This is a genomic window from Pseudodesulfovibrio sp. zrk46 (genome assembly GCF_012516435.1).
GTDB lineage: Bacteria > Desulfobacterota > Desulfovibrionia > Desulfovibrionales > Desulfovibrionaceae > Pseudodesulfovibrio.
Genome location: NZ_CP051216.1, coordinates 2,976,226 through 3,091,568, shown reverse-complemented (window position 1 = coordinate 3,091,568; position 115,343 = coordinate 2,976,226). Strand labels below are relative to the sequence as shown.

96 protein-coding genes and 3 tRNA genes (2 of these 99 only partly in view) are annotated in these 115,343 nt (G+C 48.9%); 31 read left to right on the top strand and 68 right to left on the bottom strand.

The genetic code is table 11. The annotated features are described in order from the left end of the window. Positions 1-311, top strand: the 3' end of a protein-coding gene (locus tag HFN16_RS13890; RefSeq protein WP_168891326.1) for a hypothetical protein. 535 nt of this gene lie to the left of the window's left edge; the window shows 311 of its 846 coding nt (coding positions 536-846); the start codon falls outside the window, past its left edge; its stop codon occupies positions 309-311. A 16-nt stretch (positions 312-327) separates the two neighbouring features. Beyond that, positions 328-1,914: an FAD-dependent oxidoreductase gene (locus tag HFN16_RS13885; RefSeq protein WP_168891325.1), complete on the top strand. Its 1,587-nt coding sequence runs from the start codon at positions 328-330 to the stop codon at positions 1,912-1,914. A gap of 2 nt (positions 1,915-1,916) precedes the next feature. On the opposite strand, the gene HFN16_RS13880 is transcribed toward HFN16_RS13885, so the two are convergent. The 15 genes from HFN16_RS13880 to HFN16_RS13810 form a co-directional block, all read right to left on the bottom strand. Further along, complete coding sequence (locus HFN16_RS13880) at positions 1,917-2,525, bottom strand: histidine phosphatase family protein (RefSeq protein ID WP_168891324.1); 609 nt, start codon at positions 2,523-2,525, stop codon at positions 1,917-1,919. Next, positions 2,522-3,646 (bottom strand): DVU_1551 family NTP transferase, encoded by a 1,125-nt coding sequence (locus HFN16_RS13875; RefSeq protein WP_168891323.1) that lies wholly within the window; start codon positions 3,644-3,646, stop codon positions 2,522-2,524. The genes HFN16_RS13880 and HFN16_RS13875 overlap by 4 nt, the downstream gene beginning before the upstream one ends. Further along, positions 3,643-4,629, bottom strand: coding sequence for an XdhC family aldehyde oxidoreductase maturation factor (locus tag HFN16_RS13870; protein ID WP_168891322.1), 987 nt, complete (start codon positions 4,627-4,629; stop codon positions 3,643-3,645). Before HFN16_RS13870 ends, HFN16_RS13875 begins: the two co-directional genes overlap by 4 nt. A gap of 2 nt (positions 4,630-4,631) precedes the next feature. Next, positions 4,632-5,939 carry a DVU_1553 family AMP-dependent CoA ligase gene (locus HFN16_RS13865; RefSeq protein WP_168891321.1) on the bottom strand — a complete coding sequence of 436 codons (1,308 nt, stop codon included), beginning with the start codon at positions 5,937-5,939 and terminating at the stop codon, positions 4,632-4,634. Then, entirely contained in the window at positions 5,936-7,267 is a 1,332-nt protein-coding gene (gene trsS / locus HFN16_RS13860; RefSeq protein WP_168891320.1) for a radical SAM (seleno)protein TrsS, read from the bottom strand. The genes HFN16_RS13865 and trsS overlap by 4 nt, the downstream gene beginning before the upstream one ends. Continuing rightward, positions 7,264-7,719 carry a DVU_1555 family C-GCAxxG-C-C protein gene (locus HFN16_RS13855; RefSeq protein ID WP_168891319.1) on the bottom strand — a complete coding sequence of 152 codons (456 nt, stop codon included), beginning with the start codon at positions 7,717-7,719 and terminating at the stop codon, positions 7,264-7,266. Before HFN16_RS13855 ends, trsS begins: the two co-directional genes overlap by 4 nt. A gap of 3 nt (positions 7,720-7,722) precedes the next feature. Continuing rightward, on the bottom strand, positions 7,723-8,373 hold the full coding sequence (trsM, locus tag HFN16_RS13850; RefSeq protein ID WP_168891318.1) for a DVU_1556 family methyltransferase: 651 nt from the start codon (positions 8,371-8,373) through the stop codon (positions 7,723-7,725). 1 nt (position 8,374) lies between these two features. After that, positions 8,375-8,590 carry a DVU_1557 family redox protein gene (locus HFN16_RS13845; RefSeq protein ID WP_168891317.1) on the bottom strand — a complete coding sequence of 72 codons (216 nt, stop codon included), beginning with the start codon at positions 8,588-8,590 and terminating at the stop codon, positions 8,375-8,377. Next, positions 8,587-10,836, bottom strand: coding sequence for a pyridine nucleotide-disulfide oxidoreductase/dicluster-binding protein (locus HFN16_RS13840; RefSeq protein ID WP_247648343.1), 2,250 nt, complete (start codon positions 10,834-10,836; stop codon positions 8,587-8,589). The genes HFN16_RS13845 and HFN16_RS13840 overlap by 4 nt, the downstream gene beginning before the upstream one ends. A gap of 66 nt (positions 10,837-10,902) precedes the next feature. Continuing rightward, positions 10,903-13,620, bottom strand: coding sequence for a molybdopterin-dependent aldehyde oxidoreductase (locus HFN16_RS13835; RefSeq protein WP_168891315.1), 2,718 nt, complete (start codon positions 13,618-13,620; stop codon positions 10,903-10,905). A gap of 64 nt (positions 13,621-13,684) precedes the next feature. After that, complete coding sequence (locus HFN16_RS13830; protein WP_168891314.1) at positions 13,685-14,701, bottom strand: molybdopterin-binding protein; 1,017 nt, start codon at positions 14,699-14,701, stop codon at positions 13,685-13,687. A gap of 487 nt (positions 14,702-15,188) precedes the next feature. Further along, positions 15,189-16,328, bottom strand: a complete 1,140-nt coding sequence (locus HFN16_RS13825) for a phosphonoacetaldehyde reductase (protein ID WP_168891313.1) — start codon at positions 16,326-16,328, stop codon at positions 15,189-15,191. Further along, complete coding sequence (aepY, locus tag HFN16_RS13820; RefSeq protein ID WP_168891312.1) at positions 16,325-17,446, bottom strand: phosphonopyruvate decarboxylase; 1,122 nt, start codon at positions 17,444-17,446, stop codon at positions 16,325-16,327. Before aepY ends, HFN16_RS13825 begins: the two co-directional genes overlap by 4 nt. A 5-nt stretch (positions 17,447-17,451) precedes the next feature. After that, positions 17,452-18,774: a phosphoenolpyruvate mutase gene (gene aepX, locus HFN16_RS13815; protein ID WP_168891311.1), complete on the bottom strand. Its 1,323-nt coding sequence runs from the start codon at positions 18,772-18,774 to the stop codon at positions 17,452-17,454. 119 nt (positions 18,775-18,893) lie between these two features. Continuing rightward, positions 18,894-21,686 carry a sulfatase-like hydrolase/transferase gene (locus HFN16_RS13810; protein WP_168891310.1) on the bottom strand — a complete coding sequence of 931 codons (2,793 nt, stop codon included), beginning with the start codon at positions 21,684-21,686 and terminating at the stop codon, positions 18,894-18,896. A 500-nt stretch (positions 21,687-22,186) separates the two neighbouring features. Here HFN16_RS13810 and HFN16_RS18840 point away from each other — a divergent pair, with 500 nt between their 5' ends. The 10 genes from HFN16_RS18840 (at position 22,187) to HFN16_RS13765 (ending at position 31,389) form a co-directional block, all read left to right on the top strand. Beyond that, entirely contained in the window at positions 22,187-22,570 is a 384-nt protein-coding gene (locus tag HFN16_RS18840) for a RidA family protein (RefSeq protein ID WP_210772200.1), read from the top strand. An 18-nt stretch (positions 22,571-22,588) separates the two neighbouring features. Continuing rightward, positions 22,589-23,590 (top strand): D-cysteine desulfhydrase, encoded by a 1,002-nt coding sequence (locus HFN16_RS13805; RefSeq protein ID WP_210772199.1) that lies wholly within the window; start codon positions 22,589-22,591, stop codon positions 23,588-23,590. 121 nt (positions 23,591-23,711) lie between these two features. Next, on the top strand, positions 23,712-24,707 hold the full coding sequence (locus HFN16_RS13800) for a TRAP transporter substrate-binding protein (protein WP_168891309.1): 996 nt from the start codon (positions 23,712-23,714) through the stop codon (positions 24,705-24,707). 66 nt (positions 24,708-24,773) lie between these two features. Beyond that, positions 24,774-25,265 carry a TRAP transporter small permease gene (locus tag HFN16_RS13795; protein ID WP_168891308.1) on the top strand — a complete coding sequence of 164 codons (492 nt, stop codon included), beginning with the start codon at positions 24,774-24,776 and terminating at the stop codon, positions 25,263-25,265. A gap of 12 nt (positions 25,266-25,277) precedes the next feature. Further along, a complete protein-coding gene (locus tag HFN16_RS13790; protein WP_168891307.1) occupies positions 25,278-26,558 on the top strand; it encodes a TRAP transporter large permease in 1,281 nt (426 codons plus the stop codon). Positions 26,559-26,613: 55 nt separating this feature from the next. Beyond that, the gene (locus HFN16_RS13785) at positions 26,614-27,849 is read left to right on the top strand and encodes a hypothetical protein (RefSeq protein WP_168891306.1); all 1,236 of its coding nucleotides are present in this window, start codon (positions 26,614-26,616) and stop codon (positions 27,847-27,849) included. 128 nt (positions 27,850-27,977) lie between these two features. Then, positions 27,978-28,646: a GntR family transcriptional regulator gene (locus tag HFN16_RS13780; protein ID WP_168891305.1), complete on the top strand. Its 669-nt coding sequence runs from the start codon at positions 27,978-27,980 to the stop codon at positions 28,644-28,646. A gap of 126 nt (positions 28,647-28,772) precedes the next feature. Then, on the top strand, positions 28,773-29,759 hold the full coding sequence (locus HFN16_RS13775) for a glyceraldehyde 3-phosphate dehydrogenase NAD-binding domain-containing protein (RefSeq protein WP_348771049.1): 987 nt from the start codon (positions 28,773-28,775) through the stop codon (positions 29,757-29,759). Positions 29,760-29,767: 8 nt separating this feature from the next. Next, a complete protein-coding gene (locus HFN16_RS13770) occupies positions 29,768-31,195 on the top strand; it encodes an amidohydrolase family protein (protein ID WP_168891304.1) in 1,428 nt (475 codons plus the stop codon). Between the two features lie 107 nt (positions 31,196-31,302). Continuing rightward, a tRNA-Leu gene (locus tag HFN16_RS13765) sits at positions 31,303-31,389 on the top strand. Between the two features lie 209 nt (positions 31,390-31,598). On the opposite strand, the gene HFN16_RS13760 is transcribed toward HFN16_RS13765, so the two are convergent. The 22 genes from HFN16_RS13760 to HFN16_RS13650 form a co-directional block, all read right to left on the bottom strand. After that, the gene (locus HFN16_RS13760; protein WP_168891303.1) at positions 31,599-32,933 is read right to left on the bottom strand and encodes a UDP-glucose/GDP-mannose dehydrogenase family protein; all 1,335 of its coding nucleotides are present in this window, start codon (positions 32,931-32,933) and stop codon (positions 31,599-31,601) included. Between the two features lie 86 nt (positions 32,934-33,019). Further along, entirely contained in the window at positions 33,020-34,045 is a 1,026-nt protein-coding gene (locus HFN16_RS13755) for an acyltransferase family protein (protein ID WP_168891302.1), read from the bottom strand. Continuing rightward, entirely contained in the window at positions 34,005-35,147 is a 1,143-nt protein-coding gene (locus tag HFN16_RS13750; RefSeq protein WP_168891301.1) for a glycosyltransferase family 4 protein, read from the bottom strand. The genes HFN16_RS13755 and HFN16_RS13750 overlap by 41 nt, the downstream gene beginning before the upstream one ends. Beyond that, positions 35,128-36,120, bottom strand: a complete 993-nt coding sequence (locus tag HFN16_RS13745; protein WP_210772198.1) for a radical SAM protein — start codon at positions 36,118-36,120, stop codon at positions 35,128-35,130. Before HFN16_RS13745 ends, HFN16_RS13750 begins: the two co-directional genes overlap by 20 nt. Next, a complete protein-coding gene (locus tag HFN16_RS13740) occupies positions 36,104-37,321 on the bottom strand; it encodes an O-antigen ligase family protein (RefSeq protein WP_168891300.1) in 1,218 nt (405 codons plus the stop codon). Before HFN16_RS13740 ends, HFN16_RS13745 begins: the two co-directional genes overlap by 17 nt. Then, positions 37,308-37,763 carry a serine acetyltransferase gene (locus HFN16_RS13735; protein ID WP_168891299.1) on the bottom strand — a complete coding sequence of 152 codons (456 nt, stop codon included), beginning with the start codon at positions 37,761-37,763 and terminating at the stop codon, positions 37,308-37,310. Before HFN16_RS13735 ends, HFN16_RS13740 begins: the two co-directional genes overlap by 14 nt. Before the next feature lie 3 nt (positions 37,764-37,766). Then, entirely contained in the window at positions 37,767-39,008 is a 1,242-nt protein-coding gene (locus HFN16_RS13730; protein ID WP_168891298.1) for a glycosyltransferase family 4 protein, read from the bottom strand. 3 nt (positions 39,009-39,011) lie between these two features. Then, positions 39,012-40,301 (bottom strand): polysaccharide pyruvyl transferase family protein, encoded by a 1,290-nt coding sequence (locus tag HFN16_RS13725; RefSeq protein ID WP_168891297.1) that lies wholly within the window; start codon positions 40,299-40,301, stop codon positions 39,012-39,014. Then, positions 40,298-41,563: an oligosaccharide flippase family protein gene (locus tag HFN16_RS13720; protein ID WP_168891296.1), complete on the bottom strand. Its 1,266-nt coding sequence runs from the start codon at positions 41,561-41,563 to the stop codon at positions 40,298-40,300. Before HFN16_RS13720 ends, HFN16_RS13725 begins: the two co-directional genes overlap by 4 nt. A gap of 96 nt (positions 41,564-41,659) precedes the next feature. Further along, a complete protein-coding gene (locus HFN16_RS13715) occupies positions 41,660-42,940 on the bottom strand; it encodes a hypothetical protein (protein WP_168891295.1) in 1,281 nt (426 codons plus the stop codon). A 420-nt stretch (positions 42,941-43,360) separates the two neighbouring features. Then, complete coding sequence (locus HFN16_RS13710; RefSeq protein WP_168891294.1) at positions 43,361-44,545, bottom strand: hypothetical protein; 1,185 nt, start codon at positions 44,543-44,545, stop codon at positions 43,361-43,363. A 2,380-nt stretch (positions 44,546-46,925) separates the two neighbouring features. Beyond that, positions 46,926-47,090 carry a hypothetical protein gene (locus HFN16_RS13700; protein ID WP_168891292.1) on the bottom strand — a complete coding sequence of 55 codons (165 nt, stop codon included), beginning with the start codon at positions 47,088-47,090 and terminating at the stop codon, positions 46,926-46,928. A gap of 15 nt (positions 47,091-47,105) precedes the next feature. Beyond that, a complete protein-coding gene (locus HFN16_RS13695; RefSeq protein WP_168891291.1) occupies positions 47,106-47,441 on the bottom strand; it encodes a hypothetical protein in 336 nt (111 codons plus the stop codon). A 24-nt stretch (positions 47,442-47,465) separates the two neighbouring features. Continuing rightward, positions 47,466-49,028 (bottom strand): hypothetical protein, encoded by a 1,563-nt coding sequence (locus HFN16_RS13690; protein WP_168891290.1) that lies wholly within the window; start codon positions 49,026-49,028, stop codon positions 47,466-47,468. Between the two features lie 5 nt (positions 49,029-49,033). Then, positions 49,034-49,999, bottom strand: coding sequence for a DUF3150 domain-containing protein (locus tag HFN16_RS13685; protein ID WP_168891289.1), 966 nt, complete (start codon positions 49,997-49,999; stop codon positions 49,034-49,036). Continuing rightward, a complete protein-coding gene (locus HFN16_RS13680; protein ID WP_168891288.1) occupies positions 49,996-50,985 on the bottom strand; it encodes an AAA family ATPase in 990 nt (329 codons plus the stop codon). The genes HFN16_RS13685 and HFN16_RS13680 overlap by 4 nt, the downstream gene beginning before the upstream one ends. 77 nt (positions 50,986-51,062) lie before the next feature. Further along, positions 51,063-52,280, bottom strand: coding sequence for a hypothetical protein (locus HFN16_RS13675; protein WP_168891287.1), 1,218 nt, complete (start codon positions 52,278-52,280; stop codon positions 51,063-51,065). Beyond that, the gene (locus HFN16_RS13670; RefSeq protein ID WP_168891286.1) at positions 52,270-52,950 is read right to left on the bottom strand and encodes an ERF family protein; all 681 of its coding nucleotides are present in this window, start codon (positions 52,948-52,950) and stop codon (positions 52,270-52,272) included. The genes HFN16_RS13675 and HFN16_RS13670 overlap by 11 nt, the downstream gene beginning before the upstream one ends. Before the next feature lie 253 nt (positions 52,951-53,203). After that, positions 53,204-55,900 (bottom strand): DUF927 domain-containing protein, encoded by a 2,697-nt coding sequence (locus HFN16_RS13665; RefSeq protein WP_168891285.1) that lies wholly within the window; start codon positions 55,898-55,900, stop codon positions 53,204-53,206. 82 nt (positions 55,901-55,982) lie between these two features. Next, positions 55,983-56,201, bottom strand: a complete 219-nt coding sequence (locus HFN16_RS13660; RefSeq protein ID WP_168891284.1) for a hypothetical protein — start codon at positions 56,199-56,201, stop codon at positions 55,983-55,985. A gap of 379 nt (positions 56,202-56,580) precedes the next feature. Further along, the gene (locus tag HFN16_RS13655) at positions 56,581-59,169 is read right to left on the bottom strand and encodes a DUF927 domain-containing protein (RefSeq protein ID WP_168891283.1); all 2,589 of its coding nucleotides are present in this window, start codon (positions 59,167-59,169) and stop codon (positions 56,581-56,583) included. A 14-nt stretch (positions 59,170-59,183) separates the two neighbouring features. Then, on the bottom strand, positions 59,184-60,416 hold the full coding sequence (locus HFN16_RS13650; protein ID WP_168891282.1) for a site-specific integrase: 1,233 nt from the start codon (positions 60,414-60,416) through the stop codon (positions 59,184-59,186). A 268-nt stretch (positions 60,417-60,684) separates the two neighbouring features. Between HFN16_RS13650 and HFN16_RS13645 the strand changes: the two genes are divergently transcribed. Beyond that, positions 60,685-62,517 (top strand): SLC13 family permease, encoded by a 1,833-nt coding sequence (locus HFN16_RS13645; protein WP_168891281.1) that lies wholly within the window; start codon positions 60,685-60,687, stop codon positions 62,515-62,517. A 248-nt stretch (positions 62,518-62,765) separates the two neighbouring features. Further along, positions 62,766-65,045, top strand: a complete 2,280-nt coding sequence (locus HFN16_RS13640; protein ID WP_168891280.1) for a CHAT domain-containing protein — start codon at positions 62,766-62,768, stop codon at positions 65,043-65,045. A 55-nt stretch (positions 65,046-65,100) separates the two neighbouring features. Here the strand turns inward: HFN16_RS13640 and HFN16_RS13635 are convergent, their stop codons facing one another. From HFN16_RS13635 to HFN16_RS13615, 5 genes are all read right to left on the bottom strand, one after another. After that, a complete protein-coding gene (locus tag HFN16_RS13635; protein ID WP_168891279.1) occupies positions 65,101-66,327 on the bottom strand; it encodes an L-serine ammonia-lyase in 1,227 nt (408 codons plus the stop codon). 12 nt (positions 66,328-66,339) lie between these two features. After that, a complete protein-coding gene (locus HFN16_RS13630) occupies positions 66,340-67,635 on the bottom strand; it encodes a TRAP transporter large permease (RefSeq protein ID WP_210772197.1) in 1,296 nt (431 codons plus the stop codon). Positions 67,636-67,659: 24 nt separating this feature from the next. After that, positions 67,660-68,181 (bottom strand): TRAP transporter small permease, encoded by a 522-nt coding sequence (locus HFN16_RS13625; protein ID WP_168891278.1) that lies wholly within the window; start codon positions 68,179-68,181, stop codon positions 67,660-67,662. Between the two features lie 127 nt (positions 68,182-68,308). After that, the gene (dctP, locus tag HFN16_RS13620; protein WP_168891277.1) at positions 68,309-69,322 is read right to left on the bottom strand and encodes a TRAP transporter substrate-binding protein DctP; all 1,014 of its coding nucleotides are present in this window, start codon (positions 69,320-69,322) and stop codon (positions 68,309-68,311) included. 317 nt (positions 69,323-69,639) lie between these two features. Continuing rightward, the gene (locus HFN16_RS13615; RefSeq protein WP_168891276.1) at positions 69,640-71,073 is read right to left on the bottom strand and encodes a sigma-54 dependent transcriptional regulator; all 1,434 of its coding nucleotides are present in this window, start codon (positions 71,071-71,073) and stop codon (positions 69,640-69,642) included. A 261-nt stretch (positions 71,074-71,334) separates the two neighbouring features. Between HFN16_RS13615 and HFN16_RS13610 the strand changes: the two genes are divergently transcribed. Beyond that, positions 71,335-73,827, top strand: a complete 2,493-nt coding sequence (locus HFN16_RS13610) for a transporter substrate-binding domain-containing protein (RefSeq protein WP_168891275.1) — start codon at positions 71,335-71,337, stop codon at positions 73,825-73,827. Between the two features lie 266 nt (positions 73,828-74,093). Here HFN16_RS13610 and HFN16_RS13605 read toward each other — a convergent pair. The 7 genes from HFN16_RS13605 to HFN16_RS13575 form a co-directional block, all read right to left on the bottom strand. Continuing rightward, positions 74,094-74,184, bottom strand: a tRNA-Ser gene (locus HFN16_RS13605). Positions 74,185-74,270: 86 nt separating this feature from the next. Continuing rightward, complete coding sequence (gene der, locus HFN16_RS13600; protein ID WP_168891274.1) at positions 74,271-75,770, bottom strand: ribosome biogenesis GTPase Der; 1,500 nt, start codon at positions 75,768-75,770, stop codon at positions 74,271-74,273. Positions 75,771-76,015: 245 nt separating this feature from the next. Next, entirely contained in the window at positions 76,016-77,101 is a 1,086-nt protein-coding gene (gene mtnA, locus HFN16_RS13595; protein ID WP_168891273.1) for an S-methyl-5-thioribose-1-phosphate isomerase, read from the bottom strand. 15 nt (positions 77,102-77,116) lie between these two features. Beyond that, complete coding sequence (gatB, locus tag HFN16_RS13590) at positions 77,117-78,550, bottom strand: Asp-tRNA(Asn)/Glu-tRNA(Gln) amidotransferase subunit GatB (RefSeq protein WP_168891272.1); 1,434 nt, start codon at positions 78,548-78,550, stop codon at positions 77,117-77,119. 21 nt (positions 78,551-78,571) lie between these two features. Beyond that, entirely contained in the window at positions 78,572-79,222 is a 651-nt protein-coding gene (locus HFN16_RS13585) for a DUF4254 domain-containing protein (RefSeq protein ID WP_168891271.1), read from the bottom strand. After that, the gene (locus tag HFN16_RS13580; RefSeq protein WP_247648342.1) at positions 79,215-80,504 is read right to left on the bottom strand and encodes an MltA domain-containing protein; all 1,290 of its coding nucleotides are present in this window, start codon (positions 80,502-80,504) and stop codon (positions 79,215-79,217) included. Before HFN16_RS13580 ends, HFN16_RS13585 begins: the two co-directional genes overlap by 8 nt. A 59-nt stretch (positions 80,505-80,563) precedes the next feature. After that, the gene (locus HFN16_RS13575; protein ID WP_168891269.1) at positions 80,564-82,327 is read right to left on the bottom strand and encodes an ARMT1-like domain-containing protein; all 1,764 of its coding nucleotides are present in this window, start codon (positions 82,325-82,327) and stop codon (positions 80,564-80,566) included. Positions 82,328-82,622: 295 nt separating this feature from the next. On the opposite strand from HFN16_RS13575, the gene HFN16_RS13570 reads away from it, so the two are divergent. Beyond that, a complete protein-coding gene (locus tag HFN16_RS13570; RefSeq protein WP_210772196.1) occupies positions 82,623-83,033 on the top strand; it encodes a DVU0524 family FlgM-associated protein in 411 nt (136 codons plus the stop codon). A 29-nt stretch (positions 83,034-83,062) separates the two neighbouring features. Further along, positions 83,063-83,374, top strand: a complete 312-nt coding sequence (flgM, locus tag HFN16_RS13565; protein WP_168891267.1) for a flagellar biosynthesis anti-sigma factor FlgM — start codon at positions 83,063-83,065, stop codon at positions 83,372-83,374. A 23-nt stretch (positions 83,375-83,397) separates the two neighbouring features. Here the strand turns inward: flgM and fliW are convergent, their stop codons facing one another. From fliW to flgF, 11 genes are all read right to left on the bottom strand, one after another. After that, complete coding sequence (gene fliW, locus HFN16_RS13560; protein WP_247648507.1) at positions 83,398-83,814, bottom strand: flagellar assembly protein FliW; 417 nt, start codon at positions 83,812-83,814, stop codon at positions 83,398-83,400. Continuing rightward, positions 83,814-84,056 (bottom strand): carbon storage regulator CsrA, encoded by a 243-nt coding sequence (gene csrA, locus HFN16_RS13555; protein ID WP_168891265.1) that lies wholly within the window; start codon positions 84,054-84,056, stop codon positions 83,814-83,816. Before csrA ends, fliW begins: the two co-directional genes overlap by 1 nt. Positions 84,057-84,155: 99 nt before the next feature. After that, positions 84,156-85,817, bottom strand: coding sequence for a flagellar hook-associated protein FlgL (gene flgL, locus HFN16_RS13550; protein WP_168891264.1), 1,662 nt, complete (start codon positions 85,815-85,817; stop codon positions 84,156-84,158). 15 nt (positions 85,818-85,832) lie between these two features. After that, positions 85,833-87,968, bottom strand: a complete 2,136-nt coding sequence (flgK, locus tag HFN16_RS13545; protein ID WP_168891263.1) for a flagellar hook-associated protein FlgK — start codon at positions 87,966-87,968, stop codon at positions 85,833-85,835. Continuing rightward, a complete protein-coding gene (gene flgN, locus HFN16_RS13540; RefSeq protein ID WP_168891262.1) occupies positions 87,969-88,448 on the bottom strand; it encodes a flagellar export chaperone FlgN in 480 nt (159 codons plus the stop codon). A gap of 77 nt (positions 88,449-88,525) precedes the next feature. Then, positions 88,526-89,260: a rod-binding protein gene (locus HFN16_RS13535; RefSeq protein WP_168891261.1), complete on the bottom strand. Its 735-nt coding sequence runs from the start codon at positions 89,258-89,260 to the stop codon at positions 88,526-88,528. Then, entirely contained in the window at positions 89,260-90,405 is a 1,146-nt protein-coding gene (locus HFN16_RS13530; protein ID WP_210772195.1) for a flagellar basal body P-ring protein FlgI, read from the bottom strand. Before HFN16_RS13530 ends, HFN16_RS13535 begins: the two co-directional genes overlap by 1 nt. 47 nt (positions 90,406-90,452) lie before the next feature. Continuing rightward, the gene (locus tag HFN16_RS13525) at positions 90,453-91,160 is read right to left on the bottom strand and encodes a flagellar basal body L-ring protein FlgH (protein ID WP_168891260.1); all 708 of its coding nucleotides are present in this window, start codon (positions 91,158-91,160) and stop codon (positions 90,453-90,455) included. Positions 91,161-91,175: 15 nt separating this feature from the next. After that, entirely contained in the window at positions 91,176-92,153 is a 978-nt protein-coding gene (gene flgA, locus HFN16_RS13520; protein WP_247648341.1) for a flagellar basal body P-ring formation chaperone FlgA, read from the bottom strand. Between the two features lie 65 nt (positions 92,154-92,218). Continuing rightward, positions 92,219-93,001, bottom strand: coding sequence for a flagellar basal-body rod protein FlgG (flgG, locus tag HFN16_RS13515; protein ID WP_168891258.1), 783 nt, complete (start codon positions 92,999-93,001; stop codon positions 92,219-92,221). A 17-nt stretch (positions 93,002-93,018) separates the two neighbouring features. Then, entirely contained in the window at positions 93,019-93,795 is a 777-nt protein-coding gene (flgF, locus tag HFN16_RS13510) for a flagellar basal-body rod protein FlgF (protein WP_168891257.1), read from the bottom strand. Between the two features lie 149 nt (positions 93,796-93,944). On the opposite strand from flgF, the gene HFN16_RS13505 reads away from it, so the two are divergent. From HFN16_RS13505 to HFN16_RS13445, 13 genes are all read left to right on the top strand, one after another. Beyond that, positions 93,945-94,020 (top strand) — tRNA-Gly (locus HFN16_RS13505). A gap of 89 nt (positions 94,021-94,109) precedes the next feature. Beyond that, positions 94,110-94,568 carry a ribosome maturation factor RimP gene (rimP, locus tag HFN16_RS13500; protein WP_168891256.1) on the top strand — a complete coding sequence of 153 codons (459 nt, stop codon included), beginning with the start codon at positions 94,110-94,112 and terminating at the stop codon, positions 94,566-94,568. 86 nt (positions 94,569-94,654) lie between these two features. Continuing rightward, a complete protein-coding gene (gene nusA / locus HFN16_RS13495) occupies positions 94,655-96,022 on the top strand; it encodes a transcription termination factor NusA (RefSeq protein WP_210772194.1) in 1,368 nt (455 codons plus the stop codon). A gap of 35 nt (positions 96,023-96,057) precedes the next feature. Continuing rightward, positions 96,058-96,297, top strand: a complete 240-nt coding sequence (locus tag HFN16_RS13490) for a DUF448 domain-containing protein (protein ID WP_168891255.1) — start codon at positions 96,058-96,060, stop codon at positions 96,295-96,297. Further along, on the top strand, positions 96,294-99,227 hold the full coding sequence (gene infB / locus HFN16_RS13485; RefSeq protein ID WP_168891254.1) for a translation initiation factor IF-2: 2,934 nt from the start codon (positions 96,294-96,296) through the stop codon (positions 99,225-99,227). The genes HFN16_RS13490 and infB overlap by 4 nt, the downstream gene beginning before the upstream one ends. A gap of 127 nt (positions 99,228-99,354) precedes the next feature. Continuing rightward, positions 99,355-99,648: a DUF503 domain-containing protein gene (locus tag HFN16_RS13480; protein WP_168891253.1), complete on the top strand. Its 294-nt coding sequence runs from the start codon at positions 99,355-99,357 to the stop codon at positions 99,646-99,648. Positions 99,649-99,714: 66 nt separating this feature from the next. Then, on the top strand, positions 99,715-100,056 hold the full coding sequence (gene rbfA / locus HFN16_RS13475; protein WP_168891252.1) for a 30S ribosome-binding factor RbfA: 342 nt from the start codon (positions 99,715-99,717) through the stop codon (positions 100,054-100,056). Continuing rightward, positions 100,031-100,999 carry a bifunctional oligoribonuclease/PAP phosphatase NrnA gene (locus HFN16_RS13470; RefSeq protein ID WP_168891251.1) on the top strand — a complete coding sequence of 323 codons (969 nt, stop codon included), beginning with the start codon at positions 100,031-100,033 and terminating at the stop codon, positions 100,997-100,999. The genes rbfA and HFN16_RS13470 overlap by 26 nt, the downstream gene beginning before the upstream one ends. After that, positions 101,000-101,941 (top strand): tRNA pseudouridine(55) synthase TruB, encoded by a 942-nt coding sequence (gene truB, locus HFN16_RS13465; RefSeq protein WP_168891250.1) that lies wholly within the window; start codon positions 101,000-101,002, stop codon positions 101,939-101,941. It abuts the gene before it with no gap. 62 nt (positions 101,942-102,003) lie between these two features. Continuing rightward, complete coding sequence (rpsO, locus tag HFN16_RS13460; protein ID WP_168891249.1) at positions 102,004-102,273, top strand: 30S ribosomal protein S15; 270 nt, start codon at positions 102,004-102,006, stop codon at positions 102,271-102,273. Between the two features lie 244 nt (positions 102,274-102,517). Continuing rightward, complete coding sequence (pnp, locus tag HFN16_RS13455; RefSeq protein ID WP_168891248.1) at positions 102,518-104,737, top strand: polyribonucleotide nucleotidyltransferase; 2,220 nt, start codon at positions 102,518-102,520, stop codon at positions 104,735-104,737. A gap of 171 nt (positions 104,738-104,908) precedes the next feature. Then, positions 104,909-105,112 carry a UXX-star (seleno)protein family 1 gene (locus HFN16_RS13450; RefSeq protein WP_168891247.1) on the top strand — a complete coding sequence of 68 codons (204 nt, stop codon included), beginning with the start codon at positions 104,909-104,911 and terminating at the stop codon, positions 105,110-105,112. Between the two features lie 194 nt (positions 105,113-105,306). Further along, on the top strand, positions 105,307-105,522 hold the full coding sequence (locus HFN16_RS13445) for a hypothetical protein (protein ID WP_168891246.1): 216 nt from the start codon (positions 105,307-105,309) through the stop codon (positions 105,520-105,522). Positions 105,523-105,596: 74 nt separating this feature from the next. Here the strand turns inward: HFN16_RS13445 and amrB are convergent, their stop codons facing one another. Further along, a complete protein-coding gene (gene amrB, locus HFN16_RS13440) occupies positions 105,597-106,406 on the bottom strand; it encodes an AmmeMemoRadiSam system protein B (RefSeq protein ID WP_168891245.1) in 810 nt (269 codons plus the stop codon). A gap of 96 nt (positions 106,407-106,502) precedes the next feature. Continuing rightward, positions 106,503-109,163 (bottom strand): tetratricopeptide repeat protein, encoded by a 2,661-nt coding sequence (locus HFN16_RS13435; RefSeq protein WP_247648340.1) that lies wholly within the window; start codon positions 109,161-109,163, stop codon positions 106,503-106,505. Positions 109,164-109,306: 143 nt separating this feature from the next. Here HFN16_RS13435 and HFN16_RS18925 point away from each other — a divergent pair, with 143 nt between their 5' ends. Further along, a complete protein-coding gene (locus HFN16_RS18925; protein ID WP_247648339.1) occupies positions 109,307-109,465 on the top strand; it encodes a hypothetical protein in 159 nt (52 codons plus the stop codon). A 558-nt stretch (positions 109,466-110,023) separates the two neighbouring features. Here HFN16_RS18925 and HFN16_RS13430 read toward each other — a convergent pair. The 6 genes from HFN16_RS13430 to folE2 all read right to left on the bottom strand — a co-directional run. Next, positions 110,024-111,040, bottom strand: coding sequence for a sigma-54 dependent transcriptional regulator (locus tag HFN16_RS13430; RefSeq protein ID WP_168891243.1), 1,017 nt, complete (start codon positions 111,038-111,040; stop codon positions 110,024-110,026). A 216-nt stretch (positions 111,041-111,256) separates the two neighbouring features. Next, the gene (locus HFN16_RS13425; protein WP_168891242.1) at positions 111,257-112,021 is read right to left on the bottom strand and encodes a transporter substrate-binding domain-containing protein; all 765 of its coding nucleotides are present in this window, start codon (positions 112,019-112,021) and stop codon (positions 111,257-111,259) included. Between the two features lie 99 nt (positions 112,022-112,120). Further along, complete coding sequence (locus HFN16_RS13420) at positions 112,121-113,518, bottom strand: FAD-dependent oxidoreductase (RefSeq protein ID WP_168891241.1); 1,398 nt, start codon at positions 113,516-113,518, stop codon at positions 112,121-112,123. Positions 113,519-113,830: 312 nt separating this feature from the next. Further along, positions 113,831-114,175, bottom strand: coding sequence for a TfoX/Sxy family protein (locus HFN16_RS13415; protein ID WP_168891240.1), 345 nt, complete (start codon positions 114,173-114,175; stop codon positions 113,831-113,833). Between the two features lie 17 nt (positions 114,176-114,192). Beyond that, complete coding sequence (locus HFN16_RS13410) at positions 114,193-114,519, bottom strand: flagellar basal body rod C-terminal domain-containing protein (protein WP_168891239.1); 327 nt, start codon at positions 114,517-114,519, stop codon at positions 114,193-114,195. Positions 114,520-114,603: 84 nt separating this feature from the next. After that, on the bottom strand, positions 114,604-115,343 hold the 3' portion of the coding sequence (folE2, locus tag HFN16_RS13405) for a GTP cyclohydrolase FolE2 (RefSeq protein WP_168891238.1). 31 nt of this gene lie beyond the right edge of the window; the window shows 740 of its 771 coding nt (coding positions 32-771); the start codon falls outside the window, past its right edge; its stop codon occupies positions 114,604-114,606.

Below are 115,343 nucleotides of genomic sequence, written 5' to 3'. Positions count from 1 at the left end.
CCTTCCGAACTAATGAGATGAGCGACTGCCTTCAAATCCGAAAATCTCTTCGAAATAATGGGTTGGCCAAATGGCTTCATGGAGCGACCCTAGTCTACAAAGGTGGCTTAACTGCTACTCACGATAGCCTTCATTCTCTCTCTTGCCCCAAAGTTAGGACAGCTCACCTTTTCAATACTCGACTGGATAAGGCTCTCGATCTGCTTGAAAAAACCAACCTCGTTGAAGTCTGGAGCAGCAACACGAAAATTCAGATTATATCCCGCGTCGTTCGTTCCAACGAAGGCTCATGCGGCCTAATCCATCTCTAGGTATACGAGGCCAAGAATGTCCGAGACGAGAACCACAACACAAGCACTTGTCATCGGCTCAGGAATAGCTGGAGCCAGCTGTGCTTTAACCATTGCAGAACAAGGCTACGACGTAATCCTGCTCAACGCCGGAGAAGAGCTAAACGATGGCAACACTGCCTTTGCACAAGGAGGCATTGTCACCCAAGGGCAAAATGATTCTCCGGAAGCCCTGTCAAAAGACATTCGTAACGCCGGATGGAACTATAATCACTCTCCTGCTGTAAATCATTTAGCGAGAAAGGGCCCAGATGCGGTAAATCATATCCTCATCAATCGCTTGGGTATTCCTTTTGCACGAAAGAAGGATAATTCAAGTTTTGATATGACTCGTGAAGGCGGACATACTACTGCACGAGTTCTCTACTGTGGCGACTTCACAGGCCGCGAAATCATGAATGGTCTTAAAACGGCAGTCCTTTCTACCCCTAACATAAATGTTCGCTCAGGCAGGACAGCAGTAGACCTTATAACTAACCATCACCATACAACTAAAATTTCATTCCGCTACAGCAGAAAAAATCAGTGCCTTGGAGCCTATGTCTACAATAATGACACTGGTGACGTAGAAACGATATTAGCTGACTATACAGTACTGGCGACCGGAGGACTGGGGCGGATCTTTCTTCACTCCACCAACGCCGAATGCGCTGTTGGTAGCGGCATAACGATGGCTCACCGAGCAGGCGCCAGACTCATGAATACTGAATTCATGCAGTTTCACCCAACAGCCCTTTACCATCGATCAAAACGCAGGTTCCTCATTACCGAGGCTATGCGGGGAGAAGGAGCACTCCTCATTGATGGAAATGGCAAACGGTTTATGGAGCAGTATGACCCCAGAATGGAGTTGGCTCCACGCGACATCGTGTCTCAAGCAATTGTAGACACCATGCAACGCAATGAAGATGAGTGCGTATTTCTCGACTGTCGAACAGTCAACCACGATTTACACGAACGCTTTCCTACCATTCACAAACACTGCATGGATCTTGACATCGATATAACCAAGACTCCCATACCAGTAGTACCTGCTGCTCACTATCATTGTGGTGGAATATACTCAGATCTCAATGGCCGTTCCAGCCTGGACCGTCTCTTTGCAATAGGAGAATGCAGTTGTACCGGCGTACATGGGGCCAATCGTCTGGCCAGTACATCGCTACTCGAAGGAGTACTCTGGGGACGTAGCTCTGGAGATTACATCGCCCGCAAACTCTCACAAAATGCAAAAGCCAACAAACGGCTACAAAATTCTATTCCTGACTGGCTGCATTCGGGCCAGGTATTGAACGAAGACCCGGCTCTCATCGCTCAAGACTGGATGAGTATTCGTTCAACGATGTGGAACTATGCTGGCATCAATCGTACACCACAGCGCCTGGCCCGAGCAGGTGAAGACCTACGGGTTCTCATCCGTGACATCACCCAATTTTACAAGAGAACTCCTATCTCAAAGCCAATTATAGACCTTTTTCACGGCTGTTACGCATCATATATTGTCACCATGGCAGCTCTGGCCAACAAAACATCTATTGGTTGCCACGCACTCCAAGATGATTAGCACTAAGTCATCAATAGTGTAGCAACTTCAACTGCACTCACATTTTCGGCCACAATCTGAAAACCGTCATCAGTGTTATCCAACACAGTACATTGAGCATGTTCTGGACTGAACTGAAACAGGTCATTCATAGGATGCCCGGTTACATGACAGAGTACAGAGCGAATCACCCCAGCATGTGTCATTACGAGAACTGGAGTCTCACCTGATGCAAGACTTTCCAAAACAGGCATTACTCTAGCCGCCACATCATTGAAAGACTCGCCACCCGGGGCTCTAAATGATCCAAAGCATTTTCCCCGTTCCAAATATTCTTCAGGATGCTGCTCTTTGATATCATCAAAAAGCACCCCTTCCCAGGATCCCATATTAATCTCATTTAATGCAGGCAAGACTTCCACTCTCTTGGAAAGATGCAATGCAAGAGGAGCCATTGTATCAAGCGCACGTTTTGATGGGCTGCAACATAAGCGTTCAAATGGAATTCCGCTCAGGTCATGGCAAAGTTGATCTGCTTGACCACCACCTCGTTTCGACAAAGGGACCTCTTTCCGACCAATGCAGCGCCCACCATACCCAATAGTGCATCCATGTCTTGCCAGTACGATCATTCCAATGCCTCCACAGCTAACTGCTCTGCAGGCACTCCCATTTCCCTATCAAAACGAGCCATCATATCTTTAGCACGTTTCAAACGGCCTAGAATAGCATCTCTTGCGCCCGGTTCATGAGAGTACATTTCCACTTTCTCCATATATCGATTCTCCAGTGGAACAGGGGACTGACAACGCACGAGCTTATCCGCTAGAAAAACAACTTCCTTTTCTGTTATTGGAGCGTTGTCTGGTAGCGTCATATCAAAATGCTCAAGAACAATGTCGGCTGCAGTATGAAAACCGTGAAAATGTAATAACTCAGCACCTGCGGCTTCATGCCTTTTTGTCCCCTTACCTATATCGTGTGTCAGAGCAGCACCGCGAACCAAATCGACATTTAGAGGCTCAGTTTGGGACCTTTCATTCAAAGCTTCACAGAGTCTCGTTGCGACTTGAGATACAGCAACACAATGTTTCTCGATATGTGGATGCCCCTGCTGCATTCGCCAAAGCACACTAGATTCTACTTCTGATGGATATCCATTTGCCCAAAGAGACTGGGCTACCGCATATTCTTCTGGAAAATCAATATCATGAACAACGCCATAATCAGGAACATCAAGATCCAAAGAATCCGCATCAAATCGTTCCAGCAGAGCACGCAAACCTCCCCTACCGTCATGCCCCTTTATTGCCTGCAACAAATCACCATTGATCAATGGAGGATGCCCTCGTTCTTCCATAAACCTTGGATAGAGAACCAGCGGCTCATTCTCCTCGTACTTGGTAATTATATTACGCACAGTTTCACGACGAACGAGAGGGATATCCACCGGCAATACGAAAAAGGATGACACACCTGAAGGTAGTGCAGAAACCCCAGATAGAACCGAACTGAACATTCCCTGCTCATAATCGGCATTATGTATCGTTTCCGCCCCAGCCGCACTCGCCACTTTAGCCACGTCATGTCGACGCTTACCTGTAACTACAATCACCCTTTCGACACCACAGGAAAGGAACAGTTCAATACACTGACTCAACACACTACTCCCACCTAATGGCAGAAGAGGTTTGAACTTACCCATACGAGTAGACAAGCCAGCAGAAAGAATAATTGCAGCTCTCTCGATCATACGCCCATCTCTGCTCTTATCTGAATAAGTTCAGCTCCAATAGAAACTGCAATTTCCTCAGGCGTCTGTGCCCCAATGGTCAAACCAATAGGACAATGGCAACGTTCGATATCCGCTTGGGAAAAACCGTCCGCCAGAATAGAGTCATAAATCTTATCGCGCTTCTTTTTACTTCCAATCATCCCAATATATCCAGCACCCGTTCTAAGAGCATCAGCTAATACTGTACGATCATGTAAATGTCCTCGCGTAACGATTACAATAAACGAATCATCCGTAATAGGCAGTCCGTCACAACAATTCTCAAATGAAGAAAGCACCACGACCTCGTCTGCATTTGGGAAGCGTTTCCTATTAGCAAAGTCTTCCCTGTCATCCAAGATGACAGTTCGAAATCCTATAAGGGACCCAACCGTCTCCGTGGACAAGGAAACATGCCCTCCCCCAAAAATGAATAACGATGCAGGCGGAATAAAAGGTTCACACAACTCCATCACAATCCCATCTTCAAGGAACTCCATGCAGCCAGAACGATCTGCCTCAACAACAGTATGACGAATGGCGCTCATTTCATTGTGTTCTTCGAAGCGAGTTCTTAACATGCAACGAATCCCTTTGCGCATGAGATTATCTACTTCAGAATAAGCGCTTTCACCTTTGCCTCCTGGAGCAAGAACTTCTAGCAAGATTGTCAGGCCACCACCGCATATCATGTCTGAATTCGCAGCAAGCTCCTGGGTCATATCGACATAGAAAGACAAAGCGGCACCATCGCCCTTTGCAAGAAGATCTAACGACTTTCTACAAGCCATAGCTTCAGCCAAGCCACCTCCAACGGTGCCGACAATCGAACCATCAGAACGCACAGCCATTTTGGCCCCGGAAGATCGAGGCGTAGATCCATTGCTTTGAACAACAGTTGCCAAAACAATAGATTCACCACGATCCAACAGTTCACATACTGAACGTATAAATTCCTTCATCTCTATCCTCTCAAGCCCTGACGAATACGCCGCTTACCCAGCCCGGCAACGGCAGGGATTCCACTATTCTGACAAGACACATTCAATTCTATCGATCCATTCGCTATAGCCTGTCCAATCCCAATCATTGACTCCATGTCCTTTCGGACATCATGAGCCAATGAAGCGGGCTCGCCACAAACCACTATCTGAATACGGTTATCACAGTAATCTACACTGAAATCTGCTACGCCAGGCAAGGCATAAAGCCGCTCATTCAAATCACGTAACAACAGCCAATTTCCATTAACCAGTATCCCATCATCAAGTCGATGCACGATTGGATCAAGCCTCTTCAAAGGACTACCACAATCGCATCGTTCGGGTAGGATACGCCCTACGTCACCAGTCTTGTATCTGATAAGAGGCATACCTAGCTTCAAGGGAGTTGAAATTACCAACTCACCGAATTGTCCATCTTGGACAGACTCTCCATTCTCTGGAGACACAATTTCAAGATACACATCAGTTTCGCGTATATGCATTCCGGAATAAGGTTCGCATTCAACCGCCCCCCCTAGACCGGTTTCGATCATACCCCAATGTCGAAAGACACGGCAGCCTAAAATCCGCTCCAAATTACGAACAACAGCATCTGGGACGGCATCCCAACATAATAACACCGAGCGAATTTTATGGGATGAGATTCGTTTGGCCTCCCAGGCGGCGGCTAACAGATTTACATGTGCAGCAGAGCCAACAATGCACTGCGCACGTTCTGCAAGACATTGCTCCAAGGCCTGCTCTGCATCTTCCAATATTCCATGTGCAACAGCCCTGACGCCAACTCGCTGAAGAGATTCTGTAAGCAACTGCCCGACACCGCCTGGTCGGTCAGCAGGCATCAGCAACAATGTTGTATCTCCCGCACTCACAAGATTGGACATCCCCCAAGAAAAAAACTCTCGTGTAGCCTCTAGATCCTCAGGAGTATAAAAAATGCGTTTTGGGGGGCCGGTAGTTCCTGAACTGGATAAAGTGACGACACGTTCAATATGATCCTGAGAGACACACAGCATCTGCTCTGGAGAATCACGAAGATGATCAGCAGTCATCATTGGCAAAGATGAAAAATCTACCAAGGAGCCAATAGAAGCTATATCAACTCCTGCCAAATGTTGTTTGTAAAAGGGGCTATTGCTTTTCGCATGGCTAACGACTCTTCTAAGTTGGTTAAACTGCCAAGCTTCTAACTGTTCGCGGCTTGGTCGTGCATACGGCGCTCCCTCCATACGACGTGCAAGCCATTGATCGAGAACCGACAACGTCATTGTGCTTTACCCCGATACAGAGCTTCGCCACTCATAGATGTAAGGTTATATGCGCAAAACGGAATAAGCCGTCCATCCGGTGCAACTTCGTGAATACAGCACCCTTTTAGGCGTTCAAGATCCAAAGTCCAACAATCCTGAAACGCCATTGCGGAAATCGCCAACGTATGGCTTGCCGCTCTGGAAATAAATCGATCAAGATCATCTTGAGCCTTAAACTCGGAAAGCTCAGTCATGGGAGCTGTCCATTGACGCTTAACAAAAGCCTTAGCTTTGTCTGCTCCTTCTGATGCTGGACGCGGTGTGCAACCACACTTCCCATCTGTTCCCAAACGAGTCAGTTTTCCATTGTTCGAAACAACATAATTTGCATGAAATGAACAGTGGGAATGCTCACATCCTGGCGGCGTAAAGTGGGATGCACGCATTGCTCCATGGGTCTGGCATTCTAGCAATCTCATAATTTCAGGAAGAGTAATACGCTGATTATCTTGAGGCGAATCAGGATAACGTCCGAAATAGCTCACCGGCTGGAAATGCACACCCCGGACGCCCGGAGAAAATTTTGAAGCTAACTGGATTATTGCTCCCAAATTACTATCGTTTACTCCTGGAACGACAGTTGGGACAAGAACAATGCCTATGCCGGCATTCATTAGGTTGCTGATAGCTCGAAGCTTATCATCCAATAAAGGCTGACCACGTAACTCCTGATAAATGTCATTCTCTGTCCCATCAAACTGCAAAAATACGGAATCCAATCCAACCTGAGCCATCTTTTCGGCAAATCCATCTTCATGAGCAAACCGGAGCCCGTTAGAGTTGAGTTGAACAAAAGGAAACCCTTTATTCTTGGCAAGGCGAATCAAACGATCGAGATCAGCCCGAACAGTGGGCTCTCCACCAGATAGTTGCAAATTACATCTACCGGAAGATTCCAAAACTCTATCTAGAAGAAAATCAATTTTATCGACATCAGGTTCTGCTTGAGTCCCCTTTCCCGAAGAGGCAAAACAGACAGGGCATGAAAGATTACAACGTTGAGTGATTTCCAATACTGCCGTGCAAGTATGCTGACGATGACCATCACATAAGCCACAATCCATAGGGCATCCTTTCTCAGCACGGGTAAATGGCTTTCTGGGGAGAGAAGGGATTTTGGTCCTCGACCAATCTGAAAAATCAGGTGAGCCACGCCACACCACAGTACGAAATTCTCCGTGGTCCGGACACGCCTTCACTATGAACGTTTCGTCCCCCACAGTTTCATGAGATGCTGGAATAGGACGTAAACATACCGGGCAGACACTACGAGGAATACGACTCATAATTCGTTGCGTCCCTCAGACGGATCAAAACCATTATCTACCAAAATCTGCCGAATCTGAGCATAGGCACTTGAAATCAAGCCTCCACACCGAGCGGGGTCGGGCTGCCCACAAAGGCCATCTAGAATATCTCCACACCTTGTCCCACCAAAATGACTGGTAGCTTCGGTAAACCAATCACGAAGCGATTCCAGCATAAGAGCCAACCGCTCGTCGGCCTCTTCCATTTCAGCCCCCTTTCCGGAATACATTCCAAGACTCAAAGCAGCTCCTGTGTACACACCACACGTCCCTGAACAATCTCCTAAACCATTACACAATCCAGCTGCTGACCGAACTAAATCGGGGTTTTCGCGCCCAATTTCATCCAAAGTCATTAAGACCATTATCTGGGAGCAACAGTACCCCATGCCGGCCAATTCAATCATTTTCAAGCCGCTATCATCTAACATGACTTACCCCTCTTTCCGAGCAATCATTAAGAAATACCCCAATCCCTGGCGTCCACAGCCACAATCGGCTCCGTCACCCCCTGCCAACAAAAGTCTTGCAGCAAGATCTGTCAGCAAACGAGTATGGTTTTCCATATTCATAATGACGAACCCACATCCCTCTATTACTTTTGGGATCTCATCCAAGGGGATAGCTCGAGCAGCACAAGAATTAAATTCCAAGATCGGAGATCCAGATGCGCAAAGGTCAGACAAAGCGAGATATCCGCCGGGTTGAAGGACGCGAAAGAACTCCGCTACGCCCTCATGTGGATTCTGAAGAAGAGATAGTACACACTCGCAAAAGACAGCAGAAAAGACACCATCTCCGAATGGCAATGCATCACCTTGAGCCTGTGCAATACCAGGCAACCCCTGTGCGCGTTCAATCTGTTTCAATGAAGCTTCTATTCCAAAAGCTCTGGCGCCAAAACGAGAACGCAAACGAGACACTGTGGTCCCCAAACCACAACCAACATCAAGAACATTCCAACCGGGAAGCACTCCAATGAACTCGGCAGCTCGATCTGTCAGAGTAAAACCACCGGGGTGCAATGTACCTCCTGCTACTTCGTGAAGAATGGGACGCTCCCATAAGGGAATAGTCTCACGCACCCTACTTATCCTCCAGCAGGTGCTCCACCTGATTCATTTTTCCCAAAGCCAATGTCTCAGGGATTAGTACAATCCCACACTGGGGACAGGCTGGTAGCTCAACATTGAACAAAGAGTCGAGGTATTCCAACTCCACATGCTGCATGGTCAATTCCACATTACAATTCGCGCAACTCCATCCAGCAGAATCAGCTTCAGGAACCTTGATCACACTCATGACTTTACCCCTTTGATATGCATACGGTGCGACCACACGTTGTGAACCAGGTAGCTCTTCCCCTGTTCCTCATACTCAACCCAGTAGGTTACGATTACCGGCCGATGTGATGTAAGATAATGCCCAGTCTCGGCATGCACGAAACGCTTGCCGGACTCGCGGACAGCCAACAACGTTTTCTGAACGTCGCTCTTAAGAATTCGGCGCTGTTCCATACGCTGAAGAGCCTCATCTGTGAACGAAACGTCAATGCTCTCAAACAGCTCTGCGACTGAATTGGGCTCCTCCCGCCACAGATTACGCAAGAGATGCTCCTTAAGCCGAACTCGATTTTCCCTTCGCTCAGAATACCCAGGAGATGGTCGCGCTGCTGGATCATTTACTTCGGAATAAAGCAAATCATAAAGATGCAATGCACGCTTACCGGTCTTGGCCATCATGTCTCGGCACATGACACAATATGTCACGTAATCTTCTTCCCGGGCCTCGGCTCTTTTTGCTGCCACATGCATTCCAAGCGCAGGATTAGCTTCTGACAGTAGGCCCCCATAACCACAGCATTGAGTTGTCTCTCCACTAAGCTCCGGCTCCACCGTGTCTGCACCGAGCGTATCCAGTATGGAACGGATATCTTCACGCAAAACGACATCATGCCGAGCAGCGCATGGATCATTGATAGCAAACGGACCTTTAGGGGATACAGAATCTTCCCGTATGCCGAGAACACGAAGTAAAGACCAATGAGACGTAATCTCTGCGTTAGGCAGTCCTGCTCGCAAGCTCTTAAGACAGGTAGGACACGCAGCTATAATCTTGGGAGCTCCAAGGCTTTCCCAAATCTGTTTAAGATCATTCATTGAGTCACGTTCTAACACAACACGCCCAGACCACTCGGCTGGAGCACCACAGCAATGCAGCATCAATCCGACATTACCAAGACGATTACGCAAATCAGCGTAAGCGGCCTCAACCCCACTAGGATCAGACGCAGTGAGTTGGCAGCCAGGGAAAAAGAGGTAGTCACTTGTATCAGTACCAGGAGCGTGCTTCGCCAAAGAGCACTTTTCACCATTGGCAAATGCCATATCACGCAAGGCAAACTCATGAGCCGAAGGAGGCATCTTATCTCCTTCCACCATGGTACGTCGCGCCTCCAAACAAACATCTGCCATCGAAAAATCTTCAGGGCATACAGTCTCGCACAAACCACACAGCATACACGAATTTATCATGGTGTTGGCTTGACGTGTTCCCATTACAATAGATTCGTTGTTGTAAATCTGACGCGCGTATACCTTCGGATAAAATTTGTAATGACGCAAATATTCACAACTTTTCACGCACTCCATGCATTCACACTGCAAGCAGCGCTTGGCTTCATCGCGAACATCCAACTCCGAACAATCTCTCTCCGGAAGAGCTGAAGTCAAAGACTGAACATTGTCTAGGTTAGTATAAAGACGCGTCTCATATGGACCTTCCAATTCACGCCCAGTGACCATGGATACGCCTTGAGTAAAACGTTCGATGGAATTTGCAGCGCGTCTTCCGGTTGCTGCTTGAAGGATTGCAGAGTCCTCTCCTTGCAAACTAACAAAAAGGCCGTGCTCTTGGGTGCCAAGGGTTAATTCGTCAGGAGCACCAAAATCGCGCACACTCTCAGGCAACACATCCGAATCCACAAACACGGCATCCATATCACCAATTAAAGTGCGGATAAAAGAAACCGAGGCGTCGAACCCAGTTTCAATTTTTACACCCATTGTCTCAAGCCCAGTAAGCTCTCGGTCCAGTACTCCTTCCGGGAAGGGAGGTAGACCTTCACCCAACTGACTACAATAAAGAGTCGTCTCAAAGCCACGCCGAGCCAATTCCCAAGCAGCACAGAGGCCTGTAAATCCGCCCCCAACAACGCCCACAGATTTATTACGAGCAGGTAATGGTTTGGGCGGATTAATTGGCTTGGCGTTCTCTGCACAATACCGTTCCATCGTGCCCATATTGATAGGACCACCAACGTCTTGACGAACACAGGCAGCCTTGCACGGTTCACCGCACATCCGAGCCAAAACTCCAGGCAAAGGCATTGTCTTGGCAAGCACCTGCCATGCCTTGTCTATTCTACGCTGCGCCATGAGCTTGCAGAACTGTTTTGCATCCACATGCAAAGGGCAGGCGGCAACACACTGAGGTGTCTCCTCCTGCACACACTGACTTTCCAAACGCCTCAGATCGGCTTGTTCCATACTCTTTTCCAAAAACTTGAAAGGAGCGATCCGCATAAACGGACCGCTCCAATTGAAGGTTTATTCTTAACCTTTGAGGCCAGCCAACACCTTTTCAGGAAGTGCGGGAAGTTCGCGAACACGCACACCACAGGCATTGTAGATACCGTTGATAATAGCCGGGTGCGGGATACAAAGCGGAATTTCACCAACACCAGAGGCGCCGAACGGGCCATCAGGACGCTCGGACTCGACATAGATCACTTCCATGTCATCCGGAATCTGTTTGATATACGGGAAGCCTGCACCCTTAAGGGTGGAATGCTTCTGAATGTCTTCATAATCCTCGTACAAAGCCAGACCAATAGCCTGTGCAATGCCGCCGTACATCTGTCCATCCACTACGAGGAAGTTGTTCACCTTACCGATATCAGCGATGAAGGTGATCTTTTCCACGGTAGTTTTACCGGTGGCAGTCTCAACGGCAACTTCAGCCATACAGACGCCGTACATGTAGCAAGCGAAGGGCTTACCCTGTCCATTTTCGTCGCAATCGTTAGCCGGAGCAGTCCACTTGCCATGCTGGACCAGGTCGATATTTTCATCAACCATCTCCTGATAGCTACGATAAGAACCATCGGACTTGGTCATGGCCTTGATAAGCATTTCGCAGCCAACTTTGATGGCATTACCGACGACAACCTGGGAACGAGAGCCACCTGCAGGGCCACCATTAGGACATACACGAGTATCGTTAAGGACCAGCTTGATCTGCTCAGGAGCAAGACCGAGAGGACGCAAGGCTTCGTGGGCGGAGCCCAAGGTACCCATATCTGCACCCTGCCCATGGTCATGCCAACAGGTCAGAACTGTAACAGTACCGTCTTCATTCAGGCGTACATCCGCTTCTGCGGTATCCGGACCGTCAAGACCGGAACCATACACACCAAGAGAGATACCCACGCCACGTTTCACGTCAGCAGTAGAATTGGCCTCGGCTTTCTTCTTGGCTTCCTCATACTTGGGACGGAGTGTGTCGAGCATTTCAGGCAGTGAGTAGACCTCGGGATCACAGCCAGTGGGAGTGGTGGAACCTTTGCGGTAGACGTTCTTGTAGCGCAACTCCAAAGGATCCATGCCAAGCTTCTCAGCCAATTCATCCATGAGAGACTCAGAGGGGAACTCCGCTTCAGGGCCACCATAGCCGCGGAATGCAGCACCCCAGCAATGGTTGGTGCAAACTGTGCGACCTTCTCCACGAATATTGGCGATATCGTAGCCAGAACCAATGAACTGAGCACCACGCAGGGTCAGCAAGTCACCGAACTCTGAGTAGGGACCATGGTCAACGGTCCAGTCGGTTTCCATGCCAAGCAGCTTACCATCTTTGTCTGCAGCCAGACGCACGGAGGTGTTCTGGGGCGAACGCTTACCGGTGTATGTCATCTGCTGATGGTAATCGTAACAAAGGAACACAGGCTTGCCAGTGGCGAGACAGGCTGCACCAACCAAAGCTTCCATGGTCGGGGAGAACTTATAACCGAAAGTACCACCAGCCGGGTTCTGGACCATGACCATGTTTTCAGGTTCCACACCCAAGCCAGGAGCGATCATATACAAATGCAAGTGCAGACCGATGGATTTGGAGTGGATGCAGAGCTTGCCTTCATCATCAAGGTAAGCAAAACCAACATCCGGCTCGATGGGCATATGAGGCTGACGGGTGGTGAAGTAATCACCCTCAACGACAACATCAGCGCTATCGAAAATGGACTCAGTTTCAGCACCCTTCGCGATTTTCTGGGTGTAGTAAACATTAGGAGTACCGGGATGAATTTCAATGGCATCGTCAGCCATGGCAGCCTGGGCACTCATGTATTCGGGCAGACGCTCAAGTTCTACTTTTACCTTCGCCGCGGCAGCCTTGGCGTTCTTTTCAGTATCGGCACACACGATAGCTATGGCGTCGCCATACTGGAACACTTTCTCATCACACAATATGGGTCGATCCCAACCGTCACCCTTGTTGGTTGGGAAGGTAATCAAACCAGTGATGCGGTTTTTACCTTTCACATCTCTGTAGGTAACGATCTTTTCAACACCAGGCATCTGTTCAGCTTCAGCGGTGTCGATGGACAAGATCTTAGCGTGAGACACTTCCGCCTGAACAAGAGCGAGCTTCAGTGTTCCTTCAGGCATCTTGATTCCGAGGTCTGCACCGTAGTCCAGAGTACCAGTGACCTTGGCAACACCAGTGGGACGAGGATATTTGGTTCCCCAGATGCGACCATCTTCAGGAATCTCGAAGAGAAGGTCGTCCATGGATTTCTCGCCACGCATAACAGCTGCAGCGTCCATTACGGAGTCGACCAGTTGCTTGTAACCTGTACAACGACAAGCGTTACGATACTTCTGGAACCAATCTCGAATGTCTTCACGAGTCGGGGAAGGATTCGCTTCGAGAAGAGCATAAGAAGAGACGATAAAACCAGGAGTACAGAAACCGCACTGTGCGCCGCCATGGGCGATCCAGGATACCTGGATGGGGTGCAGATTGTCTGGAGTACCGATTCCCTCAGTAGTAAGAATAGTAGCCCCATCGTTAATTCTACTCATTTTGTAAGAGCAGGAACGAATGAGTTTTCCGTCGACGATGACGGAACAACTGCCGCACTGACCAGTGCCGCAACCGACCTTGACGCTAGTGAGTCCGAGGCTCTCACGCAGGATGGTTGACAGCGTGTCATCCTTTTCGCAGATGACCTGCTTGGGAGCGTTGTTCACCATGAGATTGAGTTTGATCATGACAGTATTCCTCCTTGGTGTTCACTGTCGTAATTCCACGCCACCAGGACGGCGCGGGTAAGAACTATTTTCCGAAGGGACAAATGGGATAGCGACAGACATCGCAAGCAGCACAAAAACCGCCATGCCCCATGGCCACAATGTCTTCACGGGTAATCTCGTCCCCTGCCAATAAACGGGGGACTATCAAGTCAAAAATGGATGCTCGGTAATACATGACACAGCCAGGCAATCCGAGAATGGGAACGCCGTTCAAATCTGCCACCATAAACATGACGCCCGGGAAAGTAGGAGAACCATAGGTCACGACTTTGGCCCCTGTGGCGCGGATTGCAGTTGGAGTCTGATCATCTGGATCAACGGACATTCCACCAGTGACCACGACCATCTCTGCACCCTCAGCAATAAAGGCGAGAATGGCATCGCGGGTCATGGAAGGATCATCAGAAGAAAGACGCTGGTCCATGACAGTTGAACCGAGCTTTGAGAATTTTTTGCGTATAACAGGGCCGAATTTGTCCTTGATGCGGCCGTGATAGACCTCACTGCCTGTTGTCACCAATCCCACATCAAAATGTTGGAACGGTTTAATGCCAACGACATAGTCATACTCACTACAAATTCGTTCAACTTGTTCGATTTTATGTTCATCAATAACAAGTGGGACTACACGAGTTCCAGCGACTGGATGTGGTTCAGTGACCTGCTGTCCTGTATGCATGGTGGCAAGCACCACCTCTTCAATTGAATTGATGCGATTTAACGCCTCAATATTGATGTCCAACAGTCCGGTAGATGCTTCGAAATTTATGCGCCCTTCACTTACTCCAGAAAGAGTAATGCCTGGTCCTGCAGCGGCTTTAGCAATGCGCTCTGCCGCTTCATTCTCATGGATGGTTCCTTTTTCCATATGGAGCACGTAGACATGCTCTTTTCCGATTTCCAACAAGGTAGGGATATCTTCTTCGGCGATGACATGGCCTTTTTTAAAGGCTGGCCCTTTGCTTTCGCCGGGAACGATTCTCGTCATGTCGTGGCAAAGGACCATGCCGACAGCTTCTTCTACAGGGACCGTTTTCATTGAATAAATAGCTCCATTCTAAGTCTGACGACTTTCTGCGTGAGTTCCAAGTTAGGATAATCTTTCATAGAATTGTGCCCATCTAGGCATAATGCTAGATTATTGTCACCCATTTTATTCATTTTTTGAATCAAACCCGTTAACTTTCAGGTAACAGATTTCACTAAGTTGACCGCTTTTGAAGCAAACATTAGGCCAACAATTTTATGAAATTATTACAGCTATTTATGGAGAAGAGCTAAATACCCACATGACCCAATAAAATATAATCTCTCTTCCTATGATTTATGGAACCAACATCAATAAACAATATTGTAATTAAATATCAATATCTTACAGCAAAAGCGTCATAACGACACACTCAAATTTACTATAGGGGTCAAAATGAAACACAGGAGAAAACAAAAAGACCTACAACAACTGTTGCAGGCCTTAGAAACAATATGACGGAACTAGATAGCCCTATCGGCGACACCATTTAGTGTGATCAATTAATATGCAAATCAAAAAGTAATCTTAACAGCTCATTTTTGCTGAATTTAACAGGATTATTGTTCATACGCTCCACGTTCACACTCTCAACAACACACTCGACATCTTCAGCAGTACGAATCCCAATTTTTCCAAAATCACTTTCAAGCCCACAAACTTCCATAAGGTCAAACCAATACTCTTCACAGGATGTAGGGTCAGGCTGGCCCAATAGACGTGCTAACTGCCCGAAAGTATCATCTAGATGAGCCTTTCCACCAGGAACAGTGACTTTTCCACCTAAATCACCTGTGTTGGCAGTAAAAAATTTCCCTAGGGTCAAAGCTACAGCATGACCATGAGGAATATTGTAGTGTGTAGTAATATAATAAGATAATGCGTGAGCTATGGTAGTTTTAGAAATACCAATTGCCTTGCCGGCCCAGTAGGCCCCTTCCGCCATGGCTGCCCGCTCTAACATTGTTGGTTGAACAACGACTTTTTCTAATACGGGAAGGATAAGAGAAATGGCTTTCGCAGCATAACTTCTGCTTTTTCCAGTAGCCCCCACGGCCCAATAGGATTCCACAGCTTGAGCTAAAGCATCAAACCCACTTGAAGCAGTTAAGTATGGCGGCATTCGAGAGCTTAGCAAAGGATCAACGGCAACGACCTCGGGTTTTAAATAATCATTTGATAAAGAATATTTCTTTCCCCCGATATAAATTACCGCAAAAGGTGTTACTTCACTCCCTGAACCAGCAGTTGTGGGGAAAGCTGCCAAAGGCACACCGGAATTCTCTAATACAACTTCCCCATTGATCAGCATTTCTGGGATGCCTTGAGTATGGGCAAAAGCATTAATTAGCTTTCCCATATCAATTACACTACCGCCACCAATGGCAAGTATAAAATCATACTCACCTTGCTTGAATGCCTCAACACCGGAAATGACATCTTCCACTTTGGGATTAGTTGAAAACTCGCAAAAACGATTAAAATCACGAGATGTCAAAAATGACCCTAGTAATTGTTTTGCTTCCGAAACATCGAAGGATCTTTGCCCTGTAACCAGAAAAATGCGCTTAGGGTCAATGCCTTCTATCGCATCAACAGCTTTAGAGAGAGCACCGGATCCGACGAATTCTAGATTCATCTGACGTACTCCATAAAAGCCTTCTTGTTTTCGATCGGGGTTTGAGTCGGCCTACCGAGTTCCGGTCTATGTCCACGACGTACAAAGACTTCGAGGAAACAAGAACACTGTGCACTCCCTGCATCCTGAATGGCAGACTTCAGTGCTTGAGGAGTATCGACTGGTCCAACTGAAGAATAACCACAGGCTGTCGCAATTCCAGTGAGGGTGACATTACGTGACGCATTAGGTTGTCCACCAACCGAGTCATGGACGCCATTGTTCATTACGATATGAGTTAAGTTGGAAAGTCTCGCAGCACCAATAGATGCCATAGAGCCCATATGCATAATAGCGGCACCATCTCCATCAATACATATTACTTGTCTGTCAGGCTTTTGCATAGCAATGCCCATAGCAATCTGACTACAATGCCCCATGCCTCCAACCGTCAAGAAATCCTTATGATGAGCTTCACCTTTCTTTTCACGTAATTCAAACACTTCTCTAGAAGCCATTCCAGTAGTGGAAACTACTATGCTATCATCCTCAACTGCTTCAAGAATTTGATCGATGGCTGTTTCGCGAGTCATTGCATACGCCTTTTCATCAAAGTGCAACGAAGCAACACTATCGAAGGTTCCTTTTTTGATGACAAGAGCGTAAGGGGCATTGTTCTCCTTCATCCAACCTGTTGCAGTAGCAACGACCTCACTCACATATGCATCATTGTTATCCAATATTGAGAACGGAATTTCCATACTCTCTAAAAGTTCAAGGGTAACCCGTCCTTGCTTTTTGTGTTGCGGCTCATCCTTTTTACCAGGTTCCCCTCTCCAACCAATAATCAAAAGAGTTGGGATGCTATAGACATCTGGATCCCCAAGTGAAAGTAGCGGATTAACACTATTCCCAAGCCCCGAATTTTGCATATAAACTACTGGGATCTCGCCAGTAGCAAGGTGGTAACCTATGGCCATCCCAATAGCCGCCCCTTCATTGGCACAAATCAAATGCTTCTTTTGAGATACTTGGCCAGTCAAATGTGCACAAAAATGTTTCAGGGTAGAATCCGGAACCCCATAGAAGGCTCCAATCCCATTTTCATTTAGAACTTTTAAAAAGAGATCTGGCTTCATCGTTATCACCTAGTGCCAGGAATGAGATCCAACGTTTCTTTGATGCCCATACACAAATCATCGCATTCCAGACTCCTATCATGCTCAAGTATTGATTCAGCGGCTTTGCGCATGGCAGGATAGGCAGCCCTAAGCAAATGATTACCGTAAATTACGATGTTCACCCCAATCTCAGCAAGTTCAGCTTCGGTGATAGCATTGTAACTTGTAGGAACCACCACCAGCGGGTGGGTGTACCCCTTCTCGCGAAAACGACGACAGAACTCGATGATATCAAAAGGCTGCTTGTCCTTGGCATGAATCATGATTCCGTCAGCTCCAGCTTCAATATAGGCCTCGGCCCTTATGAAGGCGTCATCGACATCTTTACCCATGATCAAACTTTCAATACGAGCTATGATCATGAAGTCTTCAGTGACTTGAGCCTGCTTTCCAGCGTTAATCTTGGCACTAAAATTCTCTATGGAATCCTGATGCTGCTTAATCTCGGTCCCAAACAAAGAATTCTTCTTCAATCCTTTTTTGTCCTCAATAATGACAGCGGAGACTCCAAGACGCTCTAAAGAACGAACAGTAAATGCGAAATGCTCCAACTTGCCACCTGTATCAGCATCAAAAATCATAGGCTTAGTGGTGACCTCAAAAATCTCATTCACCGTATTGAGTCGGGAGGTAATATCAACAGCCTCAATATCTGGTTTCCCCTTACTAGTAGAATCCGTAAGACTGCTCTCCCAGATAGCGTCGAAAGTTCGTGCTCCAGAGTCATTTTTTACTTCAGCATTTTCAACGACCAAAGCACTTAACCCGTTATGCGCTTCAAGAACTCTCAACAAAGGCTTAACGGCAAGCAATCTGCGCAACCGCTGACGACGGATATCCGGAGTAGTTCCGATTTCTTTCAAGCTGGCGTGGATATGAGTAGATGAAATCCCTTTAGTATATGAAGGCTCAACCAATTCGCCCCCCCATTCAGAAATAACATCAATTACTTCCTGACGAATCTTGGCTTGAACACCTGTTTTCCAATCATCACCATGCACAACGATATCAGGCTTAAATCGACGCAAATTATCAGTATAATCAAGAGTTTCTTGAGCAACAACTCTCTCCACACCTTTGATATTCTCAACAACCGCTTTGCGCTGTTCGAAATTCATGAAGGGTAGACGCTTATATGATGAAATGGCCTTATCAGTCAGCAGTCCCACTGTGACAAGTCCATGTTCTGCTGCAATTTGAAGAATGTTCATATGCCCAGGATGAATAAGATCAGCGCTCATACCAACGTAAACAGTTTTCTCGACGTGACTTTTCTCTGATTTCATATACATATCTACTAGCCTTCCCTTGAGATATCGACCTCGTTAATGTTTCCTTGGTCAACAATCAAAAACACAGTCATTCCTATTGCGACACAACAACACTCACACCATTCCAACACAAATCAATTACTAGATTTTGCAGTTTCATGGCCCGGCGAAGCCCTATTGGTAGATGGTGGTGCTGTTTGTCTTTCAGATTTAATATCTAGCTGCACGCCATTGAAAATCACCGGTACATTCAATTCCATAAGGAAGGGGGCGACCTTCAGTAGCTCAACAAAACGAGCGAGAACTGGCTCCAAGTAATCCTCTTCCCTCGATTCAGAGAACAGGTCGTTATTAATCATCCCTAAATCTATCAGGCCTCCCATCCTATTTACGGCCTCTTTGTAAAGACTCATTGAATCACTTTGTTCGATCGAAACATCCATATGCAAAGAAGACTGCATCAAAATTGCATTTGGAACAGGAACCCCTCGGCCTGTTTCAACGATACGCATGACCATGTCCCACATTCCTGCAGAACCAACTTTTGCGTCAAACAGACCTATTTCGTCGTGAAGCCTTCGGCGATACAAGATTCCCCAAATCGACTGAGGACTCATCCAAACGTCTTTAAGAAGTACATCGTGAGCAGTAATGATTTGCTTCTTGTTACCATCTCCTGTCAGCATTCGACTTGCATTGACAAAAGACGATTCAGGATTAGCATCTATGGCAGCGACAAGCTCTTCAAGATATGAACTAGGCAACAAAGTACCAGCTTGGCACCATGTAAGGAATTTCCCTTTAGCCTTCGAAGTCAGCACATTACACTTATAATCCAAGCTTGCAGTTTCATCGACAACGCAAAGTTGCATCTCCATTGTAAAGAAGCGCTCTGCTAAGCTAGAGACTGTAGCTAACTGTTTCTGAGTCGCAGCCATGACAACTTCAAAGTTCGTTTCACTTTGATTCTGCAGGGACTCCAAAGTAGGCCAGAACAATGAAGGATCATCACCACACAAAACAACGGATATTTTTTTGTGATGCGAGGCAGGACTTGGCAGACCAAACGTTGGTCGCGATAACAAGCCATCAGACAGGAGCAAAGGCACTGGAATATTCACACAGTCGGTATGCCTTCCCATTTTCGCCCAAGTTGACTTAATCGAATCTCCAGACTCATCAAAACCACCAACAGCTTCAATTAACTCTCTGGTAAAAAGTGCAACATCTCCAACATATCCCGCCCCTATCATTGATGAATGAGAACGTAAGCCCAAATATCGATGACTTCCGACACCACCCTGATTTTTCGCATTTCTGAAATAGAAATGATAAGGACCGATATAATTGTAGTCTGTTTTCCTCGGGTCCTTATAAAACTGATACGCATCGGCATAGCAAAAATCAGATGAGGTCGAAGACTTCAAAGCATTCAGCAATATGTAGAGGTAATGCTCAGTATATCGATATTCAGCGGAAACAGTCGCGATGTACTTACCGCGACTTTTAGCCAAACCATCATTCAGCATCTTACCCAGTTCAATTCCATAAACAGGAATATGACGAATACGGTGATCATCAGAATACTCTTCCATGAGTTCTGCAACGCCACCACTTTCATCTCCATCGAGAACCAAAATCTCAAAATATCCGAGCTGATCAATCAATGACAGAATAGACTTACGTAAATTCACAGAAGCCGTGTGTACCGGCATAAGGAATGATGTCTCAGGAACAATGTCTGATCTAAAAAAGGTCTGCCCTGTCTGCTGATAGAGTTCATGAGGCGTCTCAGGGAGGTCCAAGTACATTTCTTTGTAGAGCTTTTCATACTTCTCAACAAGATCGGGATGCTCAGACTTAACATCTACCAGATCTTCCGCGCCTGGACGTAGGTCTATTAAGGTCTTCTCGCCATTTCGAAATACAGTGTATTTCCAATCATCATCACGCAGACAAACGCTGTCGAGAAAAGAGGGACATTCTCCTCCTATAACATGAAGAGGGTGTGTTGGCTTACTCGTCCAGCAGGCCAAAATTGGCCCCCCTCGCTCGGCTCCATCAGTAATAACTGGCAATAGGCTCTTACCGAGGCCCTTCATCTGGTCAATCCCAACCATCTCAAGCAATGTCGGAGCCAAATCAATATTACCAACCACACCAGGGTAAACCGAAGGCTCGATGCCATCGCACTTGAACACACTGAAGACACGAATACGCCCTTCAGCGAACGTACCTCCGTGACGTTCTTCAAACTCAACAAAATCCTGATTAAGAGTAACACCATGGTCTGAATGGATCATGAGTATGTCATCATCGCAAACGCCAAGCTTATCGACGATTCCAGCAACCTCGTCCGCAACTTCCCTGACATGATGCAAGTATTTTTGCCCTGTCCAAACCCTCGCAGATTCTCCCCCATACTCGTGAAGATGGAGTAAATGCATATAGATGAACTTGCTTTCGGAGCACTCTTTGAACTTCTGCAAAAAATCATCACGCTTCTCTGCGTCAAAGCTCAGATTCGGCGTTGATCTCAAGCCAAAGTATCCAGCTTCATAATGATCAAAACCAGTCTTTGCGTGGCATGAGTAAGTGTCCATGTCGTTCCACCGAAAGGTGCTGTATCCATGTGCTTTGAGAATATCAGCAATAGTTACGGCATCTGGATGAAACTGAGGAATACAATTGGCAGTCTGAGTCGGCTGACGACACATCTCAGGAGTCATGGAAGTAAAAAAAGAAGCTGAGGAGGATATCGTAGACTGTGCTGCAGCTATACAATTGGGGAAAAATGCTCCCCGACTGGCCACATCGTCAATAAAGTGTCTCTCTACTTTATTATTGCCAGCCGACTGCAAACTGTCAGCACGCAGACCATCGACACATAGCCAGATAATGTTTCTTCTTTTTTTAACATAACCCATGGCGAACCTACCTGATTAAAGACCAGAGAACACACTTTCAATACACTGATTATATTTAATATTTGCGAACCTATATTCCCACATCTCCCACACATTTCATAATTGAAATGAAAACTTAAGAAGGTAATTGTAACAGCATATCTTGTGCATTTATGAACCATGCCATGACACAAACTCTCTGTACGCAATATCGAATAAACATGGTCAAACCTGCATACTACGCCATCACGAGCGGAGCAGAAGCAAGAAGCAAGCCATATAGTTTTGTCGTAACGACTACCCCAAAACGACTTCAACCTGACGACACGAAAAATCGACCCGCAAGTATACAAATCATTTTGGGCAGTTAAAGCTCACCGCCTCCGCTCTTTTGTGAAATCTCGCACAATTCAGTTGACAGCTTCATTTTTCATCGGTAGACGATACTCATGTTTTTAAATGTCGACATTTGACATTCGGCATTTCAACAAAACCGACATCCAAACTGGAGACCAAAACAGATGACCAAGCAAATCATCGAAACTCCCAAAGCCCCAGCAGCCATCGGGCCCTACTCTCAGGGCGTGGTAACCGGCGACCTACTCTTCACCTCCGGCGCTCTGCCTATTGATCCCGCCACTGGCAAAATGGTGGAAGGCAGTGTCGCAGATCGTGCGCACCAGGTATTCAAAAACCTGACTGCTGTTGCTGAAGAAGCAGGCACATCCCTCGACAATGCCGTCAAGACTACCGTTTACCTCGCTGACATCGCCGATTTTGCTGCAGTTAACGAAGTGTACGGTGAATACTTCAATAAGCCCTTCCCTGCCCGTAGCGCCTTTCAGGTGGCAGCCCTGCCCTTAGGCTCGGACATCGAAGTGGAATGCATCATCAACCTTAAATAACTTTCTGAGGAGAGTTGTATGAATCTCGCTAAATTTCCCCGTCGCGGCTACGTCAAAACCCCCACTGCTATTGAAGCAGCTCCGGCTTTCTCCAAGGCTCTTGGTGGAAAGGTAAACATCTTCATTAAACGTGATGACCTGCTCCCCGGTTGCGCTGGTGGCAACAAGACCCGCAAGCTCGACTTTTGCATCGCCGATGCTCTGGAGCAGGGTGCCGACACCATCATCACCTGCGGAGCCGTCCAGTCTAACCACTGCCGCCTGACACTCTCCTGGGCCGTTAAAGAAGGCATGGATTGCCACCTGGTTCTGGAAGAGCGCGTGAAAGGAAGCTACAAGCCCGAAGGTTCTGGCAACAACTTCCTGTTCCAGCTCATGGGCGTTAAGTCCATCGATGTGGTCCCTGGAGGTTCCGACATGATGGGCGAAATGAAAAAGCTGGCTGAAAAGCTTGAAGCTGAAGGCAAGAAACCCTACATCATTCCCGGCGGCGCCTCCAACACCATCGGTGCCACCGGTTACGTTTCCTGCGCCGAAGAAACCCTCCAGCAGCTCTTCGAAATGGGCCTGAACATCGACCACATGGTCGTTCCTTCCGGATCCGCTGGAACCCACGCTGGTATCGTTGTCGGCATGGTTGGCTGCAACGCCAACATCCCAGTTTCCGGCGTGAACGTTTCCCGTACCAAGGAAGTTCAGGAAGAAATCGTTCACAAGCTTGCTGTTGAAACAGCTGAGCGCGTTGGCGTAAAAGGCAGCATCCCCGCTGAAGCTGTTGAATGCTTCGATGGCTATGTTGGCCCCGGTTACTCCCTGCCGACCGACTCCATGGTTGAAGCAGTTAAGTTGCTCGCTTCCACCGAAGGCATCCTGCTCGATCCCGTATACTCCGGTAAGGCAATGGCCGGTCTCGTAGACCTCGTCCGCAAGGGACACTTCCCCGAAGGTTCGAACGTTCTGTTCCTGCATACCGGCGGCTCCCCCGCTCTTTACGCGTACCTGGATACCTTCCGCGGCTAATCAATCATAGGCCCGTGCCATTTGCTGGTACGGGCCTTTCAATAATGGCTCAAGGCAAAATGGTTATGTAATGTGAAGCAGTCCCAATAAGAACTGCTTCCTCAAAGGAGGAGAAAAATCCATGTCTCGTTTCACTCAACTTCTGATCGCTCTTGTCGCAGTTGTGATCATGTCCACCACCGCGATCGCTGGTCCGACCGTCATCAAGCTCGCCCACCCCAACGTCCCTCAGCACCCCATGGGACAGGCTTTTGAAAAATTCAAGGAACTCGTTGAGACTCGTACCGACGGCAAGTTCCGTGTAGATATTTACGACAGCTCAAAATTTGGCAACTTCGATGCCGTTGTGCAGGGCCTGCAGTTCAATATGCTGCAGATGGGTTCCGCTTCCACACCGAACCTGGCTCCTTTTTCCGATGACTTTCTGATCTTTGACCTGCCCTTCCTGTTCCCCACCTACGAATCCGCAGACCTGATCACCGACGGCCCTATCGGCATGACCGCTGCTAAGGCACTGGAAAAGACCGGTATCATCGGCCTCGGCTACATCGAAATCGGTTTCCGTAACCTCTGGAACAACCAGCGCACCGTCAAGACCCTGGCCGACGCCAAGGGCCTGAAGATCCGCTCCACCCCTTCCAAAGCTCACATCGCCACCCTGAAGGCTCTGGGTATGAACCCCACTCCCATCTCCTGGGGTGAAGTTTACACAGCCCTGCAGCAGAAGACTGTTGATGGTATCGACATCGACCTGAACCTCGCATGGCACAACAACTTCCCTGAAGTTAACAACAACCTGACCATTGTTAACTCCCTGTACTCTCCGCACCTCGTCATGATGTCTAAGCGTTTCCTGGATTCCCTGAACGACACCGACAAGGTCATCGTTCTTGAGGCCTTCGAAGAAGCTAAGCTGTACGAGCGCAAGCTCATCCGTGACGGCGAGAAGGAAATCATGGCCAAGCTCGCTGACAAGGGCGTGACCGTGTACACTCTCACCCCCGAAGAGCGTGCTCGTTGGGCAGAAGCCACCAAGGGTGTCTACTCCCAGTTCGAAAAGCGCATCGGCAAGGACCTGATCGAACGCGCCAAGGCAACCATCGCCGCTGGCAAGTAAACATATGAGTTGGCCGCCGGGACTCCTCTCCCCCGGCGGCCTCCTTCCAACCACAACGTGAGCGCCATGAGTAAAAATTTTCTCGATAAAGTCGAAGGGATTATCTCGTCCTCCTGTCTCGCAGGCATGGCCGTGATCATCGCCGTTCAGGTCTTCATGCGATACGTCCTGCAGAGTTCTCTGGACTGGTCCGAAGAACTGGCACGCTACCTCTTCATCTGGTCTGTCTATGTGGGCTGCAGCTACGCAACTCAGAAAGACAGGCACCTGGAAGTAACCATCTGTCGCACCGTATTCGGCCCCACTGTCGCCAAATACGTCACCATCGCGGCCTACATCTGCACCGTAGGTTTCTGTGCCTGCACCACCCTCTGGGGCTTCCAGATGGCTGACTTCCTGGCTGGCACCGGTCAGAAGACACCTGCCCTTGAAATCCAGATGTACTGGGTATTCCTCAGTGTCCCCGTCGGCATGGGCCTCATGGCCATCCGCACTGTTCAGCGTATTCTTTCCATTCTGCGGGGCGAAGTAGACTTCGAAACCCCGTCTTGCAATTAGAGGTACATATAAATGGATACCGCAATAGTCCTTACCTTCCTTTCGCTCGCCTCGTTTCTCTTCCTGAGCGTGCCCATCGGCATCGCCATCGGGTTGAGCGTCATTGTCGGCGTCTGGGCTGGCGACATGCTGCCCTTCGAGTTCCTGATTCAGAAAATGGTCACGTCCCTGGATGTCTTCCCTCTCATGGCTGTCCCGTTCTTCATCATGGCGGGTGAGATCATGCAGAAAGGCAGCATGGCGCAACGCCTGCTGACCGTGTCCAAAAGCCTCGTCGGCCACATCACCGGCGGCATGGCCCACATCTCGGTCCTGACCTCCATGTTTTACGGTGCCCTGTCTGGTTCTGCTCCGGCCACCGTGGCCGCAGTCGGCGGCATCATGGTCCCCTCCATGAAAAAAGAAGGGTACTCCGGCTCCTTCGCCACTGCCGTCAACACCGCTGCCGGTTGCTTGGGCGTCATGATCCCGCCCAGCGTCCCGCTGATCATTTATGGTACCACCGCGGGCGTATCAGTCGGCGACCTGTTCATCGCAGGCGTCATTCCCGGTGTGTTCGTGGGCCTGTGCCTGATGGCATGCAGCTATGTTCTTTCCAAGAAATACGGCTACACCGGCACCGGTGAACGCGCCTCCTTCAAGGAAATCATGATCGCCCTCAAGGACTCTATCGTCGCCTTAATGGTTCCGCTCATCGTTCTCGGCGGCATCTACGGAGGTCTCACCACCCCCACCGAGGCAGGCGTTATCGCAGTCCTGTACGCCTTTGTCGCCGAAGGCTTGGTCCTGCGCACCCTGTCCTGGCAAAAGGTGACCGAAATATTCAAGGGCACAGCCCTGACCACCGCTTCCATCTTCCTGGTGGTTGCCACGGCTACCGCCCTTGGTCAGATCCTGCTCTTCTACAATGTACCTGACATGCTCGTGAACTTCCTCGTGGGCATCTCCGACAACAAGTATGTCCTCATTCCCATTATCTTGGTCTTCCTCTTGATCATGGGCACCTTCATGGACGCTCTTGCTAACATCCTCATCCTGACTCCTCTCCTCCTGCCCGTGGTCAAGGTGCTCGGCATGAACCCGATCCACTTCGGTATCGTCATGATCGTGTGCGCATCCATGGGGTTCCTGACTCCTCCGGTCGGCGTGAATCTATTCGTGGGTTGCAGCATCGGCGGCATCAGCATTGAAAAGCTCAGTGCAGCTGTCCTTCCGTTCCTGTTCACCATGATTCTGGCGCTGCTTGTCATCGTCTTCTTCCCGCCCATGGCCCTCTGGCTCCCGGGGATCTAATCAGACTGAGGCCGCCCGCTGCAAACCTCCGGCAGCGGGCGGTCCGGAGAATTTCATGAATATTCAAGCAAATCCCAACGGGAAAAGTATCATCGGTATTTCCGGCCATGCAGGTGTGGGGCACGTACACAGCCACTGCGGTTTCGTTCAGGATGATTCCGCCGGATTCGCGGTTGCCATAGAAATTTTGAAAAAGGCATACCCTGCTGACACCACCATCGCTGCAGCTTCAGTCGACACCTCCACTGGCAAAGTAACCGTAACCACCAAGGGAGGCGGGACCGGCAGTGCCACAGCACGACGAGGTTTCACTCCGCACGAGGCAGCATTCATGGCCTCAGCAATCGGTCTTGATGCTGCTTACAGTCAATCTACCGCCTTTCGTGTTTTCGGTCGCGTTTACGGCCAGGGCGTACTCGAAGCCCCAGTAGCCCTTCAAGCTGCGTGTTGCCTGGCTGTAATGGATACATTTCACCAAAAATACCCCGAAGATATCGTTCGTGGAAACGAAGACATGCCAAGTAAGATTGGTGGCTGCATTGGTGCACGTTTGTTGATCAATGATGTCCCTGTTTCCGTTCTAGCTCTTGCCAATGCCAACGAAGGCGGTGTCGGTCCGGACGAAGATTTGGAAGGCAACATTGCTCTTGGCGACAAAGGGCACACCATGAATACCCTTGGAATGGATCGACTGCCCACCATCGTGTTGGAGAGCAAGGCATACGTCCCTGCACTGTGCAAGGACCTCAAGGAACACAACATGTGGGTTCGTATTAATTCCGAAACGGACAACCAATATGTCTACCAAGCTCTGCTTTCTGGAGTAGAAAACACAGGTCTGCCATCTCTCAACTCCGATGCTGCATACCCCCGCCACACGGGAGAGCTAAAAGCGGCGGAGCAAGATCTCGGCAAACGCATCATGAACATCGGCGAACAGTTTTCAAAGTCAAAGACTTCTGCAGAAAAAGTAAAGCTCATCGCCGAACTAGCCCTCATCGTTAGCCAAGATGCGGGGGGGGTAACCTTCATGAGTTCCCATATGCACGACCGCGTAGGCGGTGGAGGGATAATGCCCGGCACCAGCGCAGTACTCTCCATGGCCGTAACGCAATCTTACATTAAAGAATGGAAGATCCCCTCTTTCATGCCTGAAGATGCCTCCTGCTACTTAAACGTCATATCCAATGCACTGCCAGAACTGGCATCCAATGCAGATAAGGCCATGGCTCAACTTGAAGATCGTTACGCCTTTGACGAATCAGAACACGCTTTCCTCTTTAAAGCTTAACCAAGCTTATGTGTATTTCATAAAGCGGATCATCCTCGACAACCATTAGATATAACTGTATTCATATGACACCATTGACCGGAACACTTATCACCGAAACTCGAGACCCTTTCAGCATCGGAGAATCTATGAGCGGCATCAAGAAGCTCACCTACAGCGAACAGGTCGCTGAATACGTCAAGCAATCCATCCTTGAGGGTAAACTCTCGCCCGGTGATCAGGTGAAGGAAGTGGTTTTGTCCGAAAAACTCGGAATCAGCCGCGCTCCAATCCGTGAAGCCATGCAAATTCTCGCCCGTGAAGGCCTTATAACTTCAGAACCGCAAAAGGGTAAGCATGTCGCAGCCCTCACGGCAAAGCAAATCAAAGACAGCTACTTTACTGGTGGCGTACTTGAAGCAGCAGCGGTTACGGAAGCACTCCCGCTCTACTCCGAAGAGGATATCCACAAACTTGAACAAATCGTAGAGGGCATGCGTCAGGTTGCCGAATCCGGCGAAGCCATCGATTCACTAGCCGAACTTGATAATGCATTCCACAACGTTCTCTTTTCCCGTATTGACAATGAGCTTCTGATTGAATTGTGCCGCCGCTCATGTCAGGGGATCTCCAAGTTCCTGCTATACAAATACTGGATCAATCTTTATGCGCCGCCACAGGTGCATGAACGTCACCTCATGATATTGGAAGCTTTGAAAACTCAGAAGCCTACTAAAGTCGAAAAGGCTATTCGAAAGCATTACATAGACTCTGGTGAACGCATGTCCAAATATGGCGTCGATGTACACCATGACTAAACTAGCCTTAGATTAGATCTTCAAACACCCTCCGTCCTCATAGAAGAGCATTCTGAAGATACTTGCGTATCTCCCACTCAAGCCAGCCTTCTTTTGTGGGGACCTATCAAGAAAAAACCGATCCCAATGCGCATAGCAATCAATGGTTTTGGGAGAGTCGGGCGCTATCTGGCTCGTCTTCTCGCCAAAGACAAATCCATACAACTGGTCGCTGTCAACGACATCATGTCAATTGACGAGGCGACTCATTTACTTAGATACGACTCAGTTCACGGGCCTTTTCAGGCTGTCACCTCATATGATTCCGACAGATTTCTACTGAATGATTCCCAAGTGCGATACATACGACAACAACCATCGGAATGGGATTGGAAAGCCCTTAACGTGGATGTCGTAGTAGAATCTACCGGTATATTCACAACAAGAGAATATACCGAGCACCACCTCCAAAGAGGCGCAACCAAAGTGGTCATTGCTGCACCTGCAGACGATGCTGACATCACCGTCGTTATGGGGGTCAATCACAATTCAATTAAAGATCATCATGCAATCATTTCCAATGCTTCATGTACAACGAATTGCCTAGCCCTTCCCATACAACACATTGAGCACGACTTCGGTATCATTCATGGAAGCATGACAACAATTCACCCATACACCCTGCGTCAACGCATACTGGATGGAAGCCACAAAGATCTCAGACGGGCACGCGCCTGTGCCATGAATATTGTTCCCACCCCTGTCGGCGCCCATAAGACAGTCGCTCGTGTGATACCTTCATTAAAAGGAAAACTGCATGGAATATCCTATCGTGTTCCGACAGCGAATTCTGCTCTAATTGATCTTGTCTGCGAATTAAAAAAACCAACCACAACGGATGAACTCAGAGCAATATTAATCAAGGGAGCAGACGATTGTTTAGGGTATTGCAAGAATCCACTTGTTTCATCGGATTACACCGGGACAACGTTTGGCTCTATCGTAGATGAAGAGCTAACGTTAATCACCGATGAAACGCAGCTAAGACTCGTCGCCTGGTATGATAACGAAGCAAGTTTTTGCAACCAACTCCTCCGCCTATTGCACACTCTATCTTTCCATATGAAATCATAGGATGCCTCATGAAACAGTATGCATTCATCATTAAAAATGGATTTCTCGTCGACCCCGCGAATGATCGAAAAGGAATATACGACATCGCTGTAGACCAAGATGGTTTCATCGCCGAGATTGGCAAAACAATCACAGCCAACGCCCTTGAAATCATCGACGCAGAAGGACTAATTGTTGCCCCTGGCATCATCGACTGTCATATGCACGCCTCTTCAGCTTACGGCGGTCCATTAGCTCATCGCATGTTAGCAAAGGCCGGAGTCGTAACGGCAGTCGATCTAGGCGGCCCTATTGATGACACTCTCTCAATCGCCCATGACTATGGGTGCGGCCTAAACATGGCTTTCTTACAAACAGTTAAGCCAGGTGAAACCATCCGTAACACCAATCCCCAAAGGGATGAAATCGAAAAACTGCTTGATAATACACTCAATGCAGGCGGCATAGGTTTCAAGGTTCTGGGAGGACACTTCCCCCTTACTCCAGAGGGCACAGAAACAGTATTTACAACGGCTCATGAGCATGGAGCCTATATGGCCTTTCATGCGGGCACACTAGCTACTGGCAGCAATCTAGACGGACTCAAGGAAGCCGCCGAGCTCGCCTCTGGAAAACGACTACACCTAGCTCATATAAACAGCTATTGCAGAGGAAACATCCTTCCAGCAGAAGAAGAAGCCGAAGAAGCATTACGCATCTTGGAACAGAACCCTAACATCCAGTCAGAGTCTTATCTTGCCCGTATAAACGGGCTGAGTGGACGCTGCACAGGAGGAAAACCTGAGAGCACTGGCACCCAAGCCGCTCTTGCGATCAGAGGGTATGAACAATCAACTCAGGGGATGCGCGATGCAATTAAGGACGGCTGGTGCCAAGTGAATGCCCCCATTGGCGGAACCATCATCCAACTCGACGCGCAATCCGGTTTAGAATTTTGGGAAGAGCGACATCAACTCAAACAATCAGTTGCTGTAAGCTTTGCTATAAACCCTCCTGCTACCCGCATTCGACTAGCCTCTGCCAAAGGCAAAAATGGAGCATTCATCATAAACGCTATCAGCACCGATGGCGGAGGAATTCCGCGTAACGATCAAGTAGAAAAAGGTTTGGCTCTAGTTCGTGCCGAGGTATTCAACATCCAAGAATATATCCACAAAGTATCGACCGCCCCGGCCCAGATGTTAGGACTTTCTAACAAGGGACACCTAGCAGAAGGAGCTGATGCGGATATAAGCATCCTTTGCTTGAATACTCTGCAGCCCAAAATGACACTGGGGAAAGGCCGCATAATTATGCAAGACGGGGTCATTCATGGACATGGGACAACGGTTTTAACCACAGACAAAGGGCAACAGCAGCTTCGAGCAAAGGGATTCAACAAAATTCAAACGACCGACCTATCCGAGAAACCTTTTTTGCGGACTCTATCTGATTGAGCTTGCTACCACCAATCATAGCTGACCCACGATTTACCGAAGAGAAGAATTTCAACATATTAGTTACTTGACTCTTCACAACAGGACGCGATATTAACCTCCACCTTGCCTGGGTGGTGGAATTGGTAGACACCAGGGACTTAAAATCCCTTGCTCTTCGGGGCGTACGAGTTCAAATCTCGTCCCAGGTACCAGAAATCAAAGGACTTTTGAGAATATCTCAAAAGTCCTTTTTGCTTTTTATGCAGTTTGTACAACTCCTGTACAACCTTTTCAAACTAACGTGCACACGCCCAAAAATGACAAGATCTATACAATCCATAAATTCAATCTATACGAATAAGCACACAAAAGGCCACCTGGAGATCTACCAGGCGGCCTTATCAATTCTATCTGAGCCAGCCTACACAACCTGCCGACCAATGGAGTAATAAGTAAAGCCTCTCTCTTTCATGTCGTTAGGCGAATACAAATTACGTCCATCAAAAATCGCAGGCTCAGCAAGCAACGTCTGAATTCGGTCAAAGTCAGGGTTACGGAACTGATTCCATTCAGTAATAACAGCCATAACGTCAGCGCCCTTTAGAGCTTCATACTCAGACGCCATAATGCGCACATTTGGATTATCAGCAAGTTCTTCACCAGCCCGTTCATGAGCAATAGGATCAAAGGCTTGGACAACCATTCCACGAGCAGTCAATTCTTTGATAACGGCAATTGAAGACGCTTCACGAATGTCATCGGTGTTGGCTTTAAACGCGATCCCCCACAAGGCCAGCGTCTTACCTTCAACGCCCCCCTTATCTTCAAAGTAACCGATTATTTTATCAGCCAACACACTCTTTTGGCGATTGTTTACTTCATCGACAGAACGAATAAGCTGGGCGTCGAAATCATACTCGCTGGCAGTATTGATAAGCGCTTTCACGTCCTTGGGGAAACATGACCCACCATACCCAGCACCAGGATAAATAAAGCTATACCCGATACGGGAGTCGGCACCGATCCCTTTACGCACCTCAGTAACATCTGCTCCTACTCGCTCGCAAATATTTGCGATCTCATTGATGAAAGATATCTTTGTAGCGAGCATGCAGTTAGCTGCATATTTAGTCATTTCGGCAGAACGAACCCCCATGACAATCAGCTTCTCACGACTACGGGCAAACGGTGAGTAGAGAGTCTTAAGCACTTTAGCGGAATTATCGTCTTCAGTACCTACGACTACGCGGTCAGGCTTCATGAAATCACTAACAGCATCGCCCTCTTTAAGAAATTCAGGATTCGAGACTACATCAAACTGAATTGACTCACCACGATTATTCAGTTCTTCTGCAATGAGTGAGCGTACCCGATCCGCAGTGCCGACGGGCACAGTGGATTTATCCACCACAATTAGAGGTGTCTTCATCTTTTGACCAATATCGCGGGCCACAGCATCAACATAACTAAGATCGCAAGAACCGTCTTCTTCACAAGGGGTACCCACAGTAATAAAAACAACTTCGCATTGATCCAACCCTTCGCCTAATTTCGTTGTGAAGTTCAAACGTCCCTGTTTTGAGTTCCGTATAACCAGATCTTCCAAACCGGGCTCATAAATATGGACTTTACCACTCGCTAAAGCTTCCACGATCATTGGATTGACGTCCACACAATAAATTGTGTTTCCCATTTCTGCGAAACAGGCAGCAGAGACCAAACCGACATAACCGGTACCAACGATGCATACGTTCATGGTACCACCTCCATATAATCTTCAGTGTGATACAAATTAACAACTATCACCATGCAAAAAAGTAAAGATGATAGTTTCAGTTATGCTCATCCAAAAACAAACCGCACAGAAGGCATGATTCGCACGGCCAAATTACGCACAATTATTGGCAATACTACACCAACAACGGTGAGAATGGCGAAATACATAAAAAACCACCCCCCATGCCATGGAACGAGCTGAAAGAGAAAAGCCTTTGCAAGCCCGATCGATATTGTATTCATCAAATAAATAGGAAAGGAATTTTTGCCTATGTACTCCACGTACACACGCCATTGAAAATGAAGCCGCCCAACAAGTAGGCATGGAAATAGAGCTAGGGTAGAAACAAAGAATGAATGCTCCATATCACCCAAATACACCGCGACAGCAACCAACGAGTATACATACAACTTGTTTCGATCAAATATATCAATAAACGTATTAATGTCTTTTGCTAAAATCCACCCAAAGACAAAAAAGAAGAAGAATCTAAAATAGTAATCAAGAGCGAAAATTTTCAAATCAAAATCAAAAAGTTGAAAGACAACCCCAATAAACAATATCATATAGGGACTCAAACCGAATTTTACTGCAAAGGGGATCGACAAATAATACAAGAATAGAACATAGATAAACCACAGATAATCGGAATAAGAACCAATCGGATATAGCAATATCCACAGCAAATCCAGCATACCTGATGGAACGTTATCAACATGTATGTAGTGCGACGCCATAACTTTTCCCAAGAAAATAACAAAAAGAAAAAAGAAATATGGGGGAAGTAACCGGATGCACTTCTTTCTATAAAAAAAGGCTATTGAACGAGAGCAAAAATCGTCACCCAACGAATAATGGAAAGTAATTCCACAGAGAAACATAAACACAGACATGTGAAACATATATATATGGTTCTTGAGAATAGTATACCATTCATGCCCAGACGGGGGGTGTCCCGAGACAATATGACCTATCACGACCAAAATAATCGCCACCCCTTTGGCGGCATCTACTTCTGAGACCCTCCCACTCATTGACTTCAACTCTCCACTATTTAGATTGGTTGATTCGGCACGCTTGGCTATATACATCTAAAGTCTTCGAGGTGATATCATCCCAATTGTATTCTGATAAAACGAAGTCGCGCCCGGATTTCCCTATGTGGCCAAGGTTTCCAGAGCTTATCAATATATTCAATTTACCCGACAGGTCAGAGGCATCCCCCTGTCGGAAAGCATAGCCAATCTGCCCTTCCTGTCCAGAATACACCTCTAGGCACTCCTGGATGTCACTCGACAGAGTCGGACAACCATAGCTCATGGCTTCAAGCATGGCGATAGGCATACCTTCCAAATCTGAAGGGATACAAAACAACTTGGCATTGGAAAAGGCTTCATCTTTATCCATATCGAAAAGCGGGCCAGTAAAAACAATCCTTTCATCATTCCCCGCAAGCTCTTTCAACCTAGCAAGATACCCGCCGCTCAAACTATCTTCACCGACAATGGCAAGGCGCAAATCAGTATCAAGACTTCGGAACGCCTTAATAAGATAATGAATTCCCTTTTCTGGAACCAATCGTCCCAGTGACAAAATATAACGACCGGACTCCAGTCCAAACCTTTTCAACCGTTCCAGCGGTCTTGATGTCGGTTCAGCAATACCATTTGGAATATACACAGCTTGCCGCCCGTATTTTGATAGGTAGTGCTCTCTCAACACATTAGACACCACAATAGTTTTCGATGGACAATGGGCTGAAGTCCACGCTCCTGCCTTAAGCACCAAGCTCGCCATACCGCCCCATTTGGCTCTGAGGTGGTCAAGACCATGCACCGTCACGATCGTAGCCATACCGGCCAACCGAGGTATCCACGACAGCAAGGAAGGCCCTGTAGCGTGGATGTGGACGATATCATACCCGAAAAGCACCGATGGCATCGTGGCGACGGTGTGGGTTATCGCTTCAAGGTGTTTGCTATAAACGGCTGGACGATTCTTCAAATGAATGCCGACGAAGTCACTACCAAGGTCATTGTACTTTGATCGGCAAAAGACAGTTACGTCATGCCCTCGTTCCACCATCCGAGTGGATAATTCCTGCACATGACGCTCAATACCGCCTGAGCACTCCCCTCCGATGCTGCGGAGGCCAAGGACTGCGATACGCATACTATTTAAAGCACCAGTCAATTTCTTTCCCCAGAAGGGTTTTGATCTTGTTTTTCACTACCCACTTTGCAGGAGTTGCAAGATCCTTTTTCATCGCAGGAGCCGCACTCCCCACCATCCAACATTGCTTATCACATTTGCTGACCTTATCCCTAACCGATCGAGCTTCAGGGCTATTCCAAATCTCCTCAAAACTCTTATTCCTGATGTTCCCCATGCTTTCTTCCATCCCGTTGCAAGGACGAATCTCGCCAAACGGATCCATAAAGAACAAGTCCGATCCAACTTCACAAGGAAGAAGACGGGCATTACCACGAACATAGTTTGCCAGACCATAGTTAAAATATGCCCTGAACCAATTCTTGGGACGATTGGTTTTCAACAATCGCTTGGCGACGACTTTGAACTGGTCTGATATCATTTCGATATCTTCAAAAGAATTGTCGAATTTATGAAAGTAATAAGTATTGTGCATCGCCGCAGTCGCAAACTCCAATCCCATAGCTTCAGCGAGTTCGTATAGTTCAACCATATCTTTCGCATTCCTATCGGAAACTGTAGTTCCAAAACCGATGTCTTCAAGCCCCATCTGCCTCAGCCCCAACAATGAACGGAGCCCATGATCGAACCCATCCTTTAGCCCCCGAAGTTCGTCATTCGCAGTAGGCAGCCCTTCAATACTGATACGAACGCCCATTCTAGGAAAAAACCGATCTGCTGCAGCAAGAATTTTGTCTGTGTAATAACCATTAGTGCTAACAACCAAACGATCTGTCTTTGTAAGAACGACCTCAATTATATCCTCAATATCAGACCGCAAAAAAGGTTCACCGCCTGTAACATTTGCAAATCTAAAACCTCCAGGCAACTTTTCGAGATCGGTAGGCGACACCTCTTCACTATTTTTTGTTGGATATTGCCATGTATTACACATGTGACATTTCGCGTTACATTTATATGTTACAGCCAACAATGCTTCAGGTGGCATATTCATTCAGTTGCTCCTTTTGCTTACAATCCAGAAGAGATGTTTTATACAGAACGCCCATTATAAAATAACCTACGCCCATCGTCGAAATATTCCCCAAATGGTTGGTGGAAACCATAACAACGCATTGAAAAATAAAAACGATATAGAAAGTCAAAAGGAACATATCAACAGACAATTTCCTTCGATCACGCAAAAAAGCTAGAACAACACGCAACACATATATGGTATAAAAAAACAAACCAACTAAACCTGTTTCTACTAGTATACGGATGTAGTCGTTATGCGGAGGTAAATCTCCCCATCTGGTTTTGGTCCTGACAACTTCTGCCGAACTACCCAAGCCAAAACCTAGCAAAGGCCTTTCATTTAGAACAGTATCAGTGAGTTCTTTAGTCACAGAAACCCTGAAATCAACGCTATTAACCTGTCCAGGTCTTTTGTTGATGATATCGTCCATCCCTTCAACAATGACAGAACCTAAGGCCAGTCCGACAAGGGCTACCATCAATATCGCATACTTCCTCAAAGGCTTGTGGAATGTAGACCAAACCAAGACTGCAAACGCTAATGCAAATAAAACAGAGCGAGAATAGGTTAGAACCACCGCCCCCCCCACTAACCCCAAATAAACAAAATTAAAAAAAACACGATGCTTCTTAAGTATCAATATAGATACGACAATAAACAATATTGCCAAGAAATATGCATATTGATTCGGATGGAAGAATGTCGAAAGCATTCTAAAATAGCTCTGCCCCCAATAATTAGAAAACAGATTTGCAGATCCGGTAAAGTACTGATAATATCCAAATACAACAATAGGGATGGAAAATGTCGAAAACAACTTAAGAAGATTAAAAGAACCATTGTAAGACTTAACTATGTTAAATCCAAGAATGTACAACAAAATTGTTGTTGTAACCTTTAAAAGCATTAACAAGAAAGACATATAGTCTATTGATCCGTACACAGACAGAGTAGAAAAGAACAAAAACAAAACAAAAAAGCCAATTGGAAACACAAATAGTTTTCCGTCAGACTTAATCTGCTGGTAGACACTAAACAAAAAAACAAAAGCACTAAAAAAAATTGATAAATAACGAGAGATTCCCCATCCATAAAGGGAATACAAAGGTCCTTCAAATGCGATACGTACAAAAAGTACAGATAGAAATATAAATACGGCCCTATTATCCATCTGCATATCGACTCTTTACCTTAACATGAGTAGCAGGGACCCCTGCAACCACCTCTCCTTTGACGGTGTCAAACATAACCACAGCATTTGCAGCTACAGTTGTCCCCTCTCTCAGCACCAAAGGAGAATTTTTACAAAGAATTCGAGCTCCTGATCCAATATTTACATTATCTTCTACTATTATTTTTACAGGTGGGCCATCGGGGCCATCATGCCCACCTCCCAAAAGAACATGATTATAAATATTGCAATTCTTTCCAATAATCACTCCTGGATGCAAAATAATACCCAAGCCATGATGCCACAACCGCGTCCCAGATCCGATCACAACCTGAGGAGGCAAGACGCATCCAAAAATCAAAAAAATCCCCCCTTTGATCAATTTAGGGATCAATGGGACTTTGTATGTATACAATAAATGTTGTATTTTATGCAGAAATAACAGCAACACTCATCTCACACTGTTGAATATGTCCATCACACGATAAAAATGTGACTCACTCGAATGGAGTTCACGCACTCTTTTCGAAGCATTTACCCCCATAGCCCTTACAGCATCAGCGTTGTTGCTTGCCCAAAAAATTTTTTTAGACAAATCTACAACATCGTCAGGATTGTAAAAAAGCCCTGTCACACCATCCTCAACCAAATCTGTAAAACAACCATGCCTCGGCACAACAACCATTTTCGACCGCAATGCAGCCTCAAGCAACACATTGGGCTGGTTATCATACCAAACTGACGGCACTACCACGAACGAAGCGTTTGCATACATTTCATTCAATTCTTCACCTGAAGTAAAATCCTTGAATGTCGCAATTGATCCATAGTCACGCTTCAAACTGACTTCATAGTTCGTTTTCCCCATATACCCCACTAGACAAAGGGGGAGCGTTCCACTTTTGCAGCCTGCATATGCTTCAAGTAAGTGATGTACTCCCTTCTCTTGCACAAACCGACCGACATAAAGAATGCAGTCTGGCGAATTCGAGATCGCAGGCTCATCTGCCAGACTTTCAACCATTGTCGGCACATGGTAACACTTTTCGGCAGGGAAACCGCATCTAATATATTTCTCCATAGTGAACAAAGACGGAAAAATGAAAGCAGAAATCCGATGCCGATGCCGAAGCAACAGGTTAAAGTAGTACGCAAAGACTTTTACCGAGCTTGCCGCCAAGGACCCTTTGACACACCTATTCGCGATGCATCTATGGTAACCACGTTCTATACACTCCTCGCATATTTTTCCATGTGCATACAGATGAGCTTGCGGACATATTGAACCGAAATCCGAAACCCTCACCACGCAGGGGACATCGTTATTAATAAAGGAGTCTATAATTGCTGGGGATATCTTATTAAGATAATGAAGCACATACGCGACATCAGGCTTTTGCTCTTCAACAAAACGCCGTGTCTTATTGTACACCTCATACGAATAGAAATGCCTTGTAATGGACTTGGCTAACGTCGCGATGGATTTATCATCTGGATTAAAGTAAGCATCTCCGCTCTTTGAAGCGGATGTGAAAAAATAATCCTCATATTCACACTTCTCATTCTCTGGGCTATGCACCGAAATCGGCATCACGGTATTACCGCGCTCTTCAGCCAGAGCCTTGAATTTGAAAAGGTACTTTTCGGGGCCACCACTGATGAAGTAGCGGTGGTTGCACAATGCAATTCTCATCGTTTAACCCAAACCGTATTCCGAAAGAAGTTTTTTCAAATGCCGCCCATTCATCATGGAATTATCTACGACCTGCGGAATCCTCTCTTCCAAATGCTCAACGATTCTCTTCTTGCTTTCCCATGCATTATCGAACGCTGAATTCAGGGTCTCTCTCTCCATCTTGCTGATATTGTAGATCCATTCTTTTGCGCCAACCATCTCCCCCAGTATACCCCAAGTTCTATGGTCATCCTCATAGGTCAAAGAAAGAAATGGGGTTAAGACGGAAGCTGCTCCGATGCACGAATGGGTCCTTTCGCCTGTAAAAAAAGCACAATGCAATTGCATAGATTTAAGTGTGCTAACATTTAAATCATCCTCAATAGAAACCATTTGATCTTTATGTTTGCACGCCTCCAATACCCTCTTGGCCATCACACGATCATCGTGAAATTCCTTGGGACCTATCGAATGAGGGAAAAACGCTATCTTTGCACCACACTTCTCAACGATATGATCAAAATACTGAGCGTAAATACTCACACGGGCAGCCATTTTTTCAGACTCGTCGGATATGGACTTTAAACAACCATGAAAGACATCAGTCTTATTGACAAGTGTCGCCCCCACAATCACATCCTTGTCAACGTCTAAACCATGCTTCTCCAATACGGCACGACCAACGCTGGCATCATCTGGAGAAACCAGGAAAGCCTTATCCGCGGTGAGATGGATATTTGCATTCTTGATTTCCAGTTTGTCCCGCACGATACTGTAGCTTAATGCTTCACGGGTCGTAGCCAAGTTGACTCGCTCTAATCCCATTTTGAAGGCAGCTTTTGCTAAGGGGCGTTGGTACACAAATGACTTCAGACTAGTTCCATATACAATGACAGGCACGTTGATAAAATTACAAAACAGAATCAACGCATTGTGCATAATGGCGTACGCATTGTCGTGAGCACAAATGACGCAATCGACATCGTCATACGCCTTAAAAAGCTTGCTTTTGAAAATCTTTGATGGAAGGTTTTTATTAATCTTCCGCAATATCATGTATAGTAAGTGTTTCGGAAGCTGCCCCAACAGATGTTTTATCTTTACCCACTTCGTAGTACGCGCATATGGGATAAGCGTATCTGTCACCACCTCAACAGGGCTTCCATATATTTTTTGGTCATAATCGGGAGATGTCGAATATAAATAGAGCTTCTCCACTTCGATATCACCAAATGTGCTTAAAATACCACGTAGAATAGCCTCTTCACCTTTATTATGTGCAGGGATATTCTCTGGAATTAAAACTTTCATCTTTCCTCCTGGACGACTTTCGCGTGCTGAATAATTGAATAAATAGAAACAAAACTTGCTATTATGAAATTCAAGAAAAATGCTATGGAAATAGAGCTGGCTGCACCGTCAATACCGTATCTAGGCGTCAGCACCTGTAAAAGGCCCACTGCGGTACCAAGTTTCATTATTTCCAGTAAAAACCGTAATCGAGGTTGATTCAAAGCATAGAACAAGTACTGAAATGGCAAATAAACGACCTGAAAACACCAACCTATAGTGAGAATTTTTATCGCAGAAATGCTGGAAGTATAAGAAACTCCAAAACCAATTTCGACAACATATGGGCATAAGAAATAAAAGCATATCAAGCCAGTCAATATCAACATGATCGGCGCAAAAGCCTCTTCCAGATATTTACGGAATGCCTGTATCGATTGTACAGCAAGCATGGATTTAGGCAAAAAGATGCCGCTAACTGATCCTGTAAACAAAGAAAATACAAGGGCAATTTGAGCTGCAACCGAGTATTGTCCCAACTCCTCAAAGCCGACTATACGGCCTATCAGTAGAACATCGACTCGCTGATAAACATAGTAAACCAAGGTGACGCCTAAAACCCACTTGCTTAAAGCCAAAACCTCGCGAAAAGAACCACCAGAAACTCCCCCGCTTTTGACGGCCACTTTTCGCCTTAAATAATAAACACTTACAGCCATAGACACGACAGCGCCAGCCAAGTAGATAGATATGATGCTCAGCAAAGACATATCTGTCCAAAACAAATAGCAACCCACAAGACTGATGAAGACAAGAAAAGGGTGAGCAAAACCGATGATAGAATAAAGGCCAAATCGCTCTTTCTCTTGATATACGGCAGCCAACGTCCTGCTATAAACGAGAAAAGCTCCAGCGCAAGCGCTGAGTGATAGTGCTACGATAATTCCCGACGATTCAAGATAGTATCGCCCATAGCAGTAAGCGACAGGATAGCTAACAGCCAAAATAAAGGCTATATAGTACTTTTTCAAACGCAAATTCGATTCAAGAATAGCACTCTTCTGCTCTTCGCCCCCTGCGACTTTAGCAAACTTGATATATGAAATGTCAAAGCACTGCGAAATCTGCCATGCCACATTCAACACAGCCAAACAGATCGTATAAAAGCCGAAATCAACCACAGAGAGAAGCTTGGAGCACACTACAATATTCACAAATGACAGGGCTCTGCCCGCAGCAGACCCCAAAAGGACATGAGCGTAACTCCAAAACACTGATGGCATTCTAATTCTCATAAATAACCCTTTACATAGCCAAGCGCCGTGCACCACAGTGCAATAGCAGCCCCCCCTTTTACTACTGAACCATGCCCATCATCTTCATCGCAGCAATTCCTCAATCGCCTTCCTACCAATCAAGCCGTCTACAACCAAAGACTTCACACCTTCATCAATGTTACGGCTAAAAATAAAACCATTTCCAATGTCATTCATGGAAGAAATGTTTTCCCCATTTTTAGAACTGACTGCTCTCACGTTGCTTTCTATGACAAACAAACTCTCTTCAGAGAACAATCCTTTATAATCTTCACTTTGATATTTTCCGCTCTGAGCAACAAAGCTGTGCAAAGCGTTCGCATACATCAAACATGATCTGAATAAGACCTTTCCACCACTCATGCCAAGCAACTGCACGAAGAATCCTCGTCCTTTCTCATTCTTATAGGCAAAAATATCATTCGCAAAAACCACTTCATACCCATTATGATAAAATTGGAGTGGGGTGTTAACAAACACATTTCTAGAAAATACAATCTTATTACTTGACCGACTATGCCCATTTACCTTGACATATTTACAATTCACAAATTTACAATCTTTCACGAATATCTTTTTATTTGCATATTTATTATCTTTTCGCCTATGCGATATATCCAATGCAGAATCGCCACCATTCCAGTTCTCGAAATAACAATTCTCCACAGAACCGTTACTCCCAGAGTGAATCAATACGGCATCAATGTTCAAAAAATTGTCACTTTTCAAATTGGCATCGTGAAAATAACTATCCCTGAGGGTAAAAGTCTCCAAGTCTAGAGGAGCCACGCTATACATGCCTCGCTTCGGATCAAATTCAGACTTGGGACTACCGTTATTGATCCAAACGCCAATCCCACTACCAACAACACTTCCCTCGAGAGAGACGCCGCTCACTTCAACATTGCTCACTTCAACATTTCTGCACCCCTCAATGCGGAGATGTGCGCGCTTGACCTTTCCGGAAAAAAAGCAATTAGTAATTGTAACATTCTCACAATCTTCAATCAAAATACTTTGATATGCAGAATTGCCCCCTGCTCCCGACTGTGCAATCACACCATCTAAAACAACATTTTTGCAATTCTTGATGTATATAAAATTTCCTGAATACTTGTTGGCTGCCTCAGGTATAATCGCTTTCTCAAACCTAACATTGCGAATTACCACTTCTGCCTGATCCACAGCTTTAATCATTTTGGACTGCTTTATAAAAACATCCAAATTCCTTGGCTGAAACTTCCACGCCGGTTGAATTGGGTTAGCGCGGCCTTCCGGCACAAAACAAATCACGACGCCTAATAGAATAAGACAACTCATCGTAAAAAGATTAAAATGATTCATTCTCCCCCCAACACTTCAAACAGATAAGCTCATCAGCATATCAACAACATCATATCCAATCAGACCTGTGCTCAAACTCTGCACAACCGCAAACTCACACGGGTAAAACATCATGACAACCATTCACCAAATGACTTTCTATACAAACCGTACGAAGAACCACTCAAGGACATAAGCCCCACGGGATTAATCCCGATGCATTCTCAAGCCGAATAGCTGTCGGAGAGTTGGCTTCTTAGAAAAAAGTCTCAATATTTTAGGAGCAAAAAAAACAACAAACTGTCTATTTAAAGCCAAAGGCCGGGAGAACAACAGAACTCGGCGCTTTATTACACATAGACGATTTTTTATTGAGATATCAAAAGTCGGAGCCATGTTAGAGAGGGTCTCTAACATGGCTCCACAAAGAAATCAGAGATATCATGAACGACGCCTAAACTGCAGCAACAGAAAAGGGACAACTCCAGATGCTAACATAACAACCGAACTAGGGAGAGGAGTCGCTGCCACTTGGAACTCAGAGACATCAAAAGCTGCAATTCCGTTATACCCGTCTGCCACAAGTAAAATGGCGTTTTCAGAATCCAAACTTAACCCCCATGAATAAGAAAAAGGCTTAGGATCCTGCTCTTCAATAAGAACCATTGGATCAAAAATATCTAATATTGACTCCTGAGAAAGTAAACTAGGATCAGAGATATCAATCGCAAACACTCCATCAACCCCATTACTGACGAAGGCAACATCACCAAAAAATTCAATATCCAGAGGGGGCATGTCTGTTCTAAGTCTAACACCATCAAGATCTATCCCGTTGGGGAGAGCAACAGTGGAGACATGAGTGGGTTGACCAGGTGTCTCGATATTATAAACATCGACACCCACGCCTTGTGTCAAAACGTAGGCATAATTATCTTTAACACCAATATCCCAAACACCTAATGGGCTTTCTTTATTTTGCGGAACGTACGCTTCAGCAAACATATTTGAAGGATCAGATATGTTAACTACCGAAAAGCCACCTGGAGGGTTAGCTACGTATGCATAATTCCCCTGAATCGCAATCCCTTGCGCCTCTATCTGTCGCCCTGTCTCTTTTTTGAACCCAATTCGATCAAGCTCAACAGGTTGGTAGGGATTTGAAACATCAACACTGGTCAAACCACCCATAAAATCTCCAACAAACAAGGTGTGACCACTCATCATCAAGTTGGATGATCGGTAATAAGGATCGTCAGCATAAGGATTGAAGCTTGAAATCAATTCTGGCTTAGACTTATCCGCCAAACTAAATACTCGAATCCCATTAGTTCGTTCGGCCATATAGAGATAATCATTGTTGGCATAAATTGAATATGACTCATCAGCATTTACATCTCGATCTAACCACCAATCTGTTTGATACATATTTGAGTAATTAGAAACATTAATCGTCCGAAGATCTGCCCACCCGCTGGCAAGATATGCATAAGAACCTTGCTGCCAAACATCTCTATAAAGACCAGGCTCTAAAAATGCCCCGACTTGGGTTGCTGCTCGCGCAACTTGGGTTGAGCAGGCGACAAAAAAAGCCAATACTATATATGCAACCATAGATTTCTTCACAGCTATTGCTCCACATCTTTTTAAAATCATATTGGAACATTTGTGCCAACAACAAAAAACACTGATATATCGGATGCATAGGCAAGCTACTCTAATACCAAAGTTAACAAGTCACTTTCGTGCAAAACCCAATCCGTTTTTTCCGGACTTAACTTTGTAGCTTTGGTAGATATGAGACCTATTTCTAGAAACGCTTCAAGCGCGTCCGCGATTAATGACTCTGAAAGCTATTCGCCGATCGATTGACCATCAACCTAGCAAGGTGTTAGTTGCCTATAAGCCATACGGATAATTAGGAACTTGGAAGACAGGGTTTATCCAATACTCGATTGGATAGGATTGAGCAGTTTCTTGCTGGACGTAAATGTCACTTGTGCCGACCTTGAGAATCCTGAGGATATAGAACGAAGGTAAAAACTGTCTATCCCTAGGGAGGCTTAAGCAAATGTAGCCCCGAGTCCTGCTGCTCAGAATGATTTTTTACATCTTCCGTGAAACCAATGGTTTTATCTGGGGACAAGTTCTAGAGCCCCTTGAAGGAGTCCATCGTACATGACCAGATCAACTGGCTTTTTTTTGCATAGACGAAATGAAGAGGCAAGACATAGTCGGCGGGGAAACCGTTCAAAATAAGCTTAGAGAGTATTATAAATGCAAAAAAGAATTGAATGGATAGATATCGCGAGAGGAATAGCGTTTTTAATGATCATTTATTCTCACATAGATTTTACTAATGATTTTCTGATGATCTACTTCTCCCCAATTTTTCTCACAACCTTTTTTTTTATTTCTGGATACTTATTTAGTACTAAACGCAGTTTTGTTGAAACACTAGAACAACGATTTAGGACATTAATGATTCCTTGGTTAATTTATGGTCTATTTAATATACTTCTTTCCCAAATAGTATCTTTGAACAACCATGCACCACTCGCTGCAGAATTAATAGATATGTTTAAATCAATACGTGGTGAGAACGATAACCTTTGGTTTTTAGCATGCCTTTTTGTAGCATCTATACCATTTTATATTTTTATTAAATACATACCAAACATATTTCTACTTCCACTTTCATTTATTTTTTTTATAGTTAATAAATTCCTATTTGTGGGGCAAATTCCATGGTATATCAACCTTATCTTTCCTACCATGTTTTTTATGACACTTGGGTATATATTTAAACAACATGAAAGCCATTTCAAATTCATAAATTCTGTAACATTTCTAAGTATATCGATACCAATATACATACTTGGAACCTTTCTGTACTATTACTTTACAAATGAAAAGATCAGTTTTGTCCCAACGCATTACATAATTGGCGGGCTTGCAATCACCCTTCTAGGACTTTTGATATGCATTTCTATCTCAAAGCAATTAACTATTCTTAAATCTTTTCTGGTGTTCATCGGTTCTAACTCTCTGTTATATTTTTGTCTTCATGGGAAGGTCTACAGTGTCTTACAGAAACTGTATTACGTTACTAGTTCACACTTTGTTTACTACACATCATCAAACATATCTCGATGCATTGTAGGTATAATTATAACAATATTGACGGCATTAATATTAATAGTTCCCGTAAAAATTATTAATAAATTCTTCCCATTCTCAATCGGTAAAGGTTTTAATATTATAAAACTACTAACATTGCTTTGCCACGATTCTCCCAAAACTCGTAGGCGAAATCATCATTAATTCAAAACGTCACTTGGAAAATTTATTGGTAAACCTTCGTACCTAACACCCATCCACCATTACTAATAGAATATGATTTTCAAATAATCATCTCCTTTGCCAATAGAGCTAACCAGATCGTCATAAAGATTAATGCTCAAATGGCTAAAAGACCCTCGCCAAGAATAACTGTACGATATTTGTTGGGGTCTATATCGTAGTAGTCGCACACATTACCGAGCCCCCCTGAGACCCTCACCGAGAAGTTTCTGAGACATATGCCCCCCCGACTGGACCTCTGATTAGTATAGCGATAAACAGCAACTCTCCAGACATATAAGAACCTTAATCATCTACAACCTCCCACAAAACACTTCCAGGACATTCTAAAAAATTTTAAATATAATAAATTCAACGCAAGAAAACAACTAACTAGAAACAACTCTACGTCTGTTTTTTCTGGACTCACCTCAAAAATATAATAATACACCCTCAATTGGATAACATTTTGATCCTTCTCAGAGTCTAGCAGTATTTACATTTCTACAATTAATTCAAACACTTAACTTTCACTTTTACTTTTTTCCAAAATTACCAGACGCCATTTTCAATTCATAACTCAATCCACCTAGACTAGTGTAAAAATGAGCCGTCAACTTCGCCAACGGCTCTTTGTCTTATACGAAGTACCAACAATCAGATCTCAATTGTCGTCCGTTTCCTCATCGATCTCATCCACCAGTTCATCCAACTCGTCATCGCTATGCTCGGCGTAACACGACTTGTATCCCTCTTCTGTGACAAAGACACCAGTTACAACCAAGATCCCGACAGCCACGCCGCCGATGAAAGTCCAGAACTCACGCATAACTTACTCCGTGGTTTAGGTTTCGAATTCAGTACTGCATCGATTGCAGCGCCATCCTCTAATAATGTGCCGGTCAATCTGTTCACCAACTTGGTTGCCTACGGCGGAACCAGCGAAGAAGCCTGCGAGGGCTCCGGCCAATCCTCCGGCAAGGAGGCCTAGGCCCGTTCCAACGACCGGGACTACCGAGCCTATGGTTGCTCCAGCTGTCGCTCCAGCGGAAGCACCATAGTAGCCAGCAGCTCCACCGGCGACGCCTCCGACTGCGGTTCCAACTTTTTGGGTAGTGTTGACCAAAACGACGTGCGCCGAGCTTTCGCAGTTCGGGCAGATAGGAGTCTCTTCACTCATATTTTCCTCGGGATTTGATTGTGGTTATTTGAGCAGCGCACCACGGAGCATAGCGAACATGGCGGGAGCCAGTTCAGACAACTCGTTGATAGTGCGGCTGTGATCGGGGAGTAGCTTTTTGATAGACTCGGACAGGATGCCCAGGCCGTAGACTTCGACGCCGAAGCGCCTGCCTCCCTCAATGGCATCGAGTGCCACGTTGAATGAGTCGGGATCGCCGTCCGTCAGAATCAAGACGATCTTGCGCGACTCGGTTAGCGGCAGCATTTGTTGCAGCACCCACCAGAAGGCTCCACCGAGCGGGGTGCCGCCGGTGGCGCTTACGGCAAAGCCATCGTGCCCTCTGTCTCCGTGCTTCAGGATAGGGCAGACCGTGGGATGTTCAGTCCTGTCGTGGCCTTCAGCCGGTTTGCCTGCCGGAAAGGCTGTTACTCCCACGTTGATTCCGTCGATTGCATCCAGGGCCGTGGCGACTGCATGGCACACCTGTGTTGTCAACTGGATACGTCGTCTCATGGAGCCGGAGGAGTCCAGTAGGATGTGAACAGCGGTGTTGATACCAACACGTTCCCCATTCCGTTTGAACACGCGTGCGTCTGCCACCGAGAGCCGATGCAGTTGCCGTGCGTCTAGCCGACCATGCCTGCCAACCTTCGTTCGTGTAAGCACGGACGATTGAAGCAGCCCTTGAAGTTGCGTTCGGAGGGCAGTCGATGCCCGTTTAGCCGCTCTTGCATCTTCGGGCGCTATAGGCTTCGCTGACTTGGTGCCGAGTTGAGCGACATGGAGTGCCTCGCTCAGGTCTTTGGGGGTTTCCCTGATCAGGTTATCAGCCAGAGCTTCCCCCATATTGTCAGGTAGATCTGCTTCATCTGTATTAATCAAGCGTTTTAACGCCTCTGAAGGGAGACGGCCTGGGGTGCCCTTTTTCGTAGCTTTTCCCTCACTCGAAGCCTCATTTTGCGGGGGCAAAATAGCCGCTTTATCCTTAAGGATTGAAACGACCTCGCGAGCATACAGGATACAATCCTGAGTCGAATCGCAATAGGCGTTGACCTTCTTCAAAACAGAATTCAAGTGTGTAGTCAGGCCGGGATAGTGAGCCTCAACAAAGCTTCCGACTGCATCCCGTTGTCCGTTGAGCGAAGGGACATCCCAAGCGCGGACAGACAGCAAGAGCCAATTCAGAATAGCCATGGCTGGATCGGCTGTCTTTTCGGATGGGTTCCCGAAGAGATCCTTGATCAGCCAATTGAAGTTTTGGCGGCAACCAGGGAACAAACGGGCCAGCCGGTGCTCAACCCGCCAATCTTCAAACGTATTCCACACGTGCATTTCCAGCGGAGTCAGGTTCGCCAGGCACAACCAATCGAAGCGCGTTTCACGAATGTGGGCAGCCTCGTGGTCGATATAGCCACGGGCCAGGCCAATGAGCGTCTCGCTGGATTCCAAAGGGAGTGCGGGCAGATGAATAGTGCTTCCATCCGTATAGGCACCCCTTCCGCCAATGGCGACTTTCACGCCGTATTTACGCCCTAACACCGAAGCCACCATGGGCAGAGATCGCATGATGAGTTGATTCTTCATGACGATCACCAAAGCCCGTGGCTGTCGATTTGGTGCTGGTGAGCTTGTTCAGGGATAAACTCAGCTTCGGAGGGAGGCAATTCTTCCGACACAGGCTGAATCGTGTCAGCAACCAATCCGGCCAGGATTTCGGATGAGTCCTGCCCATCCAAAATCTTCTGCCCATGAGTAACAAGCGTTACCGGATCTCGGAGCAGAGAGACTACGCCTTGTAGCATAACCAGCGCGCTCCCATGGATGTACCCGCGTTTGGGGACACGATTGAAAGCCGTATCCAGCAAATCTACTACCGGCACCACGCGAGGCTCAACAAAGGTCAGCCCAGCGAGTTTGCTATGGATGGAACGCAGAGGCGAAAGTGCCTTGTGCGTCACCTTGTCTTTGCCTTCAAAGCAGCGTTTCCATGTGTCGCTAGCGGCCTTAGCCACCTCGTCAAACAAGGTTCCGCCCAGTTCGCTCACCTCATTTTGCAGTCCATGCCCAACAACGTTGTCATTGGGTGGAACGAGCTTGAAGAATTGCCATTTGAAGTCCAACCGACTGCGGACGTAATCCGCACTTACCGAAGAAGAACCAATCAGGCTTTCCCAGCCGGGATGCTGAACGATCCAGTCTTTGATGGCTTCATCGTATCGGTTGAGAAACTGTGCTTTTGCATTCAGGAAGTCAGCCCGAATGTCGGTCAACTCAGTTACGATCTCATCAGCCTTGTCTTCCGGGATACCCCAGCCGCCGAGGAAGCGGACGCCAGTCCTATCCAGCAGGTTCACGGCGCGAGCCTTGAGAGTCCCAAAAATCCGCAGTTCTTTGGGATCGCAAATTTTCTTGCTACCCAGTGATGCCAGTTCTTCGGGCGGCAGTTCTGCACCACCAAAGTCTACAGGCAGTAGCTTCTTACGCGCAGTCCAAATCTTCACGTCGAGATTCAGAGCGATCAGGTTGTCGAGAACAGTTATGTCGATATTCATCATTTTTCATTCTCCTCTTGTTGCGGGAACATGCGTTGAGCAAGCTCATGCAGCACCGTCCGGGTCTCCGGCGTGGCGCGATAAGCAAGAGCGCGATCGAGCGCATATGTCACGGGTTGGATGCCCTGTCGGGCTAACGGTTGGAATCGGACTGTGAGATCTGCCCAGCGAATCAGGGTACGAGTTGAGAACGTCACCTCAATGGTGTCGCGGAAGTTGCCGTCCGCTTCGCCCATAAAGAGCTTCCGCACTTCGTTGGCAAATTCGACCATCTTCGTGCGCACTTCTTTGGGCAAGCCGGGAGCCTTTCGATGCAGCAATTCGCGTTCTGCCTTGGGCTTGGGATAGCCGATTTCGCACAGCCAGAAGCGGTCCATGAATGCGAGATTCTGGCGAAGAGTACCTTGGTAGAGCCCCGTTTCATCATTGCCGCCGTTGGTATTGGCCGTGGCCGCAAATCGGAACAAAGGATGAGGTTTGATGATCTCCCCACCGTTCTCCGGAATGCAGAGCGGATCTCCATCCAGAATGCCGTTCAAGCCAGCAACCGTTGCCGGATCAAGCAGGTCGATCTCATTGAGCAGGAAGAGACCACCGAATTTCATGGCCAATGCAAGCGGCCCATACAGGAAAGACATGTTCGAATCCTCCACGGTCAGATGGCCCACCATATCTGGAAAATCCAGCCGCCCATGACCGGTGATGTCGAACACAGGGTAATTGAGCTTGGCAGCAAGCTGTTTGATGAGACTTGTCTTTCCACTCCCTGCGGGGCCAAAGACGTACAGCGGATCGGATGAGTCCATAAACCACACGACTGCATCATGGCTGGAGTCGTGAAACACGTATTCCGGCTTCAGATCTGGGGTGAACGAAGACGCGGACGCAAAGCCGCGCACTGTGCGTTTGGACGTTTTGCCACTGAAGGTTTCACCGGCGTCGAGGTCTACAGGTTGCAATGTTTCTAATTCTTTGAGGGATTCACTCATGATTTTCTCCTTTAGGAAATAGAAAAGACGCACCCCCGTGAGGAGATGCGCCTTTCTGCTTTTCGTATTTCTAAATACTATGCTGCCGATTTCAGCGGTTTGTTGATCTTGCTGACATACAGCCGTTCATGTGGCTTGCCTAACTTTTCGCACTGCTCCAACGCTTTTTGCGCTTTAAGTTCATCACCAATCAATGAGGTTAAAGTGTCCAGAACCTGGGAGCGATCCAAAGTCTTGCGACCTGCAATGTTTGCAACACGGAAACGACGATCTCCAGCCGAGAGCCAATTCTGCCCACCAACAAGGCGATATGTTTGCCGGATGCGTTCTTCTGACTCTACGATACGCTTCTCCAGAGCGGCCTTTCGCTCTTTAAGCAAAGCAAGCTCTTCCAACTCCAGGCCACAGGCTGAATCAAAAGGGAGATTCACGTCCTGAAACTTTGGACAGTCCGCATTGACGTCACACCAATCACAAAGGGGATGAAACCCTCGACAGTAATCAAGGTCATTCAACTCCAGACTGCCAGTACGCACATCCTCAGCTGTTCGCCAGATGGCAACCACCGTCTGCAAGCACACCTCAAGCATGCCCTCTTCCGGCAGATAAGGACCGAATGGCCTAACCTCGGACAAAGAGATGGAAAGCACCCACGCCTCGATATCCACGTTATCCGGAGAATCGGGGAATGCCACACCAAATATGGACTGCATAGCTTGCGGAAACGTGACCGATTGCGCCGCCGTTTCCGGGACGGAAAAGCACGGCTCGGTCCAGCAGGATTTGAGCAAGCCCACCTGCCCATAGAGCTGTGTTTCATATGAGGCATACAGCGAATCGGGAATTCGCTCGTTGCTCTTGAGTTCCAGAATCCGCACGGCTGGTCGTTTTCCGCCCCAGACCAGAGTAAAGTCCAGATGTGCCTTGATAGGCACACTGTTGTGCTCAATGGCTATCTCAAGCTGCGGTATAAGTTTTACGCCAGTGGTCGCTAGAGCCAGTTCAATACCATGCTCCTGCCAATGACCTCGTTGCAGGATGATCTGTCGTCCAAGGGTATGGGCAAGATCTTTGGGAGCAAGCTCGCCTACGGCAGATATGGCGGGAAAGATGGCTAAACCAAGCTTGTTGGCCACGGCTGCCCGCATGCATTCCATCCCTTTGCCAATGTCGGACATGCCAATGTACTGACTCCTATCCCCAAGCTCGTTAGCTGTTTTCTGCTCGGCATGAGTCAGGAGTCCCTGGGTAAGAAGCCGCAACAATCCCTGCGATTTGGTGTCATCATGCTGCATCTGTATACCTCCACCAGACCTTGCGAATGCCATCCCAGCGGAACCCGGCCTTACGCAAAAGCTCTTTCTTGGAATGAGTATCGCCTGTAGCTAACACACACTGCTTGCCGTCATTGGCTGCGCCCTTTCGGTACTGCACACCGTCGAGACGGGGCAAATTTGTCATGCCAGTATCACCACTCTTGGGAGTCAATTGGGGCTGCGAAGCATTCGAATTCCTCCCATAATTCCGGGGGGAAAATCCGGGATTGTGCGGTTCTCCCTGAAAGGAAGCCAATTCGCCATCATCATCGCTCTCGGTCACAATCCCAACCAAAGCAGCCATCCCGTAACGACGGGCGTAGGTCATGGCAGAACCATAGCCCTGCGGGTCACTCTTGGGCAGCGGCATCGTCAAGAGGGATGCCTGCCATTGTCCAGTCTCAGCGTGGACAAGCTTGGTTACCAGCCCTAACTGGTTCGCTTCCACCGACACCGGATACTGGGTCAACCAAATGCCATGCTCAAGCAGGGCATCCCGGCATGCATTCATGACGGAATGCAGTGTTGCATACCGACTGTTAGTGAACGTGTTTTCTGCATCCCTCAACGCCGGAGAAAGCATCTGCTGCACCTGAATCATCGCCTCTGCCAACTCAGTAATCTCGGAAGAATTCATCTGTGTTTCCATATTTTCCTCCCAACAATGAAAACACCCCAGGCCGCATGTAGCGGCCTGGGGCTTTGGTTATTTCAAGAACTCCAGCTAAAAAGCCAGGTTGTTCAATTTAATGATATATGTCTGATTTCACTTGAACAGCACATACGCTGTAAGCATGTGCAATACGTGCAGAATGTGCGATCGTTCTCTATTGACATCATACTAGGACTTCACTCAAACGCTGCCGCACACAATACACAGAACGCACTATTATATAGACAGGCTAGAGTGCACTCAGACCTTCAGCTATCAGAGTGTAGCCACGAACCGTGGTCCCCCTCACGCTTTTGAATTCTTTGATCTCTCCTTTGCTATTATGGGCTAGGCAGTCTTTCTCATTCAAGAGCTTCAGTAGATTCTTTATTGATATACCCTTGCAGAGTTCCTTGCGAAACGCCGGAACCTTCATGAAATACCGCACTTCGAAGTTGTCGAGATAGCGATACCCGACCGCATTGTATGGTTGAAACTTATCATGTAGTTCACCAAAACGCGTTTCACCGTACATTTCTATATATTCACGGACTCGTTCCAGGGCTTTGTCCTCTTCCACATTGCCGATGCCACCGCGCCACGCAATCCAGTCGCTAAACAGTTGGGACATGGCTTTGTCGGACGTCTGTCCCGGCCACGGCAGAATACCGAGTTCCGAAGCAATCTCTCCTGCGGCGGCTGACAGACCGAATCGTGCACAGACTCGCTGCACCTGCCCGGAAGCATCGACCGGACAATACTGTTCACGGAACCGATTGATCCTGTCACTCACGGATTTGCGACACACATCGGGAGCCGCCACGAGTTGTTGAAGGAAGGCCCGCAGGGGAGTCCCATAGAACTTCACGGACTGTTGAGAGAGGTAATCACTCAGTTCTCGCCCGCTTGCGAAGTCATGCAAGTTCTCATAGATCCCCAGACCATCACCGGCATTAGCCGCGACATCAACCACGCGGACCATCTGACCGGCCAGAGAATCAAACCTGAAGTCTTCGCTGATCTTGTCACTCAGCGTCTTTTCGCCGCTTGACAGGAAGGCCAGCACCCACTCTTTGCGGGCTCTGGCATTGCCCTTCCGGTTGGCTCTGCCCTTCCCCTGCCCATTGGCCAGCATATATGCAACCTCGCTGACCACTTTGGGCGTGGCCTGGCTGATCTCATCCAGACACAACAGGTTGTCATTGTGGAGAGCGGCGGTGCTTTCCAAGGCATTATCCGTCGCTCTCCACTGGCGCAGGAACGGCTTCCCCGCATTTCCACCACAAACAGAACCAGCAACCTTCAGGGCCGTGGTCTTTCCGCATGAGGAGTCGCCGAAGAGGTGAAGGCCTCCGCCCTCCATACCCAAAAGGCGTAGAAGGCAGCCTGTCAGGGCAAAGGACACGGCCAAAATCAGGCGGCTGTTTCCCACGCAGTAGCGACCAATCTGCTCCTGCCATTCTTCGAGTGTACCCGCCGTATTGAAGAGATCGTCGGACACAGCACTTTCGAGAATGATAGCCTCATCACTCCTCCCACCGATCACGCCATCCGGCAGAACGTAGGCCTCGCCATGCCAACCGAGCTTGTCCACTTTTCTGGCGAACTTCCCAGGTTGAGCAGTGAGGAGATATTCCTGCAACTTGGTGCGGGCGAACTTGGTGGGCGGAAGGCTCAGGCCATGATCAAGCAATGAGGCCCGCCATGGATCACCGTTAGCGCCTAGGTCACTCATACTAAGCTGAATCTCATGTTGAACGCCTTCCGGATCGGTCAGGCTTACCAGCCTCCCCCACGATGAATTCTGTGGGTTCCGCACGAAGGCCTTCACTTCCAATGGCGAGCAGATAAACTCTCGTCCGAGATCCGGCTCATCAGGGTCCGTAATATAAAACAGCCCGGCTTCATCACTGACGAAACGCTCTGCTGTCACCTTTTCAGCATCCTTCTTACGCCACAGGACTGTCGGACTTTTCACGCCACAATTTCTGCCACAGTCCCAGATGCCTTTAAGCGTGGCACAGGTATGTGGCTTATTGCCCATAACAGCCCGCTTAATCTTCATCTCAGTCTCGACATAATCGTAATTAGGATACGGCTTGCTAAGGCTGTGAATGGCATCCCTGCCACGCTTGCCAAGCGGAGCCAGCACATTGACCATGCCAAACCATGCTTCCTCCGAGAGAGTTTCTGCATTCTCACGACAATATTTGATATAGCTGCAGCGCTCCAACTCGGATACCGCCTTTGTCGGATTCATAAGGGAGTCCCATGAGTGAACCTGCTTATGTGCTTCCTGGAACAATTCCACGATCTTCGGGACCGGGGTAGGGAGCACGCATTCCGTTTTCTCCAGACACCTCTTTTCCAATGTCAGCTTTTCCAGGTCATCATAAGTAAGGGAAGACAGCTCTTCATACGAAACCGGCACCTTATATCGCCCATTCGAACGCTGGATGTTCTCACAACGGAGCAGCCGCCCGGCTCCCATATTGTAGATGCTCATATCCACCGTCCCGATCCTTCCGGGAATTCGACTGAGCAGAATTCCAACAAACGCCTTGTGAATCAAGGGCAAAAGCGCGTCTCCCTCCATATCGCCATACACGGCTGCAGGGATAACGATATGCAGCCCCTTCTTGCCACTCAACCATATACGCAGCACTGCCGGGTCTATTCCCAAAACGATGAGCCCTTCAATGAAAACCAAAGCATCGACCACAGCTCTTGCAGGATCCTTGGCATAATCAAGATCCAGAACCAAATCCCCGTTACGGATGGGCTCCGGCTTCCCCTGTTGGGGTTTGTGCGAAAAGGTCATGGTCGAAATAAACTCCGCACCATCACGAATGGCCTGGGCCAACGTCTCTTCGGAAAACTCCAACCACGTTCGGCGGCCAGGTTTTCCATACTCTTTTTTTGCGTAACAAAAGAACCTTGTCAGCATGTCTCTTCTCCTTACATGTTCAAAAGAAAAGGCCAGGAGTTCATTCTCCTGGCCTTCCTTCCGTCTCCAAATCAAAACGGAATCAATCTATTTCTTTAAGCCACCAATCCAAAAACGGATCACGGACAATCAGCACCTTCCGCGCCCCGTGTCGCATGAAGCACTCTGAAGGAATCTTCTTCTGAGCCCGCAGGTTCTGGACCGTCCTCCATCGGACAGCATCACCGGTTAGTGCATCCAAAGATGTTCCGGCGAATACAGGGGGGAGGTGATCGGTCAACTGTTGTTTCAATTCAAGCATGGCAAACTCCTAACTTTCTTTACAGTTCATAGGATATCACCAGCGAATGAAACTTTACACGAAAGCAAAATCGAAGCGGATTACCTCTCCCTTCCATTATAAAAGAGGACACTTCATATATTACAATAATAAAGTCATCAAACCTGACACCACTTTTTAACCAATAACAATACACTGTAATAAAAGGATAAAACACTTAGAATATTCTAATTTTTTAATACGGTATGCTGCAATTTTAATTTTAGTATATTGAAATTTCAATTTATGTATTTTGTATAAAAAATATTTTTTGTATTTTGATATGTCAATTATTACAAAAAGCAAGAAAGCCACCCAACATCCACAAATTATCCCTTAGCAAATATCGAAAGTGTATAAATCAAATGAGTCGTGGCTGCCGTACAAAGTAGCCACGCCTAGCCCTTTTGAGACCTGGGACCCAACGCGAGGCATCAAAACGGCCATCTGCCCCTCTGACCAAAAGGCCGTCAGAATACAACAACTCTGCCAACCGCTTTGAAGAAACGGTGTCGCAAAATAACGCCTTAAATTGTGCTGTGGGGAAAAAGACACCTTTCACCCTTTCGTCAGCAAAAATGTAGCCATCGTAGTCAATACCTTTTTGACATCTAACAGCGTCTCCCATCCGTGCACTAACGGACTCTTTTTGAATAAAATCAACAACTCGCCGCACAGCCTCTTTCTCATTTTCTGTTCTGTTCATAGTCCAGTCTATGAACAGTCGCTCAAAAGCATCTGAAACCGTAGTAATGGCCAGAGGGAAATTCAGAGATTCGCTTGTACGAATAAGTGCAACGCTCATGGCAGAGAAAAGGCGTGATGCAATATCTGTAGTCGCTCTCCCCTTTTTAGAGAGGTACGTACTAGTTCTTTCCTGCTGAGCCACCAACTCATCGCAGGAGACATTAAGCAGATACCTAATAAAGTGCGGGCCCGCATGCCCGTAGTGCTGTTCAAAATCCAACAGTTTGCCGACCTGTTCTCCAAGAACATTTGGCAGCTCAATATTTATGATACATTCGTCGCCCTTCCCTGTTTTAACAGGTGCCTGCCCTGTCGACAGGATTGCATGCCTCAAACGAGATCCGTAGGAAGTATCAAGAGTGTCTCCGTTCAACAGGCGGCGTAGAAGATTTCTAACTTTGGTCTGACTTATGGAATCATTAAAATTGATGGCGATCAAACCGTCATTGTGAGCTGCTGCGATTTCGCCAATATGTTCTGAAACAGCAGAATAGCTCTGCACGAAAGATCTACCTCCCCACACAGAACTGGCCACCTTCAGAACGTGCTTTCGCTGCACAGACGTCCCGCCCCACAAATGGACCACAAAGCTTGAGCAGTTGATTGGTCTAAGCAGAGGCCCGGCCAAGGAGACAGCCAAGCCCAAAAGCAACACATCAGGTATAGGCTGCACCTTCAGCGCCTGCCCCCACTGCTCAAGATTTCCTGAAAAAACATGCCTGCATTTATACGAATCCCCATACAGAAAAGGCGCGGTAGGCATTTCGAAAAACTGTTTATACGGGAAAGAATAGGTTAGAATATTTCCAAACTGGCTCCAGCCGGCATGAGTGCTCCCTTGTGACAAAACCGGCCCCTTCAAATCGGCAATCCCCAGTTCTTCGACAGAGAGAGCAAATTGGTATGCCAAATCCTTCTTAAAAACCTTAATTCCAATTTTTTCCAACGAAAACAAAATAGCCTTCTTGCTCTCCCCGGCAATCTTCAAAGAATAATACGAACGCCCTTGATCCGGACTCAACGTGTAGCCCCAGTATTCTCCATACTCATCACGGAGAGTCTGCATTGCTTGGTAATAAGTACAAATTCGCTCTCCGGCTTCAGGCCTTCCGTCCACGGCAAGATAAACATACTTCCCATCGTTAAAGAACAACGAAGCAGGTCCAACCGCTTCGGCTGGCATGTACGGCAATGCAAGGGGGGTTGTGACACCGCAGTTGGTTGGGCAGGTATATTGAAATCGTTGAGCCAAATCCTCACAATGTTTGGAAGGCATATCATGAGTAAGCCAGGAAGAGGCATAATCAGCCTCTCGCATCTTGGGATTGACAACACCAGCGCAGACACATAGCCGACGGAATGAACGAACATTCAAGGCACCGCAGACCCCGCCCAACAAATACAGCTCGTCTTCGTCTTCCCAAACGGTTGTGGACGCAACATCTTGTAGCAGTGCACACTGCTTGAGATTTCCCAATTGATAGGGGGAAGCCCAGACACTATGTCCTACAGCATGCTTGGCCCTCAAAAAGACATCCCTCATCAAAGACATCTTTGCGGGCACCTTAGGCCTATGTCGAGTGTAGTACTCTACCCAATTTATGGGGATATCATTCCAAGAGTCATGAAGGAGATGTGGGGCATCAACGGATGGATCCAATTGTTTAATAAGTTGTTCTTTGGCATGCCACTCTTCAGAGAAACATGGAACGTAATGTAGAAAAGGGTTGATCATCGCTACAACTTTGACCTTAAGCCCCCCTTCGGACAAAAAACGTTTTATCTCCTTATTCATCGCTATATATACTGAGTGCAGCCCTTTATATCCTCGTTCATTAGAAAACGCCCTCGCATCAACTTGCAAAAACAAAGAATCCTCACACTTGAAGAATTCGATCTGCCGCCTATCGACAGCATACCTCTTTATAAGCAAGGTCCAATACGCGTAGAGTATATGAACAGCGCTCTCAAAGGAATCATGTTCAACTCGAACTACGTAATCTCCGTATCTACTGCCATCCGCCGCATCACTAAAGAGAGACACAGATTCTACGCCACTAGCCCTGCACCATTCCAACATGGATTCTGGAGGAACATCATTAGAAAGAGCCAATTTCAAAGGCATCCCATTCAATCTTCCGCATTTTCTTGAGAGAAGCAGAGGCACGCCGGATGCAGTTTCATATTTCTTATGACCAATCATTCAAATTCTCCGGATTAGTTATTCGCTCTGCGTAACGGTACGACCTTGCCCTTATCCGTCGACAGCCCGCCTTCAAGCCCGGCCAGCGCCGTAGCTTGTGCGTCCTCCGACCCCTTGACGTAGCGCATGGCCATTTGAACGGTACGCCAGCCCATGACGTCCATGAGGTCGCGAAGATTCAGACTCCTGGCGAGGTTGGTGGCTACGGTGTGCCGAATGCTGTGAAAAGTCAGACGGTTTCTCTTGGTTTGCCCCTCATTGAGCTTGAGCTCCTTATCTACCACCCTCTTGAAAGCTACCGGTGCTTGGTAATAGGGGGTACCGTTTTCTTTGGTGAACACATATTCTTCGGGTTCTTTCTCGCTCCCCAGGAGTACTCTGATGGAAGGAGAGATAGGCAAGGACCGGGCATCCTTATTCTTGGTCTCAGTAAATGTGAACCGCTCGGCCAACAGATCCACATCACGCCATCTCAAATTGTAAGCCTCGGAGGCACGGCAACCGGTCAGGAAAGCGAACTTGGTCATACGCCAGGCAGCCTCGTCCGACTTTTCCAGACAGTCGAGAATCGCCTCTGCCTCATCGGGTCTGATCACCCTGAGCCGACGGTTGCTATTGCCGGGTCCAGTTACACCAATACGCTTGCCGGACGGAGGAGCTTCATCCACGATTTGCCGCTCGTAGGCATACTTCAGGATACGTCGAAGCGTCCCGGTGACATACTCTACCGTTCTTGGTGCTTTCTTCTTGCTCGTTAGGTTCGCAACAAGCTCGTCCCACTCGGGCATTCCGATATGACGTAATGGACGTTCTCCCAAACAGGGAGAGAGCCACAAGCGGTAATGCCCTTCCTCTTTCTCCCATGTGGATTGCTTTTTCTTCGTCTGGGCGAACTTCAAATACTTGGGCCAGATCTCATCCAACGTAATGAGCTTTGCCTGCTCAAGCGCCTCTTTCTTTTCTCTGCGATCTCTCTGGTCCTTGAGTGTGTATGGCCCCTGGCCAGTCTTGGCATTCTCCTTGAGCTTTCGGAGCAGGTCATAACACTTGGTGGGCGTCCATCCCTCACTAGCCCAGCCGCATGCTTCAGAGACAGTCTTCCCCTTCACCTTGTAGGTGAGGGTATAATACCGATCTTTGTGGATGCCGTGGCGACGCTCTGGATGTTCGCGATACCGCAAGCCGGGATAGATTCCTCCACCCTCTTTCTTGGTTCGCTTTACCCGATGCCATACTTGTTTGCCCATTTTGCCTCCGATTTTGTACAACTCCTGTACAACTTTTTAGGCGTTATGGGTAGTGTGATCAAGTGATGACGTATGATCGAAAAATCAACATTAATTCAATGATACAAAATAATTACTGTAAACCAGTGAAAACCTGTGAAAACGCGTGAAATCACAAAAATCTACAAAAAATCGACTTAAAATCCCTTTTACCTTTGTTCTCATTGTGAATCACGCATAGATTTAAATTACCTTGACTTAATTTAATGACATTGTTCAGATTCTACTGATGTTTACACTGACTACTGACGCCATCACCACCTTTGCCATTTTCGGTACTGCAGCCCTGCTCTTCATTAGCAACCGACTTCGCGGCGACATTATCGGAATCCTTGTCATTCTCGGACTGAGCTTGAGCGGCGTATTGACTCCAGAGGAAGCAATAGCCGGATTCTCAAATCCAGTACTCATCATTTTGGTCTGTATGTTCGTAGTTAGCGACTCTGTTGCCTATACAGGCGTCGCCCAACGGCTAGCAAAAAACATGGTGCAAATGGGCCAAGGAAGCGAGTGGCGACTGCTTGCCCTCATGATGGCAGGCGCCGGACTTGTCGGCTCGTTCATGAACTCCACAGCCACGGTCGCTGTATTTATTCCACTGGCCCTCGCCGTATGCAGGCAGACCAACCTCAACAAAAAGCGACTTCTGATCCCCATTTCTGCAGCAGCATTAATCAGTGGTATGATGACACTTGTCGCGTCCACCCAGAACCTGATTTCCAACCAGCTCATGGTTACAAACGGGTTCGAACCCCTCGATTTTTTTGCCTTTACTCCGTTTGGCATATGTGTACTTAGTGTTGCCATACTCTTCATGCTATTTTTGGGTCGCCACATCCTTGATCGCAAAGGCTTTCGCAATGCTACCGCCAATACAATCGGGACCGAAGAAATCATTAAGAAGTATGGACTTGAGGATAAGATTCGCCGCTTTCGGATTAAGGCCGGCTCATCACTCATTGGTAAGAGTATTTTTCAAGCTCGTCTCAGGCAAAGCTACGGCGTTGACCTGCTGGCGGTTGAAAAGCCCACTCTGCGAAGTCGACGTTTCGTCAAGCCATGCTTGGACAGCCCGTTTGCGCAGGATGACACTCTTCTGCTGTTAGGAGACACCGACAAGCTGGAGACTGTTGCAGAGAAGAAGAAGCTTCAACTTCGACGCCGGCTACATGGCGGTGTACGTGAAGCCATGCTGCAAGAAATCGGAGTCGCAGAGATCCTGATCGGCCCTGACTCTGGTCTCATTGGTCACACATTAAGGGATTCCCAATTCGGCAAGACGTATCGTGTGACAGTACTCAGCGTACGAAGAGGAGGGAAAACCATCTCGGACCAAGCTGCTAATCACAAACTTCGCTTCGGCGACATATTGCTGGTTTGCGGCGGTTGGGAAGACATCCTCAACCTGACCAAAGAACGCATCAACTTCGTACTGCTGACCATGCCGCATGAAAGCTGCGAAGTACTGCCTGCGCGCCACAAAGCTCCTATAACCATGACCATACTAGCCCTTATGGCAGGAGGCATGGCGCTTGAAGTACTCCCCACAGTGCTGATGGCAATACTGACAGCACTAACTCTCATGCTGACTGGATGCGTTGATATCAAAAAAATTTACCGCAAGATCAGTTGGCAGACTATCGTGCTGATCGGCGGCATGCTCCCCCTTGCAACGGCAATCACCAATTCGGGCGGTTCCGACATCATTGCTTCGTTCTGGACATCAATAGTTGGAGGATGGCCACCGCTTGGAATACTTGCCGCTCTGTTCTTCCTGACAACATCCATTGGGCTGTTCCTGCCAAGTGCCGCCACAGCCGTCTTAGTCATACCCATAGCCCTTGAAGCAGCCCCTGCATTTGGGATCCCGCCACACGCCTTGGTTATGACAGCCACCATAGCCTGTGCATGCCCATTCATCTCCCCCTACTCCTCTCCCGCCAACCTTTTGGCAATGGAAGCGGGCGGCTACGAATTCAAGGACTTCATCAAAGTTGGTGTCCCGATGCTTATGTTGGCGGCTGTCATCACTATCTGTTTGGCACACTATCTCTACCTGTAAAAAGATTGGTTATTCCTCTCACGGAAAGACCAGCACGATTCCTTAACAACACACAAAAAGAGGCTATCCAATTCAGGATGGCCTCTTTTACTTTCTATTGTATGGCAGAAAGGATTTGAACCCCGCTTACGTTATTTTCTACCATCTCAGATTGCCCTCAATTATTCGTCCGCATAGAATACGATTTAGAGCATATTCCTTGATTTCTCACTCATAAAAAGACTGCTGTAATATGGGAGGAGGTTGCTATGAATACCGTTAAGATCATTATAGCACTTACATTCCTGCTTCTTAGTGGCTGTGTTGCCCATATGCAGCCTCCAGAATGGACGAATACAGCAGAGGCAAGATACGCCGAAAACAAAGACTATCTGGAGCCAAGAGTAGAATCCGCTGATTCGAGCTTTTCAGAGGTATACTGCCTCTGCGAAGCATATCTTAAGCTTTATGAGTTTGAGAAACTTGAGGGGTGCTTAAACCTGCTCGAACAAAAGATCGATTCAGGCGACAAGAGCGTTATGGGTTTTGATATGTCGGCAAGACCTTACATGCTGAAAAGCGAGATGTACATTGAGCTAGGAGAATATGACGAAGCGATTACAGAAGCTCAAAATGGGTACGCATACGCTATCAAGGAAGATCTGCACAGGCTCAATTATATAGAGCTCATAAAACTCTATGGCCACGCATATGCTCTTAAAGGAGACCGAGAAGGGGCTTTCAAAGCCATTGACGAATTGAATGCAATATATCTTGGGTATCCATTCAGCCTTCTCCAAGAAGATCGTGATAGAGGATTGGCAAAAATCTACTTCGCCCTCGGGATGTACGACGAAGCTGTGGAGGTCACATCCAAAAGGTACGCCTTTAATGAATTAGCTAAAGCTCTTGGTGGGTTAGTTGCCGGTTCAGGCGATTATTTTCTTTTCATGGATCTTCCCTATAAATACATCAAGTACAAGAGCCTTCTCGAATCTGGGCATATTGAACAAGCGAAAGAGGGATATGATGAACTCTTGAGTATGGATCAAGTCTCACACAGCGGATCAATATACTGGAATGTGCTCTATGACCGAGGGCGAATAGCACAAGCGGAAAATAATATTCCGACAGCCCAAGAATATTACCGGAAAGCGATTGAAGCCATCGAACTTCAAAGAGGGTCGGTGGGAAATGAAGCTTCGCGCATAGGCTACATCAGCAGCAAGCAGAAGGTTTACGCAGACATGATCGATCTGCTCGTAAACCAGAAACTCGACAGCTTAGCGCTGATGTATTGTGAAAGAGCAAAAGCCAGAGCACTAGTAGACCTGCTCGCCCAACGGAGCTCCTTTTCACCGGAACAAGAGACTGCAGAACAACAGCAAGAAATCCTGGCTCGACTGAACCAAGCCGAAGCGGCCTTCTATCGAGCAGATCAGCGGAACACTCAAAATGACAAAGAGAGGCAAAAAAGAGCCATCGGGGCCATACGCAGAGAACTATCGAGTGAATACCCCGAGCTTGCGACCATGACCACGGTCGAATCTCTTGAACCGGAAGCCATCCAAGATTTCATAAGAGACGGCGAAACCTTGATCGAGTACTATTCGTACGAGCAGAACCTTTACGCTTTTATGGTAACAAAGCATGAGGTCCAGGCCATTCGACTGGATTCACAAGACCTCACTGCAGATGTTCAAGCCTTTAGGCAAGCGATCATTAGTGAATCCGATCAAACCCAAGCCCTGGGCCGCAAACTGTACTCGCGACTGATCGCCCCACTACCAAACCACCGTGGGAGAGAAAGACTGTTAATCGTGGGGCACGGAGTCTTGCACTATCTCCCCTTCAACGCCCTGATCGGACCTGAAGGTTACCTTATTGACTCTGCGACGATACGCTTTTTGCCCTCTGCCAGTGTAATGCGCTTTTTGGAACGTCGCCACTCCACACAACAACATGAAATCCTGCTCCTTGGTAATCCGGATCTGGGCGACCCAATGTTTGACCTTTCTGGCGCAGAGGTCGAGGTCAGAGAGATCAAAAAGATGTGGCCGGACTCAACTGTCCTTCTTCGGGAATCGGCCACGAAACAATCTTTACAAGAGGCAGGCAGACTCTTCCGCATGATTCATATTGCAGCCCATGGTAAATTCCAATCGGATGCCCCATTGGAATCCGCCATCCTGCTTACACCTACTACAAAAGACGACGGACGCCTCAGCGTAGACGATCTGTACAGTATGGAACTGAATGCTGACCTAGTGACCCTCTCAGCGTGTGAAACTGGCATGGGAGAAGTCAAAGGTGGAGATGATGTCATAGGCCTTAGTCGAGGCTTCCTCTTTGCAGGAGCTCGCTCGCTTGTCACATCACTATGGCCAGTACCGGACAGAGAAACCACTTATTTGATGATTGAATTCTACAGAAACCTTAAGCACATGAGCCGTGCTGACGCGCTCCGCGAGGCTCAGTTGAAGACAAAAAATGAATTCCCATCCCCATTTTTCTGGGCAGCTTTTCAACTGACAGGCAATAGTGAATAAATCATAAAAAAGCCCCTCTCCCAAACAGGGAGAGGGGCTTTTCAATTATAGCTTTCTAACGGATGCAGGCACATCCCTTCCTTCGTGCGTCATAGGCCTTAGCCAGCCCTCCTGTGGAGGTCTCACGATACAGGCTGGGCAGATCATGCCCGGTCTGCATCATGACCTGTACGACTTCATCGAACGGAATGCGATGGGTGCCGTCCGAAAGTATGGCCATTTGAGCGCGAGCAAGCGCACGACTTGAGGCGCAGGCGTTTCGCTCGATACAGGGAATCTGCACCAACCCGTCCACAGGATCGCAGGTCAGGCCCAGGTGATGTTCCAGTCCCATTTCAGCAGCATACTCGATCTGACGAACCGATCCACCCATGAGCTGGGTAGCGGCGGCTGAGGCCATGGCACAGGCTGAACCGACCTCTCCTTGACAGCCCACTTCAGCACCGGAGATGGAACCATTCTGCTTGATGACATTGCCGAACAGTGCGGCAGTAGCCAATGCCCACAGGATATCGTTCTCACTCACACCCTGCGAATGGCGCAGGTAGTGCAAGACGGAGGGAACGATGCCACATGCGCCGCAGGTAGGCGCGGTGACAATAGTTCCTCCAGCAGCATTTTCTTCGGACACGGCTAACGCATAGGCGGTGACAAGCCCGGTCTGCTGCATGTCGGCACCCGAGAGTTTGGTCTTGGTGTAGTAACTCCACGCCTGACGCTTGAGACCAATGCTACCGGGCAAAACGCCCTGCGTGTTCAGCCCACGCTCTACGGCGGCTTCCATGACTGCCCATACTTCCCTGAGAAAATCCCAGATTTCCGGACCTTCACACTGTTCTACATACTCCCAATAGGTGATTCCCCTATCCTCGCACATCTCCAGTATAGAGAGCAGGTTGGGCATGTCGTAGACTTCGACCGACGCACGCTCACCCTCATCCTCATAGCGGATTGCCCCGCCACCAACGGAATACACACGAGCCACATCCATGGTCTGTCCGTCAGTGGACAAGGCCTCGAACTGCATTCCGTTGGGGTGGCCAGGCAGCTCTTCTTCGGGCTTCCAGACGATGGAGGTACGCTCGTCTCCCAACACGGAAAGAATAGCCTGATCCGTGAGGTGCCCTTTTCCCGTAGCAGCCAATGATCCGTAAAGGGTAACACGGAACGTTTCGGTTTCCTTGTTGCGATCAAGGAACTCCTCTGCCGCTTTTTTGGGGCCCATGGTGTGGGAAGAGGAAGGCCCCACACCGATGCGATACAGTTCTTTAATGCTTTCCATTTCAACCTCCGACTACTTCATGAGCAGATTGACAAGACCAAGAGAGATCTCGGGGATGTAAGTGGTAAGAAGCAATGTGGGCAGCCATGCAAAGAGAATCAGGTACATGGTCGGCTTGAGCATCTCAGTAACCTGCGCTCCCGATATACGGCCCGACAGATACAGAAGCGGAGCCGTGGGAGGCGTAACGTTACCCATGCCGAGGTTAACGCCCATGATCGCGGCAAAGTGGACGGGGTCCACGCCGAGTTGGGTGACCAATGGTAGCAAAATCGGGGTACCAAGCAGGATACCGGAGACGTCATCCATAAGCATGCCCATAATCACGAGGAACACGTTAATCATCAGCATAATGACCATCTTGTTGTCCGAGATGGACGTCAGCACGTTCATGATCTGCTCGGGCAGGTTCTCCATGATGTAGAGACGGGAGAGGATCATAACCGCGAACATCATTGCCATGATGACACCGGTGGTGGTGGCGGATTCAATGAGAGTCTGCATGAGATTCTTCATCTTGAGGCCGCGGTAGAAGAACATGGCGACCGGAATGGCGTAGAGAACGGCAACGGCTGCGGCTTCGGTGGGGGTCATGATACCGCCATAGATACCGCCCAGAATGATGACTGGCATCATCAGAGCCGGAGAAGCTTTAGCGGATTTGACCGCAAACACCTTACTGGTGGTGACCAGATCCTCGCTAGGACGCACTTCAATGTCCTTATTGTTACGCAAGAGTACCAGGTTCACTACACTCAGTAGAACGGTGACGATCAGACCCGGGACAAACGCAGCCAGGAAGCAGGCCAGGACGGATTGGTTGCCCATCCATGCATAGAGAATCATCAGCATGGAAGGCGGAATCAGAATTCCAAGCACGCCGGCGTTGGCCAACAGTGCAGCGACATGGCCAACCGGATAACCAGCTTTCTTGAGCTTGGGCATCATGATGGAACCGATGCAGGACACAGTTGCAGAGGAAGACCCCGAAACAGCGCCAAAAATGGCACAGGTAACAACAGTAACGATACCAAGACCGCCACGAACACGCCCGGCGATGGTGTCTACGACATCCACGAGGCGGTCACCGATGCCGCCTTTGTCCATGACGCCACCGGCCATGATAAACAGCGGAATGGTAAGAAGTACAATGGAGTTCATTTTGGCGAAGCCGTAGGGCAACAGGAACCCCGGATCGTATCCGCCGGTAAAAATAAGGAATGCGGCCGATGTGAAAAAGGCGAACGGAATGGGAACGCCAATGAACAGCGTGACCACAAGAAGAAGTATTGCGATGGTAATAATCATTTTTCTAAATCCTTCTGGTGGCTTTTATTCGCCAGCTCGGCACATTTTAATGTGGGTCATGAAGTCCTGAATCAGGTAGACCACATGATACAAAGACATGAGCACGAAACCGAGGCCAATGGCCGTATGAGGGATAAGCATGGGAAGCCTGAATACCGGAGACTTAGGCATCATCTGGATCCCCCACCCCACAAACAGACAGGCCCAGTAGGTGACCAGCAGACAAATGGCGACAGTAACGACATCCTTGACCAATTGGGCGATGCGACACCATTTGGCGTTGGTGACGTAGCAGGTAAGAATGTCAGCGGAGATCTGACTTTTTTCGCGACTACCCTGAGCGGCTCCCATGAAGTAGAGCCAAAAAGCCAGCATCTGGATGAGTTCTTCGGAACCGTAAAAGTCAGAGCCGAAAACGTAACGGGCAATAACCGTGTAGCAAATCATGCCAACGATAAGGATGCTGGTAGCGGCCATGACCGTTTTTTGAAACTTGCCGAGCACGTTCCACAGCGGCAGCCTCGGTGCGAATTCAATAGGTTGCATGAAAAGACCCCCCTCTTGGGAATATCTGGAAAAAATATGTGGAATGGGATGGTTGGCGACGTGGCGGTTGTTATTTGGAGAGGCCCGCCACGTCGCCATTGATGACTGTTAACCAGTCTTAGAGGACTTAGTAGGACGCCTTGATGCCGTTCAGCAGTTCAGGAGTCAGGTTCTTTTCAAGGCGGGGCCAGGCGTTGTCGCGGACGTACTTGGCACAATCTTCGAGTTCCTGGGTGGTGAGCATGGTGACCTTGATACCGGCTTCTTCGAGCTTCTTGCGGTACATCTGATCTTCGCTCTCTGCCATCAGGAAGGACTGCTGACCTTCGTCCACGAATGCGGACTCAACAACCTTGCGGTCAGCCTCGGAGATGGATTCGAACTTCTTCTTGTTCATGACGTACTGGGTGGACTCAAAGTTCACGTTGTACTGGTAGTAGTATTTGATAACGTCACGGAAACCGAGGTAGTTCAGGTTCGGCGGACCACCGATCCAACCCTTTACCACGCCGGTCTGCAGGGCGGAGTAAGTGTCAGCGTAAGGCAGGGAGGAGGTGCGGAAACCAAGTTCTTCAGCACCGAACTTGAAGACGTCCAGACCGGGCACGCGGAGCATGATGCCCTTCTCAACACCGGCCTTGGCAACGTTTTCCAGCGGGACAACGGAACCGGCGCCGATGAAACCTTCACCGAAGTAGGAGAAGAACTTCACGCCCAGTTTGTCATGCATGGCTGCCATTTCAGTGGGCAGGAAGGCATCGGAGGCAAAGACTTCGCGGATCTGATCGTAGTCGCGAGCGATGTAAGGCAGGAAGCCTGCACCGAGACGGGCGTCGAACTGATCGGGAACGGTGATGTGTGCGGCGTCGATGGAGCCACGGATGACTTCTTCGTAGATCTGAGAAGCGTCACCAAGCTGGTTTGCAGGATAGATCTTCACCTGAACGCGGCCTTCGGTTTCTTTCTCGATACGAGCCTTGACGCGCTCAGCGGCCTTGTGAGCCATGTGCTCAATGGGATGCTGGGTTGCCAGTTTAATGGTCACAGTTTCATTCTTGGCAGTCTTTCCGCCATCGTCGTTACAGGCAGTCAGTGCGAACATGGCGCACAGTGCCAGGATAAGTGCGAAAATCTTTTTCATGATACTTTACTCACTCTAAAATATTTGAATCGAACCTAGTCCCTGAATCCTCCGGGACACCCTCAATAAACCGATCAACAAACTTGCGCCTGTTACTGTGCCTTTACCAAGTTCGATGCCAAAACATAAAAATACCAAGATATAAGTAAGTTAAGTGCAAATAGCGTATATTTTGAGTACTCCAAATAAACACAGCGGCCATCATTCATGTTCACAAAAGCGGGACACCTTGTTCCGAAAAACGGTACAATCCCGAAAAAGAGAACACACGGTCGTTCAGCAAAAGGGGAGAAAGCGAGGAGCGGAGAAAAGAAGAATTATTTACTGATATTATGCTCTTTCATCAGCACATATAACCGTGTTCGCGAAAGCCCGGAGAGCCTGCAAGCATCTTTGATGCTTCCTTGAGTCTGCGCCAGTAGCCGCTTCAGGTACCGGACTTCGACCTCAGCCAGACACTCCTTGCGATAGCTCTTGAAGGGAGGAACTTCCCCTTCCAGCAATGCATCACAGAAATCCTGCGCACCGGGAACCGAGGGGACAAACTCATCCACCACGCCTCCGCCTTCATGACCGCTCAAACTACGACGAACGGCCTTGGCCCTAATATCTACCGGCAGATGCTCGGGATACAGCACCGCCTCTGCCATAGCCCGCATGATCGTGCGCTCCAGGGTTTGCACCAATTCACGAATATTGCCCGGCCAGTCATAGTTGGTCAGAGCACTCACAAAGTCCTCGGACATTTCCTTGGAGGGTGTGTCGTACTTGATGCAAAGCCGATCCAGATGAAAACGACTGATGAGAGAAATATCTTCGGCACGCTCACGCAGAGGCGGCATCTGAATAGCGCAGGCCTTTATACGATAATAGAGATCACTACGGAACAAGCCGTCGGCACACATCTGCTCAAGATCGCGATTGGTTGCAGCAACCAATCTGAAATCACTTGCGATTTCCTTAGTACTGCCCACAGGACGATACCGCTTTTCCTGCAACACGCGTAAAAATGTAGCTTGAATGGACAGAGGCAGTTCGCCCACCTCATCCAAAAAGAGAGTGCCGCCGTCGGCCTGTCCCACCAATCCGGTTCGAGTAGCACTGGCTCCAGTGAACGATCCCTTGACGTGACCAAACAATTCACCTTCAGCCAAGCTCTCCGGCAGGGATGCGCAGTCAAGCACCACGAAACTTTTTGCCGCGCGATTGCTGTTGGCATGAATGGTACGAGCTATGACTTCCTTGCCGGTGCCGGTTTCCCCGGTGATAAGTACACCCGCGTCACCAGAGGCAGCGATGGCGATATTCTCCAATACGGGTTGGATCGCCGGGCTTTCGCCCACAAGGTCATCCCGCCTGATTGCGACAAGAGCGGGTTTGCGCCCCTTTTCCCGAAACTTAAGCGCTCGGTCCATGGAGAACATGATCTGCTTTAGGGTACTGGTCTTCTCAATGTAATCCCACGCCCCATTCTGAATGGCCAACTCGGCCCCGTCCGGGTCGCCCAACCCTGTAATAATAATTACATCAGGCCTGGAGGCAGCCTTACGGATATCGGGAAGAACGTCGATTCCGCTGCCGTCGGGCAGTCGCACATCAAGAAAGACCAAATCCACAGCAGCCGAGGCCAGCACGCCCATACCATCGGCAATAGAGCCCGCCGCATGGACTGTATGTCCCGCATCTTCCGCTAGTTGCGAAATAATGGTGCTGATATCCGGATCGTCATCCAGAACAAGTATCGTCGACATGCTTCCTCCCGCGGCGTCTTGTATGCGCCCTGCAAGCGGCGCCCTTATGGCCTTTTATACTAAAATTGTCGAGCTAGGTACATCGCCAACTGCTGTTTGAATCAATAATACAAACTAATACAGTTATTTCTGTTCGATTTGCAAAATCACACATGGCGCTCTATTAGAACCTCCAGCTTCCATGCGGGTGTTAAAGATGGCAGACTTCCTGCAATATCTCATGGACTCAATTCCCAGCCAAGGTTAAGCCGGATACAAACCATGATAAACATATTTACCAAAGAGCCCAAACACCTCCTAATAACCGCTGTCGCCACAATCCTCTTGGTGCTGACCGCCGCGTGGTACTTCTATGCGCCCCGTACAGACCTGAAGTTGACGTCCGAGGAGAAGGCATGGCTGGCCCAGCACAGAGTAATCCGTCTGGGCGCGACTCCTTCCACACGCCCCTTGGAGTATTTCGGTGAGAAGGCCGAATACATGGGCATGGTGGCTGATTACATGGCCCTGCTCGAAGACCGCCTTGGCATCCGGTTCGAAGTCCAGGAATCCACCAACCTGAAAAAGCTCCTCAAGATGGCTGAGGATAGAAAGTTGGATGTCATTGCCTCATTCCGGGCCAACCCCGCAGACATTGACTACATGCTCTTTTCCCGTCCCTACCTGGAAATGCCCACTGTCATTCTGGTCAATAAGAACCAGAAGGAGTTCCTGCGGTTGGAAGATATGTCAGACATGGATCTGGCTCTGCCCAAAAGCTATGCTGTCATTGACTATGTGCGAAAATATTACCCCAAAATCCATATTCAACCAGTCTACAACTATCTGGCAGCCCTGTTACATGTTTCCTTTGACGAGATTGATGCAACCATCATCTCTCTTCCGCAGGCCAGTTATTTCATCGAAGAAAAAGGCATCACCAACCTACGCGTTGCCGGACACACCAACTATAAAATATACAGCCGCATCGCTTCCCGCTCAGACTGGCCCATTCTCAACTCCATCCTGCAGAAAGGAGTGGATTCCATTACGGAGAATGAGCACAACGCAATCTACCGCAAATGGGTGACCCTTGATCAACATTACATTTCCTTCCTCCTCCACAACAAACAATTCTGGGGTTATCTAGGCGGCGGAATTTTACTGATAATCCTGTTCATTATCTCCATCATATACTGGAATCGCACCCTACACCGTCGCGTCAACGAACGTACTTTGGAACTCAGACAAGAGCTGGAAGCCCGTATGCGCCTGCTGGCGGCCATTGAACAGGCACAGGACGGCATCTTCATCCTCGATACCCAAGGCATGGTGGAGTACATCAACCCCTCGTTCGCCAAAATGACCGGCTATGTACTGGATGAACTCAAGGGACGGCACATTGAGATCATTCGAAGCGATAAGCACAGCCCGGAATTTTTCCATGAGATATGGGAAACACTGACCCGCGGAGACGTATGGGAAGGACACACTATATACAGCCGCAAGGACAACACCCTTTTTGAGGTGGACCTGATTGTTTCCCCGCTCCATAACTCGGCGGGTGAGCTCACAGGATACGTGGAAGTGGCACGTGACGTGACCGAACGAAACCAAATGGAAAAGCAGTTACGCCAAAGCCAGAAGCTGGAGGAGCTTGGCACGCTAGCTGGTGGCATCGCCCATGATTTCAATAATATTATTGGCGCGATACAAGGATACGCTGAACTCGCCCTACCCTCGGTTGAGTTGGAAAGCCGAGCTCACGTTAATCTGAAAAACATCTTGAATGCGGCCTCCCGCGCCAAAGAGATGGTGCATCAAATTCTGATATTCTCCCGCAGGAAGGAGCCGGAAAAACGTCTCATTTCCCTGCCCCCGCTTATGCGTGAAGTCGTTAATTTCCTGAAGACGTCCCTACCGTCCACCATCGACGTTCGTCTGACCCTCGGTACTGAGGAAGCATCTGTAATGGGAGATCCCACCCAAATACATCAGGTCATTACCAACCTTGGCACCAACGCAGCGTACGCCATGCAAGACGAAGGCGGAACGCTTAGTATCACGCTAGACCGCATGACTATGGAACAGGACGGTCTGACAGTCAGCTCTAATCTGAAGGCGGGAACATATCTTCGCCTGCGCGTGATCGACACAGGTAACGGCATCCCCGAAGACGTCATGAGCCGTATATTCGACCCATTCTTCACAACTAAGCCACAAGGCAAGGGCACAGGTATGGGATTATCCATGGTCCACGGTATAGTGGGTAGTCTGAACGGAGAGATAACCGTTACCAGCTCAGACAAAGGCACCACCTTCACGATTCTTCTCCCCGAAGCTCTAGGCAAACCGCAAGTCCAAACCGTGACGGCTTCCAAAATGATCACCGGACAAGGCCGCATTCTATTGGTGGACGATGAAATAGATATGGTTCAAGTAGGCGAACAGATGCTCAACAATCTAGGCTACACAGTCACTGGCGTCAGCGACAGTCTGGATGCGGTAGATATCTTCCGTCGCGCGCCGCAGGATTTTGACCTTATCATCACAGACCAAACCATGCCCCACCTTACAGGAGATCGACTTGCAAAGGCTGTACACGTCATGCGCCCGGACCTTCCCATCATCCTGTGCACTGGATTCTCGGCTTCATTAAAGAATATCAAAAAAGGTGAACACGGCATCCGAGACATCCTGATGAAACCTTTCTCTATGGCAGAGCTCTCCGAGGCAGTTGCGAAATCTCTGAAAGATGAAACCGACCAAAGCTAGATACTATAGCTATCGAAACCACAATCGAAAATGATGTAGCAAGGAAGATAGGATTGGGAGTCGCACAATTCCAGACAATCTCCACGCGCACCAGGATCGCACCCAATCAACGGAATGAACAAAGGCAGAGGTCTACTTATAGTAGAGAGCTCTGCCTCTAGGCCGTACCGCCTTTTGCCCCAAAAAAGCGCCGTTATTTTTTCCACGGCACTTGTCCTTGGACAAAGGAAAAAGGGCTTACAACATTCGTTGTAAGCCCTTTTCTATGGCGGAGAAGGGGGGATTTGAACCCCCGAATGAGTTTCCCCATTACACGCTTAGCAGGCGTGCGCCTTCAGCCAGCTCGGCCACTTCTCCGTATATAGTCGGGGTCGGAATTCCCTCACCCGTCGAGAGAGAATGGCCTACCCTTTTCACCTGATTCTTGTCAATAAGTAAGGCAGCTATTTATTCTTTTTTTCTTCAGCTTCGGCCTCTTTCCTACGGCGACTCTTAAGAGCTTTGTACTTGGTTTCGTGACGGCGTGTCTTTGCACCACCAATACGTTCACGACCAGGGCCGCGTTTACCAATACCAGAGATACCACGACTCTTCTGCCACTCCTTTTTATCATGACTGGATCGGAAGACGACGCTCACAGGCGCAGAATTGATGCCAAGCAATTTCCGGAACTGATTCTCCAGATAACGAGCATAAGACTGCTTTACAATCGTATGGTCGTTACAGAAAAAGACGAACGTAGGAATTTCCTCGTCTGCTTGGGTAACGTAAAAGAATTTTGGCCTACGACGCTTAACCACGGGCGGTTGCTGTCGCTCAAGGACAGCAGCCATTGCACGATTCAACTGTCCGGTGCCAACACGAATTTCACATTCCTTACGCATGGCCTCAGCCATAGGAAGCAACTTGCCAATGCCGAGCCCTTTCTTAGCAGAAGTCATGACAATAGGGACATGCGGAATGATGCGCAATTCGCGACGGAAGGCTTCCAGGGCTTGAGTGGTTTCCTTTCTAGGCACCAAATCAGCCTTGTTCACCACCACAATGAAGGGAGTCTTTTCTTTGGCCAGAAATTCAATAAGACGTTTGTCCTGTCGGCCTACTCCAAGAGTAATGTCGATGGTCAGAATAGTAACATCAGATCGCTTGGAGTTTTTCAGGGCACGAATGACACTGATCTTTTCCAGATGATCCTGAATATTGGCCCGTTTACGAACTCCTGCGGTATCAACGAAAGTATACCGTTTGTTACCCTTCTCAAAGGTCACATCAATGGAATCGCGTGTTGTTCCAGCAACATCAGAAACAATAAGACGATCCTTTCCGATAATGGAATTGATGATGGAGGACTTACCTGCATTAGGACGACCGAGCATGGTTAGCTTAAGGCCGCGTTCGATACCGTCGTCTTCCTCCTCGGGCAGATTCAACTCTTCCACGAAATTCTTCACCGAAGCGCGAACGTCATGCAAGTTATAGCCATGAGCAGCTGAGACAGGCAGCAATTCCATACCCAGTTCATGGAACTCGGCAGTCATTTCGGCGGCGTACTCATCACCATCCACCTTGTTGACCAGCATCATGACGGGCTTATCGCTCCTGCGAACGTACTCGGCAGCCTGACGATCAAGCGGCGTCAAACCTTCTTTACCGTCGACAACAAAGATGATGGCATTCGCCTCTTCGATGGCCTCGCGGGCCTGCTCGAAGATTTCATCTTCAAAGTCCTTGCTCAGTTCAGGAGTGGCTTCTGACTCCAGCACCATGCCGCCGGTATCGACGAGGTCAAACCGCACGTCGCCCATCTGGCATTCACCATAAATACGATCGCGCGTCACACCTGGCATATCGTGGGTAATAGACCGCGACTTCCTGAGCAGACGGTTGAACAGGGTAGATTTACCCACATTGGGACGGCCCACAAGGGCAACGATAGGCAGCATAGTTTTGTCTCCAGAAAATTGTATGACCGAAAGAAAAGTCAGAAGCGGATTCCGCTTAACGGCGTTATCATGTGACTTCGCCTCCGGCGTGCAAGGGAAGTGTCCTCTTGCATCCCCATTCAGCACCTTCTGTACGGGGCGATGTAGAGCAAAATGCGTTACAAAAGTAGAATACGTAAAATCCCGCACTTCCGAACAAGGAAGCGCGGGATTACCTTACCTTGAATTAAATGTCGAGTCCAACCCTACCACTTTTTGAGGGCTTGGGCATCCTCGCATCCATTTGGATATTTCTCGAACAGTTCCTTGATGGACTCGGAGTACGGCGGGCGCAAGATGCCGCGCTCGGTAATGATACCAGCGATCAGCTCATTAGGAGTCGGATCAAAGGCGAGGTTGTAGACCTCAACGCCTTCGGGCGGGATGCGGTGGTCACCGATGTGTGTGACTTCCTTAGGATCACGATCCTCGATGGGAACATCGTCACCAGTAGGAGTCTCGGTATCGATGGTGTACTGCGGTGCGGCCACGTAGAATGGAACACCAAAACGCTCAGCCAACACGGCCACACCAAAGGTACCGATTTTATTTACTGCATCACCATTAGCAGTAATACGGTCTGCGCCAACCACGACCTTGTCCACCAGACCGCGCTTCATGAGCAATGCACAGGCATTGTCACAAGCAACTTTAACCGGAATGCCATCCTTATGCAGTTCGTACGCAGTCAAACGTGCGCCCTGCAGGAAGGGACGCGTTTCATTGGCAATGACGGAAACCTTCTTCTTACCGAAGTCAATGGCTCCGCGAACAACCCCCAGGGCAGTGCCGTAACCGGCAGTAGCCAAAGCACCAGCATTACAGTGGGTCATGATGGTATCGCCATCCTCAATGACCTCGTTGCCATAGTAACCAATGGCCTCGCACATGGTGATGTCGTCCACATGAATCTGCTTGGCGCGTTCCAGCCAAGTATTCAGCAGTTCTTCCAAAGAAACGTCACCTGCTTCCTTCCAAATACGACGCATTTCGCGCACAGCCCATCGCAGATTGACTGCGGTAGGACGGGCATCGTGAATCTGGTCCAGCTTCTTTTCGAGATTATCTTTCCAATCGCCGTCCATGCCCTGCACTTCACGGCCGGCGAGATAACAGCCGTACGCAGCAGTTACGCCAATAGCGGGAGCTCCTCGCACCACCATGACAACCAGTGCGAAACAAATGTCATCAGTGGTCTTGCACTCAAACCAATCTTCACGATTGGGGAGGTAGCGCTGGTCGAGAAGAATCAGAGCATCTTTCTCAGCAGAATACTGAATATGTTCGGTCATTGGAATTCCTTATGATTATGAGAGTTTTTCCTGGATCAGCTTGGTAACAATACCGGGGTTGGCCTGACCTTTTGAAAGGCGCATAACCTGCCCCATGAAGAAACCCATGAGCTTGGTCTTGCCGCCCTTAAAGGCTTCCACTTCGCTGGGGTTGTCAGCCAAAACCTGATCAACCATGGCTTCCAGCTCTCCGGTGTCGGACATCTGAACGAGCCCCTTGGCCTTTACGTACTCAGCGGGTTCATCCCCTGATTCACAAAGATCGCGGAAAATATCCTTACCAATCTTCACGGAGATAGTACCGTCGTCTACCAACTTAAGCAGCGAAGCCAGTTTCTCGGGAGACAGCTTGCAATCGCATGCTTGAGATTCAGTGTCATTACAGAATGGCAACAACTCTCCCACAACCCAGTTGGTAACCTTTTTAGCTTCTCCGCCGTAAGCTTTGACTGCGGCTTCATAGTAATCAGAGACAGCCAGTTCTCCAGTCAACAACTCTGCGTCGTAATCGGCCATAGCGAACTCATCCATAAAACGGGTACGCTTGGCGCTTGGCAGTTCGGGCAATTCGGAACGCCACTTCTCAATCCATCCTTCTTCAAGGACAAGAGGAACAAGGTCTGGGTCCGGGAAATAGCGGTAGTCGTGCGCCTCTTCTTTTCCGCGCATGGAGTGCGTGGTGCCCTTATCGGCATTGAAAAGACGTGTCTCCTGTACAATTTTCTCACCATCTTCCACCAGATCAATCTGGCGCTCTACTTCATATTCGATGGCTTTAAGAATATTCTTAAAGGAGTTGAGATTCTTGAGCTCGGTACGAGTACCAAACTCTTCCTGTCCCCAAGGACGAATAGAGATATTGGCGTCGCAACGGAAGCTACCCTCTTCGAGGTTGCCATCACAAATACCAAGGTAGAGCAATGTAGAACGAAGCTCCTTAAGGTAGGCAACGGCTTCTTCTGCAGAACGGATGTCCGGCTCGGACACGATTTCGATGAGGGGGGTACCAGTGCGGTTCAAGTCCACAAAGCTGGCATTATCAGCAGCGGAGTGAATATTCTTGCCCGCATCTTCTTCCATATGAATTCGGGTAAGCCCAATGCGCTTCTTCTCGCCATCAACCTCAATGTCTACATAACCATGCTCGCAAATCGGAAGCTCGAATTGAGAAATCTGATAACCCTTGGGCAAATCCGGGTAAAAATAATTTTTACGCGCAAAGACAGACTTGAGGTTTACCACACAATTAGTGGCCAACCCCATCTTGGAGGCATACTCTGCTACTTTCTCGTTAAGTACAGGCAGTACACCGGGCATGCCGGAACAAACCGGGCATACGTTCTCATTTGGCTCGTTTCCGAACTGGGTGGAACAGGAGCAAAAAATCTTGGTCTTGGTCTTGAGCTGGGCGTGAACCTCTAGCCCGATAACGGTTTCGTACCGTGACATGTGGGGACTCTCCTTCCCTGACTATTTCTTGTTTTTATACAGCTCGGGGTTCAGGCTGGGATCATTGTACATCTTGAACTGAAAGTAGACCTTGGGCTTTTTGGTGCCTTCGGCATACTCATCGATGAGTTCGTGAATGGCTCGGCCGAGGTCTTCATGCTGCTGCTGCAAAGTAACGACTTTGGCATCACACTGGTCGATGTGGGCCTGATCAACATCCTTCCGGCGGCACTGCTCTTTCATGTGATAAATCTTGAGAGCCTGAATGGACAGACGATCAAGTGCTGCACCAACAGTCTCTGTGTTATAGCGCTCGGCAGCATCAGCAGGCAGAAGAGGAGCAAGCATGCCAATGAGACATTCATCAACTCGCTCAATAAGGTCATTACGCTTTTGATTGAGCTGGTCGATTTCATACTTGCACTGAGCAATAATATTGGCGTCCACATCCTTGAGACGGGCTCGATCCTCAACATGCCACAGCTGGAAATTAGTCCAATGCTGACGCCCGATGAGTTCGCGCAGGCCGCTCACACCAGCCAAATCGTTTGCCGGTTCACCTTCATCGTCATACACGGGACTGCCAAAGTGCCAGTCAGTCACAGAACGCATCTGATGATTAATAGCGTCCTGAATCGTTTCCTTGATCTTGTCGTATGTAATATCAGCCATTGATAAGAGCTTCTTTGCTTATAAGGAGATACACGGTGGCCTCGGTCATTATATTATTGGCGACGGGCTCCACCTCATTCCCTTCACCTATGTAATAGTCGAGTCGCGGCCCGCGAATAGCAGTGCCGGTATCCTGTGCCAGGCCAATGCCTGCCACAGTGCGCTTGCCTACAGGCCTGCCGTTCTGAGCTTCAGGAATTTCTGCCTCAAACGCGAGCAGGCTGCCAAGCGGCAGGAGCTTACGGTCTGTAGCCAGCGAAACCATCGGCGTCAACGGCTTTCCAATTGTCCCTTCAGGGGGAGCGTCTTCCAAACGGAAAAAAACATAGCTGCGATTCTCGGCCATCAACTGAAACATCTTTTCGGGATGTTTGGAAAAATACTGACGAACATGCTCCTTGGAAAGCTTCCCTTTAGGCAAGAGACCTTTCGAATGAAGAATTCGTCCAAGACTACGGAAGCCATGTCCGTTTTTGGCTCCGTACAGCACATTTCGCGATGAGCCATCAGGAAGGCGCAACCGCCCCGCTCCTTCAACCTGCATATAAAAAACATCAATGGGATCTTTAGCCCAAGCGATCTCCAGACCACGTCCAGCCAGCACACCACGAACATCAACATCACCACGCTCGTAGTACGATCTCACTTTCCCCTTCTCCACGCGATAAAAACGCTTTATACCGCGCACACGACCATATCGGAGATCGCCGGGAACGCCATAAATGGGGAACTCATAACCTGGCTGTCGAGTTAAACTAGCCTCAATTTCAGGAGTATAATACCCAGTCATCAGAGGCTTTTTATTCATGCCGTACCAAACGAAGCGGTTAGCGAGCAGCTCTGGATGTTCATCCAGATGAGGCAATAGATCGAGGAATTCAGAAAGACTCTTAACTACCTGTGCCCATGTGATGGACATACCTGGCCGAGCCAATGCAGGTTCCCCCTGTGGCATATTCAAAGCATACTCAAGGCTACGCTGTACCGGACTTTCCAATGCAGTCCAAGACGAAAGCCCCTGGCTCTTCAGATCGAGACGAGTCGTATTAAGACGCCCCTCGTCATTATTCAACGGGAAAAAGAGATCGCAGACAGGCAACACCTCTGGCTCACGAACAGGACGAAGCGTCAGCCCTTTGGTGATACCTGGCTGACAAAGCCCAATCACTCGGTCTTTCTGTTCCTTTTCTGGTGGGGCCTCGGCCGTACCACGAAAGACGCTGGTGTCCTTCATACAGGCTGTCAATCCCACAAGACAGAATGCTAAAAGGAGCAGTTTCATCAACCGCCCCTGTTTCTTAATCTTTTGCGCTTTCATTTCCCGCTTAAGTAAAATCTGATTTATCCGCATGAATCAATCGCTACATCACAGAACTTACCAACGCCGTATTCCCGTCTACGGAAAAACTTTTCCGGGCTGGGACTAATGATCTGAAGTTCCGGGTAAGACTTCTGCACATCAAGGGCGATATGCATTTCCTTGGTACAACCAGTGGAATACGTGGCATCTTTGCCCGTCCAGACAGGAGGCACCTTTTTACCCAACAACTCGAAGCTCTTTTCAATATCGAAATGCGTCTGAAAACGCCAGACATTGATATAACCACTACGCTGAACTTTCTCCCACATGAACATGAGATCGTCAGCATCCATACCTTCCTCAAAATGTTCACCAGGGTTGATGATATACACGTCATCAAGCTGTTCACGCAGATGATTGACATAGGTAGTAATTACTTCGATTGCCACCTTGGTTTGCCCCGGCACACTGCCAATGATGCCAGAATAGAACATGACAGTCTTGCCTTCATGGCGGGCGGCACGCATCTCTGCAATGATCTCATCAGCCTTTAGTGAAATATATCGTTCGCTAAACGTATATACCGACTCAGGTTTAGGACGATAGTTTAAGACAAATTCTCCTTCGTCATTACGATAGAAACTGACAATATCGCGAGTAAAATTATGACTCGTTTCCACAAGTCTCTTATGAATCGTCCTGCCCTTGGCCATTATTAGGTCACACTCTTTCCATGCACGAGCAAAAGTCACAGAGCATCTATAAGGATTAAACTTCTCACGAGTGCCATCAGAGATAACAACAAACCTATGTTGCCTCATGATGGACAACAACTCGTTTTTGGACAGACGATCTTCACTCACAAAATGAGCACCATTGAACTGTTCGGCCAATTCCGGATCACTATCCCGGTCCCAAAAGGTCGGATACTCGAAGAAAAAACCTTCCTTGAGCGCCATAATGACCCGATGCCCAAGGCGAAGTAGAGCTTTTACCACCTGAAGATCGAAAATCAGTCCACCTGCTCGATTAGGGATGTAAAGAATACGCTTGGAATCTTCACTATCCTTACCCAGTGTCTCATATACATCTGAGAACAAGTCATTGCTCTCACGAATTTCACCATCAATATCTACTTTTTGTAGTGCATTTTCATCAAACGACTCTGGAGACCAATTATCTGTAATCGTAGAGATACGCATAAGCCGTTCCACTTCCAACATATCAAGCTTATGACGCAGGTCATCTATACGCTCACAAGTCTCAGTAGGATCATAACACTTATTAACCATTGAATCGAAGGTGTCCCCTGCAACCACTTTGACAGCTCGTCGATTCAGCGCCCTGCGAATATCTCGATAAGGATCATCAATACCACTCTGCGTCATAAAAATAGTAATGAGCCGTTTCATGAGTCTTGACGGAATGAGAATGGGGGACGCAAGAGTCATACGAAACTTATGGCGAGCAAGCTGAATGAAACGACTAGCTTGTTCCCGATCTGAACAGAAATTGCGAGTGAGGGCGATAAAAGTCTTCCACTGACGCAGATAGTCCTGCAGCAATTCATTGGGCAACCCTTCTTCCAGCAACATGCGGAACATTTTATCTGAACAGGGAGCATAAAACTCGCCCTCTTCAAGAGCCATCATGAATCTAAGCTGCTCCATGGAGCCATTTTTATCAGGATCAATGGTATACTCGAGATGATTCTCCGTCATAAGATGGAGCAGCAACGCATCCAAAGAGACGTCGAGGCCGTAACGAATATCCAGAACCGAGTCGAAATTGCGGTCAAAACCCATGCGATTCTCCACCATAAAAAGAGACAAAACGCTCTTCCTCAATTATATTGGGAGGCTGGCAAAGGCGGGAAAAACACCCCACCTCTATCCTCATCATAAAGCGACTAAATGAAAACTTTCCGCTTCGCTAGACTAGGCTCTTTTTTTATTTAAAAAACCAAAAACATTCAACCTTTTTCAAAATCACTCACATCCGCCCTTTGATAAAAATCACCATTTCTAGATTTTTTTAACATTTCACCCTAAAGTTAATTTGAAGGATGTCGATCATATCAATCAAGGAAGGATTAATACTGTGAAGACTCAATCGGCCAATGTGAGAACCATGCTGCGCACCTATGGAAAGCAGCTGACGAGTGCAAAGCGTCTTGCACGCTTTCGCCAAGCCATGGGAGCATCGCCGCCGTTGGACGATGTCGCCAAGCAGGCCAAGCGTCGTCAAATGGTTGAGCGCATTGCGCACGAGGTCATTGAAAACCTGATCGTCAACGCGGAGCATACGCCCGTTGTCGCCGCCATCCTGAGACAGATGGAGGAGGAATTCCAGTCCCGGTTTGTTTTTGAATATCCGGTAGACGGAAGAGACGTTCAGATATTAAAGGAGACACAGCAAGGGGCGCAGGAAATTACTGGAGCCGAGAGGGCTAAGGTGATGCGCAGACTGTGGGAGATAACACTGTCAAAGGTTGATGCAACAATGCTTTGATAGTCCCGAAAAATTCGGGAGGGAAGACTATGGTTATCAGAAACATTGTAGGGGACCAGCACCCTTACGCTAACAAGAAGATCGATGGCAACCGCCCTGCCGATCAGGCAAAGAAGGTCCAGGAGTCAACCTCCGAAAAGGGATCCAGCGCTGATCGAGTGGTTTTATCTTCTGAAGCCAGATTGCGGGGAGCCTCCCTGCAAACGGCCAAGGAAGCGCCAGACGTTCGCCGTGAAAAGATTGAACGCCTCAAGCAGCAGGTCAAGGCCGGTACTTACCAGCCTGATGTAAAGAAGGCCGCAGCGAATCTTATCCGCGACGACCTCCAACTTCTTGTATAGTGAAAGAAGGCTGACCCGACTAACTAGCGATCAATCGGATTGAAGTGGGTAGGATACCCAGCTTCGGTTTGTGGAACCTGGACACCAATCCTCGACTTGTGGTTGATGACAATCGGCCCCTGAAGATTGAGGGTGGTGTTTTCAGGTTTGTTTTGTGGAATGGTCACTGTGACCAGTATGGCCAACTGCTTGATATTCTCTATCTTCAGTGTCTTACGATCCATTTTTTCCAGCTTCACGTCATATTCATCCATGAAGGCATAAGGATCGGCCACAAGCAGCCCGAGCCCGGGGTCTGTAACGCACTGCAAAAGCAGAAACGGAGAGCCCTCTGTCACACTCAACAACACGAATTCGCGCTTATCCTCGAGACCTATGAGACCACGAGGGAAGTACACAATTCCGTCCGGGCTGATATCGCGCTCGCCCAGCCTCGTCATTATTTTTTGAGTTCTTTCTTTTCCCATAGCACAGCCGCCGCGAGCAGGTCTTGCTGGCTAGTTTCCAGCGCCTGCTTGTTCTGTTCCTTGATCTTCAAATACACCTCTTCCCGATAGACAGTCATGTCTTCGGGGACATCCAGACCGATTTTTATCTGCTTCCCCTGAACGCTCAGGATCTTCAGCTTGATATTATCGCCTAGATAGAGGCTTTCTCCCGGTCTCCGGGTCAGTATCAGCATGTTGCCACCAATCGTTACGGCTTGCGGTCCGCATCTGTGCGAATCCCCTAGAAAGCCGACTACATCACGTTTCGTTCCAAGTCCAGTACGTTAGGAAAATTAAATAAACTTGCCGAGGTTCAGTTGCATGATCATGGAAGTGGACCGAAGCACAGACTCATACACAATCTGCTGTTGAGCCAAATCGGTCATAAGTTCACTCACATCCGCATCCTCAATGGAACTAACCAAAGTTTCCTCGTTGAGCTTGAGTCCATCGACAATTGTCTCACCAACATCAAGACGACTTTCACGACCACCGACATCGGCGACCCGATTCATGATATGCTCCTGGGCCAGGACAAGATTACCCAAAGCCTGCTGCACACCTGTCTGATTGTTCGTCTCGGTAAACGCTACCAGATTGCCCATCACTTCGAACAGATTCTTGGACACTTCGTCCTGTCCCTGAATCGTGATAGACATCTTAGGAGCACCATTGGAATGGAATACTCGTCCAGCATTGGAACTCCCCAATGTCAGTATTTCACCATCGGCAGCGAGAACGGAATCAGGATCCATATAGATGCCACCAAAGATTTCCTTACCGACATCATTTACACGGACACGCTCACTAGAAGAAATATCCAATTCGATATCCGAAGAACGGGGACGAATAACAAACTGTTGCCCAGGTTGTAAGTAATTTGACCCGTTGGAACTCAATGTCAGAATACCACCATTGGCGACACCAAGAATTGAGGCATTAGAAGAAGAGTCGGCCTGAGCCACATTACCTGTCACCCAGTTGATACCGCCATCGAGAGAATAGGAATACTCAATATCTTCATCCATCCGAACCTGGGACGAATTGTCAATACGAACCGTGACATTGGTGCTCAAAAATTCACCAGATGCGGAAGCGGAAACTGAAGTGCTACCTGTACCAAGCTTATCTACCAACGGTGGTGGATCATCGTCATCACCCATGTATTGTACTGCCGGCCTGATCCACATCCAAGTACCATCGGCCACTTCAGGATCGTTGGGATCATTGTTCTTTACAGTTGCATCACTATGGAAATCCACACTGGTTCCGCTTTGTGGGAGAGAAAGTGTTCCCCGCCCCCCTGAGAAACTCATGGAACCGTCAGTAAGCCAGGTGTCACCGCCGTCAATGGAATACCGCACACCGGCATTGGAAAGATTCATATCACCACCAACAGCAACTGTACCCGTCTCATCAACAAACTGGACAAGAACAGTCTTCTTGGCTGAACCGTTAACTGTAAAGTCAACCGAACTGCCAAAGTTCTCGTCATTGGTGGTCAGCCACATGGTTTCCTGAAAAGCCGGCGCATCAGTCTTATGGCCGGAAAAGACGGTGTTGCCCTCAAACTTGGTATTGGACAGACCAACCAGCTGCTCGAAAAGGCTTCGCAGTTCATAACTGATCTGCTCACGGTTGTTCTCATCCACAGTACCAGTGGCAGCCTGAGTCGCCAGTTCCTTGGCACGAGTCAAGATAGTGGAAACCTGCATCAAGGATTCGTCAGCACTCTTCAGCCAGCCCTTGGCAGTGGAGATATTCTCCTTATATTGCTCCAAAGAACGAATGGTATCACGATGATCGAGAATACGGGTCATTCCAGTTGGATCATCACTAGGCTTATTTATTCGCTTCTGCGTCTGAGCCTTAACGTTGAGATCCATCAACGATGTGAGCGAGGTATTCAGGTTGAAGACGTACCTGTTAAAAAGCATCTGCTGGGTTACGCGCATATTCCACCTCTCCCCTTATGGCTTCAACGACAAGATGGTTTGCAGCATCTGGTCCGCGGTAGTGATCAGCTTGGCCGCTGCCGTATAGGATGCCTGGTACTTGATGAGATCACTCATCTCTTCATCAAGGTTGACGCCCGAGACCTGCTGCTGTCTCTCATCAAGATCATTGGACAGGGTCTTGTAGAAATTCTGATTGAACTCTGCACGATTGGTATCTGTACCAACATTACCCACCAACCCATTGTAGTAATCCAGCAAAGTAGTTTGCGTAGTACCTTCGGTCAGCGTGGATATGGTAACATCGACTTCACGCAGCTCATACATGGATAACGCAGTAGTGTTATCACCAGAGTTAATTTCACCAGCTCCGTTCACATGCCCAGTGGCCAGGTAGTCAAGATCGCCTGAGACCTTCTCGTTTACCAACATATCCTGTGGAGAAGAGCCCTTAAAGAACGTATTGAGCCCAAGCCCTGCATACAGCCCGGCACTATCGGTTCCAAATGCGAAGGAGTATCCGCTCTCAGCCTCAAGGTGCAGCTTGTTATTCACGATAGTGGCAGAGATCATACCGGGATAAGTGTTATTGAAAGCATCCCGAACATCTTCCAGCGTGTGAGTCACAGGATTGAAGGTTGCCCCACCGCCAAAGTCCAGAGCTGCGCCAGAGGTCATCAAACCGGTGGACTCGTTGTAAACGTACATGAAAGAGCTACCAGACTGGAGCTTACTGCCAAACGCGAGGCCTGTAGAATCCGAGCCCAGAGCCTTGGTCATATCCGAGACCTGGTAGGTACCTTCGGTAACTTGGAAAGTCTGAAGCCCTGCACCCTGGCTGTGCCTGCGGTTGGTTTCCCAGATAATCCCTTCGGCAAGCTTCTCGAGCTTTTCACGGTACTTACCAACGTAGTTATCTCGGAAGGTTAGCATGGCTGTGATGCTACCGCCAGTAAGACGTCTGGTGTTCTCTTCACCATTAAAATGCAGCTGAGGTGTAATGTTTTCCTTATGGGAAGTGTTCTCCACCCAGTAGACACTTTGGTGCGGGCTAATAATGAAACGATCACCATCCTGAAACTCGCCAGTGGGCGACCCCTTCGAGCTGGCATTACTACCGAACCAGATTTGAAGCCCTTCAACATTGACGCGAGAATCATAATCTCGGGCATAAAAGAGCTTCTCATTACCTGATTCGTCTGTAAGCCAGGTCACTCCACCATCCATGGAAACACGGAACTGAGCTGAACTGGAATCGGAAGTAACCAAACCGGCAGCAGTGGTACCTGAACTGGAGTTAACAAACTCAATCGTATACTCGAAGTCATCATTGCCACTGAAGTAAATCTCTCCGGCAAAAGTAGATCCGGGACGTAAATCGGTGGTGGTTTCAGGAGCGTTAAACTCAAGAGCAAAGTGACTAACGCCATCCACCAGCGTATGCCCAGCCTTGGTCAGGATAGTAAAATTTCCACCACCATTGTCGATGGTCTTAATATCCATGAGTTCGCCAAGCTCTCGAACCTTGCGACCACGCTCATCAAGAAGCGTATTTGCATTATTCTGCCCCTCAATGTGGTGCACCTGAATTTCTTTGTTCAGGTCAGCAATCTCGACCATAAGCGTATTGGCCTGATCGATCTGAGAATCAACTGTAGAGTTGATACGCTGCTGCATGAGAGAAAGGTCGGTGTCGACCTGCTTGAGGGTTGAAATCAAAGTAGCTGCATCGTTAACTACTGACTGCCGAGAGCCGTAGTTATCAGGATGTTGGCTAACTTCGTTCCAGGAATTGAAATACTGAGACAAGGTGTTACTGACACCAGTACCACTTGATTCGTTGAGCAGATTTTCAACACTCTTGAGCTGTTCCCAAAGGTTGCCCCACTTGTCGGAGAGAGACTTCTGTTCAAGATACAAAGCCTCAACCATATCATCAAAGTTACGGGTAACTTCTTTGGCTTTAACACCTGTGCCGAGCTGACCAGGAGAGTAATCAATGTACGGGCCTTCCTCCAGCGTCACAGAGCGACGTGCATAGCCTTCGGTATTAACATTGGAAATGTTTTGACCGGTGACCTGCAGTTGGACCTGTGAAGCGAACAGGGCCCAGCGGCCCATGTCGAGAATGGAGTTGGCGCCGAAGGACATTTAGAGCCTCCCGGTCAGGAGCCGCGCACTGTTAGCGGCCTTAGCATAACGTCCTGCTGCGGAGTATGCATGATTGTTCTTGGGCTTGATCTGATTGTGCATAAATTCCAACAAGCTCTTGCTCTGATCAAAAAGAGCCATAGCCATCTCATTATTCTTGGAAGCCTGCACACCGCACTTCTGCTCGGTCTCATCAAGCATGGAAATCATTTGTTCAAAACTCTCGCGAGTTTGTTCGTCCATTACTGGATAAAGTTCACTCACACGCTGCGCCCCTTCAACGACCTTGCCGACCATGCGACGCAGGGAAGCACGTTCAACGGCTATCTGACGCATGAGTTCCTGAATAGAAAGCTCAATCTGGGAAACGCTTTGAGGATTGGAACTCATCAGACGGGTAAATTCTTCCTCCAACAGAATGAAAAGCAACATTATCGCCTTGTTCTGCCGGACCAAATTTTCCTCTATGAGACGGATCATACTGTCACCTTTTCCGCTGCAACTTGTTGATTTTACGAACTAATCAGTCTTTATCGTCTCTTAATGAAACTTGAGACTCATCCATTTTTTGCAAGTTTCTGGCCAACTTGCATATTAGGTTCTAAATCATATGCATTCTTTGCAGCAGCCGGAGCTGTTCCCAATAATCCAGCCTTGATTCGGTCTGCTTCCAAGCGACGAGCGAGCTCCTCAATCCGGGCTTTCACATCCACGTCGCTCATGGGCAAGGTGGAAGAATTGGCCGTCGCAACTCCTGCTGCATTATCACCGCTGGATACAACCCCAGAAACCTGAGTGTCGACAGCCTCATCTGCTCCCCAGTCTTCCAGAGTCATTCCCTCAGTAGGATTCAAAGGGATAGGCCCACGACGAGCGAGTTCTATAGGCTGGTCAGCCAAAGGCTTGATCTCTGCAGCTCCAGACAAAGTGTCACGGCTTGTCTGCTTGAGTTTCTGACTAAGTTGATCATAGATCATGTCCGCCAAGCCAATACCGCCTGCTCGAGACATCTTCTCGGCAAATTCGCGATCAAACATGGACATGTACTGCTCTTCCTGCTTGGAATGCAGGTACCCTTCTTTGGGTACAGTAGACTTCATGCCCTGCCATATCTTGGAGATAAACACGGCTTCAAAGTCCTGACACGCCTTGCGCAGTTCCTTTTCGTTGTCGCCAGAGTTCCCCGAAAGGCGCTCCTTTAGACCATCCATTTCCTGCTTGAAACGAACGATATCGCGGGTATCCGTTGCCTGCTTGGCCAATAAGCCGGGATCGACTCCATTACTAATCATTAGATCACCTCCACCTCGGCATGCAGGGAACCTGCAGCCTTGAGAGCACGAATGATTGATATGAGATCACGAGGAGCCGCACCAATGGCATTGAGACCATCTACCAATTCCTGGAGGGTCGCACCTTCCATCAACATAAGCGGCTTATTTTGTTCGTTGATAGCCAAGTCGGTTTCAGGCGTAACTACCGTGGTACCGTCAGAGAAAGGACCAGGCTGACTTACATCTTGAGACTCAGAGATAACGATCTGCAAGTTACCGTGTGCAACTGCCACCTTGGACAACCGGACGTCCTGACCAAGAACAACAGTACCGGTCTTTTCATCCACAATCACACGAGCCTTGCCATCAGGCGAAATATCCAGATTTTCGAGAGACGCCATCAGCGGGACCATGTTTCCGCGAAACTGATCAGGAAGAGCTAACTCAATGGTAGAGATATCCTTAGCAGTTGCGTAATCACCACCCATGGATGCATTGATTTTGTTAACGACCTGCATGGTGGTACCAAAATCACGTACGGACAGGTTTACGGTCATATTGTGCTGACTATTAAACTTGAAGGGAACACCACGTTCCACAACAGCACCACCGGGGATGCGGCCAACTGTCGGAATATTCTTCTGAGCTGATGCAGCCTCACCGGAAGTAGCAAAACCACCAATCGTCAGAGAGCCCTGTGCTACGGCATATACGCGGCCATCCAAACCTTTCAAAGGCGTAACCAGCAAGATACCGCCAAGCAGGCTTTTGGCATCACCTAAGGAAGAAACCGTGATATCGATCTTGGATCCTGGACGGGATGATACAGGCATCTTGGCCGTAACCATTACCGCGGCCACGTTTTTAGGCTTCAAGTTGTCAGGATCCGCCTCTACCCCCATCTTTTCCAACATGTTGGACATGGAACGAAGGGTAAAGGTCGAAGAAGTGCCATCACCAGTTCCGGCCAGACCGACAACAAGGCCATACCCAACCAGTTCATTGTGACGAACACCACTAAAACTGGCGATATCCTTAAGCCGTGCTGCCGAAGCATCAACGGGCTTAAAGATTGAAAACGCCAAGGCAAAGACGATGACGATCGCAATCGCCGCTGTCATTCCAGACCTGTGAAACGCTTCTCGTTGCTGGTTCATGTTCATGACCTTGTCTCCTGCAACCATTCTAATACCTATTAGTTATGCCGCCCTTAGAAGGGGAAAATGTTATCCAGTATCCGGCTCAACCAACCGGGACGCTGCTTATCTGCCAAAACTCCCTGGCCATAAATCTCGATCTGAGCTTCCGCCAGTTTGGTCGAGGGAATAGAGTTGTCGGAAGAAATGTCACGCTGACGAATCAGGCCACGAACCACCAGGAACTGAGTCTCATGATTTACGCGAATCCGACGAGCGCCTTCGACCTGCAAAAGATTGCCAGGCAATCTACGCACGATACGAGTGGCCACTGTCGCTTCAAAGGTGGTTTCCTGCTTGGTTTCACCATTGCCGGAAAATTCAGAGGACTGTGAAGCGCCGATACTGGTACCAGCCTTGGCCCCCAGCGTTCCAGCCAAGGGAATGCTGCCCACAAGACCAGTCTCAGGCATGGCGGTAACCGAAGTGGCGATTGTGTTTTCCTTGTCAGCTGTGGTCTCAGACTTCAGCTTGGTATTGGCTGTCTCAGAGACTTTCACCATGACGATATCACCTACTCGGGTGGCGCGATTATCGTCATAAAGAAATTCGGAGCGATTAGTGTCATACAACGAACCTGGATTCGCAGCAGGATCCTGTTCCTCATAAACAGGTGGCGTCAGGATGGGCATGGGCTGCTCCTCATACTTCGGAGCGCACCCTGTCAGGGAAACGACGCCCAGAAGAATGGCTGACAAAGCAATCAATAAATGCCGTAACATGACGTAACTCCTTAACTATTTAACAACTACTGTGTCGTCTGCCACTACGGTGGCCAACACTGTTCTCTGACTTTGCAAATTACGAACCGACACCTGTTGTCCAATTTCAGCTTCAGCCAAAGCCTCGGCCTTGATTGACAACTGAATGCGCTTATTCTTGTAGACCAGAGTCACTCGCTCTCCCTTTTCAATGGGTGGGATTCGTTCGACATGACTACGAGTAAACGCTTGGCCGCGGCCCAATGTACGGGCCATGCGCCATGGTCCACCAGTGCCGTCCCACAGCTCGGGGTTATATGCGAGGTTAACTCGTTTGAATGTCACCTTGTCATTGGTCACTCGCTCGAACCGATTAAGAGGCCTGCTCGCAACGGGTACTGCCTTCCACACATTAAGGAACACGCTGCCTGCCTTGGTTGAACGAACCCTTCCATCTGTCGAACGAGCCTTTAAGCGGACAATATTGCGACCAGCGCGAATATCATCACCTAATTCGATGACAAGCTGGTCAGTGGCGTTCTTAAAGAAAAAGTGCATGGGCAGCTTAAGATTCTTAAATTCAACATCACCACCCAAGTCCTTGGCGCGGGGTGTCAAAAAAGCGACAACCCGTGCTCGGAGTTCCTGAGCGGTGATAACCGCACCGCCAGTCTGAACTGTTAACTGGTTGGGCAAGACCAGATTATTGGCCATCCCCCCCATGTAATATTTGAATATTTTCCTAAGGTTTTCCTGATCTGCTGTGACAGGGCGCCCTAATTTCTTGGAAGCCTTCCACAACTTGATTTTGGCAAGTGATTGCCAAGTTCTATCATCCACCCCAGGCAAAGGGTCGGCGATCTCGCCAAGCAAGACATAAGGTCCCTGCACGCAGGCTGCGCTCTTAACCATAAGGCGCCAGTTGTTCCCGGCCTCAGACGCTGCGCCAATGAAAGACGCAGTACCCAAGACAAGAACCATTGCCAGCGCCAACACGCACAAAACGGTCCCCATAATATTAGATGTCCTGCTTGACATGACTCCACCCTTCCCTCGCAACAGGTTGTTAATCCAACCCATTAGCGCTTAATATTGATAGCAGTCTGCAACATGGTGTCAGAAGTGGTGATCGCCTTGGAGTTGATTTCATAAGCACGCTGCCCAACAATCAGACCGACCATTTCATCTACCATTTCAACGTTTGAACCTTCGAGAAATCCCTGAGCAATAGTACCGTAGTTCTCGTCACCAGGAGTACCGGCTACAGGGGCACCAGAAGCCTCGCTTTCACGATAGAAGTTACTGCCAACAGCAGTAAGACCAGCGTTATTCTGGAAGCGATAAAGCTGGATATCGGCTGAAGCCAAGGCAGTCCCGTCCTTATCCAAAGCGGAGATATTACCGGTTTCAGTCACCACCACGGACACGGTTTCAGCTGGCACTGTGAACTCAGGCTGCACAATATGGCCATCAGCAGTGACCATACGACCTTCATTGTCGAGCTTGAATGAACCTGCACGCGTATAAACGTCCTCGCCATTCCTATCGACCAAGAAGAAACCTTCGCCTTCGATGGCCATATCCAGAGAGTTTCCAGTGTTCTGGAAATCACCTTGGGTGAAGAACTTGTGCACGGAAGTGGGACGCACACCCATACCGACCTGCATGCCGACTGGGAGGCGGTTCCCTGCTTGGTTTTCTGCACCTGCAATCTGCAATGTCTGGTACATCAGGTCTTCGAATTCAGCTCGGCTTTTTTTGAAAGCCGTGGTGTTCACGTTGGCCAGGTTGTTTGACAAAGTGTCAATGTGGGTCTGCATGGCAACCATACCGGTCGCGGCAGTCCAAAGTGAGCGCATCATAATAATTATCCTCCGGATTATCCGTTAGGTCTTGCCAATCTCATGATCATATTTCTATCGAGCTGGTCAGTTCCCTGAAGCATCTTGGAATACATGGTGAAAGAACGTTGAGTTTCAATCATGGACACCATCTCGGTGACGACCTCAACATTACTTTTTTCCAAGAATCCCTGAGTGACTGTCAGGTCCTGAGCTGGCTGCGCGGCGGCTCCCTCAGGAGCGGCGTAAAGCGTACCGCCCAAGCGTTCCAAGCGACCAAGCTCTTCAAAAGTTACCAAATCGAAATTACCAACAGCTGCTCCATTGACCGACACATTACCTCCAGGCCCCACTTCCAAGCGGGCCCCGGCAGGAACCGTCAAAGGACCGCCATCAACAAGGACAGGATGACCCTGCTGGGTTACAAGAGTGCCGTTGACATCAACCACGAAATTCCCGGCGCGCGTATATAGCGTGCCTTCAGGGGCTTGAACCGTAAAAAGACCTTCACCATTCAAGGCAAAGTCCATCTGGTTGCCCGTTTTCTGAAGCCCGCCTTGCGTGAAGTCCACCGCCTGCTCGGAAAGGCGCGGTTTCGCCATAATGTTGGGATCTGGGAACATATCCTTGTCACGAAGGTATGTTTTCGTCGTCACAACATTATCATGTGCGAAGCGTGTAAAGACGTCATGGAACGCCAAAGTATCCTTTTTAAATGACGTCGTATTAACATTCGCCAAATTATTGGCGATGCTTGCCATCTTCATTTCATTGGATAAAGCACCGAATAACGCGCTTAAACTGCTATCTCGCATAGTGCGGACCTCCTGTTCGCCAAGGCTTGTTGCACCATGCATGCCAACTTGCTAGGATGGACCTACGGCACAACATGAATCATAAATCCAAAGCACCCGCTCACTTGTTGACATTCCATTCTAATGTGTATAAATAGGCTCGTTTCCAAGCGGGTGTAACTCAATTGGTAGAGTGTCAGCTTCCCAAGCTGAAAGTAGCGGGTTCGACCCCCGTCACCCGCTCCAAGGCCTTTCGCGGGCCGGATTTATTCGGCTTTGCGGGGTTCGCGTAGGTGAGCTCGGGCTCGCCTTTTTTATTTTTTGGAGATTAAAACATGCGCCAGACATTTGAAGAGAAATTGACCGAACTCATCCGCCCTGAAGTGGAAGGACTCGGCTGCACCCTGTGGGGGCTGACCGCGCCCACCAAGGGCAACAAGCGCATAGTAAGGATATATATTGAGGGTGAAGGTGGCGCCACCATTGACAAATGCGCCAAGGTAAGTCGCCAGGTCGGTCTGATGCTGGAAGTAGAAGATATCATCCCGAGTGCCTTTACTCTTGAGGTATCATCTCCCGGTTTAGACCGTCGCTTCTTCTCCGTCGAACAGATGGAAAGCTACGTGGGTAAGAAGATTACTGCCCATGCATACGAAGCAGTGGAAGGACGCCGCAAATTCACCGGAGAACTCAAGGGCATAGACAATGACAGCTTTACTCTTGAAATCGACGGTGAAGACGAGACCCTTTACTGGACCGACCTCAGAGATGTTCGGTTAGTATACGAATTTTAGTTTTATCGCGTGGTAGCACATTAGTTAACAGCACTCCCCCGCTGGCGGTGCCAAGCCGCGAAACTAGGGGGAGCGGAGGTTAGATCATGTCGGAGCTGAAAAAAGCCATCGACCAGATTAGCAAAGATAGGGGCATCGACCGCGACCTGCTTATCGATACCTTGGAAGAAGCCGTACGTTCCGCAGTCGCTCGCAAGTACGGTGAAACCATGGACATCGAAGTCGCCTTCAACGAAGATAACGGCGAAATCGAAGTATTCGAGTTCAAGGTTGTCGTGGAAGACGTACACGATCCCATCAGCGAAATTTCCCTGGAAGACGCCCAGGAACACGATCCCAATGCCCGCATTGACGACGAGATGGGCTTCCCGGTCAAGGTCGAAGACCTTGGTCGTATTGCCGCCCAGTCTGCCAAGCAGGTGATCATTCAGCGCATGCGTGATGCAGAGCAGGAAATCATCTACGAGGAGTACAAGGACCGCGTGGGCGAAATCTCCAGTGGTATCATTCAGCGCCGTGACCGCACCGGCTGGATCATCAACCTCGGACGTACCGAGGCCCTCCTGCCAAAAGACGAGCAGATTCCCAGAGAACGTTACAAGCGTGGCGACCGCGTCCAGGCTTACATCGTCGATGTTCTTAAAGAATCGCGTGGGCCGCAGGTCGTGGTTTCCCGCTCTCACCCTGATTACATGGTGGAGCTGTTCAAGCGCGAAGTGCCCGAAGTGGCCGACGGAACCGTCAAGATCATGGGCGTTGCCCGCGACGCAGGACTCCGTGCCAAAGTCGCTGTAATGTCCCGCGATCGCGACGTGGACCCCGTCGGCGCATGTGTCGGCATCCGCGGTTCCCGCATCCAAAACGTGGTGCAGGAACTCAAGGGCGAGCGCATTGACATCGTGGTTTGGAGCCCGGACATCGCTATGTACGCCCAGCACGCCCTCTCCCCTGCTGTGATCTCTCGCATCACCGTCGATGAGGAAGAGGAAGCACTGGAAGTAGTATGTCCTGACGATCAGCTGACCCTGGCCATCGGCCGCAAAGGTCAGAACGTCAAGCTGGCTGCCAAACTGCTTGGTTGGAAGATCGACATTTTCACCCAGTCCCGTTACGGCGAACTTAACGCCGACCGTCAGGGCATGGATCAGATCGCCAGCGTGGCAGAAGTCGCCATGGACAAGTTCTTCGCTGCCGGATTCAACACTATCGAATCCATCACCGAGGCCACCGACGAGGAACTCCTCGCTGTTGACGGCCTGACCGAGTCCAAAATCGCCGACATGCGTGTCGCCATCAACATGCTGATTCCCGGTGACGCTACTGTGGAAGAATCTGTTGAGGAGACCGAAGAGGCCATCGAAACTCCGGTGGTCGAAGAAGAAGTGGTTGAAGAAACCACTGAAGCAACTAAAGAAGAATCCGAAACTCCCGCCGATGGCGAGGAGGAAGAATAGACGCCGGTAGGACGGCGCCCACGGGCGATACGGTTATGAAAAATGAACCTGTTCGCATGTGCGTCGTCTGCCGTGAAAGGCACCCTAAAAGGGAGCTCTCACGGTACGTGTGTCCGGATACATTGAAGGAACTGGAAACGGACGGTCCGGTTCACGACCCGGAAATGAATATGCCGGGTAGAGGTTTTTACGTATGCGTCCAGACCCGTTGCCGGGAGATATTCCCGAAAATGATCAAGGGTCTGATAAAGAAACGCAAGGGGGTTTTTAAATGACCGCAAAGGTTCGGGTAGAAGACTTGGCTGCTGAGCTTGGAATCAGCAACAAGGAAATTATTCAACAGCTTCGTGAAATCGGGATTCAGGCCAAAAGCCAGAAAACCGTTCTTGAAGCCGAGGATGTGGACCGCCTTAAGGCGGAGATGAAGACTACTGGCGGAAAGAAAGAAGTCCGCCGAGTGACTAGCACCGGTGTCGTTGTACGACGCAGGCGCAAGAAACCAGCGCAGGCCGAGGCAGAAGCCCCGGTTGCAGCAGAAGAAACGGCCGAGGCTCCGTCCGAAGTCGAGGCTGAACCAGTGCAGGAAGCTCCCGCCCCGAAAGTGGAAGAAATGCCTGTGGAAGCTCCCGCTGAGGCAGCTGCCCCCGTAGCTGAAGCGGAGAAAGCTGAAAAGAAGCCAGCTAAAAAAGCGGCCAAACCGGCTGCGCCCAAGATTAAGATCATCAAGCCTGTCGTCGAAGAAAAGCCCGAGCCCGAGGTCGAAGTGGCCCCGGTAGTGGAAGCTGTGGCAGATGAGGCCGCCCCCGAACCCGCGCCTGAAAAAGCCGAAGCTCCTGTAGAAGCAAAGCCCGTCGAGAAGAAGGAAGAGGCAAAGGCTGAAGCCAAAGCCAAACCTCAAAAGGACAAGCCTGCTTCCGAAAAGAAGGCAGAGGCGAAGAAGCCCGTAGCCAAGGAAGAGCCCAAGGCTGAAGCTGACGACAAGAAAAAGAAAAAGAAAAAGAAAAAGGAGCCTGAAGCTCCTAAGGTTCGCATTATTTCTATGCCTGATCCGGCTGAGGTGAAAGCTCGTGAAGAAGCCAAAGCCATGTCTCAGCCTGCTCGTCGCAACGGTCGCCCCGGCGACGGTCGCCCAGGCGGAGGTCGTCCCGGCGGAGGTCGTCCCGGCGGAGGTCGTCCCGGCGATGGTCGTCCTGGTGGCGGTCGTCCTGGTGGAGGTCGTCCTGCAGGCGGAGGCCGTCCTGGTATGCCTGCAACTCAGCCGCCCATGCCTGATGGTCGCAGCAAGAAGAAGAAAGGCAAAAAAGATCGTCGCGTAGTCGAATTCGGCAACCGCAACGATAAGAACCAGTTTGATGAAGCCTTTGGCGGCAAAAAAGGCCGCAAGAGGAAGGGACGCAAAGGCGGCCAGCAGCATTCTCAGCAGCCTCAGGCTGCACCCATGAAGCAGGCAAAGCGCAAGATTAAGTTCGACGAGGCCATTCGCCTCTCTGACATGGCTCACCAGATGGGTACCAAAGCTCAGGACCTGATCAAGGCTCTGTTCGCCATGGGCGTTATGGCCACCATCAACCAGTCCCTCGACCTCGACACAGCCTCTCTGCTCGCTAGCGAGTTCGGTTACGAAGTCGAAAACGTCTCCTTCGATGAGCAGGAATTCCTCGCTCCCACGCAGGCAGACAAAGATGAAGATCTCAAGCCCCGTCCGCCGGTCGTCACCATCATGGGTCACGTTGACCACGGTAAGACCTCCCTGTTGGATGCTATCCGTCTCTCAAACGTCACTGACGGCGAGGCTGGCGGCATCACCCAGCACATTGGTGCATACCACGTGCAGACCGCTCGCGGCGAAATCGTGTTCCTGGACACCCCTGGTCACGAAGCTTTTACCACCATGCGCATGCGCGGTGCACAGGTGACCGATATCGTCATCCTGGTTGTTGCTGCCGATGATGGTGTTATGGACCAGACCCGTGAAGCTATCAGCCACTCCAAGGCTGCAGGTGTTCCCATTGTGGTCGCGGTCAACAAAATGGATAAAGAAGGCGCTAACCCCGATAACGTCAAGCGAGAGCTGGCCGAACTGGAACTCGTCCCTGAAGATTGGGGCGGCGACACTATCTTCGCCCACGTATCCGCTAAACAGAAGACCGGTCTCGACGAACTGCTCGAAATGGTTCTGCTCCAGGCGGAAGTTCTGGAACTCAAGGCCAACCCGGACAAGCACGCTAGCGGCCATATCGTCGAAGCTCGCTTGGACAAAGGCCGTGGTCCTGTGGGGACCATGCTCATCTCCGAGGGCACCATCAACCAAGGCGACTCCTTCGTCTGTGGTGTGCACTACGGTAGAGTTCGTGCCATGTTCAACGATCAGGGCAAGAAGCTTAAGACCGCTGGTCCGGCCATGCCTGTTGAAATTCAAGGCTTTGACGGCCTGCCTGAAGCCGGTGATGAACTGTTCGTTGTCGGTGAGGAAAAGATGGCTCGCCGTATCGCCCAGTCTCGTGCCATGAAGCAGCGTGAGAAAATCCTCTCCGCCAAGTCCAAGGTCACCCTGGAGTCCTTCCTGGCCTCCAAGCCCGATGACAAGGCTCAGGATCTCAACCTCGTGCTCAAAGCAGACGTACAGGGCTCCCTGGAAGCTGTCACAGAAGCTCTTCACAAGCTCTCTACCAACGAAGTCAAGATCAACGTTGTTCACGGCGGCGCCGGTGCAATTACTGAATCCGACATCTTGCTGGCCAGCGCATCAGACGCCATTATCATCGGCTTCAACGTGCGTCCGAACCTGAAGGTCAAGGAGACCGCTGAGCACGAAGGCGTTGAAGTCCGCTTCTACGACATCATCTACAAGCTGGTGCAGGAAGTTAAGGACGCAATGTCTGGCATGCTTGCTCCGGACATCGAAGAAGTCTACCTCGGCCAAGCCGAAGTACGTGAGACCTTCTCCGTACCCAAGGTCGGCATCATTGCAGGTTGCTTCGTCCCCGATGGCAAAATCACACGCAACTGTCAGGTTCGCCTGCTCCGCGACGGTGTTGTTATTTACACCGGTTCCGTCTCCTCCCTGCGCCGCATGAAGGACGACGTTAAGGAAGTAGCCAAGGGCTTCGAATGCGGTATCGGACTCGAGAAGTTCAACGACATCAAGGTCGGCGATGCCATCGAAGCATTCGAAACCAAGGAAGTCGCCAGAACGATCGACTAAAAAGGCCGGCTTTACGTGCAGCCTTTTGAATCCTATAGCGCCGCAGGTGCTAGGACTAAATAGATAAAACAGGTGGGCGATCCATTGCTTTGTGGGTCGCCCGCCTTATTTAAGGTTAAGTTGTAGTATGATAATAGGCGTATTGACTCTCGAATTCAGGCTTCACGGCAACCGCTCCCTAAAAGGCAAGCGTAAGGTCGCCCAGAGTCTGAAACAGAAACTCAGAAACAAGTTTAACATCGCAGTCTCCGAGGTTGATGCCATGGATGTACACGACAAGCTTGTGTTGGGTGTAGTTACTAACGCCAATGAAATACAACGGGTAGAAAGCCGTCTCTCCAAAGCTCTGGCTATGGTTGAAGCCATCTCCCCTGCCGAATTGACTCACTGCAACACAGAAATTTTCAGCGATAGCGACTAACTATATTTTTAATTCCAACCCGCACAATGCGTAATGCAACGTGGGTTTCATAAAAGGTACATAACTATGAAAGCATCATCTTCCCGCCGCGCCGTTCGCATGGGCGACCAGATCATGCGTGAGGTTGGCACCCTCTTGGTGGAGGAAGCCCAGGATCCTCGTCTGCAACTCGTAACCTTGTCCGGCGTGCGCATGAACGCAAACCTTCGCATTGCGGAAATCTTCTACACTGTTTCTGGTGACGAAGAACACCGCAAGGAAGTTCAAACTGGATTGGAAAAGGCTGCAGGCTTTCTGCGGTCCCGTCTCAGCAGAAACCTGAAGCTTCAGTACGCCCCTGAACTGCGATTCATTTTCGACGATTTTCTCGAGGACGTGGTCTATGGAAAGCCCAATTCGACTGATTAGCGAAATCCTGCAGAGCGAGGACGATTTTCTCGTTGCTTCGCACTACAACCCGGATGGAGATGCTATCGGGTCCACCTGCGCTATGGGTCACATCCTTTCAGCGTTGGGCAAAAAGTACGTACTGTACAATCCTTCTGGCGTACCGAATCGATACGACTTTGTGAACAAGCCAACTTCGGTGACGAACACTCTGCCAGAGATTATGCCCAAGTGGACCATCGTACTCGATTGCGGCGCTAAAGATCGAATCGGGGACGCATTGATGGAACGCATTGATGAGTCGCGTATCATCGACATTGACCATCATATCGGCAATGGTGATTACGGCGAAGCCAACTGGGTTGATGTCCGTCAACCAGCCGTGGGCACCATGGTGGCAGAGTTGGCTCAAGAACTGAATGTTCCTCTTGTTGGAGGGTTGGCCGAGTGTATTTATCTCGCAATAGCCACTGACACTGGGTTCTTCACCTATGGTTCCACGACACCTGAATCCCTCGAATTGGCCGCACACATGCTGCGTCACGGCTTAGATATGGCCACTATGAACAAGCTCATCACCAAACAATGGAGTGAAGAGCGTATGCGCCTTTGGACAGAGGTAATGGACAGCGTTGAATTGTATGCAGAAAAGAAGATCGCCCTTGGGGCCATCACTGCCGACATGTTTGCACGCACCGGAACCACTTCCGAAGACACTGAAAACATTATCAACTTCATCCGCCGTCTCAAGACTGTACGCGTTGCAACTATTCTGCGAGAGGAAAGTTTGAATAACTATAAGTTCAGCCTGCGCTCTTACGGCGAAGACAATGTCCAGCGTATCGCTGCCCGATTTGGCGGAGGCGGTCATAAAAACGCCTCCGGCGGTAGTATCGAAGCTCCGCTGGAAGAAGCTAAAACCATGCTGGTGGACGTTATTAGGGATGAATTGGGTATCGAGTAAATGGGACGCAGAAAAAGAAAACGTAGTAAAGAGCAGCAGGACGGCGTCCTGGTGCTCAACAAGCCGTCCGGCCCGACTTCGGCGGACTGCCTAAATGACATAAAGCACCAGCTCAAGCAGTTCAAAATTGGCCATGCCGGAACTCTTGATCCCATGGCTTCCGGCGTGCTGCTGGTTATGCTCGGCAATGGTACCAAGCTCGGCCCGTATTTGACTGGCGCGACCAAAACCTATACTGGTACCTTTAAGCTAGGGATTACGACTGACACCCTTGATATTCAAGGAGAAGTAGTCTCTGAAGCCGAAGTGACCGCATCTGCTGAAGATGTCAAACGTGAAATTTTGTATTGGAAAGAGTTGACAGAGCAGGAAGTTCCTGCCTATTCGGCTGCCAAACATAAGGGTAAACCGCTGTATGCTCTGGCCCGTGCGGGCGAGGAAATACCGGTCAAAATTAAGCCCATTGTTATTTCTCATGTGGAAGTGCTGGACGTGCGAATGCCCGAGGCATCGTTCAGGGTCAGTTGTTCCGCCGGTACCTACATACGTTCCCTGGTCCACAGCTTGGGGACACGAATGGGGTGCGGTGCGGTGCTGACCAGCCTGAACCGTGAGCAGAGCGAGCCTTTTGGACTCGATCAGGCTCATAATCTCGCAGACGTCTTGGAGAGTCCGGAATCTTTTTCGGACAAGGTAATCCCGCTTCGGGATACCCTCCCTCACTGGCCCCGCTTTCAATTGACTGAAGCACTGACAGGACTCGTGAAGAACGGGGCCTGGTTGCCGGTCAATGAAGAATCCGGGGAATTGCTCAGCGGAGAGCTTGGCGATCAAGCAATGTTGCTCGATCCTGAAGGTAATCCGCTTGCACTGGTGGAGGCAAAACTCCAGGACAACCGACCCAAGTGGTCGATCCTGCGTGGTCTTTGGGGACAGGACTAGCCTGTCTCGGACGCACGAAAAGCAAACATATACAACAACCCCTAAAGTAGGAGGATACTGCTGTGGTTATGACTGCTGAAGACAAGCAGAAGATTATCGACGAGTACAAGACCTGTGAAGGTGACACCGGCTCCCCTGAGGTTCAGGTTGCACTGCTTACCGCACGCATCCAGTACCTTGCAGACCACTTCAAGACCCACAAGAAGGATCACCACTCCCGCACCGGTCTTCTGAAGCTGGTTGGTCAGCGCCGCAAACTTCTCAAGTACCTGGCGAACAAGGACATCCAGCGCTACCGTGACCTGATTGGTCGCCTCGGCCTGCGCAAGTAGTTCTTTGACACGATAGTTTCTCGGGGGAGGCGTAAGCTTCCCCCGACCCTTTTACTACCACTCCCTGCGGCGGAGCCGTCTTTTTCACTGCTCCCCCACATGCCCCTCAAGCGACGAGCTTAGTTGGCTGCGGAAAGCGTTTTTGAGCGCCTATTCTCAAGAGTTCTTCCCCAAGCCGGCTAACCCCTACATTCGAGGGTCATACGCAGGTAGTGGTTCATCTATTACATCATAGGAGAACTCTATGACTATGATTCCCTTCGACTCCACCAGCGTCACTGCGAACGTTGGCGGCATCGACATTACCATCGAAACCGGAAAGTACGCTCGTCAGGCCAGCGGTGCCGTGACCATTTCTTCCGGTAACACCGAAGTGCTGGTCACCGCCGTGACCCAGCCGCTGGAAATTGACCGCGGCTTCTTCCCGCTGACCTGTAACTACCAGGAAATGGCTTACGCAGCCGGTCGCGTTCCGGGCAACTACTTCCGCCGTGAAGGTCGCCCCTCCGAGCACGAGACTCTGGTCTCCCGCCTGATCGACCGTCCCATCCGCCCGCTGTTCGCCGACGGTTTCGCTGACGAAGTGCAGATCATCGCCACCGTCCTGTCCGCTGACAAGAACGTCAACCCGGACGTCCTGGCCCTGACTGGTGCTTCTGCAGCCTGCCACATCTCCAAGATGCCTTTCCTCGGCCCCATCGTTGGTGCCCGCGTAGGTTACGTGAACAATGAATTCGTTCTCTACCCCACTTACAAGGGTATGAACGAAGACTCTACCCTCAACCTGGTCTTCGCCGCTACCCGCGACGCTATGGTCATGGTTGAAGGTGGCGCTCAGTTTGTCTCCGAAGACATCATTGCCGACGCTCTGGCCTGGGGTCACGAGCAGGTTGCTCCGCTCTTCGACATTCAGGACGAACTCCGCGAGAAGGTCGGTGTGCCCAAGCTGGAAGTGGAAGCTTCCAAGCAGGACGAAGAACTCGTCGAATTCCTCGGCGACTTCATCACCGAAGACCTCGAAAAAGCACTGACCACTCCCGAAAAGATGGTCCGCTACGCTGCCAAAGACGCTGCGAAGAAGAAGGCCAAAGAAGCCGTTGCTGAAAAATTCCCCGAAGACGAAGCCAAGCTCAAGGCTGTTGGTGATGTCATCGGTTCCATGACCAAAAAGATCGTGCGCAAGCGCATTGTTGAAGAAGGTCTGCGTATCGACGGTCGTGACACCACCACCGTTCGTCCGCTTTCCATCGAGACCGGCCTGCTGTCCCAGACTCACGGCTCCGTTCTCTTCCGCCGCGGTGAGACTTCCGCTCTGGCTGTCGCCACTCTCGGCTCCACCCGTGATGAGCAGCGTTACGACTCCCTGCTCGGTGACGCCACCAAGCGCTTCATGCTGCACTACAACTTCCCGCCGTACTGCGTCGGTGAAGCTCGTATGCTGCGTGGAACCTCCCGTCGCGAAGTCGGTCACGGCGCCCTTGCCGAACGCGCTATCTCCCCGGTTCTCCCGAGCCAGGAAGACTTCCCGTTCACCATCCGCGTTGTCTCCGAGATCATGGAGTCCAACGGTTCCTCTTCCATGGCCTCCGTTTGCGGCGCCACCCTGTCCCTGATGGACGCAGGCGTGCCCATCTCTGAGCCTGTTGCCGGTATCGCAATGGGACTCTGCAAGGAAGGCGAAGACTACTTCATCCTCACTGACATCCTCGGTGACGAAGATGCTCTCGGCGACATGGACTTCAAGGTTGCTGGTACCAAGGACGGCATCACCGCTATCCAGATGGACATCAAGATCGCTGGTATCCCCCAGGACGTTCTGAAGAAGGCTCTTTACCAGGCCAAGGACGCTCGTACCCATATCCTCGACCACATGTGTGAGGAACTGGCTGCACCGCGCGAAAATCTGTCCGAGCTCGCTCCGCAGATGGACGTGGTTCACATCGATCCCGACAAGATCCGTTCCGTTATCGGACCCGGCGGCAAGAACATCAAGGCTATCACTGCTGAGACTGAAGCCGACATCGACATCGAAGATTCCGGTAAGATCTCCATCTTCGCCCCGACCATGGCATCCATGGAAAAGGCACGCGAAATGGTCCTCTACTACGACCAGAAGCCTGAACCCGGCAAGAACTACAAGGGCATCGTCCGCAAGATTCTCGAAGTGGGTGCTCTTGTCGAAATCCTGCCCGGTCAGGAAGGCATGCTTCACATCTCCCAGCTCGACTTCGAACGTGTTGAGCGTGTGGAAGATGTTGTTCAGCTCGGTCAGGAAGTCATGGTCAAGTGCATCGCACTGGAGCCCGGCGGACGCATCCGCCTCTCCCGTAAGGCTTGGCTGATGGAAGAAGCTGGCCAGGAAGTGAACCTCGACGACTTCAAGCGCCCCGCTCCTCGCGGCGGTGACCGTGGCGGACGCCGTGATAATCGCGGTGGCCGTGGCGGCCGAGGTGGCCGTCGCTAGACGCCTCCCCACTAAGTAAATCTCGCCCGGTTCGGCTTTCGCTGAACCGGGCGTTTTTTTGTTTCTGACTACCAATCAAGCACTCGCCACACCCGATTTCCTCCTGTTTTACGTGGAAAGTGGACAAAAACTGTTGGGGAGTGATATCGAGTAGTAAACAGGAGTCTCTGCATGGCGAAGATCACAATCTATGGGAAGGCGAATTGCCCACATACCAAACGGGCGCGAGATGCGTACCGAGACGCAGAGTTTATTGACGTACTCAAAGACCCAACGCAGATGGACAAGATGCTGGAACTCTCAAATGACAGACGGCGAGTCCCGGTCATAGTTGAAGGCGGTTTTGTTACGGTGGGCTATAACGGCGGCTCATGAAACGTTTAGAATAATCCGGCAGGTTGCCGGAAGTTATATCTCGAAGCCTCCTTTAAGGAGGCTTTTTGTATTTTTTAGCCTATTAGAATCATCTGCTCATATCTAAAATTTTGTGAATTAATTCTTTTGGCTCATTCGTTGACCCATGCATTATTTGGAGTATGTTAATGGCAAATTCTGCAAGGAGTAAGACAATGCTTATTGAACTCTATTTCGTTTTGGGGGTACTGGCGGTCGCAATGATCGCCCTGGCTACAACAATCGAAACCTATATTGCTCAACGCTGGTTTCGAAAGGATTCTATGCCCACCAAAGCTTTCACAGCTTTTGAAAAGCGCTACCCTCACCTTAGTGACCCTGACAATCAGTTTTATTGTTTCTTTACCCGAGATTCCTTCCGTACCAACTAAGACGATTTCGTCTTAAAGCAAACAGGGCATTCCCATCTGGGAATGCCCTGTTTGCTTTAATATCAATATGAATATTAACTGACTATGACCCCCGCATACCCTACGACTTGCTCAAAATCGCCAGAGACCTCACCGGAGGTGGCATATGCAACCAAATCAGCCTTGGTGGCACCTAGCTCCAAGGCCGCAAAAAGCCCTGTAGTCATAGGTAAGACACCACACATGGAAATATTATGCTCACGGACTGTACTGAAAAGAATATTGGGGTCCAAACTAGAGGCTGCAGCCAATGCCAACCCATCCATTTTACGGGCTTCATCATCAGAAATATAATGACTCATGTCCGAGCTCACCACGATAGAAACAGGTCGATCGAACTCCTTTAGCGCTTGGCCAATAGCTTTACCGACTGTAGCGACATCATCAAATACATGAGCCGACATCGCAATAGGAACCACACTGACATCTAGATTTAAACGATGTAAGAATGGCAATATCACTTCCAAAGAGTGCTCACCAACATGTGCATCAGTATCTGCAGTAATCATCGGGTCAGCATCCAGTAGTACCTTTGCAAGCTCCTCATCCACTGGCACTTGCCCACCGGGAATGCCCCAACTTCCCCCAGCCCACAATGCGAAACGATCACCTCGACCAGTATGATTAGGGCCTAAAAGCAAAATGGTAGACGCCAGATTAGACATGGCAAGCGTTTTACCGCAAACAGCGCCGGAATAAACGTATCCAGCATGAGGCACCATTGCGAGAAGCGTACGCTCCTCTTTCTTTTCCTCTGCAAGCCCCAAGAAGCCATCCAACATGCTATTTAAACGAGCGGGGTCTGCATCGTAAAATCTCCCCGCCACTACCGGCTGTCTATCCATAGTGTTTCTCCTGAATTTCGAACTGATCAAGCTACTATGGAAGTATGCCTATTACGACATACCACCGCAATTATATAGCGACGAGGGCAGGAACTCCTACTGTGGAGCAGGAGAGTATTGCTGAACTTGCTGCTCAAGATCATAGGTATCCAAGGCCGACTTGGCGAGCTGTGCCTGAAGCGACTCAGGCTTCTTCTCGATAATATCAGTGAGCAGCTGTTTCCACTCATCCATGGCTCCAGCTTTACGATAAATGCGAGCGAGCTTGAACCGAGTGGAGGCCCACTCGGGATTATCAACGTCTATGTACTCATCATACTGCTTAGCCCACTTGAGAGCTTCAGTGTATCGCCCAGAGCGCTCTGTAGCGTAAATAGACATGAGCACAACGTCCTTAATCTTCTCTGGGTCTCCCTTGGTCTGGAGTAACAAAGAAAGAGCTTCCTGGGCGTAGACAAAGACCTTACGCAGATCCTGACGCTCCATTGCAGCCTTGGCCATGTAGTACATGGCGTACGCACGGAAAGCAGGGTCAACTTTGGTATCTTTGGCGAGTTCTGCCCACATAGCGAGAGCCTTGTTGCTATCACCGAGATTTTGAAGCGACATCGCCCGAGCATAATCAAGCTGACGCAACTGCTCTGGATTGAGCTTCCAGTTGGACTTAGCCATTGCGACGAGATCGGCAATCTCCTTCCATGCAAGCTCATCCAGATAGATATTTACAGCCAGCCCGAGAGCCTCATCGGAAATCTCAGGAATCTGTCGCTTGCCCAGAAACGGTTTGATTATCTCCAACGCCTTAACGGGTTGGTCCACCTTCCAATAAGAAGTAGCGACATTCAACCGTGTACGATCATCGACCTTGGTATCTTCAGTGCCAATAAAGTCATACGTTTCCCAATAGCGGACGATACGACCATATCGTTCCTCAGCAACCATCCCGGGTACTGCTAAAGCAAAGACGGAGTCACCGAGCTTACGGGCACGATCAACAAAGGGACTATCTGGATGCTTCTCAATAAAATCTTGCGCAGCAGCGAGAGCCTCTGGATACTTCTTATTAAATGCGTACCACATGGCCAGCTTAAGCTGTGCAATAGGCGCTAATGGACTTTCCGGATGGTCATTGATGATCTCCTTGTAGATATTCTCCGGGCGCTTGTTGTAGGGCCTGTCGAATACCGTCGCCATGGCTGCCATAGCAGGCTCATCATAAATACCCTCTTCAGCCAAACGCATCTTGGCAACCAGGCCACCTTCCTTATCAGGATAATCCTGAACAACCTTCTGATAAATCAACCGGGCTGCATCTTTTTCGTTTTCGCGAATGTAAATATCACCTAACCGGGCCAATACAACGTCAGAACCATCTGCCTCTGGGTTGAGGTTGTAATATGTAAAGAAATGATTCTTGGCTTGGGGCCACTTGCGAAGCTTCATTTCCACATTACCCGCGAGACGGAGGAACTGTGGATTTTCCATGTAATAATCAGGCCAGCGTTTATCGATGTAGTCCACGATCTGATAGGCCTGATCTACGAAACCGGTACGATTAAGAGAATCAGCAAGATAATAGGCAGCCTGCTTGACCAGTTCGTGTTCAGGGAAGGTCTGAATAAGATACTGGAATTGGTCCGCGGCCTTTTTAAAATCACCCTTTCGATAATAATATTCGCCCCAGTAGTAACTGATGGAAGGAATATTATCGTCATCAGGATACTTCTCCTGAAGAATCTTGAAATAAGCTTTGGCCTCAGGGAAATTACCCACACGAAGATTAAGCAAGCCTAAGTTCAGCAAAGAGCGCGGCACACGGTTGGAGCGAAGGTTGGAGTTCATAGCCTCAATAAAGGCCTGAGAGATCTCCTCAAAATAATCCTCCAACTCATCCTTGTGCATCTCTTTCTTGATGTCCGCAACGGCATAGAGCGTTTCCTCACGCACATCATCTGGAACATCCGGCTGCTTGAGAATCTCCTCGTAGAGAGGCAAGGCCGTGGCAAGAGCGCCATTGAACATCATGTTTTGCGCTTCGTACAACTTGTCACGAATTTCCTGTTCGCGAGCCTTGGCTGCTGCTGTGGCATTATCCATGGCCGGAGGTTCACCTTCCGTACCCGGCTGAACCGCATCATCGGGAGCTACGGCCATTTCTGCCGGTTGAACATCAGCTTGTACCGGCGGAGGTGCAACAGTACCACCCTCCTGTTGGGCAATCTGCTCAGCCACTGAAAGTTGCTGTGATTCTTCGGGAGTCGGTGCTGGCGGAGGAGCCCCTTCAACCACCGTTGGTGGCGGAGCAACGGCACCGCCGACAGATCCCTGACCAGAAACGGTTTGTGTTCCCGGAGGTGGTGCTACAACGCCAGATACTCCCCCACTAGGTTGCTCAACACCCTGTGTGACTGCTTGCTGCTGTACGGGCTGTGATACAGGCTGCTGCACCGGCTGCGCACCCGGCGGAGGTGCTACAGAGCCCCCAGCCTGTCCTTCACCGGAACTCACAGGAGGAGGCGACACAGTACCTGTAACCTGATCGCTCTGGACGATAGGTTGCGATACACCGCCATCCGCCCCTCCAACTTGTCCACCAACAGCGTTGCCACTGTCCACGACTGGCTGCGCAACGGTCTTTGAGACTTGCCCCACAACCGGAGCACGCCCAGATTCCTTACCAGCTAGTTCGGCAAACTTAACTTCCTCGGCCATTTTGTTCACAGCTTTGAATCGCAGTTCACTGGAAGGTGGATACACGCCGCTTTCGGACTCTACCGAAGGCTGAGTTGTTACAGGTGCTGGGGAGGGAGAAGTTGGCGCAGACGCAACTGCACCAATTGCTGCGGGAGTCTGGCCCGGAGGAGTAACCTCGGTCCGCACGGAATACGGAACAGAGAAAAATGGTTTACGTTCATCGCTGTCTGGCGGTAAATTTGCTTCGCCTTGAACGGGCGCAGGCTGCGTTATTTGCTGCGATGAAGCGGCCTGTTGAACAGGGGCAGGAGTCGCTTGTTGCACAGGATCTGGACGAGGCGAGACAGGCGCGGGCTGAGAAGTAGGTTGAGCACTCTCCTGTTGTGGGGGCTGTGGCGTGGCTACAACAGGAGCCGGGGTTGGCTGCGAAGCACGAGGCTTCCAGCGCGCACCGATCGGATCACGATAAACCTGTAAAACAAATTGCGGTTTACCTGGAGTTGGCAGTTTGATGAAACCAAACGCATTGGTCTTGGTGACCAATTGGACACTATTTTCCGTCGTCCTGATGGTTTGTATCAGCTTACCCGGATAATCTTTGTTTGTAGGCTTTGCTTCAGTATTCCAAACACCTGCAGGCAGTCCGATAGTAATAGACTTAGTACCACTACGACGAACGTCAACCGAAGGTAATGCTTTGGAATCAAACGAAAAAGTAAGTCTATCAGAATCACCCTGTGCCGAAAAATTAACGCGCAGAGCCTCCGCCGGGGTTGCACTAAGCAACCCGATCAGAAGGGCCAACGCAAGGGGCCAGTAAGAAATTTTGGCACTTTTCACAGTCACGTCGAGTGGTTATGCAATTCCCGTGCTACCAGGCAAATGTTTCATCCAGTCATTTCAGAAACTTCACCTGCCACCAACTACAGCAAGCCTCTCTTTTTCAGCTTTTCGATTAACGTAGTTCGCTTGATACCAACCAGCTCAGCGGCCTTGTTCTTGACTCCGTCTGCCTTCTCCAATGCTTCCGCCAAAAGGCGGCCTTCTATGGCCTCAAGGAATTCCTTAAGCCGAAGTTCCTTGTCGCCCATATCTTTGAGAGTAGGCCAATGGAAGCCAGCAGGCCGCATGGGGATGGTCTCCACGACTTTCTTCAACGGCTTCTCGCCAATATCATGGAATATTTTTTCAGGTAAATCTTCGGGCTGCACTTCTTCGGAATCGCACAGGATGGACATCCGCTCCATAAAGTTTTCTAACTCACGGACATTTCCCGGCCAGGAATACGTTAGGAACATTTCCTTGGCTTTTTCAGAAACAGTAAGCTTCTTGCGAGCCTTGCTGCAGCAATGCCCGTTGAGAAAATGGTCAGCGAGAAGCAGGATATCATTACCGCGCTCACGGAGTGGGGGCAGATGCAAGGGGATAACGTTGAGACGGTAGAACAAATCCTCTCGGAACCGCCCTGCTCGAACTTCATCCTCAAGATCTCGGTTGGTAGCAGCGACTACCCGGACATCAACTTTCTTGATGGTCGTTCCACCAACACGCTCGATTTCCTTCTCCTGAAGAGCTCGCAAAATCTTGACTTGGAGGCTCAGGTCCATCTCACCGATTTCATCGAGGAAGATTGTACCGCCATCAGCAAGCTCAAAACGTCCCGGCCTGGAACGTACAGCATGAGTAAATGCACCCTTCTCATGACCGAAGAGTTCGGACTCAAGCAGTTCCTTGGGAATAGCTCCGCAGTTAATAGGAACAAACGCCTTGTCATGTCGCACACTGTTCTGATGCAAGGCTCGTACGAGGAGCTCCTTACCTGTGCCGGATTCACCGGTCACCAAAACAGTACTGTCCGTAGGGGCAACCTTTTCAAGGACTTTAAAAACTTCGGCCAACGCCGGGCTGTCACCGATGATGCCGTCCAGGTTGAGCGCCATTTTCCCTCCGAAGTCGCATGGATATATTCGACGAGGCACTTACTGAGCCTCGACTATTTCTTTAATATACATCATCCCTGTCAACTTTCTGACAGGAAGTCAACGATATAAAGGAAGTTTTGTTAAAAAAAATCTAGAAAAATACAAGGATAGACATTTTCCAAACCATCAACCATATATCGCACACCATTTTTCCTTTTAAATAATGGCTGCTTATCAATAATATCCAAGGTGTTTGATGGCTTTATTCACACGCTCTACGACTTTTGCGTCTACCCCTCGAGTAAACATCAAATAACGCACACTGCCTGGTGGCATATCTTTCATTTTCTTCTGCGCGAATTGAGATGAAGCAAGATAATTCATAGCGATCAACTCACCGACTTCTTCTGGTGCAACAAGCAAATAGGAAAAATGCCCCGTGGACAAAAGTCGGATCAACTGAGGATAGCCACCTTGAACAACCACCGATTGAGGAGCATATTTCTCGATCAGATCGTCCACTCGGGCCCCAAGCGAGTAGCCATCCAACATGCCCAAAATGATTCTTTTGCTGCCAAACAATCCCTGCAAAGTATCCACTCCATCGAACAGAGCTTCATTCTTCTTGAGATACAAGACGACCAAGGGTTCACTGGTATAAATAGGTAAGGAAAACTTGGCGCACATCTCACGCTGTTTAGTCTTGAACCACCCTACAGATGCAGCGGGATGCAGCGAACGCATTTTCTGCAAAATATTTTTTGCAGGCATGCTCTGATATACTGGAGCAATGTCTGCTTCTCGAAAAATCTCATCTGCTATTTTCAAAAGGAATCCGTCGGGCAAATGATTCTGATTCGTATAATAATATGGAGGAAACTCCAGATAATAGACGTCAAGAGACGAAAGATCACTCCCTTCCTCCGCAGCAAAGGATAGACTCGGCATCAAGAACAAGCAAAGACAGAAAAACCCAACACGCACCATGAATACATCCATTGGAGAAAATTTTCGCACTATAGTGATTTATAGGGCAAACGCAGAAAAAAGAAAAGCCCGGTTATACCGGGCCTTAGATACATTTATCAGAGAATGAGATTACTGACGACGGAGAATCTCTTTAGCCGGAATCAATGCCGTTGCAGCCGCACCAACGATGTTTCCTGCAACACCAGGTCCATCACCTGCTACGAACAGGCCCTCGATTGACGTCTCCAGATGCTCCCTGGTCTCCACCTGAGTGGCGAAGAACTTGATTTCAGGGGCATAGAGTAAGGTCTCATCATTAGAAACGCCGGGAACAACATTGTTGAGTTGCTCGAGACCGTCCACCAGGTTGGTGACGATACGCTCAGGCAAAGCCATGGCGATATCACCGGGCACCACGTTCTTCATGGTCGGCTCGATGTAGCCATTGGCGATACGATCCCAGGTAGAACGACGACCGCGACGAAGATCACCGAAGCGCTGGAGAATGGGCTTACCTGCTCCAATCAAGGTTGCAAGACGGCCAATGGATTCGCCGTAGGCCTGATTATCGGTAACCGGATCAGTCAAAACGACCTTGGATAAGAAAGCAAAGTTGGTGTTTTCTGACTTGGTGTTCATCAACGCATGGCCGTTGACACAAACGAAGTCCTGATAGTTTTCCAGAGCAACGAATCCGCCGTAATTTGTACAGAAGGTACGGGTCTGGTCATCATACTTACTGGTACGAACGAAGAAGGTCGGATCGTAAATAACAGAACACAGGTCCTGCATGATCTCATTATGGACTTCGACACGGACACCGACTTCTATGCCTCGAGCAGACACTTCAATGCCGTGCTGCTGAGCAAGAGTTCCAACCCATTCAGCGCCAACTCGACCAGGAGCAAGAATAACATTCTTAGCAGTGTATTCATTGCGATTGGTGACAACACCGGTAATCTTGTTGTCATCCACCAAGATATCTTTCACATCTTCGGATGTATGGAAATAAACGCCCTTATCCTTGATGTAATCAGCCATGTCAGCAATATGGCCCGGAAGGTTATCACTACCAAGGTGCTTTTGCTTAATCACCAGCAGGTCGATACCGTGCTTGCGAGCCAGCTTTCGAACATCCTTGGCCTTGTCCATATCGGTGGGAAAGACCTTACCGTCCATATTGAAACGGTTGAAAATGGCCTCGGTCTCATCGATCAAGGACTTGGCTTCACTGGCTCCAACAAACTGAGTCAGATCGGTCTTACCCAGCTTGTGAATGAAGTTCAGCTTGCCATCGGAAAACAGGCCTGCTCCGCCAACACCACACAAAATATTGCAGGGGCGGCATTTAATGCATTCTTGTTCACCAGAAATCGGGCAATTGCGCTTGAGCGAACGCTTACCCTTGTCAATGAGGAGCACGTCAAGATTGCTGTGCTCTCCCAGGTAGTAGGCAGCAAAAAGGCCAGCAGGGCCACCGCCCACGATGATCACGTCGTAATCGGTCTTAACAGTCTTAGCAGTCATGGTTTGCCTCTTCGGAGAAACTCCCGGCCTTACCTAAAGACAGGAGCGGTTCCACCGCCCCGGAGTAACCCGAACATGGTATGTGCGCCTTCGCGCAATTCTACAAAGCCGGCAAAGCCTTTTCTTGCTCAAGACCAAGGCTTTTTCGGCATACGCAAGTATGGCCCGCACTGGACGCACTCCCTGCAATTCAGGAGTGCGCGCAGACGGGCCATGATAGACCGTAAGACATAATGTGGAAATGTGTCAACCCTCTTCACAAACAGACAAATGCAAAGACGAAAGACAGAAAGAAGTTATTTTATCAATAGGTTATCGCTTACTAGCTGCAGCTCTAACTGCAGACTGAAAAGCGACATCGGCCCACTCATTCATGACTTCAACATCTTCTAACGCCGAATCAGGTGCCAAACAAAATGACATCTGTACATCCTTACCCTGCCGATTATAGACAAAATGAGACAGCCCCTCTTCAGCAAAACGAGTTTCAGACTCATCGTCCACTTTCAAGTACAGGACGTCGTCGACAATGATAGCAAACATCAGCCCGTCCATGAAAATGCCATAGCCACCAAACATTTTGCGGCTTTTGACAGCCCCCATGGCTTGGAGAAGATCCAGCACGTAGTTCAGAAATTCATTTTCTTGGGCTGACATAAGGCTTAAAAAACAGACTAGGCGATCATGTTCAAGAGGTGACCAGTCATTTCTTCTGACACTCGAACTGCGGCCACATTAGCAGAAAAGGCTCGGCTGGTGGTTATCATATCCACCATTTCGCGTCCTAAATCCGTATTGGATAATTCCACGTCACCAACGATCGGACCGGCGTTGGTGGATTCCTGAATAGCTCCCACGCGTACACCCCACCCGTCCGGCCCAGTCTCAAGACTTACCGAACTGGCTTTGAAGTCGTCGGTATTTACATTGGCAATATTATTGGCGGAAACCGCCTGAGCGGTACCGAGTGCAGATAATGCAGATAGATTAGTTTCAGACATGATTTATCACCCCTTCGCGAGCAATAGAAGGGAAGCAGCCTGAACTCAAGATACCGCCTTTCTGGCGACATGGCAATCCAGCTGCTAGTCAGCGCTTTCGATCACAGCAAATGCTGAGTGGTTATGGATTGACTCAAAGCTCTCAACCTCAACCCGAAACCAATTGATCTGTGGATGCTCAGCCAGCCCATTGGCAGCTCCACGGACAACATCTTCAACAAATGTTGGGGTCGCAAAGGCACGCTCAGTGACATGCTTTTCATCCTCGCGCTTAAGCAGAGAAAAAAGTTCACAGGAACCGGCCTGCTCCCCAATCTCAATGAGATCTTCAAGCCAAACGAAACCGTCAAACTGAGTACGAATACGGACCTCGGCACGCTGGGAATGGGCACCCTCTTCTGAAATCGCCTTTGAGCAAGGACAAACTGTCATGACAGGAACATCCGCACCCAAAGTAAAGGTGAGTTTCCCATCCTTGAGCATGCCATCTACGCGACAGGTGTAGTCCATCAACCCACTGGCACCGCTTTCTGGAGACTTTTTCCGTAAAAAAAACGGAAACACAAAACGCACATGGGCGCTACGGGCCTGAAGGCGCACGACTACGTCATCCAGCAATGTACGAAAGGAGTTGTAATCCAAATCACCAGACCAGTGTTCTAGGGCCTCGACAAAACGACTCATGTGGGTGCCCTTGAACTCGGCAGGCAAATCCACAGCCAAAGAGACCTCGGCTACGGTATTTTGGATACCTGACTCACGGTCACGAACCACTATGGGCAAACGAAGCCCTTTCACCCCTACCCGGTCGATGGGCATGGCGA

What these genes read in the sequence shown, in the direction of transcription:
- HFN16_RS13700 (WP_168891292.1), bottom strand. Translation starts at nt 47,090, where the DNA reads ATGCGTGAGTTCTGGACTTTCATCGGCGGCGTGGCTGTCGGGATCTTG.
- HFN16_RS13775 (WP_348771049.1), top strand. Translation starts at nt 28,773, where the DNA reads ATGCGCATAGCAATCAATGGTTTTGGGAGAGTCGGGCGCTATCTGGCT.
- flgA (WP_247648341.1), bottom strand. Translation starts at nt 92,153, where the DNA reads ATGGGGACCGTTTTGTGCGTGTTGGCGCTGGCAATGGTTCTTGTCTTG.
- pnp (WP_168891248.1), top strand. Translation starts at nt 102,518, where the DNA reads ATGACTATGATTCCCTTCGACTCCACCAGCGTCACTGCGAACGTTGGC.
- HFN16_RS13480 (WP_168891253.1), top strand. Translation starts at nt 99,355, where the DNA reads ATGATAATAGGCGTATTGACTCTCGAATTCAGGCTTCACGGCAACCGC.
- HFN16_RS13755 (WP_168891302.1), bottom strand. Translation starts at nt 34,045, where the DNA reads ATGTATATAGCCAAGCGTGCCGAATCAACCAATCTAAATAGTGGAGAG.
- HFN16_RS13720 (WP_168891296.1), bottom strand. Translation starts at nt 41,563, where the DNA reads ATGCCATCAGTGTTTTGGAGTTACGCTCATGTCCTTTTGGGGTCTGCT.
- HFN16_RS13680 (WP_168891288.1), bottom strand. Translation starts at nt 50,985, where the DNA reads ATGAGTGAATCCCTCAAAGAATTAGAAACATTGCAACCTGTAGACCTC.
- HFN16_RS13530 (WP_210772195.1), bottom strand. Translation starts at nt 90,405, where the DNA reads ATGAACATGAACCAGCAACGAGAAGCGTTTCACAGGTCTGGAATGACA.
- HFN16_RS13715 (WP_168891295.1), bottom strand. Translation starts at nt 42,940, where the DNA reads ATGAATCATTTTAATCTTTTTACGATGAGTTGTCTTATTCTATTAGGC.
- HFN16_RS18840 (WP_210772200.1), top strand. Translation starts at nt 22,187, where the DNA reads ATGACCAAGCAAATCATCGAAACTCCCAAAGCCCCAGCAGCCATCGGG.
- HFN16_RS13625 (WP_168891278.1), bottom strand. Translation starts at nt 68,181, where the DNA reads ATGCAACCTATTGAATTCGCACCGAGGCTGCCGCTGTGGAACGTGCTC.
- HFN16_RS13690 (WP_168891290.1), bottom strand. Translation starts at nt 49,028, where the DNA reads ATGAAGAATCAACTCATCATGCGATCTCTGCCCATGGTGGCTTCGGTG.
- HFN16_RS13865 (WP_168891321.1), bottom strand. Translation starts at nt 5,939, where the DNA reads ATGACGTTGTCGGTTCTCGATCAATGGCTTGCACGTCGTATGGAGGGA.
- truB (WP_168891250.1), top strand. Translation starts at nt 101,000, where the DNA reads ATGGGACGCAGAAAAAGAAAACGTAGTAAAGAGCAGCAGGACGGCGTC.
- HFN16_RS13885 (WP_168891325.1), top strand. Translation starts at nt 328, where the DNA reads ATGTCCGAGACGAGAACCACAACACAAGCACTTGTCATCGGCTCAGGA.
- HFN16_RS13580 (WP_247648342.1), bottom strand. Translation starts at nt 80,504, where the DNA reads ATGAAACTGCTCCTTTTAGCATTCTGTCTTGTGGGATTGACAGCCTGT.
- HFN16_RS13640 (WP_168891280.1), top strand. Translation starts at nt 62,766, where the DNA reads ATGAATACCGTTAAGATCATTATAGCACTTACATTCCTGCTTCTTAGT.
- HFN16_RS13840 (WP_247648343.1), bottom strand. Translation starts at nt 10,836, where the DNA reads ATGGAACAAGCCGATCTGAGGCGTTTGGAAAGTCAGTGTGTGCAGGAG.
- flgL (WP_168891264.1), bottom strand. Translation starts at nt 85,817, where the DNA reads ATGCGCGTAACCCAGCAGATGCTTTTTAACAGGTACGTCTTCAACCTG.
- HFN16_RS13645 (WP_168891281.1), top strand. Translation starts at nt 60,685, where the DNA reads ATGTTTACACTGACTACTGACGCCATCACCACCTTTGCCATTTTCGGT.
- mtnA (WP_168891273.1), bottom strand. Translation starts at nt 77,101, where the DNA reads ATGACCGAACATATTCAGTATTCTGCTGAGAAAGATGCTCTGATTCTT.
- HFN16_RS13655 (WP_168891283.1), bottom strand. Translation starts at nt 59,169, where the DNA reads ATGATTGGTCATAAGAAATATGAAACTGCATCCGGCGTGCCTCTGCTT.
- aepY (WP_168891312.1), bottom strand. Translation starts at nt 17,446, where the DNA reads ATGAAGCCAGATCTCTTTTTAAAAGTTCTAAATGAAAATGGGATTGGA.
- fliW (WP_247648507.1), bottom strand. Translation starts at nt 83,814, where the DNA reads ATGACGAGGCTGGGCGAGCGCGATATCAGCCCGGACGGAATTGTGTAC.
- HFN16_RS13800 (WP_168891309.1), top strand. Translation starts at nt 23,712, where the DNA reads ATGTCTCGTTTCACTCAACTTCTGATCGCTCTTGTCGCAGTTGTGATC.
- HFN16_RS13870 (WP_168891322.1), bottom strand. Translation starts at nt 4,629, where the DNA reads ATGAAGGAATTTATACGTTCAGTATGTGAACTGTTGGATCGTGGTGAA.
- HFN16_RS13685 (WP_168891289.1), bottom strand. Translation starts at nt 49,999, where the DNA reads ATGATGAATATCGACATAACTGTTCTCGACAACCTGATCGCTCTGAAT.
- HFN16_RS13725 (WP_168891297.1), bottom strand. Translation starts at nt 40,301, where the DNA reads ATGAAAGTTTTAATTCCAGAGAATATCCCTGCACATAATAAAGGTGAA.
- HFN16_RS13835 (WP_168891315.1), bottom strand. Translation starts at nt 13,620, where the DNA reads ATGATCAAACTCAATCTCATGGTGAACAACGCTCCCAAGCAGGTCATC.
- HFN16_RS13660 (WP_168891284.1), bottom strand. Translation starts at nt 56,201, where the DNA reads ATGCTTGAATTGAAACAACAGTTGACCGATCACCTCCCCCCTGTATTC.
- HFN16_RS13490 (WP_168891255.1), top strand. Translation starts at nt 96,058, where the DNA reads ATGAAAAATGAACCTGTTCGCATGTGCGTCGTCTGCCGTGAAAGGCAC.
- HFN16_RS13420 (WP_168891241.1), bottom strand. Translation starts at nt 113,518, where the DNA reads ATGACTGCTAAGACTGTTAAGACCGATTACGACGTGATCATCGTGGGC.
- HFN16_RS13770 (WP_168891304.1), top strand. Translation starts at nt 29,768, where the DNA reads ATGAAACAGTATGCATTCATCATTAAAAATGGATTTCTCGTCGACCCC.
- HFN16_RS13745 (WP_210772198.1), bottom strand. Translation starts at nt 36,120, where the DNA reads ATGAATATGCCACCTGAAGCATTGTTGGCTGTAACATATAAATGTAAC.
- HFN16_RS13665 (WP_168891285.1), bottom strand. Translation starts at nt 55,900, where the DNA reads ATGCTGACAAGGTTCTTTTGTTACGCAAAAAAAGAGTATGGAAAACCT.
- HFN16_RS13425 (WP_168891242.1), bottom strand. Translation starts at nt 112,021, where the DNA reads ATGGATGTATTCATGGTGCGTGTTGGGTTTTTCTGTCTTTGCTTGTTC.
- HFN16_RS13610 (WP_168891275.1), top strand. Translation starts at nt 71,335, where the DNA reads ATGATAAACATATTTACCAAAGAGCCCAAACACCTCCTAATAACCGCT.
- HFN16_RS13855 (WP_168891319.1), bottom strand. Translation starts at nt 7,719, where the DNA reads ATGTTAGATGATAGCGGCTTGAAAATGATTGAATTGGCCGGCATGGGG.
- HFN16_RS13445 (WP_168891246.1), top strand. Translation starts at nt 105,307, where the DNA reads ATGCTTATTGAACTCTATTTCGTTTTGGGGGTACTGGCGGTCGCAATG.
- trsS (WP_168891320.1), bottom strand. Translation starts at nt 7,267, where the DNA reads ATGAGTCGTATTCCTCGTAGTGTCTGCCCGGTATGTTTACGTCCTATT.
- HFN16_RS13825 (WP_168891313.1), bottom strand. Translation starts at nt 16,328, where the DNA reads ATGAATCTAGAATTCGTCGGATCCGGTGCTCTCTCTAAAGCTGTTGAT.
- flgG (WP_168891258.1), bottom strand. Translation starts at nt 93,001, where the DNA reads ATGATGCGCTCACTTTGGACTGCCGCGACCGGTATGGTTGCCATGCAG.
- dctP (WP_168891277.1), bottom strand. Translation starts at nt 69,322, where the DNA reads ATGAAAAAGATTTTCGCACTTATCCTGGCACTGTGCGCCATGTTCGCA.
- HFN16_RS13810 (WP_168891310.1), bottom strand. Translation starts at nt 21,686, where the DNA reads ATGGGTTATGTTAAAAAAAGAAGAAACATTATCTGGCTATGTGTCGAT.
- gatB (WP_168891272.1), bottom strand. Translation starts at nt 78,550, where the DNA reads ATGTCACGGTACGAAACCGTTATCGGGCTAGAGGTTCACGCCCAGCTC.
- HFN16_RS13670 (WP_168891286.1), bottom strand. Translation starts at nt 52,950, where the DNA reads ATGGAAACACAGATGAATTCTTCCGAGATTACTGAGTTGGCAGAGGCG.
- HFN16_RS13585 (WP_168891271.1), bottom strand. Translation starts at nt 79,222, where the DNA reads ATGGCTGATATTACATACGACAAGATCAAGGAAACGATTCAGGACGCT.
- HFN16_RS13535 (WP_168891261.1), bottom strand. Translation starts at nt 89,260, where the DNA reads ATGATTAGTAATGGAGTCGATCCCGGCTTATTGGCCAAGCAGGCAACG.
- HFN16_RS13830 (WP_168891314.1), bottom strand. Translation starts at nt 14,701, where the DNA reads ATGAAAACGGTCCCTGTAGAAGAAGCTGTCGGCATGGTCCTTTGCCAC.
- HFN16_RS13695 (WP_168891291.1), bottom strand. Translation starts at nt 47,441, where the DNA reads ATGAGTGAAGAGACTCCTATCTGCCCGAACTGCGAAAGCTCGGCGCAC.
- HFN16_RS13430 (WP_168891243.1), bottom strand. Translation starts at nt 111,040, where the DNA reads ATGGCGCTCAACCTGGACGGCATCATCGGTGACAGCCCGGCGTTGGCC.
- HFN16_RS13780 (WP_168891305.1), top strand. Translation starts at nt 27,978, where the DNA reads ATGAGCGGCATCAAGAAGCTCACCTACAGCGAACAGGTCGCTGAATAC.
- HFN16_RS13790 (WP_168891307.1), top strand. Translation starts at nt 25,278, where the DNA reads ATGGATACCGCAATAGTCCTTACCTTCCTTTCGCTCGCCTCGTTTCTC.
- HFN16_RS13740 (WP_168891300.1), bottom strand. Translation starts at nt 37,321, where the DNA reads ATGCAGATGGATAATAGGGCCGTATTTATATTTCTATCTGTACTTTTT.
- HFN16_RS13880 (WP_168891324.1), bottom strand. Translation starts at nt 2,525, where the DNA reads ATGATCGTACTGGCAAGACATGGATGCACTATTGGGTATGGTGGGCGC.
- HFN16_RS13575 (WP_168891269.1), bottom strand. Translation starts at nt 82,327, where the DNA reads ATGGGTTTTGACCGCAATTTCGACTCGGTTCTGGATATTCGTTACGGC.
- HFN16_RS13845 (WP_168891317.1), bottom strand. Translation starts at nt 8,590, where the DNA reads ATGAGTGTGATCAAGGTTCCTGAAGCTGATTCTGCTGGATGGAGTTGC.
- HFN16_RS13410 (WP_168891239.1), bottom strand. Translation starts at nt 114,519, where the DNA reads ATGTCTGAAACTAATCTATCTGCATTATCTGCACTCGGTACCGCTCAG.
- HFN16_RS13615 (WP_168891276.1), bottom strand. Translation starts at nt 71,073, where the DNA reads ATGTCGACGATACTTGTTCTGGATGACGATCCGGATATCAGCACCATT.
- flgN (WP_168891262.1), bottom strand. Translation starts at nt 88,448, where the DNA reads ATGATCCGTCTCATAGAGGAAAATTTGGTCCGGCAGAACAAGGCGATA.
- HFN16_RS13635 (WP_168891279.1), bottom strand. Translation starts at nt 66,327, where the DNA reads ATGGAAAGCATTAAAGAACTGTATCGCATCGGTGTGGGGCCTTCCTCT.
- amrB (WP_168891245.1), bottom strand. Translation starts at nt 106,406, where the DNA reads ATGGATAGACAGCCGGTAGTGGCGGGGAGATTTTACGATGCAGACCCC.
- der (WP_168891274.1), bottom strand. Translation starts at nt 75,770, where the DNA reads ATGCTGCCTATCGTTGCCCTTGTGGGCCGTCCCAATGTGGGTAAATCT.
- HFN16_RS13630 (WP_210772197.1), bottom strand. Translation starts at nt 67,635, where the DNA reads ATGATTATTACCATCGCAATACTTCTTCTTGTGGTCACGCTGTTCATT.
- rimP (WP_168891256.1), top strand. Translation starts at nt 94,110, where the DNA reads ATGCGCCAGACATTTGAAGAGAAATTGACCGAACTCATCCGCCCTGAA.
- rbfA (WP_168891252.1), top strand. Translation starts at nt 99,715, where the DNA reads ATGAAAGCATCATCTTCCCGCCGCGCCGTTCGCATGGGCGACCAGATC.
- flgM (WP_168891267.1), top strand. Translation starts at nt 83,063, where the DNA reads ATGGTTATCAGAAACATTGTAGGGGACCAGCACCCTTACGCTAACAAG.
- flgK (WP_168891263.1), bottom strand. Translation starts at nt 87,968, where the DNA reads ATGTCCTTCGGCGCCAACTCCATTCTCGACATGGGCCGCTGGGCCCTG.
- infB (WP_168891254.1), top strand. Translation starts at nt 96,294, where the DNA reads ATGACCGCAAAGGTTCGGGTAGAAGACTTGGCTGCTGAGCTTGGAATC.
- HFN16_RS13470 (WP_168891251.1), top strand. Translation starts at nt 100,031, where the DNA reads ATGGAAAGCCCAATTCGACTGATTAGCGAAATCCTGCAGAGCGAGGAC.
- HFN16_RS13760 (WP_168891303.1), bottom strand. Translation starts at nt 32,933, where the DNA reads ATGAACGTATGCATCGTTGGTACCGGTTATGTCGGTTTGGTCTCTGCT.
- flgF (WP_168891257.1), bottom strand. Translation starts at nt 93,795, where the DNA reads ATGCGAGATAGCAGTTTAAGCGCGTTATTCGGTGCTTTATCCAATGAA.
- HFN16_RS18925 (WP_247648339.1), top strand. Translation starts at nt 109,307, where the DNA reads ATGGTTTACGTTCATCGCTGTCTGGCGGTAAATTTGCTTCGCCTTGAA.
- HFN16_RS13525 (WP_168891260.1), bottom strand. Translation starts at nt 91,160, where the DNA reads ATGTTACGGCATTTATTGATTGCTTTGTCAGCCATTCTTCTGGGCGTC.
- HFN16_RS13805 (WP_210772199.1), top strand. Translation starts at nt 22,589, where the DNA reads ATGAATCTCGCTAAATTTCCCCGTCGCGGCTACGTCAAAACCCCCACT.
- csrA (WP_168891265.1), bottom strand. Translation starts at nt 84,056, where the DNA reads ATGCTGATACTGACCCGGAGACCGGGAGAAAGCCTCTATCTAGGCGAT.
- nusA (WP_210772194.1), top strand. Translation starts at nt 94,655, where the DNA reads ATGTCGGAGCTGAAAAAAGCCATCGACCAGATTAGCAAAGATAGGGGC.
- HFN16_RS13795 (WP_168891308.1), top strand. Translation starts at nt 24,774, where the DNA reads ATGAGTAAAAATTTTCTCGATAAAGTCGAAGGGATTATCTCGTCCTCC.
- HFN16_RS13675 (WP_168891287.1), bottom strand. Translation starts at nt 52,280, where the DNA reads ATGCAGCATGATGACACCAAATCGCAGGGATTGTTGCGGCTTCTTACC.
- HFN16_RS13875 (WP_168891323.1), bottom strand. Translation starts at nt 3,646, where the DNA reads ATGATCGAGAGAGCTGCAATTATTCTTTCTGCTGGCTTGTCTACTCGT.
- aepX (WP_168891311.1), bottom strand. Translation starts at nt 18,774, where the DNA reads ATGAAATCAGAGAAAAGTCACGTCGAGAAAACTGTTTACGTTGGTATG.
- HFN16_RS13785 (WP_168891306.1), top strand. Translation starts at nt 26,614, where the DNA reads ATGAATATTCAAGCAAATCCCAACGGGAAAAGTATCATCGGTATTTCC.
- HFN16_RS13730 (WP_168891298.1), bottom strand. Translation starts at nt 39,008, where the DNA reads ATGAGAATTGCATTGTGCAACCACCGCTACTTCATCAGTGGTGGCCCC.
- HFN16_RS13415 (WP_168891240.1), bottom strand. Translation starts at nt 114,175, where the DNA reads ATGTCAGCCCAAGAAAATGAATTTCTGAACTACGTGCTGGATCTTCTC.
- HFN16_RS13450 (WP_168891247.1), top strand. Translation starts at nt 104,909, where the DNA reads ATGGCGAAGATCACAATCTATGGGAAGGCGAATTGCCCACATACCAAA.
- HFN16_RS13650 (WP_168891282.1), bottom strand. Translation starts at nt 60,416, where the DNA reads ATGGGCAAACAAGTATGGCATCGGGTAAAGCGAACCAAGAAAGAGGGT.